Raw genomic sequence first — 111,586 nt, 5'->3', positions numbered from 1 at the left:
CGCGAACGACCCGCGTGCCCGCGACGAGAACGGCAAGCCCACGAAGTTCCTCACGGTGCACGCCGTGCTGATCGCGATCGCCCTCGTGATCGCGTTGGTATCGGCTCTGGCCGGCATCGCCGCACTCACCGGCGCCCTGTAACCCGCGTCGGAAGGTTCAGGCCGCCTCGTACTGACGGGCGTGCGCGGCCCAGCGCGACTCGACCGGCAGTGCTCGCAGGGCGCGGTTGGTCACAGCCAGCACCACTGCCACGAGGCAGAGCGCGGCGCAGAACAGGATGGTCCACTCCCGCCCGATCCAGGCGAGTCCGAACCCGGCGATGAGCGGTGCGAGCGGCATGGCGCCCATGCCGAGCACGCCGGCGGCGCTGTTGGCGCGACCGAGCAGGTGGGTGGGGGTCGCGACCATGAAGTAGCCCATCATGCTCGCGTTCAGGGCGGGCAGCAGGAGGACGCAGGCCCCGAGCACCGCGCCGATCGACCACGGGTCGGTCACCATCGACAGCGCGATCGCGCCGACCGTTGCGACCGACAGCCCGGCGATCATCAGGATCCCGGCGCGGATGCGCGGGACGAGCAGCGGGGCGAACACGGCGCCGACGAGCATCACGGCTCCGAGCGACGCGCTCAGGGTGCCGATCAGCAACTCGGAGTAGCCGGCCTGCTGCAGGGCGTAGATGACGGTCGTGATCGCGGCGTTGAAGCCCAGGTTGATGATGGTGGTGATGAGCAGCACGCCGCCGAGGTCGGGACGGGACAGCAGCCAGCCGAACCCTTCGCGCAGCTCGGCCCAGGCGTTCGGCTTCGCGGCGTCTTCCGTGGCGTCGTCCTCGGCGGCACCCGTGTCGATCACTCCGGCTCGGCGGGTCTGACGTCCGAGCATCCATGCCGTCACGGCCGCGACCGCATGGCAGACCGTCATCGCGACGCCGACCAGCCAGCCGCCGACGCCGAGCAGGAATCCGCCGAGTGGTCCGCCGGCGAGCTGGAGCGCGGCGTCCCTTCCCTGGTTCGCGGCCTGGGCGCGGCCCATGGCGTCGTCGGGGACGATCTCCTTGATCGCGCTCTCGCCCGCGACGTCGAAGAGGCCGCTCCGTGCGGCGATCAGCACATCGGCGACGAGCAGCGTGCCGAAGGTGAGGGCATCGCCGAGCGCGAGGATCGTGAAGCCGCCGGCGAGCACGATCCCGATCAACGAGCCGAGGAGCATCAGGGCGATGCGGCGGTGGCGGTCGGCGAAGATCCCGCCGGCGAGGGTCATCAGCAGGCGCGCGACCATTCCGGCGCCGCCGATGATGCCGGCCTGTGCGGGGTCGTTCGTGACGATGAGCGCGAGCAGCGGGATCGCGAAGTTGGAGAGGGCTCCGGCGAGGCCCTTGCTGGTGTCGCTCACCAGCCACGTGAGGTAGCGGGTGTTGCGCCACAGGCGATGCGGCTCGGTCACGGTGGTCATGCGTCGAGAATAGATCCGCAAGAACTATTGCGCAAGTGCTTGCGCAATATCCGGTGCGAGTAGGATCGGCTCATGACGGAGGAAGCGAAGACGAGCGCGAACGACGATCCCGTGTGGATGACCTCCGCCATGCTCAAGGCCTACTCCCACCCCCTGCGACGCCAGATCATCCGGCTCATCGCACGCCGTGAGTTCCTCCGCGCAGCCGACATCGCCGCCGAGATCGGCGTTCCCGCCAACAGCGTCAGCTTCCACTTGCGCGCGCTCGCCGAAGCGGGGCTCATCGAGGAGGCGCCGGACAAGGCGCGCGACCGGCGCGATCGTGTGTGGACCGGCCGCAAGGGAGCGCTCAACGTCGGCGGGCCGGAGAGTCCCGTCGCCGACGAGGCGCTCGGCGTCGCCGTGGTCGCGGCACTGGTCGAAGACCATCAGGATCTGGTGCGACGGGTCGTCGCCTGGACCCCCGAGTACGTCGCCGGCCGTACCGCGGAGGTGCACGCCGCGTTCACACAGCGCACGATCCGGCTCACCGAGGCCGAGTTCGACGAGGTGATGGTGAAGATCACCGATGTGCTCTCCGCTGCGGATGACGCCCACGACGGCACCGACCCGGACGGTCGCTACTGGCAGATGGACATCATCGCCGCCGACGACACCATCTGACGCGACGATGCCGGCCGCCCCGAAGGGCGACCGGCATCGCGAGGTGCGGCCGCTACGGAATCGCGCGGCGGAACGCGAGGAACGAGACGCCCGTGAGCACCAGGGTCGCCACGAGCCCCCAGAGTGCGAGCCCGAGCGCACCGAGGTCGACGACTCCCGTCCACACCTGCGCCCACAGCTCGAGCTTCGTCACCAGGAACACGAGTCCGACGAGCAGCAGCGCGAGCGCGATCCACGAGATCGTGAGCACCGTCAGCCCCCAGCTCTTGTAGATCGTGGCGCCCGTGAAGCCGACCACGAAGAAGAACAGCGCGAGGGTGAAGTAGACCACGAAGGCCCCGAGCGGTCCCGCCTCCCACAGCCACGGGAGGTAGAACACCCATCCGTTCACGCCGTACCCGTTCGTGGCCACCTCGATCCCGCCGCCGATGAGGAACAGGATGCCCATCAGCGTGCTGGCGAGCACGGCGGTCAGCATCGTGCCGAGGAAGAACTCCCGACGCGTGACGCTCATCGCCTGCGAGAAGGGGAAGGTGAGTGTCATCGCCGAGATGCCGATGGCGAAGAAGTACCAGAGCGGCGCCTGGCCGCCGCCACCGTACTTGGCGGTGTCGGTCGGGATCATCGCGTAGATGAGCACCGAGATCAGGGTCGCGCCGCCGAGGATGATCAACGGCACCCAGATGAAGGTCTGCCGGTTGATCAGCTGCAGGCGGATCACGTTCAGTGTGCGACGCATCAGCGGACCTCCTCTTTCGTGTCGGCGTCTCTCGTGGCGGAGTCGGCCTCGGCCTTCTGGGTGAGCCGCACGACCAGCTGCTGCAGCGACACGGGCGCGAGGTCGAGGCCGGCCGCCGTCACCTCGGCGCGCTCCGCCGCCGACAGGGCGCCGAGCGCGGTGACCGATGCCACGCGCCCGAGCGTCTCGCGGTGCAGGATCTCGCGGTCGGACGCCCAGGCGTCGACCTTGGCGGCATCGCCCACGACGGTCACGGCACGGTCGCGTACGGCATCCGTGTCCTCGTTCAGGAGGATCGTGCCGTTGTCGATCACGATGACCTTCTCGATGAGGTTCGCGACCTCATCGATGAGGTGCGACGACAGGATGACGGTGCGCGGGTGCTCGGCGTAGTCCTCGACCAGACGGTCGTAGAAGATCTGCCGGGCGACCGCGTCGAGGCCGAGGTAGGGCTCGTCGAAGAACGTGATCTCGGCGCGCGAGGCGAGTCCGATGATCACGCCGACGGCGGAGAGCTGACCGCGCGAGAGCTTCTTGATGGTCTGCTTCATCGGCAACTGGAAGTCGGCGATGAGCTCGTCGGCGAGAGCCTGGTCCCAGTGCGGAAAGAACAGGCTCGCGGCCTTGAAGGCGTGCCGCGGGTAGGCGTCGTCCGGGTACTTCTGGCTCTCCCGGACGAAGCAGATCCGGCCCAGCACGCGGGCGTTCTCATAGGGGTGCTCGCCGAACACCTTCACGGTGCCGGAGGTCTCGAAGTTCTGCGCGGTGAGGATCGACATGAGTGTCGTCTTGCCGGCGCCGTTGCGGCCGAGGAGGCCGTAGATCGCGCCCCCTTCGAGAGAGAGCGACACGTCGTCGAGTGCCCTCTTCTCCTTGTAGCGCTTGGTGAGGTTCTGCACCTCGATGACGGCGGTCATGCGGGGTTCTTCCCTTCTACGTCGGTGGTCAGGGCGGCGCGCTGCCGGAGCAGGGCCGCGAGGTCGTCGGCGTCGAGCCCGAGCGTGCGGGCCTCGGCGAGGAGCGGGTCGATGTAGCGGTCGGCGAAGGCGGAGCGGCGCTCGCCGAGGAGCACCTCTCGGGCGCCGTCCGCGACGAACATGCCGATTCCGCGGCGCTTGTACAGCACTCCCTTGTCGGTGAGCATGGCGACTCCCTTGGCTGCGGTGGCGGGGTTGATCCGGTAGAACGCGGCGAGTTCATTGGTGGAAGGAGCCTGTGCCTCCTCGGCCAACGAGCCGTCGACGATCGAGTCCTCGATCTGCTCGGCGATCTGGAGGAAGAGCGGCTTGCCTTCTTCGATCACGAGTCCTCCGCGTGGTTGGTGGGTTAGTTACCTGACTAAGTAACCACACAACCTGGAGTCGCGCAACCCCCGCCGGCGAAGTTCGTTCGGGCGGTCAGCGGCGCAGGTCGCGCCAGTCCTCGACGATCTGCAGCATGCGGGTGGAGAGGAACCGGAAGAACTCGGCGAGCTCGACCGCACGATCGTGGGCGCCCTGATCCTCGGTGTGCTCGGCGGCGATGTCGTCGATGTACTCCGACAGCCGCGAGTAGACCGGCAGGTTCCCGACGATCGAGCTGTAGAACGGATCGTGCACGAACTCGTAGCGGTCGCGTCGGTCGCCCGGGCGGGAGCGGCGCTGGATGAAGTGCAGCTGCTGCAGGTACCGCACTGCTCCGGACACGGCGGCGGCGGAGACCCCGAGCCGTTCGCCGAGCTGCGCGGCCGTGTACCCACCCTCGGGCGCGGCGACCAGTGCCATCATCACGCGCGCCGGCATGCGGGCCATTCCGGCCGCCGTCATCATCGCCGCGGCCTGTTCGGCGGGCTCGACCCCGCGATGCGCGGCGGGGTCGAGGTCGTCGGTACTGTCGTCGGGCATCGGATCTCCTAGGCGCCGGGAGCGAGCTCGCGGCGTCGCATCAGGGTCAGAGCCGCCGCTCCTCCGGCGGCCAGGACGAGCACGAGCCACCACAGCCCGCGCACATCCACACCGGTGCCGTCGACGACCGGGGTCACGGCGAACGGCGAGAGGTTCGCGCTCCACTCCGGCAGTCCGAACAGCGGGCCGAACATGCCCAGCAGCGCGGCCAGCAGCACGAGGCTCCACGCCACCGCGGTCGTCGCCCGCGGCAGCAGCACGAACACCAGGGCCGTGAGCACGGCGAAGATCGCGCCCGCCACCGCCTGGCCGAGGCCGGCGACGGCGACGATGCGGTACAGCGAGCCGTCTCCGCCGTTCGACCAGATGCCGGCCCATCCGGCGAGCATCGCCGCGGCCACCACGATCACGACGGCGACGATCCCGACGATCACGAAGTCCGCCAGCCAGCGCACGCGACCGATCGGCGTCGCGAGCACGGCCTCCGCGGTGCCGCGCGCCTCCTCCTGGCGGGCCCGCACGACCGTCTGCACCGCGCAGCAGGCCGCCAGGATGCCGAGCAGCGTGAAGAACACCGTCACCACGACCTCCTCCAGTCCGCCGGTCGCACCGCCGATCTTCTTCAGGATGTCGGCGACGGCCGGATTCTCGCCCGAGATCTGATCGACCAGGCCGCTCAGCGTCGTGGCGAGAATGCCGGTGATCGCGCCACCGACCGCCCAGCCCACGATCGAGCCCGAGGTGAGACGCCAGACCAGCGCGTGCGGCGAGGCGAGCGAGGGCCGTGCCGACACCCGCCCCGGACGCTCGGCCACGAAGCTCGCATCGATGTCGCGGAGGGACTGCAGTGCGACCGAGGCCACCGCGAGCACGAGTCCGAAACCGACCCCGAGCAGCATCGGCCACACGAGATCGGTGTCGTACGGGCGCGTCTGCTCCGCCCACCCGAACGGCGACAGCCACGCGGGCCAGGCGCTCGTCATGCTCGACAGGTCGTCGCTCGGGGTGCCGGCGGCGTTGCCGATGCCGCGGATCAGGAACGTCGCCACGAGCACCCACACCGTCAGGGAGTTCGCACCGCGGGATGTGCGCATGAGCTGTGCGGCGAGCAGCCCGATCCCGAGGAACGCAATGCCGCAGGATGCTGCGGCCGTGCCCGCCAGCAGCGAGCCCGCGGCCGGGAGCCCGGTGCCGATCAGCGCGAGCGTCGTGAGGATGGCGAGCACGATGTTCGCCAGGAGCCCGTGCACGATCGTGGCGATGGTGGGCAGGCGGCGTCCGGCCGGGGTGGCCCAGACGAGCTCCGCGCGGCCCGCTTCCTCGTCGCCGCGGGTGTGCCGCACGGCGAGGAAGCAGCTCATCAGCGCGGCGAGGAACGCCAGCCACGGCAGCACCTCGAAGGCCAGGAAGGCTCCCTCGGACGTGCCGGAGGGCAGCCCGCGGAACATCAGGATCACCGGATTGGCGAGGGCTGCGGCGAGGATGTTCTGCCGGTCGGCGAGCGTCGAATACGACTGGCTGACGCCGGCATATCCCGCGAACGCCATGAGCGCCGTGCCGACGATCCACAGTGTCAGCTGCAGCCAGTCACGACGGATGCGCTGCCGCAGCAGCACGCCGAAGGTGCTCATCACGCACTCTCCTTCTGCGCGCGGCGTGCGCGGCGGCTACCGGGAGCGGCGTCGTCCGAGCCGCCGTCCTCGGCTGCTTCGAGGGTCGCGAGGTCGTCGCCGTAGTGACGCAGGAACAGCTCCTCGAGCGAGGGCGGTGCCACGCGCAGGTCGCTGATGCCGAGAGCGGCGAGTGCGGGCAGCACGGTGGCGGTGCGGTCGCTGTCGACGGCGAGGCGGATGCGGTCGCCCTGCGCGGACGGATCATGCACGTCGGGGATGCGCGCGACCTGCTCGAGCGTGGCGCCGGCGGGCGTGAACGACACGTCGCTGCGGGTGAGGTGGCGCAGTTCCTGCAGCGTGCCGGTCTCGACCACACGGCCGGCGCGGATGATCGACACTCGATCACACAGCTGCTCGACCTCGCTCATGATGTGGCTCGACAGCAGCACCGTGGCACCGTTGGCGTGGGCGCGTGCGACCTCGCGCTGGAAGATGACCGCCATCAGCGGATCGAGTCCGCTGGTGGGCTCGTCGAGGATGTAGAGGTCGGCGGGCACGGCGAACGCCGCGATCAGCGCCACCTTCTGCCGGTTGCCCTTGGAGTACGCGCGACCCTTCTTGCGCGGGTCGAACTGGAAGGCGTCCATCAGCCGCTTCTTCTCGTGCTGATACGCCGCATCCTTCGTGTGGGCACCGCGCAGGCGGGCGAGCAGGTCGATGGCCTCACCGCCGGACAGGTTGGGCCACACGCTCACGTCGCCCGGAACGTACGCAATGCGCCGATGCAGGTCGACCGCGCGGTTCCAAGGGTCTTCGCCGAACACGGTCGCCTCCCCGGCGGTGCGTCGCGCGAGGCCGAGCAGGATGCGGATCGTGGTCGACTTTCCCGCGCCGTTCGGGCCGAGGAAGCCGTGCACCTGGCCCTGCTCGACGGTCAGGTCAAGGCCGTCGAGCGCGTGCACGTGGCCGTAGTGCTTACTGAGGTTCTGGGTCAAGATGACGGTGGTCATGCGCGGGAGCGTACGCCCGATTCACAATCTTGTGAATCGGGCGAAAACAACCCATGCAGAATCCTTACGACGCCCGCGTACAGTGGGCTGGTGCCGGAGTTCCCCTACAGTCGCCTGCGCCGGTGGCCCGACGTCGAGGCGGACAACCTCCAGGCGTATGACGCGACCGATCTGCTGCTCGTGGAGCGGGCGCTCGGGCTCGACATCCCCGGGGCGGAGACGGTCGTGATCGGCGACGAGTACGGCGCGATCACTCTGGCGCTGGTCGGCGCCGGCCGCGGCGGTGTCCGTGTGCACCAGGACCTCGCCACCGGCCGCCGTGCCCTGCAGCGCAACGCCGACGACCTCGGTCTCACCGGCTTCGCGTCACACGAGCTCGATCCGACGCTGCTCTCCGGTGCGCGACTCGTGCTTCTTCAACTGCCCAAGGCACTCGCCGAGCTCGAAGAGATCGCGGACGCCGTGGCCCGCTGGGCCGCACCCGACGTGCAGCTCATCGCCGGCGGTCGGGTCAAGCACATGACCCTCACCCAGAACGAGGTGCTCGGGCGGAGCTTCGCGCACGTGCAGGCGCAGCGTGCGGAGCGGAAATCGCGGCTGATCGTGGCGACGGAGCCGAGTCCGGTCCCCGCGGAACCGCCGTACCCGGTGACCGCGCGGCACGACGGGCTGACGCTCGTGGCCCACGGCGCGGCGTTCGCCGGCGCTCGCCTCGACATCGGCACGCGGGTGCTGCTCGATGTGCTCGACCTCCACGGTTCACAACTCCTCAAGAGCGGGCCGATCGACGGCGGATCGGGCCCGAATCGGGCGCCGAGCGGGGATTCTTCCGGAGTTGTGAACAGCACGGAGTCGCGCCGTGTGCTCGACCTCGGCTGCGGCACCGGGGCGCTCGCCGTGTCGTGGGCGCTCGCTCACCCGCGCGACGTCGTCACCGCCACCGACCGCTCGGCCGCGGCGGTGGCCTCCGCCCGTGCGACGGCGGTCGCGAACGGCGTCGCCGACCGGGTCACAGTCACGCACGATGATGCGGGCTCGGCGCTTCCGGATGCCTCCTTCGACGTGGTGCTGCTGAACCCGCCGTTCCACCTCGGCGCGAGCGTCCACACGGGGGCCGCGACCCGCCTGTTCGAGGCCGCCGCACGCGTGCTCCGGCCCGGCGGCGAACTCTTCACGGTCTACAACTCCGCTCTCGGCTATCGCCCCGAGCTCACGCGTCTGATCGGCACGACGGAGCAGCTCCGACGCACGCCGAAGTTCACCGTGACCCGCAGTATCCAGAGCTCCTGAGCACGCGATTCCGGCCCGGCGAACCGCCCGCGGAGCACCTGTTGATTACCTGTGCAATCCCCCGGTCAGCCGACGAAACCCGGGCATGCCGCGAGCGCAGGATTTGCCCCTGATCGGCCATTTCGTTACGTTGGAACGTGGGCCTGACGGCCCGAAGACCAGTCCGCGGCCACGTCCTTCTTTCGATGAGCTGTGCTGCGAAGAGGCGTGGGCGTACGGTCGATCCTCTCTGCGGTGGATCCGAAATCCGCCGTCCGTGCCGCCACAGCAACTCATGTCGAACGGCCACGTGAGAATCACCCGGACGTAACCGAAGCAGGCTCAGCCACCCGAGGCGAGCCGCGGGGGAAACGTGTCCGAAATCGCTCTTGAAGCGCGCCATCTGTACAAGGTTTTCGGTAAGAATCCGAACGCCGCCATCCGCCGTCTGAAGGCCGGTGAGAGCCGAGCCGCCGTCGCGGATGCCGGCACCGCCGCGGTCATCGACGCCAGCTTCACCGTCAACCGCGGTGAGATCTTCGTCATCATGGGCCTGTCCGGTTCAGGAAAGTCCACCATCATCCGCATGCTCAACGGGCTGCACGACGTGACCGACGGCACCGTCACCGTGAGCGGCGACCCCATCACCGGCGTCCCGTCGTCGAAGCTCCGCGAGATCCGTCGCGACCGCATCTCGATGGTGTTCCAGCACTTCGCGCTGCTGCCGCACCGCACGGTTGCCGCGAACGTCGCCTACCCGCTCGAGCTGAAGGGCACGCCCAAGGCGGAGCGCCTCGCGAAGGCCGAGGAGATCCTGTCGCTCGTCGGCCTCGAAGGTCAGGGCGACAAGCTCCCCTCCGAGCTCTCGGGTGGCATGCAGCAGCGCGTGGGAATCGCCCGTGCACTCGCCGCCGACAGCGACATCCTGCTCATGGACGAGGCGTTCAGCGCCCTCGACCCGCTGATCCGTCGCGAGATGCAGGAGCAGCTGCTGGAACTGCAGCAGAAGCTGCAGAAGACGATCGTGTTCATCACGCACGACCTCAACGAGGCGATGTTCCTCGGTGACCGGATCGCCGTGATGCGCGACGGCCGCATCGTGCAGATCGGCACGCCGGAGGACATCCTGATGGACCCGGCCAACGACTACGTCGAGCAGTTCGTGCAGGACGTCGACCGCGCCCGTGTGCTCACCGCGGCGAATGTGATGGAGCGCCCGCGGCCCGTCGTCGCGGAGACCGCCGGCCCTCGCACCGCACTGCGTCAGATGCGCGACGCCTACATGTCGGCGACCTACGTGGTCGGCAAGGACCGGCAGCTCGTCGGCGTGGTCACCGACCGCGATGCCGTGAAGCTCGTGCGCAAGGGCACCGCGACACTCGACTCGGTCATCAAGCCCGTGCTGCAGAGTGTGCGCGAGGACGAGGTGCTGATGAACCTGTTCGTGCCCGCCGTCGAGTCGCCGCTGCCCCTTGCCGTGGTCGACGCCGACGGGCGCCTCGCCGGAGTGATCCCGCGTGTGACGCTGCTCGCCGCGCTCGGCCCCGGACCCGGTGCGACCGAGGAGATCATCCTCCCGCTGATGCCGATGCCGCAGGCCGAGATCGATGCCGTGCTCGACGACGGGTGGACGGCCGAGCCCCTCCCGGCGGCTCCGACCGCGGAGGAGGTGCGCTGATGGACGGCTTCCGCATCCCCATCGGAACCTGGGTCGAATCCGGCGTCGCCTGGATCAAGGACAACCTCGACGGCCTGCTCGACGTGATCTCGTTCGTCGTGACGTTCCTCGTCGACGGACTCACCTCGCTCCTGCTGCTGCCGTACTTCTTCGTCGTGATCGCCATCGCCGCGCTCATCGCGTGGCTGGTGCGCTCGTGGCAGCTGGCCATCGGCACGGTCGTGTCGTTCACGCTGATCGTCGCGATGGGCCTGTGGGTGCCGGCGATGCAGACGCTCGCCCTCGTGCTCGTGGCCGCCGTGATCGCCGTGCTCATCGCCGTGCCGCTGGGCATCTGGTCGGCGCGCAACGCCACGGTCCGCGCCGTGCTCAAGCCCGTGCTCGACTTCATGCAGACGATGCCCGCGTTCGTGTACCTGATCCCTGCGATCGTGTTCTTCAGCATCGGCGTCGTGCCCGGACTCGTCGCGACCGTCATCTTCGCGCTGCCCCCCGGCGTGCGCCTGACCGAGCTCGGCATCCGCGGCGTCGACTCCGAGACCGTCGAGGCCGGCCAGGCCTTCGGCGCGAAGCCCGGGCAGATCCTGCGCGGTATCCAGTTGCCGCTGGCCATGCCGACGATCCTCGCCGGCATCAACCAGGTCATCATGCTCGCGCTCTCCATGGCGGTCATCGCCGGGATGGCGGGCGCCGACGGCCTCGGGAAGATGGTCGTCGAAGCCATCTCGACCGTGAACATCGCCAAGGGCGTGGAGGCCGGACTCGGCGTGGTGCTGATCGCCGTGTTCCTCGACCGCGTCACCGCCGCGCTCGGAACGCTGGGGCAGAACCCGGCATCCCTGCTCGCGGTGATCCGCCGTCGTCGCGTGCAGCACCAGACCAGCGCGACCGCCGTGGCGGCACCCGACATCGAGACGCCCGTCGAAGAGAAGGAGCTCCAGAATGCGTAAGCGCAGGATCATGACCATCGCGGCGATCGGCGCCGCGGGAGCCCTCGCTCTGTCCGGCTGCGCGAGCGACGGCGCCGGAGGCACCATCGAGCTCGGCGGCGGCAGCGGAAACGCCGGCGGCGGGGGCGACAAGGGCACGATCACGCTCGGCTTCCTCCCCTCCTGGACCGACGGGCTCAGCACCGCGTACCTGCTGCAGGACCAGCTCGAGAAGATCGGCTACGACGTCGAGCTGAAGACGCTCACCGAGGCGGCCCCGCTGTACACCGGGCTCGCCCAGGGCGACGTCGACCTGTTCCCGTCGGCCTGGCCGGAGGTCACGCACGCGGAGTACATGAAGACCTACGGCGATTCGATCGAAGACCTCGGCACGTACTACGACAACGCCCGGCTCACGATCGCGGTGCCGGAATACTCGGAGCTCACCTCCATCGAAGACCTCGCGGGCGCCGACCTCGGCGGCAAGATCTACGGCATCGAGCCGGGTGCTGGCCTCACGGCGCAGACCCAGAAGATGCTGCCCGCGTACGGCCTCGACAGCCAGTACGAGCTCGTCACCTCGTCGACGGCGGCGATGCTCACCGAGCTGAAGTCGGCGACCGACAAGCAGGAGGACATCGTCGTCACGCTGTGGCGGCCGTTCTGGGCCAACGACGCCTTCCCCGTGAAGGACCTCGAAGACCCGAAGGGCGCGATGGGGGCCGCTGAGGGCCTGCACTTCCTCGGCACCAAGGGCTTCGCGGCGGAGTTCCCCGAGGCCGCCGACCTCATCGAGCAGATCACGCTCGACGACGAGCAGTACGGTTCGCTGGAAGACCTCGTGGTCAACGAGTACGGCGAGGGCCGGGAGGCGGAGGCCGTCGACGCCTGGCTGGAGAAGTACGGCGACCAGTTCGATTGGGTCGTGAGCAGCTGACCGATCCCCGGCATCCGGAAGAAGGAGATCTCGCCCCTTCGAAGGGCCCTGCGGACGCAGAGGCTCCTTCGTCGGGCGAGATCTCCTTCGTTTCGTGCGGAGCTGCAGCGCGAGGGGTGCCGGCGCCTCAGCGGGCGGCGCCCTTGAGCGTGCCGACGAGCGCGTCGTTGTCGGGATCGAGGATGACGCACTGGACCACCCGGTCGTTCATGGTGTCCCAGGTGTCCTTCGTCGGGGTGATCGGGTAGGCGCTGAGAGTCGAGTCCTCCCAGGCCATGCCGACGAACGTGTCGAACGCGGGGAGGCACTGGGCCTCGACCTGCGCGTCGATCTCCGCGTCGTCCGGGAACTCGCCGTCCGGGAGGGAGAACTCGAAGTACACCTCTTCGCCGTGCGGTTCCGAGCACGGGACCACGGATGCCTCGCTGATCTCGCCGGCGGACTCGCTCGTCGGCATGCAGTCGCCGACCTTGAGGGCGAAGATGTCGATGTCGGCGCCCTCCTTGACCTGGCCGGTGGTCTCATCCCGTTCGGCGTCGCCGCCGCTGAGGATGCTGGCCAGAGCGCTACATCCGGACAGGCCGAGAGCGAGCGTGAGCGCGGTGCCGGTGAGCAGCAGGGCTCCGCCGATACGGGTCTTCTTCATGGGGAGGTTCCTCTTCGAGTGCATGGTCGTGGAGGCTCCCACGCGTGAGCAGTGCAGGAACCTCCCGCCATCACACCCGCGCATCCGTCGCCCTGCGAGACCCCGATGCCGGTTGTCAGTATCCGCCCGCGCGAATTCAGTAGGAGGACGCGACGGTGTCAGAGCGGCAGCACGATCGCGGCGATCAAGCCGCCGCCCTTGCGGGCCCGCAGCCGCACCTCGCCGCCGTGCGTCTTGGCGATGCTCTGCACGATCGCCAGACCCAGGCCCGTGCCGTCCGGCCCCGCCGAGATGCGACTCGCATCACCGCGGTAGAACGGCTCGGTGAGCAGGGCGACGGTGGCCGGAGCGATCAGCGCGCCGGTGTTCTCGACCTCGATGATCGCACGACCGCGCTCGCGTCGGGAGCGCACCCAGATCTCGCCACCCTCGACGTTGTGGCGGACCGCGTTCTCCAGCAGGTTGCGCGCGGCTCTGGCCAGCAGGATCGGGTCGCCCTCGACCGTGAGCTCGCGCAGGGCGATGTGCACCTCGACCTCTGCGGCATCCACTTCGTCGATCTCGCCCTGGACGAGTGCGCTGAGCTCGACCGGCTCGACGTGGTCCAGCCCGGTGCGGGCACGGGCGAGGGCGAGCAGTGCGGTGATGAGCCGTTCGCTCTGCTCGGTGGCCCGTAGCGCGCGCCGCAGGTTGGCCTGCAGCTCGTCCGGGACGGCACCCTGTTCGAGGGGGATCTCCAACGCTGTGCGGGTCGTGGTCAGCGGAGTCCGCAGCTCGTGGGAGGCGTTCGCCACGAAGCGGTCCTGAGCGGTGAACGCCGACTGCAGGCGGTCGAGCATCCCGTCGATCGTGTCACCCAGCTCCTTGATCTCATCATCGGGGCCGGGAAGATCGAGGCGGCGACCCAGGTCGCGCTCGGAGATGTCGCGTGCAGCGGCGGTGACCTCCCCGATGCGGTCGAGGGAGCGGCGCGCCAACCAGAACGCGATCGCCCCGGCGACACCCGTGAACGCCACCAGCACCACGATCGACCACAGCAGCAGCCCGCCGCCGACCTCGTCCGCGAGGAACGTCGACTGCTGCAGCACCGCTCCCTCCACGGCATCCAGCGACACCGACTGGAGCGGTGTCGCCGGCTGGAACTCGGAGATGTCGGCGGTCTCCGCGAAGTACGCGCAGCCGGTATTCACGGCGCCGTAGAGCAGATCGCTGCCGTCGGTGAGCGGGGCGACCCCGCTGACATCGGTGTTGTCGGCACTGGGCGTCCCCGGGGTGACCTGCGTGACCGACGTCACCGGCACGCAGCTCGCCGCGGTCGTGCTGATGGCCGACGCGAACAGCGACTGCACCACCAGGTACTGCACGGTGAGCAGTGCGGCGCCCGCGGCGATGAACACCCCGGCGATGATGATCACCAGTCGAGTGCGGAAGCTCATCCGTCTCATGTCGTCCCCACTCGATAGCCGTGCCCTGGTGCGGACTGGATGATCTCGGGCGCACCGAGCTTGCGGCGCAGCGTATGCACCACGATCTTGACCACCCCGCGCGTCCGCTCCCGCGGTTCATCCCACACCTCGTCGAGCAGGTCGTCGGCGCTGACATAACCGCCCTCCGCCGCGAGCAGCGTCTCGAGCACCCCGAACTCCTTGAGCGTGAGCCGGATCGGGGTGCCGTCGCGCTCCACCACCCGACGGGCGGTATCCAGGCGCACCCCCGCCGCTTCCAGCACGGCACTCGCCCGCGCAGAGTGCCCGCGGCGACCCAGCGCACGCAGTCGCGCCAGCAGCTCGACGTACGCGAACGGCTTTGCGAGGTAGTCGTCGGCGCCGAGATCCAACCCCTCGACGCGGTCGTTGAGCGTGCCCGCCGCCGTGAGCATGAGGATGCGCGCCGGATACTGCTGCGCCACGAGAGTGCGGCACACGGCATCGCCGCTCAGCACGGGCAGGTCGCGGTCGAGCACGATCACGTCGACATCGGCCGAGGCGGCCGCGGTCAGCGCGCTGGCACCGTCGCGGGCCACATCCACCAGGTAGCCCTCCCGGCGCAGGCCGTCGGCCAGCGTGTCGGCCAGATCGGCCTCATCCTCCACCAGCAGCAGTCGCATCGCACCTCCCGTCTCCGAGGGTGCGCTCGCCGCGGTTAGGTTCCGGTTAGGCGCCGTCATACCCACAGCAAACCACCGCATCCGTAGAACTGACTGCACGTCGCGGACGAGCTGCGACCACGAGAAAGGTGCAGTCATGTTCAACTCGAAGACAGCCAGGACGCTGGTGGTGATGCCCGCGGTCGTGGCACTGTTCGCGCTCGCCGCGTGCAGCGCGCCCTCCGCGGACGACAAGGCGAAGGACGGCGCGAACGATGCCGCCGCTGCCCGCTTCGTCACGTGCCTCACCGGTGAGGGGCAGACCGCGAAGATCGTCGAGGGCGGTCAGGTGGGTCTGCTGATGCCCGATGCTCCCACCGGCAGCGGCGAGGTGACCTCACTCGGCAGCGCGACACCGCTCGGTGCCGGAGACGGCGAGGAGATGGCGATGACGATGATCTTCTCCGACGAGGACGGCACCTGGCTCGCATCCACGGCCGCCTCGGGCTACCCGGAAGAAGGCGGTCAGCGCGCCGCGTGGGAGAAATGCGAAGAAGAGGTGCCCGAGTTCACGCAGCCGGAGCCGGACATGTCGGGCGCCGAGGGCGCGCAGACGCAGGTCATGTCGCCCGAGGAGTTCATCGAGGCGGGGCTGGCGTTCGCCGCCTGCGCGCGGGAGAACGGCTTCACCGATTTCGCCGACCCCGACGCCGACGGCATGCTCACCCTGCCCAAGGGCATCAGCGAGGACGAGGCGCGCACCCTGCTCGACGCGTGCGCCGAGACCACCGGTGACATGCCCCCCATGTTCACGCAGAAGAGCATCGAGGCAGCCGACTTCGACTGGTTCGCTCTGATGGGCGAGTACTACGAGGGCATGTTCTCCGCCGCGACCGTCCTTCCGTCCGGAGGCGACGAATGAGCCGCCGGCTGACGAAGGTGCTCGTGCCCGTGGGAGTGCTGCTCGTGGCGGCGGCGGTCACGCTGGCGGTGCTGCAGCCGTGGAGCTCGATGGCCGAGGCCCCGCACGAGAGCAAGAAGCCGGTGACCGCCGAGGCCGAGCTCACCACGCTGACGTCCGACCTCCGCCTCAACGGGAGTCTGAGCTACGGAGCATCCGTCTCCCTTCCCGGTCGCGGGGGGACCATCACCCGGCTGCCCACCGCGGGCGATGTGATCGGCGTGGGCCAGGCCCTCTACGAGGTCGACGGCAAGCCGGTGATCGCGATGCGCGGCGACCGACCCTTCTGGCGGGACCTGGGTCCGGGAGTCGAGAAGGGCCCCGATGTCCGCCAACTGGAGCGGGCGCTCGCCGACCTCGGCTTCGGGAAGGACATGACGGTGGACGACGAGTTCACCGCCGTCACCGAGCGCAACGTGAAGGCCTGGCAGAAGTCGCTCGGCGTGACGCAGGACGGCGTCGTGAAGCTGGGCGACGTGGTCGCGATCACCGCGGCGTCCGTGCGCATCGAGTCGGTCAAGGCGAAGCTGGGCGACCCGGCGGGCACGACCCCGCTGACCTACACCGACACCACCCTGCGCGTGGTCGCCAAGCTCACGGATGCGCAGGCACGCGAGATCCTGCCGGGTACCCGGGTCACGGTCATCCTCCCCGACGGCACCGAGGCGCTCGCCACCATCACGGCGGTCGATCCCGGTGGTCAGCCGACCGAGAAGGAGGGCGAGACCACCCCCGCCACCGCGAACGTCGAGTTCGACGACCCCACCGTCGCGGAGGGCATCGGACTGCGGGCGGTCAAGGTCGTCTTCGCGACCGCCGAGGTGAAGGACGCCCTCGTGGTTCCGGTCACCGCCCTGGTGGCGACGACCGACGGCGGCTACGCGGTCGACGTGCTGCGCAAGGGTGGCAAGATCGAGCGCGTCGCGGTGGAGGTCGGCCTGATCGCCGACACCAAGGTGCAGGTGACCGGGGGAGACCTCGCGGCCGGCGACGCGGTGGTGGTGGCGCAATGACCCCCGACACCGTGGTCGAACTCGTCGACGTGATCAAGGAGTACCCCGGGAACCCGCCGCTGCGCGTGCTGCACGGGATGAGCCTGGCGATCGAGGCCGGCGAACTGGTGGCCGTCGTGGGAGCATCCGGATCGGGCAAGAGCACGATGCTCTCGATCATGGGGACCCTCGACGATCCCACCAGCGGCACCGTGCTGATCGACGGGACCGATGCGGCGGCACTGCCCGAACGGGACAAGGCCGTGCTGCGCGCTCGCCGCATCGGATTCGTGTTCCAGCAGTTCTTCCTGCTGCCGGCGCTCAGCGCGGTCGACAACGTCGCACTCGGGCTGCTCTACTCCGGGGTGCCGGTCGCCGAGCGTTCGGTGCGTGCGGCCGCCGCCCTGGAGCGGGTCGGTCTCGGCGCCCGCATGAAGCACCGGCCGGGGCAGCTGTCCGGCGGCGAGCAGCAGCGCGTGGCGATCGCGCGCGCCATCGTCGGGAATCCGTCGGTGCTGTTCGCGGATGAGCCCACCGGCGCGCTCGACTCCACCACGGGCGAGCACATCCTGGCACTGCTCACCTCGATCGCCGACGCGGGCACGGCGGTCGTGATCATCACGCACGACGCCCACATCGCCGAGCGCACGCAGCGGCAGGTCGGCATCCACGACGGACGCATCGTCAGCGACACGGGTGCGCGGGCGAAAGTGGAGGTCGCCGCATGAGGCGCATGGGAGAGCGGACTCCGCGGTTGAGCGTCGCCGACGGCATCCGCACCGCGCTCATCGGTCCGCGCAGCCGCAAGATGCGCACGGCACTGTCGGCGCTCGGGGTCGCGGTCGGCATCGCGGCGCTCACAGCCATCACGGGCATCGCCGCGTCGAATCAGGCCGAGCTGCTCGCCAAGCTCGACGCGCTCGGTGCGAACATGATCGTCGTGCAGCCCGGGTACGGGCCCGACAACAAGCCGGTCGCGCTGCCGGAGACGGCGGCCGGGATGATCGAGCGGATCGACGGGGTCGAGCAGATCGGCGTGCTCGAGAAGGTGCCAGAGGGCACCGGGGTGTATCGCAATGACCTCATGCCGAAGAGTCAGGGCAACGGGCTCACCGCCTATGCCGCGAGCCCCGAGTTCCTGGCATCGGTGGAGGGTTCGGTCGCGAAGGGCTCCTGGTTCGACGAGACCGACCGATCCCTGCCGGTGACCGTGCTCGGTGCCGCGGCGGCCGCGCGGATGGGCATCACCGAACCGGGCGTGCGTGTCTGGATCGGGGAGCAGTGGTACACGGTCATCGGCATCCTCGACGCGGCGGGGCTCGCCGAGTCGATCGACGCGAGCGCGTTCCTCGGCGATCGCTGGGCGGCCGAGCATGTGTCGGCGAAGGGCGATGACACCATCGCCGCGATCTACGTGCGCATGGCCGACGGCGCGACGGGCGAGAAGGTGCGCGACGCGGTCGCCCGCGCGGCGAACCCGTCTTCACCGTACGTGCAGGTGACACCGCTCGGCGACCTCGCCGGGGCGCGGGACACCGCGGATGACGCACTGTCGGGTCTCGCGGTCGGTCTCGCCGCGATCGCTCTGCTGGTCGGAGGGATCGGCATCGCCAACACCATGGTGGTCGCGGTGCTGGAGCGACGCGGAGAGATCGGTCTGCGGCGGGCGTTGGGTGCGCGTCCGGGCCAGATCGCGGGACAGTTCGTGGCGGAGGCGATCGTGCTCGGCGGCCTGGGGGGCCTGGCCGGGCTGGTGCTGGGCGCGGCAGGCGTGTTCGCCTACGCGGCGATCCAGGGTCAGGCCGCGACGATCCCCGTGCTGGTGCTCGTGGGCGGCCCGGTGGTGGCGCTCGCGGTGGGCGTGATCGCGGGGCTCTACCCGGCGGTGAGTGCCGCGCGGCTGTCCCCGACCTCGGCCCTGCGTACGGTCTGAGCGTCGGATGGGCCCGGGCGGAGTTCTCGTGGTCGGGCGGAGAACCTGAGCTTAGGACTCCGCCCGACGGGGAGAACTCCGCCCGCCGCGAAGCGGACGCCCCGGGCTGTGGAAAGCGGATGGGCCTGTGTCTCCGCCGCCTAACCGGTAGCGATGCAGTACGCGTTCGTCGATGAGTCGGAACCTCTCGGAACCGGGAACGGCGGACCATACGTGATGGTTGCCACGCTTCCGCTGTGCGACGACGAGAGTGACCTGGATGAGTTGCGACACTCGCTTCGCCAACTGAAACTGCACGGTGCGAAGAAGCTGCACTGGTATGACAGTGTCGAGCCTCTCCGGGATCAGATCGTCGACACGATCTGCAGGATGCCGCTGCTGCATTGGGCCGTCGTGATCCAGCCGTGCGAGGGGGATAGGCCTGAGCGAACGCGCCGCGCCTGCATGGAGCGCCTTCTCTGGGAGCTCGGCAGGCTGGAGGTCGTCGCCCGAGTCGTCTTCGAGTCGCGGGGTGCCGCGAGTGACCGACGGGACATGAAGTTGGTTCACGCGCTCCGTGCGAAGCGAGTGATCACAGCGCGGATGCGGGTCGACCACGTCCGGGGCGCGACCGAACCGCTGCTCTGGGTGCCGGACGCTGTCTGCGGGGCAGTCAACGGACGGTTGATGAAGCGCGATGTCTGGGCGGGACGACTCGACCATCAACTCTGGATCGTCACCTAGATGCGCGAAACCCGGGCCCCACTATCAGCAGGAAATCCCGGGTCCACTTCTCCGTCCTCCGCGAAGGGGGAGCTTCGTCCCTAGTCTATCCAGCTCGTCCAAGGGCGTCCAGCGACGGGGAGAACTCCGCCCGCCGCCCACGTGCACCCTCGCCGAGCGCGGCGAAACGCCCCGGCCGGGGAGAGTCCCCGGTCGGAGCGTTCCGTCTCGCTGGGCACGGATCAGCTGACCTTCTTCCGGTAGGAGATGATCGCGAACACGTAGGCCACCACGAGGATGCCGACGCACCAGGCGAGTGCGATCCAGATGTCGTTGCCGACGGGCTGCTCGGCGAACAGCGCCTGGATCGTGTTGACGATCGAGGTCACGGGCTGGTTCTCCGCGAACCACTGCACAGGTCCCGGCATCGTGTCGGTCGGCACGAAGGCGGAGCTGATGAACGGCAGGAAGATCAGCGGGTACGAGAAGGCGCTCGCACCGTCGACCGTCTTGGCGTTCAAGCCGGCGATGATCGCCAGCCAGGTCAGCGCCAGGGTGAACAGCATCAGGATGCCGATCACTCCGAGCCAGGCCCAGACGCTCGCCCCGGTGCGGAATCCCATCAGGAATCCGACGCCGAAGATGATCGCCAGCGTGATGGCGTTCGCGGTGAGCGACGTGAGCACATGCGCCCACAGCACGCTCGACCGTGCGATCGGCATGGAGTGGAACCGCTCGAAGATGCCGCTCTGCATGTCGGTGAACAGCCGGAACGCCGTATAGGCGATGCCGGAAGCGATCGCGATCAGCAGGATGCCGGGCAGCAGGTAGTTCACGTAGTTCTCGGCCCCGGTGCTCTGCTGCAGAGCGCCGCCGAAGACGTACACGAACAGGAGCATCAGCGCGATCGGGGTGACCGCCGTGGTGATGATCGTGTCGGGGCTGCGGAAGATGTGCCGCATGGAGCGGCCTGTGAGTGTCGCCGTGTCGGCGGCGAAGTGCGTGGTCATGCTGCCGTCTCCTTTCCGGATGAGGGACCGATGAGGGTGAGGAAGATCTCCTCGAGGGTGGGCTGCTTCTCGACGTACTCGACCTTCGCGGCCGGGAGCAGCCGCTTGAGCCCGGCGAGCGTGTCGTTCGCGATGATGCGGCCCTCGTGCAGGATCGCGATGCGGTCGGCCAGCTGCTCCGCCTCGTCGAGGTACTGCGTGGTGAGCAGCACGGTGGTGCCGGTGTTCGCGAGCTCCTTGACCACGTCCCACACCTCGATGCGGGCTTCGGGGTCGAGACCGGTGGTCGGCTCGTCGAGGTAGATGACCTCGGGGTGCCCGACCAGGCTCATCGCGATGTCGAGCCGGCGACGCATGCCGCCGGAGTAGGTGCCGACCTTGCGGCCACCGGCATCCGTGAGGCGGAAGGTCGCCAGCAGGTCGTCGGCGACCTTCCCGGCGTCGGGCAGGTGGCGCAGCTTCGCGACCAGCACCAGGTTCTCGCGTCCGGTGAGGATCTCGTCGACCGCGGCGAACTGTCCGGTGAGGCTGATCAGTTCGCGCACACCGACCGGGTCGGTCGCGACATCCACCCCCTGCACCATGGCCGTGCCCGCATCCGCCTTCAACAGGGTGGAGAGGATGCGCACCACAGTGGTCTTGCCGGCGCCGTTCGAGCCGAGGAGGGCGAAGATGCTGCCCTTCTCGACCTCGAAGTCGACGCCGCGCAGCACATGCAGATCTTTGTACGACTTCTCGATGCCGCGCACCGAGATAGCTGCATCCGTCATGATTCCTCCTTCTTCTTCGCGTCGTCGAACGCCTTGATGAGGCGGGCGCGCTCCTTGTCGATCCACTGGGTGCCGCCGTAGGCGCGGGCGTACTCCTCGGCGTACTCGACGGGGTCGTCGCCCACGATCGCGCTCACCGGCGTGCCGTCGAGAGCGGCGCGCTCCCACAGGTCGGCGAGGTCGAGGAACATCGTCACGATGGTGTCGCTGTCGGTGATGCCGCCGTAGTACAGGTAGTACCGGTACTGGGCGTTGGCGACCTCGCGGTACGGCGAGGGGAGGGCGTCGATGCGGGCCTTGGCCTGCTTGTACTGCTTCTTCTGCTCGAGCGATCCGGTGAGCGCTTCGATCCACTTCGCGGCCATGATCAGTTCTCCTTGTTGTCGGTGGTGTTCGTGTTCAGCTGTTCGATGTGCGTCTTGAGGAAATCCCAGGTCTTCCAGAACTCCTCGAGCTCCTGCCGTCCCTGTGCGTTCAGGGTGTAGACCTTGCGCGGCGGGCCCTTCTCGCTCGGCACCTTCTCGACGTCGACGAGGTTCTTCTGCTCGATGCGCACGAGGAGTGCGTAGATCGTGCCCTCGGCGATGTCGGTGAACCCGTGGTCGCGGATTCGTGTGGTGATCTCGTACCCGTATGCCGGCTGTTCGGCGAGGAGGGCCAGGACGATGCCCTCCAGAGTGCCCTTGAGCATCTCGGTCATCTGCTTGCCCATCGGATCCTCCTTCCCTTGGTTTGGTACTCAGTGTTGCTGGGTACCGGTACAAAGTAACACTGAGTACCGGTACTTAGCAACACCGAATACTGAACTCGTCCTGACTGTTTTCGAGCGCACTCTTGCGTGACCTGACGCAGGGAGAGGATCCTGGTTCGCAAGTCGGAGCCCATGGGGGTGGGACTCCGGTACGGGACTGGGATCCGTATGGCGCTGAAGGACTGGGGCTTGACGCCGGCGCGCATCGCCGCGCTCACGCCGGCGGAACTCGCCGACTACGAAGCGGCGATCGCCGAATACGACGCTGCGGCGCGTGACTCGCGTGTCCCGTGGGCGTACATGTCGGGTCTCCCCGCGCCGCCGTCCGCCGAAGGGATCCGCGCGATCGCACGGACGATCCGCGCGGGCGCGGGAGATGAGCGCAGTCCGCCCACAGGCGTCTTCTGATCGGCCTGGCAGTCGATCAGGAGCTGGTCCGCAGGGGAGCGGTCCAGGTGGGGTGTCTCGAATTCTCCCCTCCCCCCGAGACACCCCACGCCGCTCGACGACGAGCGACAGGGGTATTGCTCAGGCGTCGCGCCCGTGCCCGCCGCGCCCACGTCGCCAGGGTGCGGACAGGCGCGTCCAGATGCTCGGGGACTCCTCGTCGTCCGGTGCGGAGGGTAGTGCGACAGCGAACTGTACGATCTCCTCCGCACCGTGGTGCACGACCCGGTAGAGCGCCGTGCCGATGAGCACGCCGAGGGCGATCGACATGACCGAGACGAGTGCCGCCGTGAAGTCGGCGAGCCCGTTGTCGGTCGCGAATGCCTCGGTGAGTCCGACGAGGCCGGCGGCCCCCGGCACGAGCAGCCAGAACGCCGGGAGGAAGGTCAACTGAGACGGAACACCGTGGCGGAGTCCTGCGATCCAGAACACGACGGGCGTCATCACCAGCGCACCGATGAAGCCGCCGACAGTGGGACCGATGAACTCGTTCCCCGCCCACTGCCCGATATAGGCGACCACGAGCGCGAGCAGCACCCACCCGTACGTCGAGGCGGGCGCGGAGAAATGCAGGTAGTTCCCGAGGGCGAACACGAGGATGCCGACGAGGGCGACCCACCACGGGAGGTAGCTCGATGCTTCGAGCGGTTCGTAGGACTTCGACTCCACACCCACCACGGTGCCGGCGGCGAGGATGCCGAACGCCAGCAGGGCCAGCTGCACGAAACCGTAGACAAGCCGGGCGGCACCCGAGATCATCTGGCCGGCTGCGAGCTCGACCGTCGCCGTGGTCAGCACGCCTCCGGGCAGGAACGTCACGAGCGGCGCGATGAGCAACCGGATCGGGTCGCCGATCTCGAGCGCCTCGGCGAGCAGGAACACGGCCGCCGCGCACACGAAGGCCGCCGCGATCGGCAGGATCAGCTGCAGCGTCGGCGACCGCACGAGCTTCAGCAGGCCGATCCCGAAGCCGAGCACGAACGCCACGATCGCCCCCTGCCAGGTCGGCGCGAGCAGCAGCGCGAGACCGGTGGTGAGGATCGCGTGACCGAGCGTGCGGGTGAACCAGCCGAGGCGCGGCTTCATCGCGCCGATCTCGTTCAGGCGGTGGATGCCGTCGAGCGGTGCGATCTCGCCGGCCTTGGCCTGCGTGATCAGCTCATACAGGGCGGCGATCTGGTCGAACCGGAACGACGCGTTCGTCGCCGAGCTGATCGCGACCCGCGCCTCCTCCGACTCTCCGGTCTCGACGAGGATGATCGTCGGCAGCACCACGAAGTCGGTGTCGTCGCCGCCGTTCGCGCGCGCGACCTCCGTCATCGTGTCGCGGATGCGGTCGACCGACTCCGCCGACGCGTTCATCCCCTGCGCCAGCCCGAGCAGGAACTGGCGGAGGGTCGAACGGTCGACGGCCTCGGTCATGTCACGCGAAGGCGAACGACAGCGACACTCCGACGATGATCGCGACGCCGATGTACACCAGGTTCGGCAACTGGAACGAGTGGTCGAAGACGAACTTGCCCATCTTCGTCGTCCCGGTCTGGTCGAACGCCACGGTGGCGACCTGGCTGCCGTTGGCGGGCAGCGTGTAGATGCCCATGGTGGCGGGCCAGAGTCCCACGAGGAGCGATGCGGGCAGGCCGATCGTGATGCCGATGGGGACGATCGCGTTCGTCGCGCTCGACTGGCTGGTGGTCAGCATCGCGACCGCGAAGAGCGCGAGGGCGAACAGCAGCGCGCCCAGGAACGCCGACGATCCGGAGACCACCGAGCCGAGGCCATCGACGATGAGCGTCTGGTTCGCGGCCACGAACGTGTTGGCGAGCCAGGCGATGCCGAAGAGCGCGATGGCTCCGACGATGCCGGCCGGGAACGTCGGCTGCTTGGGAACATCGGCCGCCTTGACCTTGCAGAAGACGAAGATGAGGGCGGCGATGATGCCCATGGTCACCTCGATGATGACCGTGACGCTGAGGCGCAGCGGGTCGCCGTTGTCGTCCGTGCCGATCACGGGGCGAAGGTTCTCGAACAGGCCGAACATCACGATCACACCCACGCCGATGAGGAACAGGGTCGCCGACAGCACCGCGGTGCGGGGGAGCTTCTTCTCGTGCGCATCCTCCGTCGGCGGCTTGATCTGGTGGTCGGCGAGGCGACGCTGGAACTCCGGGTCGTCCTCGAGGTCCTTGCCGTGGCGCAGCATGACCAGCGCGGCGACGAAGAGCCCCGCGATCGAGGCCGGCCACATGATGAGCAGCAGTCCGCCCAGGTCGACGCCCTGCGGGGCGAGCAGGACCACCATGGAGGCCGTGGCCGCGGAGACGGGAGAGCAGAGGATGCCGACCTGTGAGGCGACGGCCGAGACCGAGAGCGCCCGCTCGGGTCGGATCTTCTGCTGGTAGGAGACGTCGTAGATGACGGGGAGCAGCGGGTAGAAGATGTTGCCGGTACCCGCGCCGACCGTGAACAGGAACGACATCGCCGGGGCGAGGAACACGACCGACTTCGGTCTCTTCCTGATGACTTTCGCGGCGACCGACACCATCCAGTCGATGCCGCCGGCGGCTTGCATGGTCGAGGCCGCGGTGATCACCGTGATGACGATGAAGACCGCGTCGACCGGTGCGTTGCCCGGGGCTTCGCCGAACACGAAGATCAGGATGGCCACGCCGACCAGTCCCCACACGCCCAGGCCGATCCCGCTCGTGCGGGTGCCCATGTAGATGGCGCCGACGACGATGATCAGCTCGGCGATGAGGATCCAGATGCTGTCGTTCATGAGGACGGTCCCTTCACGATCGGGGCGTTCCCGGTGAGGACCTTCGTCGCCAGCTCGGTCTCGACGATCTTCCCGTCGATCGCCTCCACCCGGAGGGCGAGCGCATTGTCGACTGGACTGATCGCGGTCACGAACTCGGAGTTCTCGAAGTGCAGGGACTGCAGATTGCCGACCGCGTACCCGGTGGAGAGCTCGCCGTTCAGCAGGGAGGCGTGGAAGAGGGGACGCCGCTGGTCCTCCGCGTCGTAGTGCGGGCAGAAGCTGCCGTGCAGGAAGCCGAGGCCTTCGGGGAGCACCTGCAGGGTCGGCCCGTAGCTGTCGGTCGTGCCGCCTTCGAACCAGCAGATGCCGCCGGCGCTGCCGCCCGTGAACACCACGTTCGAGTCGGGGTCCTCCCACATCTCGCGCATGATCTCGTCGAGGCCCTGTCGCTTCCACACGTCGAGCATGTTCGCGGTGTTGCCGCCGCCGACGTGGATCACATCGAAGCCCTTCACGAAACCGGCGAGGTCGTCCACCGCGCGATGGAACAGCGGAAGGTGGTGCGGTGCGCACCTGTCCGAGTCGTACGTCGAGTAGAAGCTCACGATGTACGCCGTGTCGTCACCCGTCGCCGTGCCGACGAAGAGCACGCGCGGCCGCTCTTTGCCGGTGAGTTCGAGGATGTAGTCGTGCGTCGGGTCGTTCCGACGCTCCATCATGGCCTTTCCGGCCCCTGTTGCCACGACGTGAGCCATGCCCCCACCTCTTTCCGCGTGCGAATGCGCTCAACCTACTGGGGCGTCGCAGTCCTCGTCCAGAGGATGTTCGTCCAGACCGGGTGAGACCGGTCAGGCGTGCAGTCGCGCGGTCGCGACCAGGCCTTCGAGGAGCGGAATCGTGCGTGAACGGGCACCCTCGGGGGAGATATTGAGCACCGAGGCGAGCTCCAGCGCGAGCGCGGCATGACCGGTCGTGTTCGGGTGGAAGGGGTCGTTCATGAGCCCCCACGGCACGCCGCCGGCACCGAGCTCCGCGAACCGCGCGTACTGGTCGACGAGGATGACATCCTCACTCGCGGCGACCTGGCGCACCGCCTCGGCGAACTCGGCGATCCGCGCGCGCTCAGGGGCGTTGCGCACGTCGATCGCCGGCGGCGTCTGCAGCACGGGGACAGCGCCGAGCGCACGCACGCGGGTCACGAACTCGCGCAGCGACACGGCGTAGTCGGCGGCGGAGATGACCTCGCGCGGCCCGCCGTCGGAGGCGTCGTTCGTGCCGATCATGAGCGTCACCACGTCGGGGTTCCACGCGGCGACCCGGCGGTCCCAGTCGTCGAGGAGATCGACGATGCGGTTGCCGCTGATCGCCGTGTTCAGCACGATGTCGCGCACACGCTCCAGCTCGCCGCGGATCAATTCGTGCAGGTGCTCCGGGTAGCTGCGGCCGCCCTGCGTGTGCACCAGGCCGTGGGTGATCGAGTCGCCCGTGATGACCCAGTTCAGCGGGGCCGGGTCGGTGAGGGCGGCGGCGATGCGGCGAAGATCGGTGGCGGCGGAGGCGGGGGATTCGGCGTTCGGCACGGCTCCGAGCCTATCGGCCGACCCGCGGCGGGCGCGGATGGGGAAGACTGGAGGGGTGACTTCGCCTGTGCTCGACACCCTCCTCGTCCGCATCGTCGAGAGCGGCCTGCTCGAAGACCCCGTGGCCGAGAACGGCCTCGTCTACGGGCGGGCGAGCATCGATGCCGCCGGCACCGTCGTGAACGTGAACGTCGACCCCGAGCTCGACGACCGTGAGCCGGAAGACATCGATCCCGACGCCCTGGTCGCCGCGGTGTCGCGCATCCTCGCGGTGGGCGAGTCGCGCTGGCGCGCCGTGGTCGACGAGGTCGCGACCGACATCGACGACGCGGTGGGCGACGAACCCGTGATCGAGCAGATCGATCTGCGGGACGACCTCGAGGCCACGTCGGTCGTGGTGTTCGCGGATGCTCTGCTGCTCGCCTTCGTGGCGCCGAAGCAGTTCCCCGAGTCGCGGATCCTGGTGCAGCTGGACGAGGAACTGGAGGTCGAGGGCGTGGAGGTGCGCGAGCTCGACGCGACCGAGACCATCGACTTCGACACGCTCGACGAGCTGCTCGACCACATCAGCGGTCCCGACCAGGACTGACCGGCGGGGCGCATGATGCACGGCACCGGCATTCCCACCCCGGATTCGGGTGCGCGCATCGAGGACTACGCACTCCTGAGCAACTGCCGTACCGCGGCCCTGGTCTCCGCCACAGGAAGCATCGACTGGCTCTGCCTGCCGCGCCTCGATTCGGCGTCCACGTTCGGGGCGCTGCTCGGGGATGAGTCGCACGGACGGTGGGTGCTGCGGCCCACCGATCCCGCCGCGGTGGCGACCCGCCGCTACGACGGCGACACGTTCGTGCTGATCACCCGCTGGGAGACGGCAGATGCGGTCGCCGAGGTGCACGACTTCATGCCGATCGGCCTCGACCCGGGGGCGACGATCCGACGCACCGATCTGATCCGCCGCATCGTCGGCGTGCAGGGCGCGATGTCGTTCGAGCAGCAGCTGAGCATCCGCTTCGACTACGCCAGGGTGATGCCGTGGGTGCGTCAGGTCGGTTCCGACACCGAGCCGTGCCTGCACGCGTCAGGTGGCCCGGATGCCGTGGCGTTGCGCGGGGCGCCGCTGACGGCGATCGACCATCAGCACCGGGGCGAGGTGACGGTGGATGCCGGTGAAGTGCGCGATCTGCACCTCACCTGGTTCCCCTCGCATCTCGAGCTCCCGCCGCCGCTCGACGTGTCGGCCGAGCTCGACACCACGAAACGGTGGTGGCAGGACTGGGCGGACCGGATCGCGCACGACGGGCCGCATCACGACGAGGTCGTGCGGTCGCTGCTGATCCTCCGGGCGCTCACCAACCACGAGACCGGTGGTATCGCGGCGGCGGCCACCATGGCGTTGCCGGAGGAGATCGGCGGCGTGCGCAACTGGGACTACCGCTACGTGTGGCTGCGCGATGCGGCCCTCACCCTCGAAGCCCTGCTCGATCACGGCTTCCTCACGGTGGCGGGGCAGTGGCGGGAGTGGCTGCTGCGGGCGGTGGCCGGGGACTCCGCCGACCTGCAGATCATGTACGGTCTCGCCGGCGAGCGGGATCTTCCGGAGCGGGTGCTGCCGGGATTCCCCGGGTACCGCGGATCCACCCCGGTGCGCATCGGCAACGGCGCAGCCGAGCAGTATCAGGCGGATGTCGTCGGCGAGGTGCTGGTGACGCTGTCGGCGGCACGCGCGGCGGGCCTCGATGCGTCGGACTTCTCGTGGTCGTTGGAGCGGGAGCTGGTGCGCTTCGCGTCGGAGCAGATCGAGCGACCCGATCAGGGGCTGTGGGAGATCCGCGGGGAACCGCAGTTCTTCACGCATTCGCGGGTGATGATGTGGGCTGCTTTCGATCGGGTGGTGCGCGGGGTGGAGCAGTTCGGGCTGACGGGCCCGGTCGAGCGCTGGCGGGGGCTGCGCGACCGGATGCGCGAGGAGATCGACCGGGACGGCGTCGTCGACGGTCACTTCGTGCAGCACTACGGTTCGACCGAGGTCGACGCCTCGCTGCTGCTGCTTCCGCAGGTGGGCTACTGCGCGCCGGACGATCCGCGGATGCTGGCGACGGTGGAGTGCATCGAGCAGACCCTGATGACGGACGGGCTGGTGCGTCGCTACCGCACGAGGACCGGGGTCGACGGGCTCGCGGGATCGGAAGGGGCGTTCCTCGCCTGCTCGTTCTGGCTGGTAGAGCAGTACGCCGTGACCGGCCGGCTCGACGAGGCGCATGCGCTCATGGACACGCTGTGCGGCCTGGCGAACGACGTCGGCATGCTGTCGGAGGAGTACGACCCGGCGTCGCAGCGACAGCTCGGCAACACCCCGCAGGCGTTCTCGCATCTCGCGCTGGTGCGCGCCGCCGATGCCCTCGCCCGCACGGAGCATCGCTCGCGCTGAGGCGTCGGGTCGCGAGCACCCGGCACCTTTCCTCCGCTGCGGGCAGTTTCTAGGATGTGGGCATGGAGGAGGAACCGGTCAAGAGGCGTGATCCGCTCGTGCCGCGGCGCCGGTTCTCGGTCAACGCGGCCGTGGACGACGGCTTCTTCGTGTTCGCAGGCCTCGCCGCGATCTGGCTCGCCTACCTGATCATCACGGAGGCGTTCTCGTGGGGGTGGTGGGCCATCGGGTTCGCGGTCGCCTTCTGGCTGCTCCTCGCCTACCTCGTCCTGCCGCGACTGCACTCGATCCTCACCCGCATCTATGTGCCGAGCTACTTCATCGGCCGGGCGCGCACGAGCGACGGTCTGCTCGGCGACCCGGTGAACCTCGCCGTGCTCGGCACGGAGGAGCAGCTCACCCGCTGCATGGCCGACGCCGGGTGGACACGCGCGGACGAGATCACCGCCGCGTCGACCTGGCGCATCGTGACGTCGACGCTGCTGCGACGCAGCTACGACGAGGCACCGGTCAGCCCGCTGTTCCTGTTCGGACGCCGGCAGGATCTGGCCTACCAGCAGGAGGTCGCGGGCAACCCGGCGAAGCGGCACCACGTCCGGTTCTGGCGGTGTCCTGACGGGTGGATGCTGCCGGGCGGGCACCGGGTGGACTGGGTCGCCGCGGGCACCTTCGACCGTGCCGTCGGGTTCTCGCTGTTCACACTGCAGGTGACCCACAAGATCGACGCGAACATCGACATCGAGCGCGACCACATCGTGCAGACGCTCCGTGGTGCGGACGCGGGGGTGCGCATCGTGGTCATCCGCGACTTCTCCACGGGCTACCACTCCCGCAACGGCGGCGGCGACAGCATCCACACCGACGGCGACCTGCCGGTGATCGATCTGCGTCACGTGCGGAAGGCACGACCGACCGAGGCGACAGAGGCACCGGTCGAGCAGGCGCCGATCACCGAGCTGCGAGGACTGTCGTGAAACGTCCCCTCGCGACCGGTCTCGGCGCCGTGCTGATGTGGCTCCGCGTGATCTGGGGGTTCATCTCGATCCTCGTGTACGTGCTGAACTGGTCGGCGGTGCGGAACGACGTCTTCTCCGCGGTCGCCGACGTCGAGCCGATCCCGCTCGACGTCGCCGACGGCTTCCTGCTCGCCGGGTTCATCGCGCTCGGCGTCTGGTACCTCTTCTACGGCGTGCTTGCGGGGTTCGTGCTGGCCGGATCGAACTGGGCACGCATCACGGCGATGAGCTTCGCGTCGGTCGGCATCATCGTCGTGTTCCTGGACTGGTGGAACGAGGGGATCCAGGTGACGTTCCGCACGTCGCTGGCGAGCGTCGCCTTCGACATCCTGGTGCTGCTGGCGTTGTCGGCCCAGAGCGCGCGCCGGTTCGCCCGACGCAACGATCCCCGCTTCGCGAGCACCGGCGAGATGCTCTGATCCTCGTCGTCAGAGCCACTTCTTGTACTTGAACACTCCGTAGAGGCCGACCGCGAACGCGGCCATGGCGCCGATCGCGATGGGGTAGCCGTAGGCCCAGTGCAGTTCGGGCATCACGTCGAAGTTCATGCCGTACACGGTGCCGACCAGCGTCGGAGCGAAGATGATCGCCGCCCAGGAGGAGATCTTCTTGATCTCGTCGTTCTGCGCGAGACCGGCCTCCGTCTGGCGGCGGGCGACGAGCGCCGAGTGCACGGTCAGCGCGTTCTCGAGGATCGCCCGGAACGAGTCGACCCGCTCGTTGACGCGGATCACGTGGTCGAGCACGTCACGCAGCGAGCGCTGCAGCTCCTCGTCGATGCGGTACTTCTCCGATCCGCGCCGCAGCCACTCCAGCATCCCGCTCAGGGGGTGCACGGCGCGCTGGAAGTTGATGACCTCACGGGAGAGCTCGTAGATGCGGCGGGAGAGCGCATCGTCATCGCTGTCGCCGAACAGCTGATCCTCGATCTCGTCGATGTCGTTCTCGAGACCCGCGACGATCGGCTCGTACTCGTCGACCACCTCGTCGAGGATCGCGTACAGCACGGCCTCGGGGCCCATTGCGAGCAGCTCGGGGTTCGCCTCCATACGGCGGCGGACCGCGGCGAGGTTCGGCGATTCGGCGTGCCGGATCGTGACGACGAAGTCGGCCCCGATGAACAGGTGCAGCTCGCCGAACTCGATCGACTCCTCCTTGTCGCGGTAGCGCGCGGGACGCAGCACCGCGAACAGGGTGTCGCCGTAGCGCTCCACCTTCGAGCGCTGGTGGCCGGACAGGGTGTCCTCGACCGCGAGCGGGTGCAGGTCGAATTCGCGGGCGACGGAGGCGACCTCTTCGGGGCTGGGTCGATACAGGCCGATCCAGGCGATGCCGCCGGCGGCATCCAGCATCCGGTAGGTCTCGTCCAGGTTCTTCGGGGTCTCCACGCGACGTCCGTGGACGTACACGCCGTTGTCGATGAGCGCCATGATGCGGCTCCGTTCTCGCAGGTGCACGGCAGCGAGGGCTCCGTGCGCGGATTCGTCAGGGGGCGGATGACGCCACCGTCGGCTGCGGGAAGGACGTGCGAAGCGGACCGTCAGGTCAACGCGAGAACGCAGGGAGTCTCGACGCAGCGGAGGCGGCGTCGTAACTATCGTCGGACATCGCCATCACCGCCTTTCGGGACTCTTCGGGTCGAGCGACCCAACGGGTCAGCATACTCCCGTCGGCTGGACGCCCGGTGCACGATGACGGGTTCGGGGAATCGCAGGTTTCCGTTCCGAGCGGATCCGGCTCGTTTCCCGAACATTGACTCGGGTCAGGCGAGCATCGCGGCGGCGTTGTCGGAGGTGATCGCGCGCAGGGCGCCGCGGGAGAGGGCGGATGCGGCGAGCTGCAGCGCCGTCGCCTCGGGAGTCTGCACGGGGAAGGCGCTGCCGAACACCCAGCGCTCTGGATCGTCGCCCAGCGTGTCGGCGACGTGCGTCGGCCCGTTCACGTGCCACAGGTCGAGGCGCAGCCACTCGGGTGCGTCGTCGCCCAGGTGCCGCTGCAGCTCGATCCCCTCCGCCCGGTTCAGGCCGCTCACCAGCAACGGGAGGGCGGGGCTGTCCCGCACGAGGTCGGCGATCCGATGCACCTCCGGATCCACGGCGGGGGAGAGCGGGTGGCGCACCCTGGCGTCGTCGAGGCGGACGATCAGCTGCAGCGGAACACCGTGCCGGAGGCACGCGTCGATCACCGGGCGCACGAGGCCGACCTCGTAGCGATGGAAGCCCGGCGCGACCCGCACACCTCGTGCCCCGGCGCGCACCGCGTCGTCGAGCTCGTCCGGCCAGGTGGCATCCCGCGGGTCGATCGTCGCGAACACCCGGAACAGCGGGTCGGCCGCACACGCGGCGACCACCGCCTCGTTCCCCGTGCGCGTGTCGAAGCCGAACAACGACGCCAGGTGCGACACCCAGATCGTGCGGATGCCGAGACGGTCGGCGTACGCGCGCAGGCCATCGGCGTCGACGGCGGACGACAGCCGATACGGCCACTGCCCCACGAAGCAGGTGGTGTCGGTCGCCCCCAGGTCGGCGAACGCCCGGAGCATCCGGCGCGCCTGCGCAGTCATGCCGCGACCTCCGCGAGCCAGCGAGCCACCGTGCCGCCGAACACCTGCTGCTCGGTGTCGGCATCGAGACCCGCGCCCAGCACCTTGCCCACGTTCGCGGCGAGGTCGATGTGGTGCAGGTCCGAGCCGAACACCACCCGCTCGGCCCCCAGCCGCTGCACGGCGAGGGCCACCTCGCCGGCGCCGATGATCGTGCCGGATGTGTCGACCGCGACGTTCGGGCACTCGCGCACCGTGTTCACCGCCGACTCGGGTTGGCCGCCCAGATGCGCCATCAGGAATCGCACGTCGGGATGCCGGCGCGCGGCCGCGGCGATGTGATCCGCGGTCGACTCGTAGGGGAAGCGGCCGACGGTCTTGCGCCACGCATGCGCGAGCACGATCAGCCGGTGCTCCGCCGCGTACTCGAGGATCGGGTCGGCGAGCGGATCGTCGGCGAGCGTCGCGATCCAGAGCTTGATGCCGATCATGCCGCGATCCTCGACGTTGCGCCGCAGATCGTCGAGACTGCGGCGACCGAAACGCGGATTGACGTAGCAGTAGCCGCGGAGCCGATCAGGGTGGAGTCGGAGCTGGCCGGCGAGCACGGCGTTCATCTCCGAGACCTCGTCGAGGCCGGGATGCGGCTGGAAACCGCCGATGTTGCTGCACAGGAACAGGTCGATGCCGAGGCGCTCGCCGACCTCGAACACGGCTGGATCGAAGCGCCCCTCGTCCAGGTGCGTGTGGGCGTCGATGCCGGTCATGCCGCCACCGTCTCGCGCAGGGCGGCCGCGGCCCGGTGCAGAGTCTCATCGATGTCGGCATCCGTGTGCGCGGCGTTGACGTACACCACGCGATAGAACGACAGGCCATGGCGGAACGCGGCCCGGAGGAATTCCTGCAGGTCGCTGTCCGGGCCCGTGAACAGGGGACATGCCGGATGCCCGACGAGGCGAAGCGACGAGCCCGCCCCGGCGAACAGTGCGTTCATGCCGTCCTGCAGCCGCGTGCCGGACTCCCGCAGCCGGTCGATGATCCCGCGGTCGCGGATCGCCGTCATCGTCGCCGTGGCCGCAGCCAGCGAGAGGGTCTCGCCGCCGTACGTCGAGGTCACGACCACCTCTCCCCGATCGAGCACCGCGAGCACTTCACGGCGTCCGCAGTACACGGCGAGCGGCATGCCGTTCGCGATGCCCTTTCCGAACACCGACAGATCGGGGAGCACTCCGGTCGCCTCCGCCATGCCGCCGAGAGCCACCCGGAAGCCGGTCACCATCTCGTCGTACGCGAGCAGCGCCCCGTGCCGGTCGGCGAGTCCGCGCAGGTACCGGTAGAAGTCGGCGGCCTCCGGGATGGCGGGATAGTCGGCGGCGATGAGGATGACAGCGATCTCGGACCCGCGGGTGAGGAACAGGCGGTCGAGCGTCGCACGGTCCTCCCAGTCGACCGCATGATGCAGGGCGGCGAGAGCGGCGGGCACACCGGGCACGGCATCCGAGGTCGCACCGGGGAGCACCCTGGCGCCCGCTGCGAGCGAGTTGAGCCAGCCGTTGTACCCGATCTGCACGACCCGGTCGCGGCCGGTGTGCGCGCGGGCGATGCGGATCACCGCGGCCAGCGCCTCGCCGCCGGTCTTCAGGAAGCGGGCGGCCTCGGCGCCGGGCACGAGGGTGCAGAACAGCTCGGCCGTCGTCGTCTCGAGCGGATGCGGATGCCCGAACAGGATGCCGTCGTCGAGCTGTGCGCGGATGGCGGCGTCGACCGTGGGATCCGTGTAGCCCAGGGTGACCGGACCGAGCGCGCAGCGGTAGTCGATGAACTCGCGCCCGCGGTCGTCCCACACGCGGCTCCCCCGTCCCCGCACGATCACCTCGGGCTCCTCGGGGAGCAGTGCGGGTGCCTTGGAGTTCGTGCTCGATCCCACCGGCATCACGGCGAGTGCGCGCTTCCGCCATCCGGTTGTCGTCTCGGGGGTGTGCATACCTGGCCTCTCTGCCGTGTGCGGGTGCGGGTGCGGGGGCGGCTCAGGCGAGGGTGACGACCTCGCCGCCGCGCGACGCCGAGGCGAGGGCCGCCGTCGCGATCTCGACCGTGCGGATGCCGACTCCCGCGTCGGGTTGCGGCTGCCGCCCCTCGCGCACGGCGCGGACGAACTCGTCGAGCAGCAGGGCGTCGAGATCGGCGCCGACCGGGCTCCAGGTCTCCCCGTGCGCATCGTGCCCGGCGACGCCCTTGGCGAAGGGGCTCACCGTGACGGTGCCGCGCTCCGCGACGACCTGCAGCGTGAGGCCGCCCCAGGTCGCCGAGCTCATCGGCCAGCTCCACGAGCAGTCGATCGTGGCGACGACCCCGCTCGGGTACTGGATCGTGACGAGTCCGCCGGTCTCGACGGCGAGCTCCCGCTGTGCGTGCAGGATGCGGTTGGACACGGCGCGGACCGATCGGGGACGTTCGCCGAGCAGCTCGTCGAGGAGGTCGGCGCAGTGCACGACGTGATCGACCAGCGCGCCACCGCCCGCGAGTGCGGGGTCGGTGAACCAGGCACGATCCTGCGGGAGCTTGCCGTTGTTGATGCCGGTCACGCCCAGGATGCGTCCGAGTCGTCCGCTGCGCAGCTCGGCGACCGCATCGCGCACGCCGGGGGCGAAGCGCACCGGGTAGGCGACCATCAGGATCACGCCTGCGCGCTCGCACGCCTCGCGCATCGCCACGGCATCCTCGACCGTCGTCGCCAACGGCTTCTCGCAGAGCACGTGCACCCCGGCGGCAGCCGCACGCTCGACGAGGGCGCGGTGCCGAGAGTTCTCCGCGGCGATCACGACCGCATCGGGCTTCCAGGCGAAGGCCTCGTCGTAGGTGTCGACATAGGTGACTCCGAGCTCGGCGGCCAGCGCGGCACCGCGAGGGGCGTCGTCGGGGGCGGTGGCGCCGTCCGGGTCGGCGGCGATCAGCTCGACACCCGGCATCGCCTTCAGGGCGTGTACGTAGCTGAGGGCGTGCGTGTGCGCGAACGACAGCACGGCGATGCGCAGCGGAGCGGGAGCGGTCATCGGGCGGCCTCCTCGGCGTCGGCGGCGAAGCGTTCGGGGACGGACAGCGCGACGGGGGCGCCCGCGGCGATGGATGCATACGCGGCCTCGGCCACGGCGACGGCCTCGATACCATCCGCGGGGCTGACCCTGGACTCCCGACCCTCGCGCAGCGCCGCCACGAAGTCGGCGATCTCGGCGTAGTACGGGCTCTCCTGCGGCGACATCGGCGGCAGGTAGTCGGTGTCGCCCTCGGGAATCACGGCGTCGGTGCGCAGCGCGGTGTCCTCGGCGCTGTCGTAGCGCATCCGCCCCTCGGAACCTGCCACCTCGACGCTCGTGCGGAACGGCATGCCCGGCGCCACCCAGCTGCCGTGGATGTGGCTGATCACGCCGTTGCGGTGCGTGAGCACGACGTGCGCGGTCACGGGCGCGGGCACCCGGTCGTCGACGGTCGGCGGATTCTGCACCGCGTAGACCGACGCCACGGGGCCGGCGAACCACACGGCCTGATCGATGTCGTGGATCATCAGGTCGCGGATCACTCCGCCGCCGGCGCGCTCGGAGAAGAACCACGGCGTCTGCGGGGCGGAGCCGGCGCGACTGAAGCGCTGCACGGCGAGCGTGCCGATGCTTCCGGCGTCGATGCCCGCCTTGATCTGCGCGTATTCGCCCATGTAGCGCACGACATGCGCAGGGAAGAGCCGCACGCCGGCGGTCGCGGCGGCGCGGGCGACCTCGGTGGCGGCCTCGGCGGTGGCGGCCAACGGCTTCTCGCAGATCACGTCGCGCCCGCGGGCGATGGCGCGCAGCGCGAAGTCGGCGTGGGTGCTGCTCGGGGTGACGATGTCGACCAGGTCGACCAGACCGATGAGCGTATCGACGTCGGAGACGAGCGTGAACCCGTACTCCTCGGCGATCTCCTCCGCGCCGACGAGCGAGGTGACGTATCCCTCGGCGCCGAGCGCCCGCCAGGCGTCGGCGTGCACGCGGGAGATCCCGCCGGCTCCGATGAGTCCGACCTTCAACGTGCTCACTGCTTCTCCTCGGTGGTGTCGTCGGCTGCGGCCGCCTCGTGCGGCAGGGGAGTGATCGGCGGAGCCGGCATGTCCTCGATGCCGTAGATCTCGGCGGCGTGCCGCTGGAACGCATGCACCACGGAGCCGTGCGCGGCGGCCTCGGCGCCCAGACGCGCTTCGGCGATCGGCACCTGGAACGGCAGGCCCAGATGTCCGGGCAGTGCCGCTCGCAGCGGGTCGAGCAGCTGCTCGTGGGCGGCGGAGATTCCGCCGCCGATCACGATCATGGCCGGGTCGACCGTCATGGTGAGGGTGGCGATGCCGTGGGCGAGCTCGTCGATGAAGCCGTCGAGCTCCTGCTGAGCGGCGGCGTCGCCCCCGCGGGCCAGGGCGAACACCTCGGCGGCGGTCGCGGCGGTGCGCCACGAGATCTGCCCGGTCTCGGTGTTGAGCCCACGGAAAGCGAGGCGCCCGATGTCGCCGGCGGCGTTGTGGATGCCGCGTCGGGGGCGACCGCCGAGGATGAGGCCCATCGCGATGCGGTTGCCGACGGAGAGGTAGATCACGTCGTCGACGAGTTGCGCCACGCCCAGGTGGTGCTCGGCGACCGCGGCCAGACGCACGCCGTTGTCGACCGCGACGGGGCATCCGAACGCCTGCCGCAGCTGCGAGCCGATGTCGATGCCCGACCACTCGGGGATCACGACCGAGGTGGTCACGCGGCCGGCGTCGTCGACGATGCCGGGGAGCGAGACGCCCACCGCGCGCACCTTCGAGGCGGGGATCGAGACGGCAGCGAGCGTGCGGCGCACGTCATCGATCACGGCGGCGAGCTTGGAGGCGCCGTCGGGCTGGGCGGCGACGCCGGTGTAGCGGCGCTGGGCGATGACGAGTCCGGCGAGGTCGGCCAGCACGACGCGCACGCTGGCGACGCCGATGTCGACGCCGACCACGGTTCCCGCGGCGGCGTGGAACGAGTAGCGACGTGCGGGGCGACCCGCTCCGCCGCCGTTCTGCACGGGGGCGTCGACGATCAGGCCGGAGTCGCTCAGCACCGTCACCGCGTTCTCGACGGAGGTGCGCGAGATCTCCAGCGAACGGGAGAGGTCGTTCACGGTCGCGGGCCCCGCATCACGCAGCTGAAGGGCGGATCGCGCAACGATCGAGAGCGGACTGGTCACGACCATGTGCGGTCCTTTCTTCTTCTCCGTCGTCGGGTGCGATCAAATTAGCACATCGAATTCTCAGATCAAGCTTTGATGTTCTCGAACGGGAAACACGCCTGAAACAAGGCTCTGCGAACTTGTACTTGACGAATTATCCCATCCCAGTGTCATAATGAACCGTACTCAGCACGGTATAAGCAAAGGAGCACCATGCGCGTCAGCAAGATCACCGGCGTCGTCGCGGGAGTCGCGGCCGCCACCCTGTTGGCCGGATGTTCGGCCGGCGGAGGGAACACCGCAGAGGGAGAGCAGGACATCACCGTCTGGCTCTACCCGGTCATCGCCGACGAGGCGGTGCACAAGGACTTCTGGGACTCGACGATCGCCGACTTCGAGAAGAAGAACGAGAACATCAACGTCAAGTACGAGATCTTCCCGTGGGCGAACCGCGACGAAGCCCTCCAGACCGCGATCGCGGCCGGCAAGGGTCCCGACGTCGTCTACCTCATCCCCGACCAGCTCGCGGCGTACCAGAAGTCGATCGCACCGCTCAACAAGCTGCTGAGCGAAGAGCGCCAGAGCGAGCTGCTGCCGAACGTGAAGAAGTCGGTCACGATCGACGGCGACATCCTCGGTGCGCCGATCCTCACCAGCGCGATGCCGCTCATCTGCAACGCCGCCGCGTTCGAGGCCGCCGGCGTCACCGAGTTCCCGAAGACGTGGGACGACGTGACCGCGATGGCCCCCAAGTTCACGGAGAAGGGCATGTACGCCCTGAACTACCCGGCATCCGCCGAGAACACCCTCAACCTCACCTACTACCCGCTGCTGTGGCAGGCCGGTGGCGAGGTCTACACGAAGGACGGCGACGTCGGCTTCGACAGCAAGGCCGGCGAGAAGGCGCTCACCTTCCTCACCGACCTGGCCGAGGAAGGCGCACTCGACCCCGAGGCGCTCACCACCAACGTGCCGCTCGAGCAGACCGCGGTCGCTCAGGGCAAGGTCGGCTGCACCTGGAACAACGCGGTCACCGAGGTCGCGCCGTTCTGGGGCGAGGAGAACGTCAAGGTCCTCGCGCCGCTCACCGACAAGGAGTCCGTGGCGTACGGCACGGTCGGCTCGCTCTCGGTGCTCAAGGGCTCCAAGGCGCAGGACGCGGCGGCGAAGTTCGCGGAGTACGCGACCGGTGCCGACGTGGTCGAGCCATACCTCAAGGCGGCCGGGTTCTTCTCGGCGCTCAGCACCACCGAGCCGCTGTACGCGGATGACCCGCTGCTCGGCGAGGTCGAGAAGTACGTCCCCGACACCACGGTCGGCGAGCTCAACGCCTCGTCGCGCGCGCTGATGGGCGTGCTCGCTCCGGAGATCCAGGCGGCGCTCCTCGGCACGAAGTCGCCGGCGGATGCGCTGAAGGATGCCGCGGCCGCCGCGGCACCGCTGACCAAGAAGTAGCAGGATCGGGGGCGGGCGCACACCCGGGCGCCCGCCCCCGCACCCCTTCACTCCCCCACGTGAGGTACCACTGATGACGACGGCAACCACGGCGAAGAGGCCCGCAGGGCGGGTCACGCGGGTGCTCGCACGACGAGAGGCGCGGATCGCGTTCCTGTTCGTGCTCCCCGCCTTCCTCCTGTTCATCGCCTTCCGCTTCGGCCCGAGCATCGTGGGCGTCGCGCTGAGCTTCTTCGACTACGACATCACCGGCGAGATCGCCTTCCGCGGCCTCGACCACTTCCAGCGCCTGATCGCCGATCCGCTGTTCTGGCGGGCGATGGGCACCACGCTCATCTACACGGTGTTCGCCGTGCCGATCGCGCTCGTGCTCTCCACCGTGATGGCCCTCGGTGTGCGACGGGCCTTCCGCGGTGCGCGGTTCTTCCGCTCGATCTTCTTCCTCCCCGTCATCACCTCGCTCGTGCTGGCCGGTTCGATCTTCGTCTGGATCTTCTCCGCCAACGGCCCCTGGTCGACCCTGATGGCACCACTGGGCCTCGGCGGCTCGTGGCTCGGCAGCACCGTGCTCGTCATCCCGGCGATCGTCGTCGTCGGCGTCTGGTCCCGCTTCGGCTACGGGATGATGATCCTCATCGCCGCGCTGCAGGACGTGCCGCGCGAGCTCGAGGAAGCGGCCCTGATGGATGGCGCCAACGCCTGGCAGCGCTTCCGCTACGTCATCCTGCCGGTGCTGCGACCGACCTTCTTCTTCCTCGCGGTGATCGAGACGACCGCCGCCTTCCAGGTCTTCGACGTCATCTACGTGATGACGCAGGGCGGGCCGGCCAATGCCAGCTACTCCCTCGTCTACCTGCTCTACGACCAGGGCTTCCGCTACTTCGACTACGGCTACGCCGCCGCCGTGGGCGTCGCCCTGTTCATCATGACCCTCGTCGTCGCGCTCATCCAGCGCCTGGTGATCGGAAAGCAGAAATGACCGCTCTGTTGCAGCCGCCCACGACGACCGACGCCCCGACCCCGCCCCCGGCGTCGGCGAAGAGGAAGCGCCGCGCCTACCGCGCTCTGCAGCCCACCGGGTGGGGGATCGTCGGACGCTGGATCTGGCTGAGCCTGGCCGGCATCCTCAGCTTCTTCCCCTTCTACGCCATGGTCGTGCTGAGCCTCAAGCCCGGCATGGTCGTCGAACTGCCCGGATCGCTCCTGCCCTGGACGGACATCTCGTTCGACGCCTACGAGCAGGTGCTCGCCGGACAGAACATCCTCGTCTGGCTCGGCAACACCCTCATCTACTCGCTCGTCTCCGTCGTCGCCGTCCTGTTCTTCTCCGCGCTCGCCGGGTACGCGTTCGCGAAGAAGCGGTTCCGCGGCAAGGAGGTGATGTTCTGGTCGTTCCTCGCGATGGTGATGGTGCCGTTCCACGTGACGCTCATCCCGACGTTCATCCTCATGGCGAACCTCGGCGGCGTCGACACGTACTGGGGCCTGATCCTGCCGTCGCTCGCGAACGCGCAGGCCGTGTTCCTGATGCGCCAGTTCATCCAGGGGCTCCCGGACGAGCTGTTCGAAGCCGCACGCATCGACGGCGCGGGCGAGTTCCGCATCTTCCTGCGGATCGTGCTGCCGCTGTGCAAGCCGATCCTGGCCACGCTCGGCATCTTCGTCTTCCTGTGGCACTGGAACGACTTCCTGTGGCCGCTCATCATCGCGAAGTCCAACGCGATGTTCACACTCACCGTCGGCATCTCGTCGCTGCAGCAGCAGAACGTCCCGCTGAGCACCATGCTCGCCGGGTCCGTCGTGGCGCTGCTGCCCATCTTCCTCGCGTACCTCATCGCTCAGCGGTACGTGCAGGAGGGCGTGGCCGGTACGGGCATCAAGGGCTGAGAAGAAGGGAAAGCACGACGTGACTCAGCACAGTTTCAGCACTCAGCGCCATTTCACGACGGAGGCGGAGCTCGAGGAGGCGCTCGCGACACCGAGCGCAGGTCTGGTCGACGACCTCGCACGCGGGGCGGGCGACCTCGTGATCCTCGGCGCGGGCGGCAAGATGGGCCCGACTCTCGCGATGCTCGCGCGGCGCGGGATGGATGCGGCCGGACGCCAGGACGATGCGGTGTACGCCGTGTCTCGGTTCGGCGATGCCGCGATCCGCGAGCGTCTCGAAGCCGCGGGCGTGCGGGTCGTGCCGTTCGACCTGATCGAGAACGACGACTTCTCCTCCCTGCCGGACGCCCCCAACGTGGTGTTCATGGTCGGCGCGAAGTTCGGCGCCGCCACCAACGCATCGTGGGCGTGGGAGGTCAACGCCGCGCTGCCCGACCGGGTCGCCCGCCGCTACCGGGACAGTGCGATCTCGGTGCTGTCGACCGGGAACATCTACCCGTTCCTGCCCGCGTCCTCCGGCGGAGCATCCGAAGAGGTGTCGCCCGCGCCGATCGGCGAGTACGCGCAGTCGTGCCTCGGACGCGAACGGGTGTTCGAGTTCGGCGCGCAGGAACGCGGAACCAAGGTCGCGATCATCCGCCTGAACTACGCGGTCGACCTGCGCTACGGCGTGCTCGCCGACATCGGCAGTGCCGTGCACGCGGGCCAGCCGGTCTCGGTCGCCACCGCCAACGTGAACGTGATCTGGCAGGGCTACGCGAACGAGGTCGTGCTGCGCAGTCTCGTGCACGCCTCGACCGACCCGTTCACGATCAACCTCACCGGTCCCGAGCTGCTGAGCGTCGAGTCGATCGCCCGCCGCTTCGGCACGCTGTTCGACCGCGAGGTCGAGATCGTCGACGAGCCGCTGCGCACCGCGCTGCTCAGCGACGCGCGGCGGTGCATGGCGTTGTTCGGCTACCCGTCGGTGTCGGCCGAGACCCTGATCGGCATGCAGGCCGACTGGATCGAGAAGGGTCTCCCCATGATCGCCAAGCCCACCAAGTGGGCCGTGCGGGACGGGAAGTTCTGACGATGGAGTCCACCGCGCACACCGCGACCGTGCCGTCGCTGCGTCCCGAAGCCGCTGCGACCCTCGCCCGCGGAGCCGTCATCCCCGCGCATCCGCTCGCCCTCACCGCCGACCGTGCGCTCGACGAGCGTCGTCAGCGCGCGCTCTCCCGGTACTACCTGGATGCCGGCGCCGGCGGCCTCGCGGTCGGCGTGCACACCACCCAGTTCGAGATCCGCGACCCGGAGCACGCCCTGTTCGAGCCCGTGCTCGCGCTCGCGGCCGAGGAGATGGATGCGCGCGGCGACGCGAGCCTCGTGCGCATCGCCGGAGTGGCCGGCGACACCGCCCAGGCGGTGGCCGAGGCGGAGCTGGCCCGTTCGCTGGGCTACGACGCCGTGCTGGTGAGTCCCCGCGTCGCGGGCGCCGACGAGCGTGCCCTGCTCGAACGCGCCCGCGCCGTCGGCGAGGTGCTGCCGCTGGTCGGCTTCTACCTGCAGACCGCGATCGGCGGGCCCGTGCTCGATCGGGACTTCTGGCGCGAGTTCGCCTCCATCCCCGCGGTCGTCGCCGTGAAGGCGGCGCCCTTCGACCGCTACCGCACGCTCGAGCTGGTGCGCGGTGTGGCCGCGTCCGGCCGCGCCGACGAGATCGCGCTCTACACCGGCAACGACGATGCGATCGTGGCCGACCTGCTCTCCGAGTTCCACGTGGACTCGCCGTCCGGCCCGCGCACGCTGCGCTTCGTCGGCGGACTGCTCGGCCAGTGGGCGGTCGGCACGAGGGCTGCCGTCGCGCTGCTCGACCGGGCGCAGCTCGCGATGGCGGGAGACGCGGAGACGTATCGCGAACTCGGACTCCTCGCCTCCGACATGGTCGACGTCAACCAGGCCGTGTTCGATCCGGGCAACGACTTCGCCGGAGTGATCGCCGGGGTGCACGAGGTGCTGCGTCAGCAGGGTCTGCTCGACGGGGTCTGGTGCCTCGACCCCGCGGAGGGCCTCTCGCCCGGGCAGGCGGACGAGATCGAGCGGGTGCGTCGCGCATACCCCGCCCTGAACGACGACGCCTTCATCGCCGAGAACCTCGAGGCCTGGTTGCGATGAGCGCTGCTGCGAGGAGTGCTGCTGCGATGAGCGCGCCGACCGTGGTCGCGGTCGTCTCGGAAGAGCTCTTCGCGGAGTTGTTCTCGACCGACGACGCGGCCCGGCTGCACGACGTCGCCGCGCGGCTGGGCGGGACGTTCGTGCGGGTCGACCGGCTCGCGGATGCCGACCTCGCAGAGGCGCGCATCGTCGTCACGAGCTGGGGTGTCGGCCCCTTCGACGACGCCGTGCTCTCCACCCTGCCGAAGCTCGCTCTCATCGCGCACACCGGTGCCACGATCAAGCCGTTCGCGACGGACGCGCTGTTCGACCGCGGCATCCTCGTGACGCAGGCCGGAGCGGGGATGGCGCGGTCGGTCGCCGAGGTGTCGCTGACGTTCACGCTGGCACTGCTGCACCGGGTGCCGGAGATGCACAACGCGCTGCGGGCGCGCGACGGCTGGTACGACGCGGATGCGGTGGGCGTGCAGCACGAGATCTTCGGCGCACCCATCGCCGTGATCGGGGCCTCGCGCACCGGACGCGCCTACCTCGAACTGATCCGTGCGCTCGGAGCCGATCCGCTGCTGGTCGACCCGACGATCGACGCGGCCGCGGCCCACGAGCTCGGCGCGGAACTCGTGGCGCTCGACGACGCGCTGCAGCGGGCGCAGATCGTGGCCGTGCACGCGCCCACCCTGCCCGAGACGCGCCACCTGATCGGTCGCCGTGAGTTGGCCCTGATGCGCGACGGTGCCGGACTCGTCAACACGGCGCGCTCCTGGCTGGTCGACGAGGCCGCGCTGATCGACGAGGTGCGCAGCGGCCGGCTCAGCGCCGCGGTCGACGTGTTCGACGAGGAGCCGTTCGCCGCCGACAGCCCGTTCCGCAGCCTGCCCGCTGCCCTCGTGACCCCGCATCGCGCGGCAGGCACGCGCGAAGGGCGGCGGCGTCAGGGGCGCATCGTCGCCGACGAGCTCGACGCCTTCGCCGCGGGACGACCACTCTTGCACGCCGTCGATCGCGCCCAGCTGGCCTCGATGGCATGACCGGCCCCGTGGTGCGGCTCGCCCGCGCAGAGGACGAGCCCGCGCTCACGGCCCTGTGGGCGACGGCGTTCACTCCCGCGCTCGCGCCCGACCAGTGGCTGGTCGACACGGATCGACTCGCGCACACGATCGTGGCCGCGGATGCAGCGGGTGTCTGCGGCTCGATCTACGGTCTCCCGACGCGGCTGCGCGAGTCCGACGGCGGCATCGCCGAGGTGCACGCGATCGGCAGTGTCGCGGTGGCCGAGCGTTCCAGGGGGCAGGGGCTCGCGCGGCAGCTCGTGGCCGCGACGCTGGAGGCCGGCCGCGACGCCGACTGGGCGCTGCTGTTCACGGGCACGCCCGAGGTGTACCGCTCCAGCGGTTTCGAGACCTTCTCGATGCCGCGAACGCTGTCGGGTCCGTGGCGGCCGCCGGCGAGCACCGGTGCCGGGGGCGCGGTCGTGCGGGAGACGGTGGGTGCGGGCAGTCTCGGTCCGCTGGGTGAGGTGTACGCGCGTTCGCGCGACGGCCGGGTGGTGCTGGCGCCGGTGCGCGGCGAACGCGCGTGGGCGATGGCCGAAGTGCGCCTGGGCGGGGCGACCCTGTACCGCTCGGAGGCAGACCCCACGGTCCGCGGGTACGCGATCGCCGAGAGCCGGGACCGGGTCGGCACGCTGCTCGAGATCGCGGTGCTCCCCGACGCGCCAGACGCCGCCGAGGTGCGTCGGGCGCTGCTCGCCGCCGTCGCCGCGGACTGGGCATCCGCGGGTGTGACGTCGTGCGACCTCGCGATTCCGGCGCTGCCGGAGGATGAGCTCGCCGCGCGGGCGTTCGCTCCCGAAGTCGTGCGGCACGACGATCGCACCGGCATGATCCGCCCACTCCGGCGGGAGGCGCGACTGCACGGCATCCGCCACTTCACGGCGGGCGACTACTTCTGAGCATCCGCTCGGAGCACAGCACTGGGGTCTGGGGATCGATCGGAGACGCGGCTCGGCCGGAAGGCCGGACGCCAGGACGCGGCGAAGAAGCCGCAAGGAGGATGACCATGATCCAGCAGGAGAAGACCGAGACCGCGGCTCTGCGCAGCCGACGCATGCTGTTGGCCGGGTTCGGGGCCGCCGCCATCGGCGGAGTGGCTGCCGTCGGTGCGTCGAGCCCGGCGCAGGCCGCGGGGCCGATCGTCGCGCAGAGCTCGTCCGGGTCGGCGAACGTCGCGAACGGCGGCACCGCGACCGACCTCGTGACGCGCAAGGGCAAGGACGGCGACCTCGCCCGCACGACCGGGTATGCGTCAGCCGGCGACGGCGGAGCAGGGCTCTACCGGTTCGTGAAGAAGGATGCGCCGGCGGCGAACGGCGGCACCGTGCTCGCGGCCCCGAAGGGCGGGGCCTGGGTGCTCATGCACGAGGGCGTCGTCGACTTCCGGATGTTCGGGATCAGGGATGCGAGCGTCAACGCCGACGACGCTCTCGACGCGATGGTGAACGATGCGAGCATCCACCGCATCGAGGCGCACAGCGACCTCAACTTCGTCCGTCGCCATAAGTTCTCCCGCTCGAACATCGCGTTCGACTTCGGTGGACACCTCATGACGACGGTCGGCATCGAGAACGCGGGCAAGGACGACCCCTTCGCGGCGGTCATGTTCTTCCGCGGCGAGGTGACGGATGCCGTGCACGAGGCCAGGCTCGGCGAGGTCGTGCCCGATCTGGGCGACGTCTTCCCGGTCGCCGACTCCTCGTTCTTCGTGGTCGGCGACTGGTACGCGGCCGAGGTCAACGCACTCTCCGGGCGCTGGGAGCGCGAGCTGCAGCGGCTGGTGCAGGTGACGCAGATCGTCGACGGCACGCACATCCGCATCAACTACAAGAACGGCTGGCCGCTCGGCAAGGACCGCACGATGACGTGGCGGCGGGTCGTGCCGGTGCAGGACGTGACGGTGTCGAACCTGAAGTTCCTCGGCACGGGCACCGACGAGTACACCGGTTCGCACCCGTTGGCGTTCGAGTACGCGGTGCGCTGCGACGTGGACCACGTCGATGGCACCGGCACGTTCTGGCCGCTCATCCAGCGCCGGTGGAACACCTACTACTCGACCGTGAGCTGCACGCTCAAGAACCCGACGTCGGTCACGTGGGGCGGTGCCGGCTACCTGACGCAGCAGATCTACTGCCTGTACGGCTACGTCGCCAACTGCCACACCGCGAACGCCCGCCACCTGAACGACTTCACCGCGAGCGCCTACTGCCTGGTGGAGAACTGCCACGGCGACGGTGACGACCAGGGTCCGTTCGTCACGCACGGGCAGTACGAGCACGACCTCACCTACACCGGCAACTCGGGGCTCATGACGTTCGCGAATTCCGGTGCAGCCTGGGGTTCTGCGGCCAAGCGCATCACGGTGCGCAAGCACGTGTGCTCCTGGTTCGTGGCGCGCGTGCGCATCACCGACCTCACCTTGGAAGACGTGCAGGTGATCGGCAAGCCCTCGCTCTCGGGGTCGGGCATGCTGTGGATCAACGCCGACGGCGCCCAGCTGCGCGGGTGCACGGCGTCCGACACCCTCATCATCACGCAGGCGTCCGACAACTCGTCGCGGCCCACGGTGATCGCCGACTCGCACTTCACGTTCGTCGCTCCCGGCGAGCTCACCAACGCCACGGTGAAGACCCCGGTCACGTTCGTCGACACCGTGCTCGACCGGGTGGGCGGCATGAAGATCACAGGTGCCGGGGCGGTCACGTTCCGCGGGTCGACGCTCAGCGCGGCGGACGATGCGGCGCCGATCGTCTCGTCGTCGGAGCGACTGCGGATCGAGGGGTCGACGCTCCGCAACGCGCGCATCGCGGCGGCCAGGGGCGAGCGGCAGGCGGTCGAGATCGCGGGATCGGACATCGCGATCAAGGGTGGAACCGGGGTCGCACGCACCGGCGACGGCGAGCTGCACCTGAGCCTGACCGACAGCACCTTCCGCGCGGAGGGTTCGGCGACGCACGTGTCGGTGACCAAGGGCGCGACCCACTACCGCGCGATCGGCAACCGCTTCGAAGGTGGCGCGTTCGAGCTGGCGGATGCCGCGTTCGGCTCGGCTTCCACCCTGCTGCACACCGGCAACGTCGAGTCGGGCGTGACCCGTACGGTCTTCCCCGCCGAGGGCGCCCGCGTGGTCGACACGGCCAACCTCGTCGTCTGACCCCGTCGGGTCCCGCTCCGTCCCGCGCGAGTGCACGGGATGCCCTCGAGTGCACGGCTTCTTCACGGCAGGAAGCCGTGCACTCGGCGGGAAGCCGTGCACTCGGGTGTGGCTAATCGGGCGTGCGCACGCGGCGGGGGCTGTCCGGGTTCAGGAGCGAGTGACGGCGACCGTACGCGAAGTAGACGACGAGCCCGATCGCGAGCCAGACGGCGAAGCGCACCCACGTCTCCCAGTGCAGCTGCGAGATGAGGAACAGCGAGAAGCCGACGCCGACGATCGGGACCACCGGCATGAACGGCAGACGGAACGTGCGCGGTGCGTCCGGCTTCGTGTAGCGGAACACGATCACGGCGATGCACACGACGACGAAGGCCGCCAGGATGCCGATGTTCGTGAGGTCGGCGACGGCGCGGATCGGGAACACACCCGCGAGGAACGCCGAGCCGATGCCGGCGATCCAGGTCACGCGCTGAGGCACGCCGCGTGGGTCGACCTTCGCGAACCAGCCGGGCAGCAGTCCGTCACGGCTCATGCTGAACCACACGCGGGTGGCGCCGAGCAGGAACGTGAGCATGACGGTGAGGATCGAGAGCACCGCGAACACCGAGATGATCGACGCGATCACGGGCAGCCCCACGCTGGCGAACGCAGAGGCGAAGCCCGCCTTCGGGTCGATGTCCTGGTAGTTCTGCATGCCCGTGAGCACGAGGGTCGCCGCGACGTACAGCAGCATCGCGATGATGAGCGACAGGATGATCGCCTTCGGCATGTGCTTGCGGCCGTCCTTGGCCTCTTCGGCGGCGGTGCTCATGGCGTCGTAGCCGAACACGGCGAAGAAGACCGTGGCCGCTCCGGTGAACACCGGTCCGAAGCCGCTCGGCATGAACGGGTTGTAGTTGTCGGTGTTGATGTAGAAGACCCCGAGGCCCACGATGAAGAGGATCAAGACGATCTTGATGCCGACCGCGACCAGCTCGAAGCGTCCGAACGTCTTGGCGCCGCGGCTGAGCAGGAACGTCACGAACAGGCAGATGAGGATCGCCGGGATGTTGACGACACCGCTCTTCTGGTCGAACGTCTCGGTGATCGCGGTGGGCAGGTGGATGCCGAAGCCGGAGAGGAACGCATCCAGGTAGCCCGAGATCCCGATCGCGACGACCGCGACGATCGCCACGTACTCGAGGAGCAGGTCCCAGCCGATGAACCAGCCGACCAGCTCACCGAGGGCGACGTAGCCGTAGCTGTAGGCGGAGCCGGCCCGCGGGATCATCCCGGCGAACTCCGCGTAGGAGAGGGCGGCCGCTGCGGAGGCGAGTCCGGCGATGAGGAACGAGATGAGCACCGCGGGTCCGACGCCGGGGCTCGTGGCGTCGCCGTGGGCGACGAGCCCGGCCAGCGAGAAGATGCCCACGCCGATGATGCCGCCGACGCCGATGGCCGTGAGCTGCCACAGCCCCAGCGACTTGAAGAGCCCGCTCTTCTCGGCCTCCTCGTTCATCTCGCCGATGGGCTTGCGTCGCCAGACCGAGTGGGCCTGGCTCTTCGGATCCGTGCGGGGCATCGATGCCTCCTGGGGTCTTCGCGGGCGCGCGAACGAGCGAGCGGTTGAGCGGGAAACGTGTAACACGTTACGCAGTCGAACGAGGACGCGCAATCCGCCGTCCGCCCGATCGCGGCCGTGCATGTGTCGGGAGAACGACCGGATGTCGGGCCGGAAGCCGTATTCCGGCCCGACAGCCGTGCGAACTCCCGACATCCGGGGGGCACGGCGGGGGTCAGGCAGGAACCCCGACGAGCTCGGCGCTGCGCTGCCACAGGGCTTCCGCGAGGGCGGCGTCGTTCACCTGCGGGTTGACCCTCGTGGTGAGGACGCGCTCGTCGTAGTAGGCGCCCGAGAACCAGGTCTCGTCGGGGGTGCCGTCGATGAACCAACGCAGGGTGGCACCGCCCTTGTCCGCACCGATGAGCATCACGTGCTTGAGCGGCGTGCGATACAGCAGCCGCATGATGCTCGACGACTCCGCCGCGAAGTTCGTGCGCACGGTGCCGGGGTGGAACGCGACCGCGCTGAGCCCTCGCGCATGGAACTTCGTGTGCAGGCTCTTCGCGAACAGCACGTTCGCGAGCTTCGCGTCGCCGTACGCCTTGTTGGGGCTGAAACGGCGGGCGTTGTCGAGGTCGTCGACGTCGAGGTGCCCGAACAGGCGGTGGGCGATGCTCGACGTGTTCACGACCGCGCCCTCGGCCCGGAGCAGCTGCGGCAGCAGCAGGTTCGTGAGCAGGAACGGCGACAGATGGTTGACCTGCATCGTCTTCTCGAACCCGTCGACGGTGGGGGTCTGATCTCCGAAGATGCCGCCCGCGTTGTTGGCCAGCACGTCGATCCCGTCATCGCCGACCGCATCCGCGATCTTCTGGGCCAGCGCCCGCACATCGTCGAGTCGCGCGAAGTCGGCGGTGAAGTGTTCAGCGCCCGTCTCCCCGGCGACGGCCTCGGTCTTCTCGACCGACCGGCCCACCAGGATGAGTCGATGCGGTGTGGCGGCGAGCTGGCGGGCGGCGGCCGCACCGATGCCGTCGGATGCTCCGGTGAGGACGATCGTCTTCGCGGCCATGGTCGCGGTCAGTCCGCCGACGGGGTGATGCGCTCGACCGCTCTGGTCACGTGCTCGGCGATCACCTTCTGCGCCCGGTCGGGGTCGCCGCTCGCGATGGCATCCACGATCTGCTGGTGGCTGCGCACGTGGTCCTCCTGCTCGGCGGGGTCGAGCGCCGAGTTGGCGGCATGGATGAACCCGGTGATGCGCCCGCGCAGCTGCCCGCTCACCTCGTCGAGGAACCGGTGTTCGGCGAGATCGGCGAGCGTCTCGTGGAACAGGCGGTCCTGGCGCAGCACTTCCTCGATGTTCCCGGGCGCCGCATCCGACATCGCCTGGATGATCACGCCGAGACGCGCGGCGGACTCCTCGTTCCATCGCTCCTGCACGCGGATGGCCATGAACTGCTCGAGCACGATGCGCAGGCTCGAGATCTCCTCCAGGTCCTGCGCGGTGAGCTCGGCGACGCGGGCTCCCCGGCGGGGTTCACGAGTGATCAGGCGCTCCTCGGCCAGGCGGGTCAGTGCCTCGCGGACCGGGATGTGGCTGACGCCGAGGCGCTCGGCGAGCTTGCGTTCGACGAGCCGCTCGCCCGGGGCGAGCTCGCCGGAATGGATCGCCGCGCGCAGCTCGTCCGTGACCTGTTCGGCGATGTTCTGATCCGAGACGCTGCGCACGTGGCTCCTCTGTCTGTGCCGGAAGCCGCGGGCGGCTCTCGGTCGAGTTCCTGCATCGACCGATGCTATGGCAGATTTGCCTCGGGGGCGGGATGACGGTCCGGCGAGCGTAACGAGAACGTAACCGCATCCGTTCGATTCGCACTAGACGAGGCGTCCGTTTTGCTACATGCTATAGCGAAACCCTTCCTTACCCGAACGCATCACCCCGACCCTTGGAGGCACCCATGTCGCGTCGTCGTGTACTGCTCGGCGGAGCAGCGTTGCTCACCGCCGCGCTCATCACCGCTGGTTGCAGCAGCACCCCATCCACCCCCGACGGCCAGGCGCAGGACGGCGGCACCCTCACCGTCGCCGCGGCCCAGGGCATCCCGCAGCTGAACCCCGCCATCCGCACCTTCGCCTGGGAGGAGGTGCTGTTCCCGCTGCTGTGGAACGGCCTCACCAAGACCGACGAGTCCGGCGAGATCGTCGGCGACCTCGCCGAGAGCTGGGAGACCTCGGAAGACCAGAAGACCTGGACCTTCACGCTCCGCGACGGCGTCACCTTCTCCAACGGCGACCCGTTCACCGCGGAGGATGCCGTCGCGTCGTTCGACTACTACCTCGACCCCGACACGGCGACGCAGGAGAAGAACAAGATCGACATGGTCACGGATGTCACGGCATCCGACGACAAGACCGTCGTCGTCACCCTGTCCGAGCCGATCGCGACCTTCGCCGCCGGCATCGTCTGGGTCAAGATGCTCGACGTCGACGCGCTCGACACCATCGACAAGGAGCCGATCGGAACCGGCCCCTACATCGTCGAGAAGTTCACTCCGGACGACAGCCTGACCCTCGTCCCCAACCCCGAGTACTTCGGCGAGGCGCCCGCCCTCGACGAGATCACCATCGTCAAGGCCGCCGAGTCCACCGCCGCCGTCACCGGTCTGCGCTCCGGCGACATCGACGTGCTGTGGTCCGTGCCGCAGGGTGACGTCGCCGGCCTCGAAGGCGGCGGCGACATCGCCCTCGTCACGCCCGACAACCCCAGCCAGTGGCCCTCGTGGGAGGTCGACACCCAGTCGGCGCCGTTCAACGACGTGCGTGCCCGCCAGGCACTCGCCTACGCGACCGACCGGGAGGCGATCCTCGAGGCCGCCTACTACGGACAGGGAACCGTCTCGCCGACGAACAACGCGCTCGGCGAGGTCAACCCCTGGTTCGGCGGCGACCTGACCGACTACTCCTACGACCTCGACAAGGCCAAGGCGCTGTTCGCCGAGGCGGGCATCACCGAGGGCAGCACGCTCACCTGGTGGGGCATCGCCGGGCAGTACCCGGAGTGGAACACCAGCGGCGAGATCCTGCAGGCCAGCCTGAAGGAGATCGGCATCACGCTGAAGATCGACAACAACGACGTGGGCACGTGGGTGGACTCCTTCTACCCGGCGGGCAAGAGCTTCCCCGGCTACATCGTGCCGAACTTCCAGTCGACGCCGCCGGAGCCCGCGTACTCGCTGAACTTCTACCTCGACGGTCGCTGCGAGTGCAACTGGGTCGACCCCGACTTCCAGACCGCCTTCGCCGCTGCCGTGGCCGAGCCGGACGAGACCGCACGGGCCGAGAAGTGGGGCACCGTGCAGACGATCATCAACCAGCAGGTCCCGCTGATCGTGCCGCTGCAGTCCACGGTGGTCACCGCGACCAGCACCAAGGTCGACGGCGTCTGGGTCGAGGGCGGCGGACAGCTGCACCTCGAGAACGCGCAGCTGAAGGGCTGACGTGCTCCTTTCCGTCCTTCGGCGGGTGGCGATCAGCATTGCGATGCTGATCGCCACCTCGCTTCTCGTCTTCGTGGTGCTCCGGCTGCTGCCGGGCGACCCCGTCATCACCCGTCTCGGCTCGACGCCGGGAGTGGACGCCGAGATGCTCCAGCGCCTCCGCCAGGAGGCCGGGCTCGACGCTCCGATCATCGAGCAGTACCTGCGCTGGATCGGCGGCGTCTTCACCGGCGACTTCGGCCAGTCGTACTTCAACCAGTACTCCGTGTCCGAGCTCATCGCCCAGCGTTTCCCGGCCACGCTCGAGCTGACTCTGATCGGTATCCTGCTGGCCGTGCTGATCGCCACCCCGGCCGCGGTGATCGCCTCGCTGCGTCCGCTCGGCGTGGTCGACCGCATCCTCACCGCCGTCTCCACCGCGGGTATGGCGCTGCCGCAGTTCCTGATCGGCATCGTGCTGATCGTCGTGTTCGCCGTGCAGCTGAAGTGGCTGCCCGCCCGCGGCTACACCCCGTTCAGCGAGGATCCCGCCGACAACCTCGTGCGGATGATCCTGCCGGCGCTCACCCTGGCCTTCGCCGCGGCACCGCTGCTCATGCGCTTCCTGCGGGCATCCATGGTCGAGGTGCTCGATGCGCCCTACATCCGCACCGCCCGCGGCAAGGGCCAGACCGGCACCGGCGTCGTGATCGGTCACGCGCTGCGCAACGCGCTGATCCCTGGGCTCACGATGCTCGGACTGATCGTCGGCTACACGCTCGGCGGCGTCGTGATCGTGGAGTACGTGTTCGGCGTCCCCGGTCTCGGCTCCCTCGCGATCGACGCCGTGTTCAAGCGCGACTACGCGGTGCTGCAGTCGGTCGTGCTGCTCATCTCCGCGATGTTCATCCTGACCACGCTCATCGTCGACCTCCTCTACGGCGTGCTCGACCCGCGTCTTCGTGCAAGGAGCAGCCGTGGCTGACACCCTCACCCTCGCCCTGCGCTCCGCCCGCCCGCGCCGGCGGATCGCGCTCGCCTCCTGGGTCCCGCTCGCCCTGCTGGCCCTGATCGTGCTGGCCTGCGTGCTCGCGCCGATCATCGCGCCGTACGATCCGTCCGCGCAGTCGTCCGACCGGTTCGCCGGTCCTTCGGGCGCGCACCTCTTCGGCACGGACGAACTCGGACGCGACCTGTTCAGCCGGGTGCTCTACGGCGGCCAGCTGACCGTCTTCATCGCCGCCGGTGCGACCCTCGTCGCGATGGTGCTCGGTATCGCGTGGGGAATGGCGGCGGCGTTCGGCCGTGGCATCCTCGACGAGATCCTGATGCGTCTCGCCGACACGGTCATGGCGATCCCGCAGATCCTGTTCGCGCTGGTGTTCATCTCGGCGTTCGGCGCCGACCCCGTGAAGCTGGCCGTGATCATCGGCATCCTGCTCACTCCGACGACCGCCCGCCTGGTGCGCTCCTCGGTGCTGAGCGAACTGCAGGAGGACTACTTCACCGCGGCCGTGGCCTTCGGGTCGAAGCGCAGCCGTCTGCTGTTCGCGGAGGTGCTGCCCAACGCCCGCGGGCCGATCGTGGTGCAGGCGGCGATCAATGCCGCCAACGCGATCCTGCTGGAGGCGTCGATGAGCTTCGTCGGGCTCGGCATCGCGCCGCCCGAGGCCACCTGGGGCACTCTCGTGCAGCAGGGCTACCAGAAGATGTACCAGTCGATCGGCTACGTGCTGTTCCCCGCGCTGTTCATCTTCGTCACCATCTGGCTGCTCAATGTGCTCGCCGATCAGTTCGGCGGCGATCGGAAGGGGAAGGGTCGATGACGGATGTCGCACCCGTCCTGCAGGTGCAGGACCTCACCGTCTCCTACGGCGACGCGATGCCGGTCAAGGGCATCACGCTCTCGGTGCGACCGGGCGAGCGGATCGGCCTGGTCGGCGAGTCCGGTTCCGGCAAGTCGCTCACGGCCCTGTCGATCATGCGCCTCAACGACGGGGCGAGGCTCGGCGGCAGCATCCGGCTGCGCGACCGCGAACTGCTCACGCTGAGCAAGCGGGACATGACGCGGGTGCGGGGCGGCGAGATCGCGATGGTCTACCAGGACCCGATGTCGTCGCTGAACCCCGTGCGCACGATCGGGCACCAGCTGGTGGAGGCGATCCGGCTGCACGAGCGGGTGTCGAAGGAGGCCGCGCGCGCCAGGGCGGTGGAGCTGCTGACCGAGGTCGGCGTGCCGCTTCCCGAGGAGCGCCTGGCGCAGTACCCGCATGAGTTCTCCGGCGGGATGCGGCAGCGCGTCATGATCGCGATGGCCATGTCGTCGCGCCCTGCCGTGCTGATCGCGGACGAACCCACCACGGCACTCGACGTCACCACCCAGTCGCGCATCATCGACCTGCTCGACCGCCTGGCCGAAGACCACGGCACCGCGGTCGTGCTCATCACGCACGACCTGGGTGTCGCGGCCGGCTTCTGTGAGCGCATCCACGTGATGCGGCACGGGAAGATCATCGAGGAGCAGCCGGTCGACGCGCTGTACGCCGCGCCCGAGCACCCGTACACGAAGGCGCTGCTGGGTGCCGTGGTCGACCTCACCGTGGACGTGCATCAGCCGATCCGCACCTCCGCCGAGGTGCTGGAGCGCGGCACGGAGCCGGTCGTGGAGGCGGGCTCGATCAGCGCGGTCGACCGCGCCCGCGAGTCCGGTGACGTGCTCGTCGACGTGCAGGGCGTGTCGAAGGTGTTCACGCTCGGCTCCGGCCGGCGGGTGACCGCGGTCGACGACGTGTCGTTCCAGATCCGTCGCGGCGAGACGTTCGGGCTCGTGGGCGAGTCGGGGTCCGGCAAGTCCACCGTGTCGAAGGCCGTGCTCGCGCTCGGCGGGATCGACGCGGGAGCCGTGGTGTTCGACGGACACCGCCCGCACGAGATGCGTGGCGAGGAGCTGCGCAGACTCCGCCGCCGGATGCAGATGGTGTTCCAGGATCCGTTCTCGGCGCTGAACCGGCGGCAGACGGTGGCGCAGATCATCGAGGCGCCGCTGCTCGCGCACGGCATCGGCACCAGGGCGATCCGTGCCGAGAAGGTGCGCGAGGCGATGCACCGGGTGCGGCTGGACGAGGAGTTCGCACACCGGCTGCCGCGGTCGATGTCGGGTGGGCAGTGCCAGCGCGTGTCGATCGCGCGGTCGCTCGTGCTGGAACCGGAGTTCCTCGTGCTCGACGAGTCGGTGTCGGCGCTCGACGTGTCGATCCAGGCGCAGGTGCTCAACCTGCTGCGCGAGTTGCAGGCCGAGCTCGGGCTCACGTACCTCTTCATCAGCCACGACCTCGCCGTCATCCGGTACATGTCGTCGACCGTCGCGGTCATGCAGCAGGGGCGGATCGTCGAGGTCGGCGCCCGTGACGCCCTGTTCGCGAACCCGCAGCACGAGTACACGCGCGGGCTCATGGCCGCGATCCCCGTGGCCGATCCGGTGCTCGAACGCCGACGGCGGGCCGAGGCCGCGGCCCTGTGGCAGGCTCAGGGAACGGTGACCGGCGTCGTGCCGTCCGCCGTGGGAAGGAACGCACGATGACGGGCACGCAGTTCGGCGATCGCATCCGCATCCCCCGCACACAGGCGCGCATCGGCGTCGCGCGACGGGACATCACCCCTCCCACCGGCATCCGCGCCAAGAACTGGGGACCCGCCGACTGGGAGCGGTCGGAGGGGGCGCACCGTCCCTTCGAGCTGACCGCGCTCGCCGTGATCGGCGGCGATGCGCGTCCGCGCGTGCTGCTGGCGGTCGACGCCACCTGGTGGCGTCGCGTGGCCGACGAGCAGCAGGTGCGGGGCGCGATCCTCGCAGGCCTCGGACTCGATGCCGATCAGCTGATGCTCTCCCTCTCGCACACGCATGCGGGAGCGGTGCTGTGCGCGGCCGACGCGCACCTGCCGGGCGGCGAGCTGATCCCCGGGTACCTCGATGCGCTCGCCGCGGCCGGTGTCGCGGCCGGACGCGAGGCACTGGACGATGCCCGCCCCGGACTCATCGAGTGGACGACCGGCACCTGCACGCTCGCCGCCGACCGCGAGCTCGACGTCGACGGCAGGCCTTTGGTGGGATACAACCCCGCGGGCACGGCCGACGACACGGTCACGATCGGACGACTCAGCGTCGACGGGGAGGTGCGCGGCACGCTCGTCAACTACGCCTGCCACCCGACCACGCTGGCCTGGCAGAGCCGCGAGGTCTCCCCGGACTACGTCGGAGCGATGCGCGAGATCGTCGAGGCCGCCACCGACGCGCCGTGCCTGTTCGTGCAGGGTGCATCGGGCGAGCTGGCACCGCGCGAGCAGTACACGGGCGACGTCGCGGTCGCCGACCGCCACGGACGGTCACTCGGTCACGCGGTGCTCGCCGCCCTCGACGCGCTTCCCGTCCCCGGGGAGGAGCTGACGCTCGACGGTGTCGTGGAGTCGGGTGCCCCGCTGGCGATCTGGGCAGGGCATCCCGCCACCGGAGGAGATGCGGCGACCGGGTCGATGACGAGCATCGAGCTGCCGCTGCGCGACCTCCCGACGATCGACGAGCTCGCCGAGGAGTGGAAGGACATCGACCCGCGCTCCCGCGACGAGCGCCTGGGTCGAGCCCGCAACCTGCGCGACGGCTACATCGACGGACCCACCGTGCAGCATCCGGTCTGGGCCTGGCGGCTGGGGGATGCGGTCGTCGTCGGGCATCCGGGAGAGGCGTACTCGCGACTGCAGACCACGCTGCGCGCCCGCTTCCCGGAGACGCCGATCGTCGTGATGAACCTGACCAACGGTCCCGGTTTCGTCTACCTGCCGACACGCGACGCCTACGACCGCGGCGCCTATCAGGCCTGGCAGACGCCGCTCGCACCCGGAGGTCTCGACCTGCTCGAGGAGCACCTGATCGAGGTCGTCGGGGCGCTCATCGACGCCTGATCTGCGACGCGAGGGTGCGACACCGATCCGTCGCTGAATCGCCGCGATTCCGGGAGGCGGTGTCGTGGTTGCCTCCCCCAGGCGGGGGGCGTGCGGGGAGGCAACCACAGAAACGCGTCCACGTTCCCCAGAAACATGGGCGGTAAGAATCTCCCCAGATCCTCAGACCTAAGTAACCATCCCGGGGTGGGTGACGGCAACGATCTTGGGGAATCCCTGACACAACCCTCAGGATTCTCCCCGCCAGCGGTTCAGCTTGCCGGGGGATCCTGAGGCGGTCTCCCCGAACCTCGACGCGAGAGTGAGCGACCGACTACACTTGCTATAGCAAATTCGAACGTCGAGGAGAGACATGACCGCGCAGCGCCCCGTCGCCATCGTCACCGGAGGATCGGCCGGTATCGGCTGGGAGATCGGGCAGCGTCTGTCCGCAGACGGCTACCTCGTCGTCGCCACCGACCGCGTGCCGGGGCTCACTGCCGCCGACAACCCCGCGGGCATCCTGTGGCGCGAACTCGACGTCACCGACCACGCCGCTGTCGACCGCGTGTTCGGCGAGATCGAAGCCGAGCTCGGCCCGATCGAGGTGCTCGTGAACAACGCCGGCATCCAGCGCCACCGCGGCATCGAAGACCTCAGCTGGGACGAATGGGCGGCCGTGGTCGACGTCAACCTGCACGGGGTGTTCTCGGCGTTGCAGGCCGCGGGCAAACGGATGCTGGAGCGCGGAGAGGGACGCATCGTGAACATCTCCTCCATCTCGTCGCGCGGATCGGCCGGGCGCGCGCCCTACGCCACCACCAAGGCCGCCGTGATCGGCCTGACCTCGACGGCCGGCGCCGAGTGGGCCGCACGCGGTGTGCGCGTCAACGCCGTCGCCCCCGGCTACGTCGATACCGGGGTCTTCCGTCAGGGTGTCGAGGCGGGCACGCTCAGCCTCGACACGATCCTGTCGCGCATCCCGGCGAAGCGCCTGGCCGATGCGAGCGAGATCGCCGCGGCGGTCAGCTTCCTCGTCTCCGACCAGTCGCGCTACATGAACGGCCAGACCCTCTACGTCGACGGCGGCTTCATGGTCGACTACGGCATTCCGCTCGCGAAGAAGCCCGAATGAGCGCGATCGCCCGCATCGACACGGCCACGGCCGTGCTGCCGCTCCCCGCGCCGCTGCAGCTGGGGGCGATGACGGTCACCCGCCGCGAGTACAGCGCGGTGCGGGCGACGGCTGACGACGGCACGACCGGCGTGGCGTACTGCCTCTCCCGCGAGGCGCCGATGGCCGAGATCGTCGAGCGACTCGTGGCCGTCCATGCGATCGGCGCGGGTGCCGACGACCCCGCTGCGACCTGGGAGCGGATGCTGCGCGGCAGTGCGATCGTCGGTCGCGTCGGCCTCGTGCGTCGGGCGATCGGCCTGGTCGACATCGCGCTGTGGGACATCGCTGCGCGCCGTGCGGGTCTGCCGCTGTGGACGCTGCTGGGCACGGGGGATGCCCCGCGCGACTCGATGCTCGTCGCCGCCTACCCCTCGCCGTCGCGGACTCCGCGCGACGTGGCCGCCGAGGTGCTCGCGCAGGCACGCGGCTGGACGAACGTGAAGATCTCGCGCATTCCCGACCCGGCATACATGCGCGAGCTGATCGCGATCCTGAACGCCGAGCTGCCCGCCGACACCGGACTCGTGGTCGACGTCGGCTTCGGCTGGCCGGACGCCGAGACCGCGCTCGCCGAGATCGCGCAGTGGGGGGATCCGCAGCTGGCGTGGCTGGAGGACCCGCTGCTCCCCGAGGATGCAGCGGGTGTCGCCCGCATCCGGCAGGGATCGGGTCTGGCCGTGGCCGTCGGCGACGAGGTGACCGACCCCGCCGTGCTGAGGGCGCTGGTGGAGGTCGGCGGTGTCGAGGCGCTGCGATTGGACGTCGTCGCGATCGGCGGTGTCACCCCGGCGCGCGAGCTGATCGCCTGGGCGGCCGAGCGGGGCGTGCCCGTGTCCGGCCACGTCTATCCTGAGGTCACCGCGCACCTGGGCATCGGCGTCGAGACCTTCGCGCGCGGCATCAACCCCTACGACCCGGCGCCGTCGTTCGTCGTCGGAGGGCCGACCTTCGAGGGCCGCATCCGGCCGACGGATGCTCCGGGCCTCGGCTTCGCGCTCGACCCTGCCGTCTTCGGATTCGAGAAGGACTGACATGACAGACTCCCGCAGTTTCGTGGATCGCAGTGCGATGAATCGCAGTGTCGTGATGAACCGCAGTGTGGTCGTGACCGGCAGCGGCAAGGGCATCGGTCGCGCGGTCGCCGAGCGCCTCACCGCCGACGGCTGGATCGTGGTCGGGCTCGAGCGCTCGCCGGGGTCGGGGACGGTCGAGGAGGGCATCGTGGCAGAGGTCGTGCTCGGCGATGCGGCCGATCGTGCCACGCATGAGCGTGCGGCCGCTGCGGCGCGGGCCAGGGCTCCTCTCGCGGGCTGGGTCAACAACGCCGGCATCACGAAGCGCACCCCGCTGCACGAGCTCGATGAAGACGTGGTGCGCGAGATCCTCGGCATCAACGGTTTCGGCTACATCTGGGGCTGTTCCACTGCGGTGTCGGCGTTCGTCGACCAGGGTGTGGCGGGTGCGATCGTGAACATCGGATCGATCCACGGTCGCGCCAGCTTCACCGATCACGCGGCCTACGAGTTCACCAAGGGCGGCATCGACGCCCTCACACGCAGCGTCGCAGTGACATATGGCGGTCTCGGCATACGAGCGAACACGGTCGCCCCTGGTGGCGTGCGCACCCCGCACCTCGAGGCGCAGATCGCGCGTGCCGCCGACCCCGCGGCCGAGGAGCGCGCGCTCGCGGAGGGGCCGCCCATGGGACGCATCGCCCGTGCCGAGGAGGTCGCCGCGGTCACCGCATTCCTCCTTTCGGATGAGGCGCCGTACCTGTCGGGGCAGTCCATCGCGGTCGACGGCGCCTGGACGGCATCCTTCGGCGACATCGCGCTCGACCCGGGGTTGCGGGAGCGCTTCGACGGCTGAAGCCCGGCAGGCCTCGAGAGGAGATCTCGGCGTCGGGAGGATCCTCGCCGCCGAAGTCTCCTCCGCACGGGGAGTTCTCCGCCCGACGGGGAGTGCGCGCTCACCGGAGGTACGCGTCCACGAGCAGCCCGCCACGGATCGCGCGCAGTTCGTCGATGATGCGCGCGAGGCTCTTCGCGCCCACCGATGACAGCGCGAGGTCGTGCGGACCGAGGGGTTCGAGCTTCCCGGTGCGGATGCGGATGACCTCCCACCCCGCGGCACGGATCGCACGGTCCTTGCGCAAATCGGCATCCTGCCTCTTGCCGACGTGCTCCAGGCCGTGGCGACCGACCGTGTCGTACTCGATCGCGACCCGCAGCTCCGGCAGCACGATGTCGGGCCAGACCTCGGTGTGACGGAAGAAGGGGCGCGACACCTTCACCGCGTTGACCGTCGCATCGAACGCGATCAGCCCACCGAGCTCGGTACGCAGGCGTCCCTCCGCCGCCGATGCGGGGCGCGGGGCGCAGCCGCTCACGAACGCGGTTCCGGTGGGGAGGTCGGGGGTCTTGGTGCACACCGCCGGCGCCGGGCGGCGGGGCTTGCGGGGGATCGCACGTGCCTCGCCGAGCACGACCGGCTGCGGGCGGGCGAGCGCCGAGCACTCCGGGCACCACGCCGAGCGACGTCGTACGGGACCAGGGCGCTCGCGCTGCTCGGTGGGGGTGGCGACGAACCGGTGCCCGAGCGCGCACTCCCAGCACAGCAGCACATCGGCCGCGAGCGGGATCTGCGACAGGACGATGCCGTTGTTCAGCTCGGGGTGGTACTGCCGCACGAGCTCCGGATACGCCAGCCACCCGGCGCGGTAGGTGCCCACGTCATACGGAACGGCGCGACCGCGGGAGAACTGCCGTCGCGCCCACCACTGCATCACGGGTTCCGGCACGCGCCGACCATACCTCCGGGCACGGACACCGCATCGTCGCCCGTCGAGGCCGGGTCCGATGTCCCCGGTCCGTGCGACGATCCGCACGTCGACAGGAGAACAGGATGCGTGGGGAAGCGACGGTGCTGCATGCCGACCTCGATGCGTTCTACGCCTCGGTCGAGCAGCGTGACGCGCCCGAGCTGCGGGGGCGGCCCGTCATCGTGGGCGGCGGGGTCGTGCTGGCCGCGAGCTACGAGGCGAAGGCGCGCGGGGTGCGCACCGCGATGGGCGGGCGACAGGCGCGCGAGCTCTGCCCCGACGCCGTGGTCGTCCCGCCGCGGATGGAGGCCTACTCGGCGGCCAGCAAGGACGTGTTCGCGATCTTCCGCGACACCACACCTCTCGTCGAGGGACTCTCGATCGACGAGGCGTTCCTCGAGGTCGGCGGTCTGCGGCGGATCGGAGGCACTCCCGAGCAGATCGCGGTGCGGCTGCGGGAACGCGTGCGCGCGGAGGCGGGGCTGGCCATCTCGGTCGGGGTCGCCCGCACCAAGTTCCTCGCCAAGGTCGCCAGTGCCGTGAGCAAGCCGGATGGGCTGCTGGTCGTGGAGCCCGATCGTGAGGAGCAGTTCCTGCTTCCGCTTCCCGTCGAACGGCTGTGGGGTGTGGGCGCGGTGACGGCCGAGAAGCTGCATCGCTACGGCGTCCACACGGTGGGCGAGCTCGCCGAGCTCGAAGCGGCGACGGCGGAGCGGATGCTGGGCAAGGCGACGGGTGCCCATGTGCACGCGCTGGCTCGTCTGCGGGATCCGCGACCGGTCGACGCCACCCGGCGCCGTGGATCCATCGGCTCGCAGCGGGCGCTCGGAAACAGACCCCGCTCGGCCGAGGAGCTCGACCTCATCCTCACGCAGATCGTCGACCGGCTGGCGCGGCGGCTGCGCGATGGCGACCGCGTCTGCCGCACCGTCGTGCTGCGGCTGCGCTTCGGCGACTTCTCGAAGGCCACCCGCTCCCGCACGCTCGGTGCCCCCACCGACCGCACGGCCATCGTCCTCACCGTGGCCCGTGCTCTGCTCGCCGCCGCGCTGCCGGAGATCACCGCTCGCGGCATCACCCTGATCGGCTTCTCCCTGTCGCAGCTCGACCGCGCCGACCGTGTGCAGCCCGAGCTGCCGATCGACTGGGGGGATGAGGCCCGCCTCGACACCGTGCTCGACGACCTCCGGGATCGCTACGGCGCCGCCTCGGTCTCGCGGGCCGCACAGCTCGGTCGCGACCCGGGGTGGTCGTCGCCGATCCTCCCCGAGCACGAGTGATCGCGTCTGTTGGCTAGAATACTGGGCCAATTATTGGCCAGACATTAGGCTAGAATCATGGATGTGCAGACGATCTCAGTAAGTGAGGCGAAGGACAGGTTCTCGCAGTTGGTGGAGTCGATCGACACCACTCATGAGGCGGTCACGATCACGCGCCACGGGCGTCCGGCCGTCGTGATGCTGAGCATCGACGACCTCGAGTCGCTGCAAGCCACACTCGCCCTGCTGCAGGATCCGCATCATGCCGAAGAGGTCGCGGAGGCCGATGCCGACATCGCTGCGGGGCGCACGCTGAGCCTCGCCGAGGTGCGAGAGCAGTTGGCCGGCCGGTGACCTCGGAGTCATACGACGTCCAGCTCACCGGTCCCGCCGTTCGCGCACTCCATCGCCTGGAACCGAAGCTCGCCGACGCCGTCCTCCGCTTCCTGGAGGGGCCGCTTGCGCAGAACCCGCTGCGGACCACCAAGGCGCTCGGGGCCGAGCTCGAAGGACAGCGCAGCGGCTACGTCGGAATCGCGTATCGCGTCGTCGTCCGTGTCGACGAGGAGGCACACGTCGTCTACGTGCTGCGCATCGCCCATCGGGCCGACGTCTACCGGAGGATGTGACGGCCCCGCGCTCAGGCCTTTAGCATCGACGCGCGCGCGATCAGTCCGTCGACCACGTCGAAGGTGGCGATGGTCTCGGTGGCGACGCCCGCGTTGACGACCTGCTCCTGCGCGACGACCCAGCGCGTGCCGAACAGCACGCTGGTCTCGATCGCGCACGACAGGTCGGGGTTCTGCAGGCGGGGCTCGTAGAACGCGCGGATCGCGGCCGAGCCGACGATGGGCTCCGGGGCGACGCCGGTGATCACGGCGTCGGCGGCGTAGGTGGCGACGAAGGCGTCGAGGTCGTGCGCGTTGAACGCATCGAGCTGCGCCTGGACGGTGTCGAGGGCCGAGCGGTCGGTGTCGGTGCGGTCAGTCAATGCGAACTCCTCCGTTGACGTCGTAGGTGGCTCCGGTGATGAACCGGGCGCGCTCCGATGCGAGTGACGCGATGATCCAGGCGACGTCCTCCGGCTGGCCGAAGGCGCCGAGCGGGATGCCGGACTCGAGCTTCGCACGCCCCTCGCCCTGCAGCTGGTCGGTGATCGCGCTGGCGACAGGGCCGGGGGTGACGGCGTTCACGCGGATGCCTTCCGACGCGAGGTGCCGGGCGAAGCTGCGCGTGATGGCGAGCAGGGCGCCCTTGCTGGCGGCGTAGTGGATGCCGGTCTGCAGTGCCCCGACCTGGCCGGCGATCGAGGCGATGTTGATCACCGACCGGTCGCCCTCCGCCGCCCGCAGCAGGGGGAGCGCGGCCCGCGTCAGCAGGAACGTCCCGCGCGCGTTGGTCTCCAGGACGAAGTCCCACTCGTCGATGTCGATCTCGGGATACGGGGTGTAGGGGCATACGCCGCCGTTGTTGACGAGCACGTGCAGCTCGCCCCAGGTCACGGTGATCCGGTCGGTGAGCGCGTCGATCGATGCGGGGTCGCGCAGATCCAGGCGCGATACCAGCACCTCGGCGGCGCCGGCGGCCCGGCATTCTTCGGCCACCCGCTCGGCTTCGGCCTCGCGCCCGGTGTACGTGATCCAGAGCGCGGCTCCCTCACGTGCGAGTTCGAGGGCGGCGGCGGTTCCGATTCCGGAACTGGCTCCTGTGATCAGTGCGCGGCGAACAGTCATGCCTAAACGCTATAGCAAAAGTGGGGTGCCGTCGATGTCGACGGCACCCCACCCGCTCAGACCGACTCGAGAGCCGGATCGCGCGGCGCGCTCGCTCGCGGTGATCGCCGGAACGGCGCCGCGAGGGTGGGGAGGATGTGCCGTCGATGCACGACGAGGAATCCCGCGGCGATCACCAACTGCACCGCCGAGAGCACGTAGCGTCCGCCGGTGTCGGTCACGAAGAACTGCACGAGGAAGATCGCGGCGAGGGCGATCGCGGAGCCCAGGTGGAAGCGCAGGGCGAGGAGGATCGCGACTCCCATCACGGTCTGCGTGCCGGTGAGCACGAACTCTTCGATCTGGCGTGCATCCAGGGGGAGGTCGCCACCGCCGCCACCGAAGAAGTGTGCGAGCGGGAGCGATCCGACCAGCAGGCTCCACTGGTTGACCTTGGAGGCGATCAGGGTGGCGATGGCGGCCGCGCCCATGCCGCGCAGCGCGAACAGCACCGCGATGATGAACTCGGGTGCTTCGGAGGCGAGCGGTGCGAGCCACTGCACCAGGAAGTAGCTGTCGATGCCGAGCGAGGAACCGGAGTCGACCAGTGCGGTCGCGAACGGTTCCGCGCAGGCGAGGATGATCGCCGCCGACACCACGAACATCGCGATCACGGTGATCCGGCGGGCGCGGGTCGGCAGGTCGGCGATCTGGGCGGCGGCGCCCACGAACTCCTCCTCGGTCTCGCCCTCGACCTGACCGGCGCGCCACAGGTAGATGACGAACGCGGCGATGAGCACGAGTCCGAACCAGATGGGGATGTGTCCGAGCAGCGGGATGGTGAAGGCGAGGATCGCGAGCACCGCGAGGAAGCCGACGTCCAGTCGCGCCGTCGCCGGCAGCCGAAGTGAGAGCTCACGGCGGCGGCGCTCTCTCCCACGGTTCGCGACGAGGAGGGCGACGATCACGACGAGCGGCCAGCCGAAGCCGAGCAGCAGCCGGTTCGACCCCGTCATGTTGGCCGCGGCGTACTGCGCGTAGGCGGGGTCGGAACCCGAGCGGAACGCGTAGTACAGGTCGACCGCGTACTCCGGAAGCACGGCGATGAGGGCGAGCAGGGCGATTGCGAGCGCCCCGGAGATGTCCTTCTGCGCGGCTTCGGCGGCCCAGGCGAGCAGGAAGCTCGCGGCGACGACGGCGGCGCCGAACACGAACAGGTCGAGCACCGGATTCGGGTGGAACCCGAGCGCCCGGAACGCGATCGCCGGGGCGGTGATGAGGAGGCAGATGAGGAGGCGGACGATCAATGCGCGCGGCACGAGAGCGGTCCTTTCGGTCAGGCGCGACCGGAAGGAGGGGTACGACAGAGCTCCGGCCACACGGGGGCCGAAGGTCTCGCTCATCTGGAAGACAGGGGCACCGGACGATCGTCGTGAACGTCAGTATGTCGATGCCGCCTCACGGCTCGTGCGAGCCCGGAGCTACTCCCCTTCGATGTCTCCAGTCTGGCCAGTGCCGGGCGGCGTTCCCAAGCCAGGAGCGGGATTCAGAGGATTTCGGGACCCCTCACGCGGGATCTCGCGGGCAGGTCTCGACAGTTCCCCAGCTTTTCGGAGAAGCGAAATATCGGTGGCTGTACACCATTTGCTAGATGCTATAGCATCGCTTTCATGACCGAGCCCTTCATCCTCGTCAGCGACTGCGACCTGCCAGGAACCGTCATCGAAGACACTCTCCGCCGGGCGGGACTGCGCGCCGAGCGCGCCGCATCCGGATCCGTCGACGACATCGCCGCCCTCGGGTCGGATGCCGAAGGCCTCGTCGTGCAGTGGGCGCAGATCACCGGCGAGGTGATGGACCGGATGCCGAACCTCCGCATCATCAGCCGTGTCGGCATCGGCTACGACATGGTCGACGTTCAGGCCGCGACAGCCCGGGGCATCGCCGTCGCGAACACCCCGAGCTACTGCATCGAAGAAGTGGCCGCCCACACGATCGCGATGATCATGACCCAGGCGCGCGGCCTCCCCGCCTACGACCGCGCTGTCCGTGCCGGCGCCTGGAAGGCCGTCGACGCCCGTCCGATGGCGGTACGCCCCTCCGCCACCACCGTCTCCGTGCTCGGCTTCGGCCGTATCGGCTCGATGGTCGCCCGCGGTGCACGGGCGCTGGGGTTCCGCGTGCTGGTCGCCGACCCCTACGCTCCCGCCGATGCCGTGCGCGACGCCGGCTGCGAGCTCGTCGAGATCCCCGACGCCGTGGCGCACGCCGACATCCTCACCCTGCACGTGCCGCTGACCGAGGCGACCAGGCACCTGATCGACGCCGCCGCTCTCGCGACGATGAAGCAGGGTGCCGTCGTCGTGAACACCTGCCGTGGACCGCTCATCGACGAGGACGCGCTCGCCGCGTCGCTGCGCACGGGGCACCTCGGCGCTGCGGCCCTCGACGTCTTCGCGGGCGAACCCCTTGCCGCGGACTCCCCGCTGCGCGACCTCGATCAGGTGCTGCTCACCCCGCACGCAGCCTGGTTCTCGCCCGAGGCGCTGGAAGACCTCCCGGTGCACGCGGCCGAGAACATCATCCGCTTCCTGGCCGGCGAGTCCGTGCCCATCGTCAACCCGACCCACGCCGCTGCGCGCTGACCCGGAAGGCCCCATGGAACTCCTCCGACTCGGTGCCGTCGGCCACGAACGCCCCTTCGTCCGCGACGGCGGTGCCGTCTACGACCTCGCCTCCCTCACGGCCGACATCGACGGCGCGTTCCTCGCCGCCGACGGCATCGCGCGCGTGCGCACGGCGCTGCAGCGGGGCGAGCTGCCCGTCGCCGCGATCGACGGTCTGCGCATCGGTGCCCCGGTCGCCCGTCCGACCGCGGTGATCTGCATCGGTCAGAACTACGCGGCCCATGCGGCGGAGTCCGGATCCGAGCCGCCCGAGCATCCGGTGGTCTTCTTCAAGCACCCGAACACCGTGGTCGGCCCCGACGACGTCGTGCTCCTCCCGCCGGGGGCCGAGAAGGTCGACTGGGAGGTGGAGCTGGCGGTGGTGATCGGCAGGACCGCCCGCTACCTGGCATCGCCGGATGCCGCGCGCGAAGTGATCGCCGGGTACACGATCTCGAACGACGTGTCCGAGCGGGCCTACCAGCTCGACGTCTCGGGCGGGCAGTGGTCGAAGGGCAAGTGCTCCGAGACGTTCAATCCGCTCGGTCCGGCGCTCGTCCCCGCCGACGAGGTGGATCCGCAGGCGCTGCGGCTGCGGTCGTTCGTGAACGGAGAGCCGCGTCAGGACTCCTCGACCGCGGACATGATCTTCCCGGTGCTGCAGATCGTGCACGAGCTCAGCCAGTACCTGGTGCTGGAGCCCGGCGACGTGATCAACACGGGCACCCCGCAGGGCGTCGCTCTGTCCGGCCGCTTCCCGTACCTGCAGGACGGCGATGAGATGACGATCGAGATCGACGGTCTGGGTCGCCAGCGCCAGGGCACCGAGCGGGTCGTGCTCGGCTGATCTCGCGGCATCCCCGGCGGCTTGTGCCCGGGGCACGGTTCCCAGGCTGAGTGCACCGTGTCCCGGGCAGAGGCCGTCGGTGGCGCCGCACCGCGCGTCGGATCAGGCCAACGCGCGGGGTCAGGTACTTTCCGGGACGATCCGCCTGTCGTCGCGCAGTCGCCTGATTCGGCGCCGACGAGGGCCGGGGGGGTCAGCCCGCGAACGGCGTGACAGGTATCCCGCGCATCCCGAGTCGCACCGCGTAGACCGAGCCCGCCTCGGTGCCGTGATCGGCCGGAAGTCCCTGTGCGGACGTCGTGATGTAGAGGGTGTCGAGGTCGTCGCCGCCGAACGTGCACGCAGTCACCTGCGGCACCGGCAGGTCGACCGTCGCGATGAGGGATCCGGATGTGTCGTAGCCGTGCACCGCGCTGCCGCCCCACAAGGCCAGCCACACGCTGCCGTCGGCGGCGACCGTGAGTCCGTCGGGCAGGCCCTGCTCCGCCGGGATCACCGCGAAGGCGCGGCGGCCGCGGAGTTCACCCTCCACCACGTCGAACACGTCGATCCGGTGGGTCATGGTGTCGACGTAGTAGGCGCGGCGCCCATCGGGGGAGAAGCCGATGCCGTTCGACACGGTGGCGTGGGCGAGCACGGTCGTGACGCCGAGGTCTGTGTCGATCCGCACCACCCGTCCCGCGTCCGGGGTGGCGTCGTAGGCCATCGAGCCGGCCAGCAGGCGGCCGCGGGGATCGCAGCATCCGTCGTTCATGCGCACCCGCGGGTCATCCCCGAGGGAGGCGACAGCCCGTGTCTCACCGTCCACGTCGTCGGAGTGGTAGAGCGTCCGGGCACCCACCGCGACGAGTCCGCCACCCGCGCGGGGGCGGACGAACGCCAGGTACTCGTCGTCGATGTGCTGCCGGGTCACACCGTCCGCACGCAGCGTGAGCAGGTCGCCCGCGTCGCCGTCGACCCAGCGCAGTCCACCCCATCCCGGCCACCACACGGGACCTTCGGCATGGTGGGCGATCGGACCGGTGACGTTCTCCGGGGTCATGCGTCTTCGCGCGGGTGCGCCCGCGGAGGCGTGGGGCGCAGCGGGTCGGCGACCGGCATCCGCTCGGGCTCCGGCAGCGTCTCCGGCTCAGCCACTGCCTGCGGGGCGTGCGCCGGCAGCTCGCGCGCCACCTGCTTCTCGAGCACGGTGACCGCGTCGTCGGAGAGCAGGATGAGCCCGTCGAGCTCCTCCCGCACGCGCTTGTACGCCACGTTGCGCTCGGCCTGCGTGGCCGACTCGTCGACCGCGACCTTGAGCAGCTGCTGCGCCCGGTCGAGGCGCTTGCGCTCTGGTTCGGTGAAGGTCGAGTCGCGCAGGCGTCGGGCATCCTTCTCGGCGATCTCGAACGCGACCGCGTAGTCGCCCACGGCCTGCAGGTACTCGGTGACCTGCTGCTCCGACACCTTGGCGTCGGCGGAGGTCGGACGCAGCGCATCAGCCGTCTTCTTGGCACGCAGGAATGCGGCGGTCAGCGGTTGGCGTCCGTCGCTCATGGCGGGGAAGGCGATGAGCTTGGCGACGTCGAGCTCGTAGTCGAGCCAGCGCGCGGTGATCTCGTCATGCTCGGCGAACAGCCGTGCGACCAGGTCGTTCGGCGCGACGGATGCCGTGGTGTCGACGACCGACGGCCCGCGGCGCTTGGCCTGCTGGGTCAGGGCGCGCGCCTCGATCTCGGCGGTCTTCAGCTGCGCCTTGACCTTGAGGGTCTCCAGGCGACGCTCGTGACGGCGTTTGGAGTTGCGCTCCCACGCCTTCGCAGCTCCGCCGGCCATTCCCATGATCGGGAAGATGAGCCACCAGAAGTTGCCCGCCCACTGCCAGAACTCTTGCATGATGCGTTCAGCCTACTGCGGGAAATACGGGCCGTCCGATGGCGGTTCCCGGGTATCGGAGGGAGCGCCGCGATGGGCCGCCGGAGGACGGGGAGCGCTCCATGCCGAAGTATCGCGGAATTGCTTTCTCAGAATTGTAGTGTGTTACCGGTTACTCGGATGAGATGTTCGGGTGTTTCGATCGAAGAAGGGAGGCTCGGCCATGAGGGCGAGTCTGCGAAGGAATGTGGCGCGTGCGATCGCGGGGGGTGCGCTTGCTGTGGTGCTGAGCGCAGGCGGGGTGCAGGCCGCCTCTGCTGCCGACGGGTTCGCCGTCGGCAGCAAGATCTGGCTGGGTGTGAGCCCGACGATGTGCGTGGGTGTTGCCGGCGCTCAGAAGACAGGTCCTGTGCGCGTGAACACCTGCCTCAATCAGCCGACGATGCGGTGGCACATCCGGTCGGTGATGACGGTGAACGGGAAGAAAGCGGTCCAGATTCAAAATGATGCTGGGACCTGCCTCGGGCCGGCCGGAGGGTCGAGGGCGGAGAAGGCGCCCATCAACGCCGGCGTGTGTGCTGACCCGGCAAAGAACCACTCCCAGCTCTGGTACCTGATGGCGGGCATTGCGGGCAGCGCGGAGTCGCTTGTGAACGTGAACTCGGGACTTCCCATGGTCGCAGAGAGTTGGAGAGTCGCATCGAACGTCACGCAACGCAGCTACGTGGGCGATCTGGCAGACCCGTCGGATGTCTTCACAGGTATCGGGTACGGGACCGCCCCGAAGCCGCCGAGCCTTTTTCCCCGCCGGTGAGCCCGCGCCGCCGCGGAGGCGATCCGCCCTCCGCGACGGCGTCACCAATCGTGCACGGTGCCGTCGAGCAGGCGGTTGTAGGGGAGGTACGCCTGCTCGTACGGGTACTTCCCCGCCTCGTCGACGTCGAGCTCCACACCGAGTCCGGGGGCGTCGCCGGGGTGGAGCATCCCGTCGCTCCAGGTGAACGACTGCCGGAACACCGCGTTCGTGCGGGAGCCGTGCTGCATGTACTCCTGGATGCCGAAGTTGTGGATCGCGAGCCCCAGGTGCATCGCCGCCGCCATGCCCACCGGCGAGATGTCGGTCGGTCCGTGCATGCCCGACTTGATCTGATACATCGCCGCGTAGTCGAGGGTCTTCCGCAGCGCCGTGATGCCGCCCATGTGGGTGACCGCCCCGCGCACGTAGTCGATCAGCTGGTCGCGGATGATGTCCTTGAAGTCCCAGATCGTGTTGAAGATCTCGCCGATCGCGAGCGGGGTCGTGGTGTGCTGGCGGACGAGGCGCAGCGCCTCCTGGTTCTCGGCCGGCGTGCAGTCCTCGAGCCAGAACAGGTCGTACGGTTCGAGGTCCTTGCCCAGGCCCGCGGCCTGGATCGGCGTCATCCGGTGATGGCCGTCGTGCAGGAGCGGGATGTCGGCGCCGAACTCGTGGCGCACCGCCTCGAAGACGCCCGGCAGATGGCGCAGGTAGGAGCGGGTGTCCCAGTCCTCCTCCATCGGTCGCGCGCCGCGGCGTGCCGGTTCGTGGTCGTAGCGCGCCTCTCCGCCGAAGGTGTCGGCGGACTGCGAGGCGATCCCGTAGATGGCCTTCAGCCCCGGCACCCCGGTCTGCACGCGGATCGCCCGGTACCCCTGCTCCTGATGCTGGCGGATGGAGTCGAACAGCTCCGGCAGCTCTTTGCCGGAAGCATGCCCGTAGGCGAGCAGTCCGGTGCGCGACGCTCCGCCGAGCAGCTGATACACGGGCATCCCGGCCTGCTTGCCCTTGATGTCCCACAGGGCCATGTCGACTGCGGCGATCGCGGCCATCGTCACCGGGCCGCGCCGCCAGTAGGCGCTGCGGTAGAGGAACTGCCAGGTGTCTTCGATGCGGGACTCATCGGCTCCGATCAGCAGCGGCACGACGTGCTCGGAGAGGTAGGCGACGACGGCGAGTTCGCGGCCGTTCAGGGTCGCGTCGCCGAGCCCGGTCACCCCGTCCGCGGTGGTGATCTTCAGCGTGACGAAATTCCGATCCGGACTCGTCACGATCACCTCAGCCCTGTCGATGGTCATCGGATGCCTCCTGCCGGCGCTGTCGCTCCGGGAATCGTGTCGGTCACGGGTTCCCCGGCCACGAGCACGTCGAGGGGGGAGATGTGCGGGTCGCCCGGCGCCCAGTCGAACAACAGCACGTCGGCGCGTGCGCCGGCGGTCCAGTGCGGGCCGTCGTCGAGCACTGACGCGGGGGCCGAGCTGGCCAGACGCATCGCGGTGGCGAGGGATCCGGTGAGGCGGGCTACGGTCGCGACACCCACGTCGAGCGTCTGCACCGAGCCGGCGAGGAATCCGGTGGCCGCATGCCGCAGCGCACCGTCGTCGGCGAGGTGCACGCCCCCGCCGACGGTCGAGACGCCGTCCTCGCGGAGGGCGGCGGGGGTGGCCACGGCATCGCTCACGAGGAACACCCCGTGGTCGCGCTTCGCGGCGATCATGGTCGCGAGGGTGCTGTCGGGCAGGTGATGTCCGTCGGCGATGATGCCGGCGCGCAACCGTGGTTCGGCGAGCTGGGTCCACAGGTAGTTCGGATGCCGCGGGAGCACGGCGTGCGCACCGTTGCCGAGATGGGTGGAGAGCGTGGCCCCGGCGTCGACCACCGCCGCGATCTCGTCGTCGCTCGCATGTGTGTGCCCGACCGCGACGCGCACACCGTGCGCCACCAGGAATCGGGTCGCCTCGACAGAGCCAGGATGGTGGGGTGACAGCGTCACGATGCGCAGCAGGCCCGGGGCGGCATCGAGCCACGCTTGCAGTTCGATGATCGAGGGTGGGCGGATGTGGTCGAGCGGATGCACGCCGCGCGGGCCGTCCTGCTCCGACAGGCTCGGACCCTCCACGTGGATGCCGGCGACGGCGCGGGATGTGGATGCCGATTCGCGCACGGCCTCGGCGATCACCCGGATGCGATGGAGCATCTCCGTCGGCGATGCGGTGATGACCGTCGGCAGGAAGCGGGTGACGCCGTGTGCGGCGAGGGAACGCGCCATCGCGCCGATGTGGGATGCGGCGGGCCGGGCGGCGTTGGCGTCGCCGTCGAGGTGGCCGTTGACCTGCAGGTCGATGAGCCCGGGGCCGATCCACGGGGCGCCGTCACCGGGATCTGCGGTGGGGGTGAGGGAGGTGATGCGGCCGTGTTCGACGACGACCTCCAGGCCCCCGGTGCCGAGAGCGTCACGACCGTGAAGAATCCGCGGTCTCATCGCGTCGCCTGCACGACCTCGGCGGGTGCGGGGTGCAGCAGCGAGGCGGCGTCGCGATCGACGTGCACCTCGCACCGGGAGTGGCGGCGCAGCACGGTGCACGGCCAGTGCGCGCTGATCGGCTCCTCCACCAGGGCGCGCACGGCCTCGGCCTTGCGGGCGTCCGGCACGGCGCACACGAGGTGGGCGCCGGCCATCAGGGCGGGGATCGTCAGCGTCAGCGCGTGGGTGGGCACGGCCTCGAGGGTATCGAAGCAGTCGTCGTCGATCTGCTGCACGCGGCTGGCCAGGTCGAGCTGCACCACCCGCACCGGGCAGGGGTCGCTGAGATCGGCGTCGGGCGGGTCGTTGAACGCGATGTGCCCGTTCACGCCGATGCCCAGGCAGACCAGGTCGACGGGACCCTCGGCGAGCAGCGCGACGTACTCGGCCGTGGCCGCGTCTGCGCCGAGCTCGGTGCGCATGGGGTGGAATGCGGCGGGACGCACGATGTCGACGAGGTGGGTGCGCAGCCAGTTGCCGAAACGCTGGGGTGCGGCGGGATCGAGGCCGAGGTACTCGTCCATGTGCAGGATCGTGATCCGGTCCCACGGCACGTCGGGCTCCTCGGCCAGGGCGCGGTACACGTCGAGCTGGCTCGGGGCGGCGGCGGCGATCATCCGGGCGGACCCGCGAGCGGCCACGGCCTCGCGCAGGGTACGGGCGGCGGCTCGGGCCGCCGCGACCCCCATCGCGGTGCGGTCGGGGTGGGCGTGCAGGGCGAACGTCGTCGTGCTCATGATTCGACAGAGTAATGCAACCGCTTGCAAAGTCAAGCCCTCCGACGCGATCCGTCGAGGGTTCGCGTCGAACCGATGCGCCGGCACCGGCCATCCGGAGCGAGCGCCGCGAACGTGCGCGGGCTTAGTGTGTGTGACGTGACAGGCAACAGGAAGACGGCATCAACAGCGGTGACGATCGGCGACATCGCGCGCGTGGCGGGAGTGTCGCGCTCGACCGTGTCGCGGGCGTTCAGTCGCCCGGAGCTGCTGAACCCGGAGACCGTGCGCCGGGTGAAGGCCGCGGCGGATCAGCTCGGCTACGTGGTCAACCATGCGGCGCGCGCACTGTCGACCGGGCGCTTCGGCAACGTCGCCGTGGTCGTGCCCGACATCGCCAACCCGTTCTTCCCGCCGCTCGTGCGACGGGTGCAGACGCTCGCGGACGCCGCCGGGTACGCGGTGTTCCTCGGCGACTCCGACGAGATCGCCGACCGCGAGGCCAACCTGACCTCGCGCCTCAGCGCGCAGGTCGAAGGGTTTGTGCTCGCCTCACCGCGCCTCGACGAGCAGCGCATCCGCGAGCTGGATGCCGCGCGTCCCGTCGTGCTCGTCAACCGCGACATCGAGGGCCTGGCGCGGGTATTGATCGATCCGAGTGGCGGTCTCGACGAGGCCGTGGCGCACCTGCACCGCCTCGGGCACACGCGGGTCGTGTACCTGTCGGGGCCGCGCGAGTCCTGGTCGGATCAGCAGCGTCGTGCCGCCCTCGATCGTGCCGCCGAGCGCGCGGGGCTCGAGGTCATCGTGCAGGAGCTGGGGCGTCCGAGTTCGGCGGGCGGCCGCGATGCGGTGGGCGGGATCCTGACCTCCGGGGCGACCGCGGTGATCGCTTTCGACGACGTGGTCGCGCAGGGGGTGATGGCCGGGCTGGCCCTCCGCGGCATCGACGTGCCGCGCGACATGAGCGTGATCGGATGTGATGACACGCTCGCCGCGGGCACCCATCCGGCGCTCACCACGATCTCCGCCGCCTCGGCCGCGGCAGGGGATGCGGCGGCCGAGCTCCTGCTCGGCATCCTCGCCATCGGGGAGCGGTCGGACGCCCGGGTGTCCATCGCCACGCACCTGGTCGTGCGGGCCACGACGGAGGCCGCGCACCCGATCGACGGTTGACCGTGCAACCGGTCGCATGATTTACTGTCGCCCATGCCTCGGATCGCGATCATCGGTGCCGCCCATCCGCACGTCGACTACGTGCTCGACGAGCTGACGCGCGCCGACCGCGCCGACTTCGCCCTCATCGGCGTGCACGACGCCGACCGCGCCGTGGCCGAGCATCACGCCGCCTGCTTCGGTGTCCCCGCCTTCGACCGTGCGGAGGAACTGCTCGCGGAGGGCGTCGACATCGCCGTGATCGCTGGCGTCTACGGTGCCCGCGGCTCCGACGTCGTCGCGGCCCTCCGCTCCGGTGCCCACGTGCTCGCCGACAAGCCGCTGTGCACGTCGCTCGGCGAGCTCGACGAGATCGAGGCGACAGCCGCCGAGATGGGCCGCACCGTGAATCTGCTGCTCGAGAAGCGCGGCTACCCCGAGACGCTCGCCGCCCTGGCGGTGGTCGGTGCGGGTGAGCTCGGCGACATCGTCGGCATCACCTCGTCCGGACCGCACAAGCTCAACCGCGCGCAGCGCCCGGACTGGTTCTTCGACCCGGCGCAGTACGGCGGCATCCTCGCCGACCTCGCGGTGCACGACCTCGACGCCGCGCTCCTCTTCGCTCCCGCTGACGCGGGGACCGTCCGCGGAGCCGTGTCCGCTCCGCTCGACGGCGCCGAGACCTTCGCGAGATATGGCGCCGCGACCTTCACGACGCCCACGACCGTCGTCTCCGCCGAGGTGAGCTGGCTGACCCCGGCGGCATCCGACGTGCACGGCGACTACCGGCTGCGCCTGATCGGCACCCGCGGCACGGCAGAGATCTTCTGGGCACGCGGGCGCGTCGAGGTCACCACTGACGACCAGCCGACCCGCAGCCTCGAGCTCCCCGCCGGACGGCGGCCCGCCGAAGAGGCGCTCGACGCGTTCGCCGCCGGACGCACCCCCGAGGTCGGCACGGGCGACTCCCTCGCGGCGACCCGCCTCGCGCTCCTCGCCCAGCACTCCGCCGACCAGGGCGGCGTCGCGCTCCCCTGGTCGCGCTCCGCCGACTGACCCGATCCCGACGGGCCTCCGCGCCCACGACAGGAGACACCATCATGACCGAAACGCTGCGCATCGCGATCGTCGGCGCGGGGGTGATCGGCGCCGTGCACGCGCGACTCGTCGCCGCTCTCGGCGACGCCGGCGTCCTCGCCGCGATCATCGACGTCGATGAGGCGAAGGGGCGCGCGCTCGCCGCGGAGCACGGAGTCCCGTTCCACGCCTCGGCGCAGGAGGCGTATCGCGCCGAGCGCATCGACCTCGCCGCCGTGTGCCTGCCCAGTGCGTTCCACGCGGATGCCGTGATCGAGGCGCTCGAGGCGGGTGTGCACGTCATCGTCGAGAAGCCGATCGACGTGACCCTCGCTGCCGCCGATCGCATCCGGGCCGCGGAGGCGGCGTCCGGCCGCACGGTGTCGGTCATCAGCCAGCGCCGGTTCCAGCCCGTCGCCTCGTTCATCCGCCGATCGATCGACGCGGGGGCGCTCGGACGCGTGACCTCGGGTGTCGTGGAGTCGGCGTTCTTCCGGCCGCAGGAGTACTACGAGTCCGGCGACTGGCGCGGCACCGCGGCGATCGACGGCGGCGGCGCGCTCATGAACCAGGGCATCCACGCGCTCGACCTGCTGCTGTGGATGCTCGGCACTCCGGTGTCGGTGAGTGCCAGGACAGGTCGTCTCGCGCACACCGGCATCGAGGTGGAAGACGTCGCCGGCGCCACGATCGAGTTCGAGAGCGGGGCCATCGGCCTGCTGCTGGCGAGCACGGCGGCGTACCCGGGGCTTCCGGTGCGGCTCGCGGTGCACGGTTCGGAGGGTACGGCTGTGATGGAGAACGACGGGCTGTCGTTCTTCGCCTCGGCGTCGCCCGCGGAGCCCGATCCCGGCTCTCTCATCGAGCACGATGTGCCGGACGGATGGAGCGATGTCGACATGGCCCACCGTCGGCAGTACCTCGACGTGGTGGCGGCGATCGGCGAGGGCCGTCGTCCCGCGATCACCACTGACGACGGGCGTCGTGCGCTGCAGGTCGTGCTCGCCGTCTACGAATCCGCCCGCACCGGCGGGCCGGTCGACCTTCGCCCCTGAAAGAGGATGAGAGACATGGAAACGAAGAACGTCGCGATCGTCGGCATCGAGAACAGCCACGCGGAGGAGATCATCCGCTACCTCAATGTGGAGCGCCCGGCCGATGTGCCGGTCCGCGTCGTCGCACTGGTGGCGGGCGAGGGTGACCGCACCAGGGAGCTGGCACAGCTCGGCGGCATCGAGCTGATCGTCGCGGAGTCGGCTGACCTGCGGGGCACGGTCGATGCGCTGATCGTCACGTCCCGCGATGGCGCGCTGCACCGCGCCCACGCCGTGCCTTTCCTGGAGGCGGGCACGCCGGTGTGGGTCGACAAGCCGCTCGCCGCGAGCGTGGCCGATGCCGAGGCGATCGTCGCGGCGGCGGAACGCGGCGGCACGCAGCTCACCTCGTCGTCCGCCCTGCGCTGGGTGGCCGACACGGATGCCGTCGTCGACGCTCTGGGCTCGATCGGCGAGCTGCAGGCGGTGACCGTGACGGGCCCCGCCGATGCGGGCAGTCCGTACAGCGGCATCTTCTTCTACGGCATCCATATCGCCGACGTCGCGCAGCGACTGGTGCCGGGTGCGCCCGAGGACATCGACGTTCAGCCGCTTCCTGGCGGCGTGGTCGCGCGGTACCGGGTCGGCGGTGTGCTGGTGACTCTCGAGTTCGTGCGTCCGGACGGCATCGGTCAGGTCCCGTTCCGCGCGACGGCGGTGGGCTCGCACGGTGTCGTCAGTCGCGACATCGTGCTCGGCGCCGACTACGTGCAGCCCGGGGTGGACGCCTTCGCCGGAATGCTCGCGACGGGCCGCCCGCCCCTTCCCGCGGCGCAGCTGCTCGCACCGATCGCGGTGCTGGAGAGCGTTGCGCGCGCGAGTGCATCCGTAACCGTCTGAGTCGATGCAACGCGGTGCAGAGATCGCCGCTCATCTCGACTGGATCGCTGCACCACCGCGTCTCAGAACCATGATTTTGCCCTGGTAATCAAACAGAAACACAACCGTTACACCCTCTTCAATGAAGAAGCTATTGTAATGCAACCGTTTGCACGGTACCGTGAAATTCGGTTGAACCACCCGTTCATCGGGCGCCCCACGGGCCCCGTCGAGGAAGACCATGGAGGAACGAGAATGGCAAGACGCACCCTGATCGCGGCAGCCGCTTCACTGGCCGCGGTGCTGGCTGTCACCGGCTGCAGCGCGGGAGCCGGCAACGGTGGAGACGGCGATGCCGAGAGCGGAGACCTCCGCGTGTGGCTCATGCAGGATTCGGTGTCTCCGGATGCCGTCGCGTGGCTCGAAGACGAGTTCGCGTCGCAGAACCCGGGATCCACCCTGACCGTCGAGATGCAGCCCTGGGACGACATCGTCTCGCGTCTGCAGACCTCGCTTGCCAGCAAGTCCGAGACCCCCGACATCGTCGAGATCGGCAACACCAAGACCGCGACGTTCGCCAACGTCGGCGCCCTGGCCGACATCTCCGACCTGTACGACGAGGTCGACGGCGACGACCTGATCCCGAGCTTCGTCGATGCCGCCACCCTCGACGGCAAGACCTACGCCTACCCGCTCTACGCCGGCACCAGCGTCGTGTTCTACCGCACCGACCTGCTCGAGAAGGCCGGCATCCCGGCGCCCGAGACGCTCGACGACCTCGTCGCGGCATCCGCGGCCGTGCAGCAGGCCAACCCCGACGGCACCGAAGGGTTCAAGGGCATCTACTTCCCGGTCGTCGATGTGCACGGGCTGGAAGGCTGGCTGTTCTCGCACGGCGCAAACTACGCCCAGGAGAAGGACGGCGAGTGGGTGAGCGGCCTGGACACCCCCGAGGCCAAGGCCGCGCTGGCCCAGATGCAGACCATCTGGGAGACGTCGGCACTCGGAGCGCTCGATGCCAAGGAGACGGCAGGCAACCCGTGGGTGCCGTACAACAACGGCGAGGTGGCGATGTTCTCGTACCGCGTGTTCGCACAGGACAGCATCTCGCCCGAGCTCGCCGACGTGACCGGAGTGATGGCGCTGCCGCCCGTCGAGGCCGGCGGCGAGAGCCACCAGTTCCTCGGCGGATCCAACGTCGGCATCGCGGCCAACTCCTCGAAGCAGGAGCTGGCGAAGAAGGCCATGAAGCTCATCCTCAGCGAGGGGTTCATGAGTCAGCTCGCCAAGGACTCCGGCTGGGTCCCCGGCAACACGACCTACGCCTCGTCCATCCCCGACGGGATCGTCCCCGCTGACCTGCAGCAGCAGATCGCCGAGACGAGCATGCTCACCCCGGCCGCACCGAACTGGGCGATCGTCGAGGGCAACAACATCCCGGTCGACCTGTACTCCGCGATCGCCAAGGGTGACGACATCGACTCCGTCGTCGCACGCATCGGCGCGAAGATCGAAGACACGCTCAACGCCAAATGATGATGGCCACTCCCGTGATCGATGTCGAGGCCGCCCCCGAGGCGCCCTCGCAGCAGCCGACTCCCCGCACGCGACCGCGTCGTGTGCGGGGGGCGCTGCTCCCGTACCTGCTGATCACGCCGCTGCTCGCCGCGGTGCTCATCGCGCTCGGCTGGCCGCTGCTGCAGCAGTTCCTCATGTCGCTGCAGAAGTTCGGACTCGCGCAGCAGTTCGGCGCCGAGCCCGAGTGGGTCGGACTCGCCAACTACGGCAGGATCCTGACCGACCCGAACATGTGGGTCGTGTTCTTCCGCTCCATCCTGTTCTGCGCGGTGTGCGCGTCGCTCTCGATGGTCATCGGGATGCTGACGGCGCTGCTGCTGACCAAGGTGAGCAGCTGGGCACGCATCGCCCTGCAGGTGACGCTGCTGCTCGTCTGGGCGACGCCGGCGCTGGTGACGATGGTCATCTGGCAGTGGCTGTTCGACGCCCGCTACGGACTCGTCAACTGGATCCTCGCGCGCATCGGCTTCCCCGACATGGCCGGGTTCCCCTGGACGTCGACGCCGATCGGAGTGTTCACGATCGCCGGCATCGCGGTGATCTGGGGCAGCCTCCCGCTCATCGTGTTCATGATCTACTCCGCACTCACACAGGTGCCCGGCGAAGTGCTCGAAGCCGCCGAGCTCGACGGCGCCGGTCCCTGGACGCGGTTCCGACACGTGACGCTGCCGCTCATCACCCCTGCCGTGATGATCGTCGGTCTTCTGCAGATCGTGTGGGACCTGCGGGTCTTCACCCAGATCTACGTGCTGCAGCAGGCCGGCGTCTCGATCGAGGAGACCAACCTCCTCGGCACCTACATCTACCGGATCGGCATCGGGCAGGGGGAGTACGGCGACGCGTCGGCGCTCGCCACGATCGTCCTGATCCTCACCCTGCTGCTCACCTGGAAGTACATCGCCAAGATGTTCGCTCAGCAGAAGGAGGTCTCGGAATGAGCGTCTCGACCATGACCAGGACCACCGACATCCCCGCCGTGGTGCCACCGCGTTCGCGGCGCACCATCGGCAGCCGCAACGACACCCGGCGTCGCACCTGGAACGGTGTGGCCGTCGTCGCCGTGTTCTTCCTCGTGTTCCCGATCTACTGGATGGTGAACACGGCCCTCTCCGACAACGAGGACCTCTTCTCGCGCACCCCGCGGTTCTTCCCCTTCCCCCTGAGCTTCGACAGCTTCGCCGGCATCCTCGCCGACGGCGGCTTCTGGTCGGCGCTCGGGATGAGCGCGGGAGTGACCGCCGTGGTGGTCGTCGTCGCGGTGCTGTTCGGCTTCTTCGCCGCGATCGCCGTGAGCCGCTTCCGGTTCACGGGCGGCGGGTTCATCATCCTGCTGGTGCTGATCGTGCAGATGATCCCCACGGAAGCGCTGTTCATCTCGCAGTTCCGCATGCTCGACGGGTGGAACCTGCTCAACTCGGTCGGCGGACTGTCGCTGCTCTACATCGGCGCGGTCGTGCCGTTCACGGTGTGGCTGCTGCGCGGGTTCATCCACGGCATCCCCGCCGAGCTCGAGGAGGCCGCGATGGTCGACGGCTGCAGCCGGTTCGGGGCGTTCATGCGCGTCACGCTGCCGCTGCTCGGGCCGGGCATCGTGACGGCGTCGGTGTTCTCGTTCCTGCAGGCCTGGAATGAGTACACGCTCGCACTCGTCGTGATGACCAAGCCCGGCAACGCCACTCTGCCGCTGTGGCTGCAGACGTTCAGCAGCGAGCTGTCGGCCACGGACTGGGCCGGGATCATGGCCGGAGCCACCCTCATCTCGGTGCCCGTCGTCATCCTGTTCCTGTTCGTGCAGGGTCGACTGGGCGCCGGCATGATGGCCGGTGCCGTGAAGGGCTGACCCGCACGTGCGAGGATCGAAAACGTCCCTTCGGGAGCCCCTGGAGGGACGTTTTCCGTCCTCGCACCCGGGTCATTCGGGCGGACGGGCAACCTATGATGCGACATCCATGGATGCAAGCGGTTGCACGAAAGCGCCGGGAAGACTGCTGGATGCCCGCACCCGCACGACGGGCTGCAGCAGCATCCGCACCGCCGTGCGCTCACCGCTCCGCCCCAGATTCCGCAGCAGAGTCGACGCGGCGAGACGCCCGATCTCCCGCTTCGGCGGCGAGACGGCGGTGAGCGGCACGTCCGCGCTCGCCGCCTCCTCATCGTCGTAGGCGACGAGGGCGATCTCCTCCGGCGTCGAGACGCCGAGGTCGCGGAGGTGAGGCAGGAGGGCGGCCGCCTCGCGATCACCCAGACAGACGATGCCGTCGAGTCGTGCGGCGACGGCGTGCTGCGCGTACGCGGCCAGCGCGGGACGATCCCAGACGCGGCGACGCACGGCGGCCTCGGGGATGCTCGGCAGCGCGAGGTCATCGACGGCGCGTTGGAACCCCCGCCAGGCCGCCTCCGCCGTGGCCGTATCGCACCGGCCGAGGAAGCCGAGTCGGCGACGGCGCTGCGCGACCAGGTGGCGCACCGCCGCGTATCCGCCGGCCACGACGTCGGTGCCGATGGCGGAGAGGCCATCGTCCGGTGCGCCGTCTGCGGGCAGGCGCTCCATGAGCACGACCGGGATCGGCAGCGCGCGCAGCAGATCGAGGCGAGAGGTCGGGTCGGCCAGATGCAGGGTCGGCGTGATCAGCAGCCCCGCGCATCCGGCGGCGAGCATCTCCCGGATCCGACGGATCTCCAGAGCGTCGTCGTACTCGGTCGACGCGATCCGCAGGGTCGCCCCGGCCGCCTCGACGACCTCGGAGATCCCCTCGATGACGGTCGGGAAGTAGTAGCTGCGGGAGGGCACGATCACTCCGATGGCCGGTCGTGTGCGCAGCGTGGCCCGCGGTGAGACATACGTGCCGGAGCCCTGTCGTCGGCGCACGACGCCATCGTCGACGAGAAGGGTCATCGCGCGCCGCACGGTGTTGATGCCGACGGCGTACGACGTGGCCAGTGCGGTCTCGGTGGGGAGCCGCTCGCCGTCCGGCCACTCGCCCGCATCGATGCGCTCGCGCAGCTGCTCCGCGAGGCTGAGGTACAGCGGCTGGGTGTTCGGAAAGGCTCCCATCGAGACCTCCGTCGGCTCGGGATGCGCTAATGCAACCGTATTCATTCGCGGCGCCACGGGCAAGCCCTCCCCGAGGCGGATGACGGCCTCCCCCGTGCCGTCGCCGCCGATTCCTTCCTGCAGTCATTCCTGTTCCTCCCGGTCACGTTGACGCTCCCGACGCCGCACGTCACGGTGGCAGTCACGACGACTCCGCGCCCGGCGGAGCGGTAAGGAGACACCGATGAGACGCACACGCTGGTTGTCGGCGCTGGTCGCCGCGAGCCTTCTCGCCGGGGGGACGGTCGCCGTCGGCGCGGCAGCCCCCGCGCAGGCCGTCACGACCGAGCTCACCATCACCTCGCCGACCGACGGCGACACCGTCAGCGGTTCGACGCTCACGGTCGACGGCACCTTCGCCAACACGTCCGAGCTCGTCCTCGTGGTCGGCGCGCAGGAGCTGGTCCCGATCCCCGTCACAGGCACGGCCGGAACGTGGACCGTCGATCTCGACATCGCCGACATCGACGGCCGGCTCGACCTCGCCGTCCGCGCCCGCGACCTCACCACCCTCTATACGACGTGGTCCGAGTTCCTGGCGGTCGAGGTCGACAACCCTGCCGCATCCCGTCCGGTCGTCACGATCACCTCGCCGACGGAGGGCGCCTACTCGGGCTCGACCCTCGACGTCGCGGTGGACGTCGCCTCGGATCGGGCGCTCTCGTCCGTCGAGGTGCGGGTGAACGGCGGCGCCTGGCAGAGCGCGTCCGCGCAGGGCGGGTGCGTCTTCACGGCATCCTTCCCGATCGCGGGTTCCGGGTTCGCGAGCATCGAGGCCAGGGCAGAGGATGTCTCCGGCCACACCTCCGAATCCACCACGACCTACGTGGCCCTAGGCGGCGCGACCCCCGCGACGCCGGTGATCTATCACCAGGACCGCGCGATGTGGATCTGGGAGCGGGCCTCGTACGAGGCGGTCTTCGACGAAGCTGCCCGTGACCGGCTCGGCGCCGTGATGGACGACACCGCCACGTTCGGCTCCGACCCGATCCGCACGATCTACCTCGGCGTCGACCGGTACGGTTCCACCGACATGCTGCGCGATTCGCGCGACGAGGTCGCCGCATTCGTGGAGTGGGCGCGCGGCCGCGGCTACCACGTGCAGGCCACGGTCGCCGGAGGCACCCGCCCGCCGTACCTCGGAGCGCTGGAGCAGTTCGAGCACTTCGCGGTCGACGAGTTCGAGAAGGTGCTCGACTACAACCTCGCTGTGCCGGAGTCGGCGCGCTTCGACGGCATCAACGTCGACATCGAGCCGTACATCCTCGGCGACTGGAAGCTGCCCGGCGCCGGCGGGCTGCCGAACCGGTGGCTCGAGATCCTCGACACCCTGATCGAGCGCCGCGACGCCTCGGGCCTGCCGGCGCTCGTGGGGCCGGCGATCCCGCGGTGGCTGGACTCCTCGGCGTGCTGCACCTCGATCACGTGGAACGGGCAGACCAAGCCGCTCAGCGACCACATTCAGGACATGACCGACTACATAGCGATCATGGACTACCGAGACACGGCTGACGGCAGTGCGGGGATCATCGCCCAGGCGCAGCACGAGATCGACTACGCGAACCTGATCGGCAAGCCCGACTCGGTCGTGATCGGCATCGAGACGAAGGACCTCTCCGGCACGGGCGACCCCGAGTTGGTGACCTTCTGGGAAGAGGGGCGCACGTACCTCGAGGGCGAGCTCGACAAGACGTACGCCGCGTTCCAGGACGACGCGTCGTTCGGAGGGATCGCGATGCACCACTACGACGATCTGATCATGCTGCCGTCCGCGTGGGACGACGTGCCTCCGGTCTACTACCCGGTGCCCGGTGCGGGTCCGGGAGGTCCTGCCATGCCGTGACGAGCGAGGGTGAGGCGGGGCGGTTCCTTCGAGGGGCCGCCCCGCTTCGTGCCGTCCAGGGGTTCCGAGAACGCTTGTCATTGATATAGTCAACGCAACTGACTTGCACGTTGGACCCGGAGAGCTGGACGATGATGACCCCTTCCCGCACGCGCACGCCGATGACGGTGGACTGCGACGGCATCGAGATCGCGGCCGAGGTGCGCGGCACGGGTCCGGCCGTGCTGCTACTGCACGGATACCCCGAGACCAAGGCGATGTGGAACGACGTCGCCGACGAGCTGGCCCGCGACCACACCGTCGTCGCCGCTGACCTGCGCGGCTACGGCGACTCGGCGAAGCCCCGCGGCGAGCACTACGCCAAGCGCGACATGGCCGCCGACCAGGTGACCCTCATGCGGCAGCTCGGCCACGACCGCTTCGCCGTGATCGGCCACGACCGCGGGGGACGCGTCGGTCACCGCATGGCCCTCGACCACCCCGACACGGTGACCGCGCTCGCCGTGCTCGACATCGTCCCCACGCTGCACATGTTCGAGAACGTCGATCGGGCGATGGCCACCGCCTACTTCCACTGGTTCTTCCTGGCGCGCGCCGACGGCATGCCCGAGGCCCTCATCTCGGCCGACCGGGAGACGTGGCTGCGCAGCCGCTTCACCGGGCGTCGGCACGACGGCGATGCGCTTCCCGATGCGTACGACGAGTACCTGCGCTGCTTCGACGTCGACACCGTGCACGCCTCCGGTGCCGACTACCGGGCCGCCGCGGGAATCGACCTGGAGCACGACCGCGCCGACCGCGACGCCGGCCGCACGGTCGACATTCCGGTACTCGCCCTGTGGGGAGCGCACAGCTACGTGGGGCGCCACTTCGACGTGCTCGCGACGTGGGCGGCCTACGCGCCGGGCGTGACCGGGGCCGCGATCGCGGCCGACCACTATCTGGCAGAGGAGGCGCCGCAGCCCACGGCCGCCGCCCTGCGCGCTTTTCTCACCACGGAGGTGGCCGCATGACCGCACGCGCCCAGGCGATCGAACGCCTCGACGCCCTCGTCTCGATCGAGACGCCGACCGGGGATGCCGCCGGCCTCTCCGCCGCGCAGGACCTGGTGCGGGCCTGGCTCGACCCGGTGATCGGCGAGCCCGGCGTGATCGAGACGGTCGACGGCGTCGATCACCTGCTCTGGTCGGGAGGGGCGTCGCCGTCGGTGCTGCTGCTCGGCCATCTCGACACGGTGTTCCCGAAAGGCGCCACCGACGCGCGGCCGTTCCGCGTCGAGGGTGACAGGGCAACCGGTCCCGGCGTCTTCGACATGAAGGCCGGCATCGTCATCATGGCCGCCGCCCTCGCCCGCGTCTCCCGTCCCGGCGAGGTCGCCGTGCTGCTGACGAGCGACGAGGAGGTCGGCTCGCTGACCTCGCGCGGCCTGATCGAGCGCGAGGCCGCCCGTGCCGGCACGGTGCTGGTGCTGGAGCCGAGCCTCGACGGCGCGCTCAAGATCGCCCGTCGCGGCGGCAGCATCTACCGGGTCGAGGTCACCGGCCGCGCGGCGCATGCCGGTCTCGAACCGTGGAAGGGTCGCAGCGCCCTCACCGAGCTCGCGCATCACGTGCTGGCTCTTCCGGAGCTCGCCGACGACGAGCGCGGCACCACCGTCAATCCGACGGTCGCGCACGCCGGCACCGTCACGAACGTGATTCCCGAGCGTGCCGAGGTGCGCGTTGATGTGCGCGCCTGGACGCTCGGCGAACTGGAGCGGGTGGATGCCGCGATGCAGAGCCTCGACCCGCACACCGACGGCGTGAGTGTCGAGGTCGTCGGCGGCATCAACCGTCCGCCGATGGAGGAGAGCTCGTCGGCGGAACTGCTGGCGTGCGCGCGGCTCGTCGCGGAACGACTCGGGCATCCCGAGGTCGAGGCCGTGTCGGCGGGCGGGGCATCCGACGGCAACTTCACCGCGGCGGTCGGCGCCCGCACGCTCGACGGGCTCGGCCCGCGCGGGGCGGGTGCGCACGCCGACCACGAGTGGGTGTCGGTGGACTCCCTGGTCGAGCGGATCGACCTGCTGACCGGGATGCTCGACGAGCTCGCGGCGGCGCGGGTGCGCTGAGTGTCGACGCGGCCGCGCGGCGTGGGCGGAGTTCTCCGTGTCGGGAGGACTCTTAGCCAAGGGTTCTCCGCCCAACGGCGAGTTTTCCGCCCGGCTCCGGGCTCCGGGCGCGGGCCTCAGGCCTTCGCGCCGGGGGCGTGTCGCTCGATGCTCTCCAGCAGCAGGTCGAGCGCGGTCTCCCAGGCTCGGGTGTCGCGCACGTCGGGGAGGGTGTCTCCGGCCCAGGCGATCTCGGGGAACTCGGCCGGGTCGATGCGGCGGAAGTCCATCTGCCAACTGAGCTCGTCGGCATCCTGCGCCTCGACGGGGAGCGCGGTGAGGGCGGCCTGGATGCTCGACGCTGAACGGATCAGCTGTCCGAGCGCCCTGGCGTAGAGCGTCGCCTGCTCGCGGTCGAACCCGCCGCGCCGCAGCGCGCCGATCGAGTACTCCATCGAGGCGAGGTCGGTGGGCCGCCGCAGCGCCATCTGCAGGGCGAACTCCGGGTAGCGCATGTAGTGGTCGTGGATGAGGTGCGCCTGCGTGCGCAGGTCGGCGAGCCAGTCGTCGGTGCGCACCATGGCGCCGCTGTACGACCGGGCGCGGAGTGTGTCGATGAGGGCGAGCAGCAGCTCGTCCTTGTCGCGGAAGTGCCGGTAGATCGAGGTGGGGTGCGCGCCCAGCTCTTCGCCGATGGCCTGGAAGGTGAGCCGGTCGAGCCCTTCGCGCTCCACGACCCGGTCGGCGGCGGCGACGATGATGTCGCGGCTGAGCGAGTCGCGTGCCCGCCGCGGACGTGCGGTGGTGCTCTTCGCGCGGGCGGGCGTCTTGGCCGGTTCCGCAGCTTTGCGTGTCGCCATCGAGATTCTCCGTTCGCGGGGCGTCGCCGTGGTCGGCCACGCAGACATCACGGTACCTCACGCCTGTCAGCGTGCCAGTCAGTGCCGTCGACAACGTCCGAACCCTGGCGACGTGAGTTTAGCCAATGATATAGTCAACGCCATTGGCTATGACGAGGAGAGAGCAAGGATGCTGCACGCCCCGGAAGAATCCACGACCACGACGATCGATGAGCGCTTCGCGGTTCCCTACCTGCTGACGGTGCGCCCTGCCATCGGTGCGGCCGACATCGCCCTCCTGGTCGAGAATCATCCGAGCGGCGCCCGCGGACGGCTCTGGCGTGCCCCCGACGCCCCCTCCGACCTGCTCCCGTTCGACGTCACGATGAACGGGATCGTCACCGCCGACGGTCGCTGGATCATCGAGCTCGACGACGGCGGCGGATCCGAGGTCGGTACCCTCGTCGCCCTGGCCGTCGACGGCTCCGAGCGGATCGACCTCACGCCGGGTCGCGAGCCCTACGTGCTGCGGGGGCTCGAGTTCTCGTACGACCAGTCCGCCCTCGTGGCCACCGTCGTCGACGAAGACGGCTTCCACGTGCTGGTGATCCCGGCCGCTCCCTGGGGCGAGCCGCGGGTCGTCTACTCGAACCCGGTGGAGGCATGGTTCGGCCGTCCCTCCGCCGACGCCGCGCTTGTGTCGGTCGACACGACCGATCACAACCCCGGCATCCGTCGCCCGCGCCTCACGGTCGTGGACGGCACGACCGGCGACACCGTCGCCACTCTCGACGATCTGCCGGACGGCCCGGTGCGCTCCGTGCGGTTCTCCACCGTCGTCGGCGACGAGCGGCTGCTGCTCACCACGGAGCGGAGCGGTTTCTCGCGTCCGGCCATCTGGCAGGTGCGCACGGGCGAGCGGCGCGACTTCGATCTCCCCGACCTCGTCGGCGAGGTGATCCCGCTCGACTGGAACTCCGCGGGTGGCCGCATCCTCGCCCTGCACGTCGACGGCGGCATCCACCGGCTGATCGAGATCGACGAGGCCGACGGATCCGTGCGGGTCGTGCGCGAGGGGGGAGCGTTCGCCGAGCCCGACGTCGCGAACCTGCATCCGTTCTACTGGACGTCGTACTACGCCCCGGACGGCGCCGTGCGTGCGCTGCGATCGAGCTGGGACGTGCCGCTGCACGTGACCGAGGTCGATGCCGAGGGCGTGGAGACAACGCTGATCGCCCCCGCCGCCGTCCCTCCGGGGCAGCCGCTCACCTCCACGCTCGTGGCCAGCGCCGACGGCACGCGCGTGCAGCTGTGGTCGGGGCGACCGGCCGGACGCGAGCCGCGCGGCACGGTGCTCGAGATCCACGGCGGGCCGAACCTCGTGACGGTCGACAGCTACAACCCGTCCGCACAGGCATGGATCGACGCGGGCTTCGCGTACGCCTCCCTGAACTACCGCGGCTCGGTCACCTTCGGACGCGACTTCCGCGAGGGCTTCTGGAACGTGGGCGGGGATCGGGAGATCGAGGATGTCGCGGCAGCCGTCGCCTGGCTGCGCGCACAGGGCCTCGCCGACCCGGCGTCGACCTTCATCACGGGCGCCTCCTACGGCGGCCACATGACGCTGCTGAGCGTCGGACGCCTGCCCGAGCTGTTCGCCGGCGGGCTCGCGCACGTCGCGGTCGCCGACTGGTCGGTCACGATCGAGGCCATGAACCCTGCGGTGCGCACGGTCTGGAGCTCGTGGGTGCCGCCGGAGCTCGTGGAGCGCTTCTCGGCGATCTCGTACCTCGACGACGTCACGGCGTCGGTGTGGGTCAACCAGGGTTCGATCGACACCCGCACCCCGGTCGTCGGCGTGCAGGGCTACGTGGATCGGCTGAGTGCCCGAGGCGGCGACGTGCTGCTCGAGATCTTCCAGGGAGGCCACGAGCCGACCGGGCTGGACGGAGCCGCGCACGATCAGCGTCGCATGCACGAACTGGCGTCGCGCACCCTCGCCGGAGAGCGTTGGGACGCCACTGATCTCATCTCTAGTCACGAACATTGACTAAAGTGCTTGCTATCTCTTCCGGTCGGCTCTAGAGTCAGACCACCACCCGCACGGCAGCACGTTCGCACTGTCCCTCAGTCGCACGATCACTGGAGATCCGTCCATGTCGAAATCACCGTTCCACCCCGTCGTCCCCTCGGCACGCCGCGCCCTCATCGCAGCCCTCGCCGTCACCGCCCTGGTCGGCTCGCTCGCCGCCTGCACGTCGTCGAACGCGACCCCCGAGCCCAGCGACGTCGCCGTCGTCGACGGCGGAGAGCTCGTGATCGGCGCCGAGCAGGAGCCCGACTGCACCGACTGGATCGCCACCTGCGGCGGTTCGATCTGGGGCACCTACATCATGCAGATCCCCACGCTGCCCGGCGTCTTCCAGACCCGCCAGGTCGACGACGAATGGGTGCCCGTGCCCTCCGACCTCGTCACCGGCGAGCCCGTGGCCGAGGTCGCCGCAGACGGCACCCAGACCATCACCTACTCGATCAACCCCGACGCGGTGTGGTCCGACGGCGAGCCCATCACCTCGGCCGACTTCGCCTACACCGCGCTGCAGATCCGCGATGGCGACGACATCTTCGACAAGACCGGCTACGACCGCATCACCGCCGTCGACACGAGCGACCCGCAGACCGCCGTCGTGACCCTGAACTCGGCATACGCCGGCTGGCGCACGCTCTTCAGCGTCTACGGCATCATGCCCGCGCACCTCCTCGAAGGCCAGGACCGTGCATCGATCATGGCCGACGGCTACGACTTCAGCGGCGGCCCCTGGAAGATCGAGAAGTGGACCCGCGGCACCTCTGTCACGCTCGTGCCGAACGAGAACTACTGGGGCGAGAAGCCGCACCTCGACAAGGTCACCTTCCTGTTCCTGCCCGACACCACGGCGGCCTTCCAGGCGCTCAAGAGTGGACAGGTCAGCGCGCTGTACCCGTCGCCGCAGCTCGACGCCCTCACGCAGATCGAGGCGGGACTCCCCGGCATCCAGTCCCAGGTCGACGCCCGCAGCGGCAACCTCGAGGCGATCTGGATCAACAACGCTGCCGCTCCGTTCGACTCCGTCGCGGTGCGTCAGGCCCTCGCCTACTCGATCGACCGTGACGCGATCGTCAAGCGGCTGTTCGGCAGCATCGGCGTCGACAAGGCGCAGCAGAGCTTCAACTCGCCCATGGTCGCCCCGTTCGCGTCCGACGACTTCAAGGACTACACGCTCGACCTCGACAAGGTCGACGAGCTCATGAAGGGCGACGGCTGGGCGAAGAACTCCGACGGCGTCTGGGCCAAGGGCGGCGACACGGCCACCTTCTCGATCAAGACCCTCGCCGGCAACAAGCGCCGCGACCTGACCGTGCAGGTGCTGCAGTCGCAGCTGAAGGACGCCGGATTCGAGATGACCATCGACCAGGTGACTCCGGCCGACCTGTTCGGCACGATCGCCCCGCAGGGCGACTTCCAGGCAGGGCTCTGGGCGCTCGTGGACACGTTCCCGGACCCCACGCTCAGCTCGACGTTCTCCTCGGTCAACATCCCGAGCGAGGCCAACGGCTTCTCCGGCATCAACTTCTACCGCACGAACATCCCCGGCCTCGACGACCTGCTCGGCCAGGTCGACAGCGAGCTCGACACGGACGCCCGCATCGCGGTGTCGCACGAGGCGGATGCGCTGATCGCGGAGAACGTGCCCTCGCTGCCGCTGGACACCGTGCCGAACGTGCTGCTGTGGAGCGACAAGGTCGGCGGTCCGCTGCAGATCAACCCGGTCGAGGGTCCGTTCTGGAACCTGGCACAGTGGGGCCTGGCCGGCTGAGCCCGCTCGGGTTCGGCTGTCAGGACAGGAACGAGGCGACGACGTGATCACCTTCATCACACGACGGGTGCTGTACTCGGTGCCGGTCATCCTCGTCGCCTCGTTCATCCTGTTCTGGGCGGTGCGGGCGACGTTCGACCCGCTCGCGAAGCTCCGGCAGGGGCACGACCCCTCCGTCATCGCGCGCGAGATCGAGCGGCTCGGACTCGACCGCTCGATCCCCGAGCAGTACTTCCTCTGGCTGCGCGCGATGGTGACCGGCGACTGGGGCGTGAGCACCCGCACCGGCACCCCTGTGCTGCCGCTCATCGGCGACGCGCTCTGGCCGACGCTGCAGCTCGCGTTCTGGGGGCTGCTGGTCGCGATCCTGATCGCCGGCGGCGTGAGCGTCTACTCGGCCGTGCGGCAGTACTCGCTCGGCGACAACCTGCTCACCGGCGCCTCGTACATCGGCATCGCGATGCCCGCGTTCTGGTTCGGGCTCATCCTCATCCAGACCTTCGCGGTGTGGCCGAAGGAGCAGTTCGGACTCAGCGAGCCGCCCCTGTTCTTCATCGGGCTGAACTCGCCGGGACAGACCGGGGTGCTCGACTACATCCGCCACCTCGTGCTGCCGGTGGCCGCGCTCATGATCGCGCTCGTCGCGTCCTGGAGCCGGTTCGGACGCGCGGCCATGCTCGACGCGCTCTCCAGCGACTACGTGCGCACCGCACGGGCGAAGGGCGTGCCGCGCCGCCAGGTCATCTGGAAGCACGCGGTCCGCAACTCGCTGGCACCCTTCGTCACGGTCGTCGCGCTCGATGCGGCGATCCTGATCGGCGGACTCGTCGTGACCGAGCAGATCTTCGCGATCCCCGGCATGGGCCGGCTCTTCCTGCAGTCGCTGGTGGCGGGCGACGTGTTCGTGCTGCTGCCGTGGATGCTCGTGGTCGCCGTCGCGGTGGTCGTCAGCAACCTGATCGCCGACATCGCCTATGCGGTGCTCGACCCGAGAGTGAGGCTGTCATGAGCGGTGCAGGCATCGCCGGGAGCGAGGAGCTGCTCGCCGAGCAGGATCCGCAGAAAGCACCCACCCGCCAACTGCTGAAGGGCTTCCTGCGGCATCGGCTCGGAGTCGTGAGCCTGATCGTGCTCGTGATCCTGCTGATCGCGTGCTTCGGCGCGGCGGTGATCGCGCCGTTCCCGCAGGGGCAGCAGGATCTGCTGCTCGGGCCCACCCCGCCGTCGGGCGAGCACTGGCTCGGCACCGACGAGCTGGGCCGCGATTACTTCAGCGAGATCCTCTTCGCCGGCCAGGTGTCGCTCGCGATCGGCCTCTCCGTCGCGCTGCTCGCCACCGTGGTCGGCACCGCGCTCGGCGCGATCGCCGGATACGTGGGCGGCTGGATCGGCGAGCTGATCATGCGCATCACCGACCTGTTCCTCATCGTGCCGGCGATCGCGCTGCTCGCGGTGATCCTGCAGGGACTCGGACCCTCGCCGACCACGATCGTGTTCGCGCTCACCGCGCTGGGGTGGACGTACATCGCCCGCGTCGTGCGCGCCCAGGTGCTGTCGCTGCGAGAGAAGGACTTCATCGACGCGGCCCGCGGCATCGGAGCCTCCGGACCGCGCATCGTGATCTCGCACCTGCTGCCCAACCTCGCCGGAGTCATCGCGGTGGCCATGAGTCTGGCCGTGGCCTCCTCGATCATCGCCGAGTCGACACTCAGCTTCCTCGGATTCGGGGTGCAGCCGCCGCAGACCAGCTGGGGCTCCATGCTCAGCCAGGCCGCCGGCTACGTGGGAACCCCGCAGGTCTACCTGCTGTACTTCCCCGGCATCTTCATCCTCGTCACCGTGTTGTGCGTGAACTTCATCGGCGACGGACTGCGCGATGCGCTCGACCCGCAGGGGAAGAACCTGTGAGCGCCGGGGCCATCCTCCTCGAGGTGGAGGACGTGTCGATCAGCTTCCCGACCGATGCCGGGCTCGCCAAGGCGGTCGAGGGTGTGTCGTTCGTGCTCTACGAGGGCGAGACGGTCGGCATCGTCGGCGAATCCGGATCCGGCAAGTCGATGACCGCGATGGCGATCATGGGGCTGCTGCCCAAGAAGGCCGTCGTGACCGGATCGATCAAGCTCCGCGGTCAGGAGCTCGTCGGCCTCTCGGACGACGCGCTGCGGGAGATCCGCGGCAAGGACATCGCGATCGTCTTCCAGGATGCGCTGACGGCACTCAACCCCGTCATGCGCGTCGGGGAGCAGCTGATCGAGGCCGTGCGCGTGCACAAGCCGGAGTCGACCGCGGCCGAACGGCGGGCGCGCGCGATCGAGCTGCTCGACCTGGTCGGCATCCCCTCGCCGGAACTGCGCGTCGACCGCTACCCGCACGAGTTCTCCGGCGGCATGCGTCAGCGCGTCATGATCGCGATGAGCATCGCCAACGAGCCCGACCTGCTGATCGCGGACGAGCCCACCACCGCGCTCGACGTGACCGTACAGGCCCAGGTGCTGGAGGTGCTGCGCGAGGTGCAGCGCCGTACCGGCACGACCGTGCTGCTGATCACGCACGACCTCGGGGTGGTGGCGGGCACCGCCGACCGCGTGCTCGTGATGTACGCGGGCGGGCTGGTCGAGACGGCCGACGTCGACCCCCTGTTCTACGAGACCGCGCACCCCTACACGGCGGGGCTGCTGGCATCCCTGCCGCGCATCGACCGACGCACCTCGCGCGACGACCGGCTCTACCAGATCGCCGGTCAGCCTCCGGTGGCGACCGCGTGGCCGGTCGGCTGCCGGTTCGCGCCGCGGTGCGCCCACGCCGTTGCCGGCCGCTGCGATGTGGCCGTGCCGGAACCTGTGACGGTCGGCGCGGGGCACACGGCCGCGTGCGTGCGGATCGACGAGTGGCAGAAGGAGGCGGCATCGTGAGCACCGGCCTGACCGTGCAGAACCTCGTCAAGGAGTACCGCATCGGCGGTGGCCTGTTCGGGCGCACGCGCGACGTCGTGCAGGCGGTGTCGGATGTGAGCCTGTCGATCGAGGGCGGGCAGACGTTCGGCCTCGTGGGCGAATCGGGATGCGGCAAGTCCTCGCTCGGACGCAGCGTCGCCCGGCTGCAGTCGAGCGACGGCGGGTCGATCCGGCTCGGCGACGACGACATCACGGGGATCGAAGGCGGCCGCCTGCGTGCCCTGCGTCGGCGGGTGCAGTTCGTGTTCCAGGACCCGTACGCCTCGCTGAACCCGCGCAAGTCGGTGCGGGCGACGCTCACCGAGCCGCTCGTGATCCACGGCCTGCACCGCGGGAACCACGACCGCCGTGTCGAAGAGCTGCTGGCGCAGGTGGGTCTCAACCCCGCGCACGCCGACCGCTTCCCGCACGAGTTCTCGGGCGGGCAGAGGCAGCGTCTGGGTATCGCCAGGGCGCTCGCGGTCGAGCCCGAGGTGATCGTGCTCGACGAGCCGGTCAGCGCACTCGACGTGAGCGTGCAGGCCGGGGTGCTCAACCTGCTCGACGACCTGCAGCGCGACCTCGGTCTGACCTATCTCTTCATCGCGCACGACCTCTCGGTGGTGCGGCACCTCAGCGACCGCGTCGGGGTCATGTACCTCGGCAAGCTCGTCGAGGAAGGACCCGTCGACGAGCTGTACGAGCGTCCGCTGCACCCCTACACGCAGGCGCTGCTGTCGGCTATCCCGGTGCCCGACCCGCGGGCCGAGCGGGCGCGCGAGCGCATCGTGCTCACCGGCGACGTGCCGAGCCCGGTGTCGCCGCCGAGCGGATGCCGCTTCCGCACGCGGTGCTGGAAGGCCACCGAGATCTGTGCCGAGGTCGTCCCCACGCTGGAGACCCCCGCGCTGATCGCGCACGGCGACACGCATCGCGTCGCCTGCCACCACCCCGCCGAGCGCGACGTGCTCTGATCCGCCGATTCCCACCACGAAGGAACCATCCATGACGACCACCCACCGCATCGCCGTGATCGCCGGAGACGGCATCGGCACCGAGGTCATGCCCGAGGGGCTGCGGGTGCTCGAGGCCGCGGCCGCCCGCTTCGACATCGCGCTCGAGTTCGAGGAGTTCGATTTCGCGAGCGCCGCCTACTGGCAGCAGCACGGGCAGATGCTGCCGGATGACTGGTTCGAGGTGCTGCGCGGCTTCGACGCGATCTTCTTCGGGGCGGTCGGCTGGCCCGATGTGGTGCCCGATCACGTGAGCCTGTGGGGGAGCCTCATCCAGTTCCGCCGCGCGTTCGACCAGTACGTGAACCTGCGGCCGGTGCGGCTCATGCCCGGGGTGGTGTCGCCGCTGGCCGGTCGCGAGCCCGGGGACATCGACTTCTACGTGGTGCGCGAGAACACCGAGGGCGAATACTCGTCGATCGGCGGGCGCATGTTCGAGGGCACCGACCGGGAGTTCGTGCTGCAGGAGACGGTGATGACCCGCACAGGCGTCGACCGGGTGCTGCGCTACGCCTACGAGCTGGCGGGCCGCCGGTCCGGCCACCTCACCTCGGCCACCAAGAGCAACGGCATCTCGATCTCGATGCCGTACTGGGACGAGCGGGTCGCGGCGGTCGGTGCCGACTACCCCGATGTGACGCGCGACCAGTTCCACATCGACATCCTCACCGCGAACTTCGTGCTGCACCCGGACTGGTTCGACGTGGTCGTGGCGAGCAACCTGTTCGGCGACATCCTCTCCGACCTCGGGCCCGCCTGCACCGGCACGATCGGCATCGCACCGAGCGCCAACATCAACCCCGAGGGGGTGTTCCCGAGCCTGTTCGAGCCCGTGCACGGTTCGGCTCCCGACATCGCGGGCAAGGGCATCGCGAACCCGATCGGACAGATCTGGTGCGGCGCCATGATGCTCGAGCACCTCGGGTACCCGGATGCCGGTGCCGCCGTGCTGGCCGCGATCGAGGAGGTGCTCGCCCGCGGGGCGGACGCCGCGCCGTTCACCCCCGACCTCGGCGGCACGGCCACCACGGTCGAGCTCGGCGCCGCGATCGCGGAGGCCGTCGCCGGGTAGCCCCCCGGCCCCACCGCCCGGGTGCGGGATCGAAAACGCGCCTCCGGAAGGGGTTTGCGGCACGGTACTGACCCCGCACCGGGCGCAAACGGGTGGGTCGCGCGCGGGTGCGCGGGGCGGGGTCAGCGTTTCGTGAGGTCTTGCGCGAACATCACCAGGATGCCGCTCGGGCCACGCAGGTAGGTGAGCTTGTACACGTCCTGGTAGTTCGCGACGCCGCGGAGCGGGTGGTAGCCGTGGCGCGCGGCGATCGCGAGGGACTCGTCGATGTCGTCGACCGAGAAGGCGATGCGGTGCATGCCGATCTCATTCGGCAGGGTCGGCGCGGTCTCGATCGCGTCCGGATGGATGTACTCGAACAGCTCGATCTGCCCGCGCCCGTCCGGGGTCTGCAGCACGGCGATCTTCGCGTGGTTGCCGTCGAGCCCGACCGCGGTCGATGCCCATTCCCCGCTGACCTCGTCGCGGCCGAGCACGGTGAGGCCGAGGTCGGTGAAGAAGGAGATGGTGGCTTCCAGGTCGCGCACGGCGATCCCGACGTTCTCGAGTGCGATGGGCATGGGTGGGATGCTACTCGCGCGGCGTCGATCGCGTCAGTGCCCGAGCTTCTCGGCGCACGCGACGCAGTACTCCGCGAAAGGCCGCACCTCCAGCCGGCCGGGTGGGATGGGTTTTCCGCAGTTCGCGCAGAGGCCGTAGGTGCCGGCGTCCATCCGGGCCACCGCGTCGTCGACCTGGCGGAGCTCGGAAGCGGCCGCGTCGGCGAGTCCGGTCAGCCGCGACCACTCCGACGACAGGGTGACGCCCTCGGGGTCGTGCTCGTCATCGTCGTTCGAGCCTTCACGGTCGTGCGTGAGTTCGTCGAGGGTCGCCGCCGTCGCGCGCACCCGCTCCTCGGCCCGAGCACGCAGCTCGAGCAGGCGTTCACGGGCGGTCATGCGCCCACTCTAAGCACGGCCACTGACACCGGCTCGGGCATGGCCACCCGCTCGGACGGAGAACTCCTCATCCGGAGGAGCTTTCGGGCGGATTCCTCCTCCCGACGCCGAGAACTCCTTCGGAAAGCGAGACCGCGGTCTAGCCCGAGTGGCCCGAGGTCGGCACCGAGTCGGTCGTGGTCGGCACGGCCACCGCCTTCATGCCCGGATGGTCGCGCTCCAGCGCCGCACCCTCCATGTCGACGTTCGGCAGGATGCGGTCGAGCCAGCGCGGTAGCCACCACGCCGAACGCCCGAGCAGGTGCATGAGTGCGGGCATGAGCAGCATCCGCACCACGAAGGCGTCGAGCAGCACGCCGAACGCGAGGCCGAAGCCGATCGAGCGGATGATGGTCGACTCCGAGAAGATGAACCCGCCGAACACCGACACCATGATGAGCGCGGCGGCGATCACGACCGAGCGGCCGGCGCGGAAGCCCAGGGCGACGGCATCCCGCGCCTTGGCGCCGTGCACGAACGCCTCGCGCATGCCGGAGGCGAGGAACAGCTGGTAGTCCATCGCGAGGCCGAACAGGATGCCGACGAGGATCACGGGCAGGAAGCTGAGGATCGGTCCGGTGCTGTGCAGCCCGATGAGCTCGGCGCCCCAGCCGAACTGGAACACCGCGACGATCAGGCCGTAGGTCGCGAAGAGCGACAGCACGAACCCGCCGGTGGCGATGAGTGGCACGAGCAGTGAGCGGAACACCACGATCATGATCAGCAGCGAGAGGCCGACCACGACCACGAGGTACAGCGGCAGCACCCCGGCCAGGGCTTCGGAGATGTCGATGTTGATGGCGGCCTGGCCCGCGACGCCGAGGGTGATCCCGTCGCCGATCGCCGGCATCGACCGCAGATCCTGCACGAGCTTCTCGGTGGAGGCGCTGTTCGGGCCTTCCTTCGGCACCACCTGGAAGGCGAGGAGCGTGTTGTCGTCGGAGGTCGCGATCGGCGCGACGGCCACCACGTCGTCCTGGTCGGCGATGGCCTGCGCGATCTCGACCTGCGTGGCGAGGAGATCATCGTCGCTCACCGCGTCGTCGAGGGTCGCCGTGACCAGTAGGGGGCCGTTGGCGCCCTCGCCGAACTGCTCGTCGACGGTCTGGAACGCGCGGTAGCTGGTGGAGTCGCTGGGCTCGCTCGACCCGTCCGGCAGGCCGAGTCGCATCGACATCGAGGGGATCGCGATGATCAGCAGCGCGACGATGCTCACGAGGGCGGTGACGATGGCGCGGAAGGTCGACATGCGCCTAACGGGCTTGCCTGCCGCGTGCTCCTGGCCGATCGTCGCGCGGGCGCGGCGGCTGAGCAGACGCGTGCCGACGAGTCCGAGGACGGCGGGTGCGAGAGTGACCGCGACGAACACGGCGACCGCGACGCACACCGCGCCGACCGTGCCCATGAGTCCGAGGAAAGGCACGCCGGTCACGTTCAACGCGAGCAGCGCGACGATCACGGTCGTGCCGGCGAAGACGACGGCCGTGCCCGAGGTGCCGGTGGCGAGGCCGATCGACTCACGCACGGGAACCCCGGCGCGCAGCTGCTTGCGATGCCGGTTGACGATGAAGAGCGAGTAGTCGATGCCGACCGCGAGCCCGAGCATGACGCCCAGCACCGGGGTCACGGATGCCATGTTCACGATGCCGGAGAAGGCGAGGGATGCCGTGACGCCGACTCCGACGCCCACGATGGCCGTGACGATCGGGAGAGCAGCGGCGATGAGGGAGCCGAGCATCACGATGAGCACGATCGCGGCGAACGCGAGGCCCACGGCTTCGCCGATGCCGAAGATCTCCGGCACGCCCTGCGCGATGTCGGTGCCGAAGTCGACCGCGACGCCGTCGATGGGGGCGGAGGCGAAGTGGTCGATCGCGCCCTGCTTGACCTCTTCGGAGAGCTCGAGGCGCGGGTCGACGAACGAGATGTTGACGATGGCGGTCGAGCCGTCTTCCGAGACGACACCGATGCCGTCGGCGAGGGTGAGGAGCGTCGAGCCGAGCTTCACCTGGTCGGCGTTCTCGTCGAGTTCGGTGCGGTTCGCGTCGAGCGTGGCCTGCTGGGCGGAGAGTTGGGCGAGCTGGGCGTTCAGCGCCGCGATCTGCGCGTCGAGGGCCGCGAGCTGCGCGGATCCGGCACCGGCCTGCTCTGCCTGGGCGCGGGCGGCCGTGAGCTGGTCGAGTCCGGCTTCGAGCTGGGTGCGGCCGGCGTCGAGTTGCGCCTGACCCGCATCCAGCTGAGAGCGGCCGTCGGTGATCTGGGTCTCGCCGTCGGCGAGCTTCTGCGCCTGATCCTGTTGCTGCTTCTGGGCGTCGAACGGGTCGATCACGCGGGCGACGCCGTCGAGCTTATCCGCGCTCACGGCCAGGTCGGAGATGGCCTGCTTCTGTGCGTCGGTGAAGGGTTCGCCGTTCTCGGTCTTGTACACGACCGTGCCGGTGCCGCCGGCGGTGTCGGGAAGCTTGTCGGCGAGCTCGTCGATCACCGCACCCGAGGCGGTGCCCGGGATGTCGAAGCTGTTGCTCAGCGTGCCGCCGAGGGTGAGGAATGCACCGACGCCGAGGCCGAGGATCAGCACCCACGCGGCGATCACCGTCCACGCCTTGCGTGCAGCGAACGAACCCAGACGGTACAGCAGTGCGGCCACGGTGGTCTCCTTCAGACTCCAAGATCATACGGTACGTCTCGTCTACGGTTCTGTGGCTATCCTGAACGCATGGTGAACGAGCATCGGAGCGGGCCTGTGCGCAGCACGGCAGCGCGTGAGGCGATCCTCGATGCCACGTCCCGGCTGTTCCATGCGCAGGGCTACGACCGGCTCACGATCGAGGGCATCGCCAAGGAGGCCGGGGTCGGCAAGCAGACCATCTACCGCTGGTGGCCGTCGCGGGGCGCGTTGATCGCCGACTGCCTGGTCGACGGACGACTCATCCCGGTCGACTTCGTCGTGCCGGACACCGGTGACCTCCTGGCCGACGTCGAGACCTGGCTGCACTCGGTGTTCGCGATCCTCGCGACCGCCCAGGGGCAGGCGCTGTTGCAGTCGCTCGTGGCGGCGGCGGCCGAGGATGCCGCGGTCGGCGCGCATCTCGGTGGGAGTCTCGGCGTCGAGCAGCACCTCTCCGAGCGCCTGCGTGGCGGGATCCGCGACGGGCAGCTCGCCGAGGATGCTCCGGTCGCGCAGATCGGTCAGGCGATCCTGGGGGCCATCATCGTGGAGTCGCTCGGGCGGGAGAGCAGCGGCCCCGACGCGATCATCACCCTGACCCGGTACCTGCTTGCCCCGAGTTCCTGACCGGACCTCGCACACAGAACTTCGCAGAAAAGCAGAAACCCCGCAGATATCGGCGGATATCGTGCGAGGTTTCTGTCGTTCTGCGAAGTCTCTCCCGAGGCTCTCAGCCGAGGAGCAGCGTCAGCACGGTCGCGCCGCCACCGCCGAGGATCAGCGCGATGATGACGGTCCAGGCGACGATGCGGATGCGCCGGTTGCGCTTCTCGCCGAGGTCGCCGTAGTCCTCGTCATTCGGGTTCTGACGGCTGACCTGGTTCATGCGCTGACCTGCTCGGTGACGGTCGGACCGAAGTACGACGGCAGTGTGGCCTGCGAGCGCTCACGCAGTTCAGCGGCCGAGACGGTGAACACGCCCTGCACCTCGAGCTGCGGCTCGCTGTCGGTGACGCCGATGCGGGCGACGGGGTATCCCCGGCCTTCGCAGAGGCCGCGGAACTTGACGTCGTCCTCACGGGGCACGGTCACGATCACGCGGCCGGTCGACTCCGAGAACAGGGCGGATGCCGCATCCACGCCATCGCGCTCGATGATCTCGTTCAGCCACACGCGGGCGCCGACGCCGAAGCGCATGACGCCCTCGGCCAGAGCCTGCGCGAGGCCCCCCTCGGACAGGTCGTGCGCCGAGGAGATCAGCCACTCGTCGCGGGCGGCCGACAGGAGCCCGGCGAGGCGCTTCTCGCCCGCGAGGTCGACCTTCGGCGGCAGTCCGCCGAGGTGCTGGTGCACGACCTCGGCCCATGCCGAACCCGACAGCTCGGTCGCGGTGGTGCCGAGCAGGTAGATGTTCTGGCCTTCGTCCTGCCATCCGGAGGGGATGCGGCGGGACACGTCGTCGATGATGCCGAGCACGCCCACGAGCGGGGTCGGGTGGATCGGCACGTCGCCCGTCTGGTTGTAGAACGAGACGTTGCCGCCCGTGACCGGGGTGCCGAGTTCGTAGCAGCCGTCGGCGAGACCATCGACGGTCTGGCCGAATTGCCACATGACCTCGGGGTTCTCGGGGGAGCCGAAGTTGAGGCAGTCGGTGATCGCGGTCGGCACGGCACCCGTGACGGCGACATTGCGGTAGGCCTCGGCGAGAGCCAGTTGCGCACCCGCGTAGGGGTCGAGCTGGCAGTAGCGGCCGTTGGCATCGGTCGCGACCGCGAAGCCGAGACCGGACTCCTCGTCGACGCGGATCATGCCGGCGTCGTCGGGGAAGCTGAGGGCGGTGTTGCCGAGCACGTAGTAGTCGTACTGGTTGGTGATCCAGCTCGTGTCGGCCAGGTTCGGCGAGGCGACGAGGTTCAGGAACTGCTCGCGCAGCGTCTCGGGGTCGTTCGCGCGCGGCAGGTTCTCGGCGGCATCCGCCTGTAGGGCGTCGATCCAGGTCGGGTAGGCGACGGGGCGGTCGTACACGGGGCCGTCGACCGCGACGGTCGAGGGGTCGACGTCGACGATGCGCTCGCCCTGCCAGTCGATGATGAGGCGTCCGTCACCGGTGACCTCGCCGAGAACGGACGTCTCGACCTCCCACTTGTTCACGACCGCGAGGAACGCGTCGAGCTTCTCGGGCGCGACGATCGCCATCATGCGCTCCTGCGACTCCGACATGAGGATCTCCTCGGCCGTGAGCGTGGGGTCGCGCAGCAGCACGTTGTCGAGCGAGACCTTCATGCCGCTGTTGCCGTTGGCCGCGAGCTCGCTGGTGGCGCAGGAGATGCCGGCGGCGCCGAGGTCCTGGATCGCCTCGACGAGCTCGCCGCGGTACAGCTCCAGGCAGCACTCGATGAGCACCTTCTCGGCGAACGGGTCGCCGACCTGCACCGCAGGGCGCTTGGTCGGACCGCCGTCGGCGAACGTGTCGGAGGCGAGGATGCTCGCGCCGCCGATGCCGTCGCCACCCGTGCGGGCGCCGAACAGGACGACCTTGTTGCCGACGCCGGTCGCGTTCGCGAGCTTGAGGTCTTCGTGGCGCAGCACGCCCACCGCGAGCGCGTTCACGAGCGGGTTGGCCTGGTAGACGGAGTCGAAGACCGTCTCGCCGCCGATGTTCGGCAGGCCGAGGCAGTTGCCGTAGAAGCTGATGCCGCTGGTCACGCCGTGCACCACGCGGGCGGTGTCGGGGTGATCGATCGCGCCGAAGCGCAGCGCGTCCATGACCGCCACCGGGCGTGCGCCCATCGAGATGATGTCGCGGACGATGCCGCCGACGCCCGTGGCCGCACCCTGGAAGGGCTCGATGAACGACGGGTGGTTGTGCGACTCCGCCTTGAAGGTGACGGCCCAGCCCTCGCCGACGTCGACGACGCCCGCGTTCTGGCCCATGCCCACCATGAGGCGTTCCTTCATCTCGTCGGAGACCTTCTGGCCGAAGCGGCGCAGGTAGTTCTTCGACGACTTGTACGAGCAGTGCTCCGACCACATCACGGAGTACATCGCCAGCTCGCCCGACGTGGGGCGGCGGCCCAGGATCTCCTTGATGCGCTCGTACTCGTCGGGCTTGAGTCCGAGAGCCGCGTACGGCTGCTCCTTCTCGGGCGTCGCGATCGCGTTCTCGACGGAGTCGGGGACGTGCTTGTGGAAAGGTGCAGGGGCGGTGGTCACGCGCACTCCAAAGGAAGGGGCCGGCGGGGCAGGATCAGTCTACCGGCGCGGTTGAGGGTGCCTCTCCGGCGGGTGCGGTCCTCGGCGGCGATGATCTCGGGCTCACCTGGGCGAAGTGACCGCGATGCCGCTCTGCCGTGCGGCATCTGCGAGCTCCTGGTCGTAGGTGAGTACGGATGTGATCGTGTCCCTCAGGCGGATCGCCGTCGCGAGGTGAAGCGCGTCCAAGGCGCGCAGCCCCGAGTGGAGCCCGATCGCGCGGGTCATGATGTCGTCGTCGAGGGAGACGAGCGAGATGTGGGAGAGGAGATCATCGGTCTGCTCATGGCTCAAGGAGCGACGATCCGCCACGGCGTGCAGCTCGACCGCGAGAAGTCGAGATGCCACGAACTCGGTGCCGTCGGCGAACAGGCTGATCACGGCGGCGCTCTCCGCCTCGTCGATGAGTGCTTTCACCGCGGCGGATGTGTCGAGGAAGATCACAGTCGATCCGAACGGATCTCGTTCAAGGTCTCGGCTGTGGAGACGGTGTCGGGCACCGGGGCGTGGGCGAGTGCACCCGTCTTCGTCGGAAGAGTCACGCGCCCGCTGGCGATCAGACGTGTCCACTCCGTCTCCGATGGTGGAGACAGCTCGGCGATCGGTCGCCCTCGATCGGTCACGGTCAAGTGTTCACCCGCCGTGACTCGCGCCAGTACTTTGGCGGTCTGTTGATTGAGTTCGGTCTTCGTCACTGTCCCCATCCTCTGATCGTACGCGTGAACTACTAGAACTACTAGCTTTGCTCGCGTGGCCGTGCACCCATTCAAACCCGGCACGGATCGGTGAGGCCGCGGTAGGGAGGGATCCTGCCAGCAGGTGTGGAAAGGCCGCGAAAGCCGGCGGTTCAGGAGGAGGAGTCGGCCGCGGCGAACCGCTCCGCCAGGACCACGGCGGCCTCCCGCAGCGGCTCCGGTCCCACCACCGTGAAGGGCGCATCGAAGCGGGCGACCGCGGCCAGCACCCCGGTCCACGACCACGAGCCCACCGTGACCCGGCATGACCCGTCGGCCAGCTCCGTCAGCTCACCGTCGCCGATCCACGGGGCGATCTCGCGAGCCGGAAGTGCGATCACGACCTCGCCCACGCATGGCCAGCGGTCCTCGGTCGTCGAGCCCTTCGCGCGCACTGCCAGGTACGTCTGCGCATCCGCGGCCGGGAGGGGTCGCGGGGTGAACAACGGCCCGGTCGGGATGCGCGGATGCATGCGGTCCAGGCGGAACGTGCGCCAGTCGTCGGCCTCGAGGTCCCACGCGAGCAGGTACCAGCGCCCCTCGCGGGCGACGACGGCATGCGGTTCCACGCGGCGGGCGGGCCGATCGTGGTGCGCGCCGTAGTCGAAGCGCAGCACGTGGTGGTCGCGGACTGCCGCGCTCGCCGACTCCAGCACGGCAGGGTCGACACGGACGTCGGCGGCAGTCCCGGTGAAGCGGATGCCGTCGACGCGGTGCCGCAGCCGGGAGGGCATCACCTGACGCACGGTGGCGAGTGCCCGGGCGGCTCCCTCGTCGATGTCGATTCCCGTCGCCGGCACGCTCTGCAGGGCCACGGCGATCGCCACCGCCTGGTCGTCGTCGAACAGCAACGGCGGCAGCTCCGACCCGGCGGCGAGCCGGTACCCGCCGTCCGGACCCTTGATCGCGGCGATGCGGTAGCCGAGTTCGCGCAACCGGTCGACGTCGCGGCGCACGGTGCGTGCACTCACCTCCAGGCGTTCGGCGAGCACGTGACCGGGCCAGTCGCGCGGGGTCTGCAGCAGCGACAGCAGCGCGAGCATCCGTGACGAGCTTCCGGTCATGGATTCAGTGTGCCCGAAGTAGAGGACAGAAACCGACCGCTACCCCTGTGATGGTGGAACTCAGGCGGTTCCGAACGGCGGAGCGCAGAGAAGGAGACAGTTCATGTCCATCACCACCACGACCCACCTCAACTTCCGCGGCACTGCACGGCAGGCGCTCGATTTCTACCGGTCGGTGTTCGGCGGCGAGGTCACGGCGGCCACGTACGGGCAGTTCGGCCTGCCGGAAGGGGTTCCCGGATTCGACAAGATCGTGTTCGGGCAGCTCGACGGCGTCGTGCGTCTCATGGCGTACGACATCCTCGGTCAGGACGACCCGGACCCGGCGGCGACCGCGGGCAGCACGCACCGCGAGAACGGCGTGACCATCACCGACCGCACGTTCTTCCAGTCGCTGCGCGCCGACTCGCTCGACGAGATCCAGGGGTACTGGGACGGCCTCTCGGACGGTGCCACGGTGGTCGAGCCCCTCGCGGCGTCGGCGTGGTCGGCCGGTTTCGGCATGCTCACCGACCGCTTCGGCGTGACCTGGGTGCTCGACGCCGCGAGCTGAGTCGCTTCGTGTGCACAACTCAGGAGAAATCGCACTGTCTCGGCTCGGAACGGCGATTTGGACCGATGATCGTCAGATTCTCCTGAGTTGTGCACGCCGGGCCCGGCGCGCACCGTCGTCACGGACGGACACGCGAGATGCGACGGTGCGGGGGCGTCCGTAGATTGGTCGGACCCCGCTGTGAATGGAGATCTCCCGTGTCTGTGATCCGTGCCCTGACCCCGTCCTGTATCGACGCCGTCGGCTGAGCCGGCGGAACACACGACCATGAGCGCAGATCGCCCCTCGCATCCGTTCGACGAACGCAGCCGGCTGTACCTCGATCGGCCGCAGAGCCGGAAGTGGAGCCTGCACCCGGGGCGGATCGGGGCGTGGGTGGCGGAGATGGACTTCGGGGTCGCTCCGGAGATCGCCGAGGCGCTGCACCGTGCGATCGACGACGAGAACCTGGGATATCTCTCACCGCCGCAGGCCGCGGAGCTCGGTGTCGCGACGGCCGGCTGGATGCGCGAGGAGTACGACTGGGCGGTCGATCCCGAGCGGGTGCATCCGGTTTCGGATGTGATGGCGGCGCTCGGGGTCGCCGTGCAGGAGTATGCGCCGACCGGTTCGGCGGTGATCGTGCCTACTCCGGCATATATGCCGTTCCTGACATATCTGCCCGCGATCGGGCATCCGGTGATCGAGGTGCCCGGCGTCGAGGTCGAGGGACGCTGGCAGCACGACCTGCAGCGCATCGACGAGGCGTTCGCCGCGGGGGCGCGGACGCTCGTGCTCTGCAACCCGCACAACCCGACCGGCACGATCGTCGGGCGGGAGGAACTCGAGGCGATCGCCGAGATCGTGGAGCGTCATGGCGGGCGCGTGTTCGCGGATGAGATCCATGCGCCGCTGCGCTACGACGATGCACCCTTCGTGCCGTACGCCTCGGTGTCGGAGGTGACGGCCGCGCACACCGTCACCGGCACGAGCGCGTCGAAGGCCTGGAACATCCCGGGGTTGAAGACCGCGCAGTTGATCACCTCGAACGATGCGGACCAGGAGCTGTACAAGAGGTTCGGTTTCGCGGTGCAGCACGGCGCGGCGACGCTGGGCGTGGTGGCCTCGACGGCCGCGTACACGCATGGCAAGCCGTGGCTGTCGGACGTGATCGAGTATCTGGACGGTTCGCGCCGGTTGCTGGGCGAGCTCGTGGCGGAGCATCTTCCGGGAGCGGTCTACCGCGCGCCGGAGGCGACGTACATCGGGTGGATCGACACCTCGGCACTGGGCGTTCCCGGGCCGCCGGCCGAGTTCTTCCGGGAGCAGGCCGATGTCGTGCTGACCGAGGGGCGGCTGCTGGGGCGTGGGGCCGAGGACTTCGTGCGGGTCGTGTTCGCGACGCCGCGTCCGATCCTGGCGGAGGCGGTCGTCGCGATGGGGGATGCGGTGCGGCGGACGGGGCTTCGGGTCTGACGGGCGCCACGGCGTCACCGACCCGGGAGTCTGCTCCCGATGGTGCTGGGCATGCGGCATCCTGAGGCCATGTTCGGTGACAACCTCTTCCTCTTCCTCCTCTTCTATGCGGCCGTGTTCCTCATCGGGATCCTGATCACGTGGCTGGTGATCTACTCGGCTGTGCGCGCGGCGCTGACCTCGCATCGGCAGGCGATGGCGCGCGAGAGGCGGCCGGGTCAGGGCTGAGCGGTCCAGCCGTCCCAGTCGGCGCAGTCGACGACGCAGAACCGGTTGCCTTCGGGGTCTTCCATGATCACGTAGTCCGCGTCGGCGGGGCGCCGGTCCCAGTGCACCTCGCGGGCGCCGATGCCGGTGAGGCGCCGCACCTCGACGGCCTGGTCGTCGGCGTAGATGTCGAGGTGGATACGTGGGGGCAGCGCCCGCTCGGAGGGATGCGCGTCGAGGGAGATGCAGGGTGTCTCGGCGTCGCGCGGAGTGAGGATGACCCAGTCGTCGTCGGGCGGGTACTTCTCGACATAGTCCAGCGCGGCTTTCCAGAACGCGGTCTGCGCGGCGAGGTCCGTCACGCGGATCACGATCGATCCGATCCTCAACATGCGATCAGGCTAGGCCGCCGGTATCGGGAGCGGGATGGGGTTGACGACGGTCGCGAAACGCCCCGCCGTTCGGGTCGGCGGGGCGTTGGTCTCGCGGCGCGGGTTACTGCACCGACCATCCGCCGTCGGAGGCGAGGATGGCGCCGTTGATGTTCACGGCGTCGTCCGACAGCAGGAACGTGATCGACGCGGCGAGGTGCTCGGCCGTCGCGATGGTCGGGATCGACTGCTGGAACGGGGCGAGGCGTCCGGATCCGTACTCCGACATGTGCGGGGGCATCGGGATGCCGGTGGCGACGCCGCCCGGGGCGACGGAGTTCACGCGGATGCCCTTGGGGCCGTACATGAAGGCCGCGGACTTGGTGACGCCGATGATGCCGTGCTTGCTGGCGGTGTAGGCGTTGCCCGAGGCGTTGCCGCGCAGGCCGGCCTCGCTCGAGACGTTGAGGATCGCGCCGCGACCCGCCGCCTCCATCACGGGGATCACGGCGCGCATGAGCTTGAACGGGGCGGTCAGGTTGATCGCGATGACGCGGTCCCAGACGGCGTCGGGGGTCTCGCCGGCGGGGGAGAAGTCGTCGTTGATGCCGGCGACGTTCGCGAGTCCGTCGATGCGGTCGCCTGCGGCGGCGAGTACGGCGTCGATCGCGTCCTGCTTCGTGAGGTCGCCGGCGACCGTGACGATGTCGGCATCCGCGAGCTCGGCCTTGAGGGCGTCGAGCTTCTCGGCGGCGATGTCGCTGGCGATCACGCGTCCGCCTTCGCGGGCGATGCGCGAGGCGGTGGCCTTGCCGATGCCGGAGGCGGCGCCGGTGACGATCACGGTCTTGCCGGCGAAGCGGCCGGCGGTGGGCTTCTCGGTCCAGCCGGCGGTGTCGTCGTCGGCGGGGATCTCGCCGCCGTTGGCCGCGCGCACGAGGTCGTCGACGACCGACTGCGGCATGGCGCCCTGGCTCATCGCGACGAGCTGCTGCAGGGGGAGGCCGAGCACCGGGGTGAGGAGCGAGGGGTCGGCGCCGGTCTTCTCGAAGAGTCCACGGATGAGGGGGCCGCCGGTGGGGTCGTTCATCCAGTCGCCGATGGTGGAGTGTGCGGTGAGGGCCATGCTCTTTCTCCTTGTTCGGGTGCCGTTTCGGTTTCGCAACGGTGCGTCTACTTATGTTCCAGTGTACGCCTGAGTACGCTCGAATGGTGCCCCGTCCTCGCAGTGAGAAAGCCCGTCAGTCCGTGCTGGAGGCGATGCGTCGCGCGCTCGCCGCGGACGGGTATGAGGCTGTGACGATCGAGGGCCTTGCGGCCGAGGCTGAGGTGTCGAAGCAGACGATCTACCGGTGGTGGCCGTCGAAGGCCGCGATCCTCGGCGAGGCGCTTGTCGAGGGGGTGCTGCCCGGGTCTGAGGTGTCGGTGCCGATGACGGCCGACCTCGGGGCGGACCTGCGGGCATGGTTCTCCGCGATGTCGGACGGGCTGGCGCGACCCGAGGGCGTGGCGCTGGCGCGGGCCTTGATTGAGGTGACCGCGGCCGATCCCGCGTTGGGGCTCGTCCTGAACGAGCGGTTGGCGGCGCCCATTCGCGAGTGGGTGGCGGAGCGGGTCGCCCGCGGGCGCGATGCCGGGGACGTGCGGGCGGACGTGGATGCCGCGGCGATCGCGGATCAGTTCATCGCGATGGCGTCGTACTCCGCGCTGATCGGGCAACCGTTGGGGGAAGAGCGGGTCGAGGAGACGGTGGTGCGGTTGCTGCGGGGGATTGCGGCGTAGGTCGCCGGCAAGCGGCGCGGCGGTTCGGTGACGAGCTCAGGAATCGCGGTATTGCCGTCCTTCTCGTGTGGGCAGTGCGGGCTGAAGGGCGGGGCCGTGGCGGCTGACTACTTCGCCGCCGTCCGCCCATCCGCAAACCGCGCCTGGGCCCGGTCGTGCTGCTTACCGACCGGAACAAGCGCCGTGGCCTTCGGCAGGCCCATCGGCTTCGTCGAGACGTAGATGCTCTCGGCGGTGTCGATGCGGAAGGTCTCGTGCCAGATGCCGACCGCGCCCGGAGCCTTGCGGGCTGCGCGGTTGAAGGCGGTCCAGGCGGGTCGGTGCCGCTGGTTCGGGCTGGATGCGTAGGCGTAGAGCTTGTCGATGGACGACCAGTACTGCACGACGTAGGGTCCGCCCGCGCCGAAGAGCAGGTGGTAGCCGAGCATGCCCGAGTCCGGGTCGGTGCTGAGTTCGCGCAGCATCCCCGGCATGGCGAAGAAGGCCGGCATCCACAGGTCGGGGCGCCACCAGCAGTTGATCTGCATTCCGATGTGGAACACGACGAGCTCGCCCTCGTGGCGGTGGGTCATGCGGCCCGTGATGACTTTCGACATGATGACTCCTTGTTTGGATAGCTTCACTATCCATAATGGATAGCGCTACTATCGAAGTCAAGAGGTGGCCATGAGAATTTCCGAACTGTCAGCCCAGACCGGCGTGACCGTGCCGACGATCAAGTACTACCTGCGCGAGGGGCTGCTGCCCGAGGGTGAGCGGTCGTCTGCGACTCAGGCCGCGTACGGCGAGAAGCACGTGGAGCGGCTGCGGGTGATCCGAGCCCTGCTCGACGCCGGGGTGAGCATCGCCGAGACGCGACGGGTGCTCGGGGCGCTGGACGATCCGCCGGCGAGCCCGCACCTGCTCTTGGGAGAGGCGCATGCGGCGATCACTCCCCCGGTGGATGACGCGCTGGATCTCGCGGATGCCGAGGCGCTCGTCGCGGGGCTCGGGTGGAAGCCCGGGATGTGCGACGAGGCCGTGCTGCACGCGGTCGCGCGAGCGCTGCAGGGGTTGGAGAGCGTGGGGTTCACCGTGCCGGACGCGGCGATGAAGGAGTACCTCGCGAGCGCGCGGCGGATCGCGGATGCGGAGATCGCCGGGGTGCCGGAGGAGTCTGCGGAGGCCGCCGTGCGGTACGTCGTACTGGGGTCGGTGCTGGTGGAGCCGTTGTTGTTGGCGCTTCGGCGGGTGGCGCAGCAGGTGAGCTCGGGGGAGAGATTCGGGGCCTCCGGTACTAGCGCTTGAATGCTACGGCCAGGCGCTCGCGCAGGGCTGGATCACACACGTAGATGTAGGTTCCACGCATCCCCCGCGTCAGCAGCACCCCATAGATGTTCCGGATGAACGACAGCAGGTCGTCGTCCCCGAAGGCATCCTTGAGGTGCCCAGTGTTCTCTTTGCCCTTCTTGTCCCGATAGCTCTCGCGATCAGCAACGATCCGTCCAGTTCCCGGGTCGAGGCGAAGATCCGGTCCGATGATGACCCCGGCATAGTTCAGGTCGTATCCCTGCACGGTGTGGATCGAGCCAACTTCTTCAAGTGACCCCTTTGAGTTGATCCAGTCCTTGTCCGTACCGTTCCACCGCATTCGCTCACCATCGAGCTCGATGTCGAAGGCGTCTGGGTTCTTCTTCGACGCCCATTCCCACGCATAGCCCGCAACGAGGCGGGAAAGACCGACCTCCTCATCCTTCTGCCGGATGGCATCCCGCAGCTCTCCGAGGTCGTCGAAGAGGCGGAGTTCATACTCGCCGAGGTCAGGGAGCGCTGGCGCTTCATCCCGGAGGAGAGCGCGGACGAACTCGACATAATCTGAGCCGGCCTGCACGCGCATCTGGGTCTGGGCCGCCCCCGTTGTTAGGTCCGGTCTCTGTGTGAGTCGTCGGGTTTCATTTCGTGGGTGCAGTGGCGAGCATAGTCGGCCGGGGTGAGGTAGCCCAGCGCCGAGTGGCGTCGCACGGTGTTGTA

Annotated in this window: 112 protein-coding genes (1 of these 112 cut by a window edge); 61 read left to right on the top strand and 51 right to left on the bottom strand. The window is 69.4% G+C overall.

All coding sequences use genetic code 11. From position 1 onward, the window contains the following. Positions 1-142 carry the 3' portion of an SCO4848 family membrane protein gene (locus WFM69_RS00560; protein ID WP_337000600.1) on the top strand. It extends 77 nt beyond the left edge of the window, so the window shows 142 of its 219 coding nt (coding positions 78-219); its start codon lies off the left edge, out of view; its stop codon occupies positions 140-142. 15 nt (positions 143-157) lie between these two features. On the opposite strand, the gene WFM69_RS00555 is transcribed toward WFM69_RS00560, so the two are convergent. Beyond that, on the bottom strand, positions 158-1,453 hold the full coding sequence (locus WFM69_RS00555) for an MFS transporter (protein WP_337000598.1): 1,296 nt from the start codon (positions 1,451-1,453) through the stop codon (positions 158-160). 72 nt (positions 1,454-1,525) lie between these two features. On the opposite strand from WFM69_RS00555, the gene WFM69_RS00550 reads away from it, so the two are divergent. Continuing rightward, positions 1,526-2,116 (top strand): ArsR/SmtB family transcription factor, encoded by a 591-nt coding sequence (locus WFM69_RS00550; RefSeq protein ID WP_337000596.1) that lies wholly within the window; start codon positions 1,526-1,528, stop codon positions 2,114-2,116. Positions 2,117-2,168: 52 nt separating this feature from the next. Here WFM69_RS00550 and WFM69_RS00545 read toward each other — a convergent pair whose 3' ends face one another. From WFM69_RS00545 to WFM69_RS00520, 6 genes are all read right to left on the bottom strand, one after another. Next, complete coding sequence (locus tag WFM69_RS00545) at positions 2,169-2,855, bottom strand: hypothetical protein (RefSeq protein WP_337000594.1); 687 nt, start codon at positions 2,853-2,855, stop codon at positions 2,169-2,171. After that, the gene (locus tag WFM69_RS00540) at positions 2,855-3,772 is read right to left on the bottom strand and encodes an ABC transporter ATP-binding protein (RefSeq protein WP_337000592.1); all 918 of its coding nucleotides are present in this window, start codon (positions 3,770-3,772) and stop codon (positions 2,855-2,857) included. The genes WFM69_RS00545 and WFM69_RS00540 overlap by 1 nt, the downstream gene beginning before the upstream one ends. Then, complete coding sequence (locus WFM69_RS00535) at positions 3,769-4,158, bottom strand: GntR family transcriptional regulator (protein WP_337000590.1); 390 nt, start codon at positions 4,156-4,158, stop codon at positions 3,769-3,771. The genes WFM69_RS00540 and WFM69_RS00535 overlap by 4 nt, the downstream gene beginning before the upstream one ends. 94 nt (positions 4,159-4,252) lie before the next feature. Then, positions 4,253-4,738 carry a GbsR/MarR family transcriptional regulator gene (locus tag WFM69_RS00530; RefSeq protein WP_337000588.1) on the bottom strand — a complete coding sequence of 162 codons (486 nt, stop codon included), beginning with the start codon at positions 4,736-4,738 and terminating at the stop codon, positions 4,253-4,255. 8 nt (positions 4,739-4,746) lie between these two features. Beyond that, positions 4,747-6,369 (bottom strand): ABC transporter permease, encoded by a 1,623-nt coding sequence (locus tag WFM69_RS00525; RefSeq protein WP_337000586.1) that lies wholly within the window; start codon positions 6,367-6,369, stop codon positions 4,747-4,749. Continuing rightward, positions 6,369-7,361 (bottom strand): ABC transporter ATP-binding protein, encoded by a 993-nt coding sequence (locus tag WFM69_RS00520; RefSeq protein ID WP_337000584.1) that lies wholly within the window; start codon positions 7,359-7,361, stop codon positions 6,369-6,371. The genes WFM69_RS00525 and WFM69_RS00520 overlap by 1 nt, the downstream gene beginning before the upstream one ends. A 90-nt stretch (positions 7,362-7,451) precedes the next feature. Here WFM69_RS00520 and WFM69_RS00515 point away from each other — a divergent pair, with 90 nt between their 5' ends. The 4 genes from WFM69_RS00515 (at position 7,452) to WFM69_RS00500 (ending at position 12,174) form a co-directional block, all read left to right on the top strand. Next, positions 7,452-8,651, top strand: coding sequence for a class I SAM-dependent methyltransferase (locus WFM69_RS00515; protein WP_337000582.1), 1,200 nt, complete (start codon positions 7,452-7,454; stop codon positions 8,649-8,651). A gap of 352 nt (positions 8,652-9,003) precedes the next feature. Further along, entirely contained in the window at positions 9,004-10,308 is a 1,305-nt protein-coding gene (locus WFM69_RS00510; RefSeq protein WP_337000580.1) for a quaternary amine ABC transporter ATP-binding protein, read from the top strand. Further along, complete coding sequence (locus WFM69_RS00505) at positions 10,308-11,258, top strand: ABC transporter permease (protein ID WP_337000578.1); 951 nt, start codon at positions 10,308-10,310, stop codon at positions 11,256-11,258. Before WFM69_RS00510 ends, WFM69_RS00505 begins: the two co-directional genes overlap by 1 nt. Continuing rightward, positions 11,251-12,174, top strand: coding sequence for a glycine betaine ABC transporter substrate-binding protein (locus WFM69_RS00500; RefSeq protein WP_337000576.1), 924 nt, complete (start codon positions 11,251-11,253; stop codon positions 12,172-12,174). Before WFM69_RS00505 ends, WFM69_RS00500 begins: the two co-directional genes overlap by 8 nt. Before the next feature lie 127 nt (positions 12,175-12,301). On the opposite strand, the gene WFM69_RS00495 is transcribed toward WFM69_RS00500, so the two are convergent. The 3 genes from WFM69_RS00495 to WFM69_RS00485 form a co-directional block, all read right to left on the bottom strand. After that, on the bottom strand, positions 12,302-12,820 hold the full coding sequence (locus WFM69_RS00495) for a septum formation family protein (protein WP_337000574.1): 519 nt from the start codon (positions 12,818-12,820) through the stop codon (positions 12,302-12,304). Positions 12,821-12,978: 158 nt separating this feature from the next. Then, on the bottom strand, positions 12,979-14,256 hold the full coding sequence (locus tag WFM69_RS00490) for a sensor histidine kinase (protein WP_337000572.1): 1,278 nt from the start codon (positions 14,254-14,256) through the stop codon (positions 12,979-12,981). 5 nt (positions 14,257-14,261) lie between these two features. Beyond that, positions 14,262-14,927 (bottom strand): response regulator transcription factor, encoded by a 666-nt coding sequence (locus WFM69_RS00485; RefSeq protein ID WP_337000570.1) that lies wholly within the window; start codon positions 14,925-14,927, stop codon positions 14,262-14,264. Positions 14,928-15,063: 136 nt separating this feature from the next. Here WFM69_RS00485 and WFM69_RS00480 point away from each other — a divergent pair, with 136 nt between their 5' ends. The 5 genes from WFM69_RS00480 to WFM69_RS00460 all read left to right on the top strand — a co-directional run bounded on the left by WFM69_RS00480 (position 15,064) and on the right by WFM69_RS00460 (position 19,515). Then, a complete protein-coding gene (locus tag WFM69_RS00480; protein WP_337000568.1) occupies positions 15,064-15,828 on the top strand; it encodes a hypothetical protein in 765 nt (254 codons plus the stop codon). After that, entirely contained in the window at positions 15,825-16,880 is a 1,056-nt protein-coding gene (locus tag WFM69_RS00475) for a peptidoglycan-binding protein (protein WP_337000566.1), read from the top strand. The genes WFM69_RS00480 and WFM69_RS00475 overlap by 4 nt, the downstream gene beginning before the upstream one ends. Further along, positions 16,877-17,587: an ABC transporter ATP-binding protein gene (locus WFM69_RS00470; RefSeq protein ID WP_337000564.1), complete on the top strand. Its 711-nt coding sequence runs from the start codon at positions 16,877-16,879 to the stop codon at positions 17,585-17,587. The genes WFM69_RS00475 and WFM69_RS00470 overlap by 4 nt, the downstream gene beginning before the upstream one ends. Then, positions 17,584-18,792: an ABC transporter permease gene (locus tag WFM69_RS00465; protein ID WP_337000562.1), complete on the top strand. Its 1,209-nt coding sequence runs from the start codon at positions 17,584-17,586 to the stop codon at positions 18,790-18,792. Before WFM69_RS00470 ends, WFM69_RS00465 begins: the two co-directional genes overlap by 4 nt. Positions 18,793-18,945: 153 nt before the next feature. Continuing rightward, a complete protein-coding gene (locus tag WFM69_RS00460) occupies positions 18,946-19,515 on the top strand; it encodes a hypothetical protein (protein ID WP_337000560.1) in 570 nt (189 codons plus the stop codon). A gap of 221 nt (positions 19,516-19,736) precedes the next feature. Here WFM69_RS00460 and WFM69_RS00455 read toward each other — a convergent pair whose 3' ends face one another. The 4 genes from WFM69_RS00455 to WFM69_RS00440 are packed head-to-tail and all read right to left on the bottom strand — an operon-like array spanning position 19,737 to position 21,986. Next, positions 19,737-20,504, bottom strand: coding sequence for an ABC transporter permease (locus WFM69_RS00455; RefSeq protein ID WP_337000558.1), 768 nt, complete (start codon positions 20,502-20,504; stop codon positions 19,737-19,739). After that, positions 20,501-21,274: an ABC transporter ATP-binding protein gene (locus WFM69_RS00450; RefSeq protein ID WP_337000556.1), complete on the bottom strand. Its 774-nt coding sequence runs from the start codon at positions 21,272-21,274 to the stop codon at positions 20,501-20,503. Before WFM69_RS00450 ends, WFM69_RS00455 begins: the two co-directional genes overlap by 4 nt. After that, positions 21,271-21,639, bottom strand: coding sequence for a DUF1048 domain-containing protein (locus tag WFM69_RS00445; RefSeq protein ID WP_337000554.1), 369 nt, complete (start codon positions 21,637-21,639; stop codon positions 21,271-21,273). The genes WFM69_RS00450 and WFM69_RS00445 overlap by 4 nt, the downstream gene beginning before the upstream one ends. A 2-nt stretch (positions 21,640-21,641) precedes the next feature. Then, positions 21,642-21,986, bottom strand: coding sequence for a PadR family transcriptional regulator (locus WFM69_RS00440; RefSeq protein WP_337000552.1), 345 nt, complete (start codon positions 21,984-21,986; stop codon positions 21,642-21,644). Positions 21,987-22,193: 207 nt separating this feature from the next. On the opposite strand from WFM69_RS00440, the gene WFM69_RS00435 reads away from it, so the two are divergent. Further along, on the top strand, positions 22,194-22,433 hold the full coding sequence (locus WFM69_RS00435) for a hypothetical protein (protein ID WP_337000550.1): 240 nt from the start codon (positions 22,194-22,196) through the stop codon (positions 22,431-22,433). 120 nt (positions 22,434-22,553) lie between these two features. Here the strand turns inward: WFM69_RS00435 and WFM69_RS00430 are convergent, their stop codons facing one another. From WFM69_RS00430 to WFM69_RS00415, 4 genes are all read right to left on the bottom strand, one after another. Then, positions 22,554-23,894, bottom strand: a complete 1,341-nt coding sequence (locus WFM69_RS00430) for a threonine/serine ThrE exporter family protein (protein ID WP_337000548.1) — start codon at positions 23,892-23,894, stop codon at positions 22,554-22,556. Between the two features lies 1 nt (position 23,895). Then, a complete protein-coding gene (locus WFM69_RS00425; protein ID WP_337000546.1) occupies positions 23,896-25,251 on the bottom strand; it encodes an anaerobic C4-dicarboxylate transporter family protein in 1,356 nt (451 codons plus the stop codon). Then, positions 25,248-25,988: a peptidase E gene (locus WFM69_RS00420; RefSeq protein WP_337000544.1), complete on the bottom strand. Its 741-nt coding sequence runs from the start codon at positions 25,986-25,988 to the stop codon at positions 25,248-25,250. Before WFM69_RS00420 ends, WFM69_RS00425 begins: the two co-directional genes overlap by 4 nt. Positions 25,989-26,081: 93 nt before the next feature. Next, positions 26,082-26,813, bottom strand: coding sequence for an SGNH/GDSL hydrolase family protein (locus WFM69_RS00415; protein ID WP_337000542.1), 732 nt, complete (start codon positions 26,811-26,813; stop codon positions 26,082-26,084). Positions 26,814-26,868: 55 nt separating this feature from the next. Here WFM69_RS00415 and WFM69_RS00410 point away from each other — a divergent pair, with 55 nt between their 5' ends. The 4 genes from WFM69_RS00410 to WFM69_RS00395 all read left to right on the top strand — a co-directional run bounded on the left by WFM69_RS00410 (position 26,869) and on the right by WFM69_RS00395 (position 30,679). Further along, entirely contained in the window at positions 26,869-27,402 is a 534-nt protein-coding gene (locus WFM69_RS00410) for a cytochrome C5 (RefSeq protein ID WP_337000540.1), read from the top strand. Between the two features lie 12 nt (positions 27,403-27,414). Continuing rightward, the gene (locus tag WFM69_RS00405) at positions 27,415-29,244 is read left to right on the top strand and encodes a glycoside hydrolase family 15 protein (RefSeq protein WP_442928433.1); all 1,830 of its coding nucleotides are present in this window, start codon (positions 27,415-27,417) and stop codon (positions 29,242-29,244) included. Between the two features lie 62 nt (positions 29,245-29,306). Next, positions 29,307-30,218, top strand: coding sequence for an LssY C-terminal domain-containing protein (locus WFM69_RS00400; protein ID WP_337000538.1), 912 nt, complete (start codon positions 29,307-29,309; stop codon positions 30,216-30,218). Further along, positions 30,215-30,679 carry a hypothetical protein gene (locus WFM69_RS00395; protein WP_337000536.1) on the top strand — a complete coding sequence of 155 codons (465 nt, stop codon included), beginning with the start codon at positions 30,215-30,217 and terminating at the stop codon, positions 30,677-30,679. Before WFM69_RS00400 ends, WFM69_RS00395 begins: the two co-directional genes overlap by 4 nt. A gap of 9 nt (positions 30,680-30,688) precedes the next feature. On the opposite strand, the gene corA is transcribed toward WFM69_RS00395, so the two are convergent. The 7 genes from corA to WFM69_RS00360 all read right to left on the bottom strand — a co-directional run bounded on the left by corA (position 30,689) and on the right by WFM69_RS00360 (position 38,040). Continuing rightward, the gene (gene corA / locus WFM69_RS00390) at positions 30,689-31,690 is read right to left on the bottom strand and encodes a magnesium/cobalt transporter CorA (RefSeq protein ID WP_337000534.1); all 1,002 of its coding nucleotides are present in this window, start codon (positions 31,688-31,690) and stop codon (positions 30,689-30,691) included. A 332-nt stretch (positions 31,691-32,022) separates the two neighbouring features. Then, on the bottom strand, positions 32,023-32,823 hold the full coding sequence (locus WFM69_RS00385) for an amidohydrolase family protein (RefSeq protein WP_337000532.1): 801 nt from the start codon (positions 32,821-32,823) through the stop codon (positions 32,023-32,025). Beyond that, positions 32,820-33,569: an amidohydrolase family protein gene (locus WFM69_RS00380; RefSeq protein WP_337000530.1), complete on the bottom strand. Its 750-nt coding sequence runs from the start codon at positions 33,567-33,569 to the stop codon at positions 32,820-32,822. Before WFM69_RS00380 ends, WFM69_RS00385 begins: the two co-directional genes overlap by 4 nt. Beyond that, positions 33,566-34,786 (bottom strand): aminotransferase class III-fold pyridoxal phosphate-dependent enzyme, encoded by a 1,221-nt coding sequence (locus tag WFM69_RS00375; RefSeq protein ID WP_337000528.1) that lies wholly within the window; start codon positions 34,784-34,786, stop codon positions 33,566-33,568. The genes WFM69_RS00380 and WFM69_RS00375 overlap by 4 nt, the downstream gene beginning before the upstream one ends. Positions 34,787-34,829: 43 nt before the next feature. Next, a complete protein-coding gene (locus tag WFM69_RS00370) occupies positions 34,830-35,855 on the bottom strand; it encodes a Gfo/Idh/MocA family protein (RefSeq protein ID WP_337000526.1) in 1,026 nt (341 codons plus the stop codon). After that, positions 35,852-36,871, bottom strand: coding sequence for a Gfo/Idh/MocA family protein (locus WFM69_RS00365; RefSeq protein ID WP_337000524.1), 1,020 nt, complete (start codon positions 36,869-36,871; stop codon positions 35,852-35,854). The genes WFM69_RS00370 and WFM69_RS00365 overlap by 4 nt, the downstream gene beginning before the upstream one ends. Next, positions 36,868-38,040 (bottom strand): ROK family protein, encoded by a 1,173-nt coding sequence (locus WFM69_RS00360; RefSeq protein ID WP_337000522.1) that lies wholly within the window; start codon positions 38,038-38,040, stop codon positions 36,868-36,870. Before WFM69_RS00360 ends, WFM69_RS00365 begins: the two co-directional genes overlap by 4 nt. Positions 38,041-38,229: 189 nt before the next feature. On the opposite strand from WFM69_RS00360, the gene WFM69_RS00355 reads away from it, so the two are divergent. The 8 genes from WFM69_RS00355 to WFM69_RS00320 all read left to right on the top strand — a co-directional run bounded on the left by WFM69_RS00355 (position 38,230) and on the right by WFM69_RS00320 (position 47,721). Continuing rightward, positions 38,230-39,471 (top strand): ABC transporter substrate-binding protein, encoded by a 1,242-nt coding sequence (locus tag WFM69_RS00355; protein ID WP_337000520.1) that lies wholly within the window; start codon positions 38,230-38,232, stop codon positions 39,469-39,471. A 73-nt stretch (positions 39,472-39,544) separates the two neighbouring features. After that, complete coding sequence (locus tag WFM69_RS00350; RefSeq protein WP_337000518.1) at positions 39,545-40,450, top strand: carbohydrate ABC transporter permease; 906 nt, start codon at positions 39,545-39,547, stop codon at positions 40,448-40,450. Next, on the top strand, positions 40,447-41,358 hold the full coding sequence (locus WFM69_RS00345; protein WP_337000516.1) for a carbohydrate ABC transporter permease: 912 nt from the start codon (positions 40,447-40,449) through the stop codon (positions 41,356-41,358). The genes WFM69_RS00350 and WFM69_RS00345 overlap by 4 nt, the downstream gene beginning before the upstream one ends. A gap of 19 nt (positions 41,359-41,377) precedes the next feature. Then, the gene (locus WFM69_RS00340) at positions 41,378-42,430 is read left to right on the top strand and encodes an NAD-dependent epimerase/dehydratase family protein (protein WP_337000514.1); all 1,053 of its coding nucleotides are present in this window, start codon (positions 41,378-41,380) and stop codon (positions 42,428-42,430) included. A gap of 2 nt (positions 42,431-42,432) precedes the next feature. Then, positions 42,433-43,515 carry a dihydrodipicolinate synthase family protein gene (locus WFM69_RS00335; protein ID WP_337000512.1) on the top strand — a complete coding sequence of 361 codons (1,083 nt, stop codon included), beginning with the start codon at positions 42,433-42,435 and terminating at the stop codon, positions 43,513-43,515. A gap of 26 nt (positions 43,516-43,541) precedes the next feature. Then, the gene (locus tag WFM69_RS00330; RefSeq protein WP_337000510.1) at positions 43,542-44,543 is read left to right on the top strand and encodes a hydroxyacid dehydrogenase; all 1,002 of its coding nucleotides are present in this window, start codon (positions 43,542-43,544) and stop codon (positions 44,541-44,543) included. After that, positions 44,540-45,466, top strand: a complete 927-nt coding sequence (locus tag WFM69_RS00325) for a GNAT family N-acetyltransferase (RefSeq protein WP_337000508.1) — start codon at positions 44,540-44,542, stop codon at positions 45,464-45,466. Before WFM69_RS00330 ends, WFM69_RS00325 begins: the two co-directional genes overlap by 4 nt. 107 nt (positions 45,467-45,573) lie before the next feature. Next, positions 45,574-47,721 (top strand): peptidase C14, encoded by a 2,148-nt coding sequence (locus tag WFM69_RS00320; RefSeq protein ID WP_337000506.1) that lies wholly within the window; start codon positions 45,574-45,576, stop codon positions 47,719-47,721. A 112-nt stretch (positions 47,722-47,833) separates the two neighbouring features. Here the strand turns inward: WFM69_RS00320 and WFM69_RS00315 are convergent, their stop codons facing one another. From WFM69_RS00315 to WFM69_RS00305, 3 genes are all read right to left on the bottom strand, one after another. Continuing rightward, complete coding sequence (locus tag WFM69_RS00315; protein WP_337000504.1) at positions 47,834-49,285, bottom strand: APC family permease; 1,452 nt, start codon at positions 49,283-49,285, stop codon at positions 47,834-47,836. A gap of 214 nt (positions 49,286-49,499) precedes the next feature. Beyond that, positions 49,500-50,339, bottom strand: a complete 840-nt coding sequence (locus WFM69_RS00310) for an SDR family NAD(P)-dependent oxidoreductase (RefSeq protein WP_337000502.1) — start codon at positions 50,337-50,339, stop codon at positions 49,500-49,502. Between the two features lie 8 nt (positions 50,340-50,347). Continuing rightward, positions 50,348-50,998 (bottom strand): GntR family transcriptional regulator, encoded by a 651-nt coding sequence (locus WFM69_RS00305; RefSeq protein WP_337000500.1) that lies wholly within the window; start codon positions 50,996-50,998, stop codon positions 50,348-50,350. A gap of 227 nt (positions 50,999-51,225) precedes the next feature. On the opposite strand from WFM69_RS00305, the gene WFM69_RS00300 reads away from it, so the two are divergent. The 8 genes from WFM69_RS00300 to WFM69_RS00265 all read left to right on the top strand — a co-directional run bounded on the left by WFM69_RS00300 (position 51,226) and on the right by WFM69_RS00265 (position 60,724). After that, positions 51,226-52,764 (top strand): ABC transporter substrate-binding protein, encoded by a 1,539-nt coding sequence (locus WFM69_RS00300; protein ID WP_337000498.1) that lies wholly within the window; start codon positions 51,226-51,228, stop codon positions 52,762-52,764. Position 52,765: 1 nt separating this feature from the next. After that, positions 52,766-53,728 (top strand): ABC transporter permease, encoded by a 963-nt coding sequence (locus tag WFM69_RS00295; protein WP_337000496.1) that lies wholly within the window; start codon positions 52,766-52,768, stop codon positions 53,726-53,728. Beyond that, complete coding sequence (locus WFM69_RS00290) at positions 53,721-54,569, top strand: ABC transporter permease (protein ID WP_337000494.1); 849 nt, start codon at positions 53,721-53,723, stop codon at positions 54,567-54,569. The genes WFM69_RS00295 and WFM69_RS00290 overlap by 8 nt, the downstream gene beginning before the upstream one ends. Further along, positions 54,566-56,323, top strand: coding sequence for an ABC transporter ATP-binding protein (locus tag WFM69_RS00285; protein WP_337000492.1), 1,758 nt, complete (start codon positions 54,566-54,568; stop codon positions 56,321-56,323). Before WFM69_RS00290 ends, WFM69_RS00285 begins: the two co-directional genes overlap by 4 nt. Continuing rightward, a complete protein-coding gene (locus tag WFM69_RS00280; RefSeq protein ID WP_337000490.1) occupies positions 56,320-57,699 on the top strand; it encodes a hypothetical protein in 1,380 nt (459 codons plus the stop codon). Before WFM69_RS00285 ends, WFM69_RS00280 begins: the two co-directional genes overlap by 4 nt. A gap of 352 nt (positions 57,700-58,051) precedes the next feature. Beyond that, on the top strand, positions 58,052-58,813 hold the full coding sequence (locus WFM69_RS00275) for an SDR family NAD(P)-dependent oxidoreductase (protein WP_337000488.1): 762 nt from the start codon (positions 58,052-58,054) through the stop codon (positions 58,811-58,813). After that, positions 58,810-59,886, top strand: a complete 1,077-nt coding sequence (locus WFM69_RS00270; protein WP_337000486.1) for an enolase C-terminal domain-like protein — start codon at positions 58,810-58,812, stop codon at positions 59,884-59,886. The genes WFM69_RS00275 and WFM69_RS00270 overlap by 4 nt, the downstream gene beginning before the upstream one ends. Position 59,887: 1 nt before the next feature. Next, a complete protein-coding gene (locus WFM69_RS00265; protein ID WP_337000484.1) occupies positions 59,888-60,724 on the top strand; it encodes an SDR family NAD(P)-dependent oxidoreductase in 837 nt (278 codons plus the stop codon). Positions 60,725-60,824: 100 nt separating this feature from the next. On the opposite strand, the gene WFM69_RS00260 is transcribed toward WFM69_RS00265, so the two are convergent. Next, on the bottom strand, positions 60,825-61,655 hold the full coding sequence (locus WFM69_RS00260) for a hypothetical protein (RefSeq protein ID WP_442928421.1): 831 nt from the start codon (positions 61,653-61,655) through the stop codon (positions 60,825-60,827). 104 nt (positions 61,656-61,759) lie between these two features. Here WFM69_RS00260 and dinB point away from each other — a divergent pair, with 104 nt between their 5' ends. The 3 genes from dinB to WFM69_RS00245 are packed head-to-tail and all read left to right on the top strand — an operon-like array spanning position 61,760 to position 63,564. Then, entirely contained in the window at positions 61,760-62,956 is a 1,197-nt protein-coding gene (gene dinB / locus WFM69_RS00255; protein ID WP_337000482.1) for a DNA polymerase IV, read from the top strand. 57 nt (positions 62,957-63,013) lie between these two features. Continuing rightward, positions 63,014-63,289 (top strand): type II toxin-antitoxin system Phd/YefM family antitoxin, encoded by a 276-nt coding sequence (locus WFM69_RS00250; protein ID WP_337000480.1) that lies wholly within the window; start codon positions 63,014-63,016, stop codon positions 63,287-63,289. Then, a complete protein-coding gene (locus WFM69_RS00245; RefSeq protein ID WP_337000478.1) occupies positions 63,286-63,564 on the top strand; it encodes a type II toxin-antitoxin system RelE family toxin in 279 nt (92 codons plus the stop codon). Before WFM69_RS00250 ends, WFM69_RS00245 begins: the two co-directional genes overlap by 4 nt. An 11-nt stretch (positions 63,565-63,575) precedes the next feature. Here the strand turns inward: WFM69_RS00245 and WFM69_RS00240 are convergent, their stop codons facing one another. From WFM69_RS00240 to WFM69_RS00230, 3 genes are read right to left on the bottom strand one after another with little or no spacing between them, the layout of a single operon-like run. Beyond that, positions 63,576-63,926: a nuclear transport factor 2 family protein gene (locus tag WFM69_RS00240; protein WP_337000476.1), complete on the bottom strand. Its 351-nt coding sequence runs from the start codon at positions 63,924-63,926 to the stop codon at positions 63,576-63,578. Next, positions 63,919-64,668 carry an SDR family NAD(P)-dependent oxidoreductase gene (locus WFM69_RS00235; RefSeq protein ID WP_337000474.1) on the bottom strand — a complete coding sequence of 250 codons (750 nt, stop codon included), beginning with the start codon at positions 64,666-64,668 and terminating at the stop codon, positions 63,919-63,921. Before WFM69_RS00235 ends, WFM69_RS00240 begins: the two co-directional genes overlap by 8 nt. Before the next feature lie 56 nt (positions 64,669-64,724). Further along, positions 64,725-65,966, bottom strand: a complete 1,242-nt coding sequence (locus WFM69_RS00230; RefSeq protein WP_337000472.1) for a sodium:proton exchanger — start codon at positions 65,964-65,966, stop codon at positions 64,725-64,727. 351 nt (positions 65,967-66,317) lie between these two features. Between WFM69_RS00230 and WFM69_RS00225 the strand changes: the two genes are divergently transcribed. Together WFM69_RS00225 and WFM69_RS00220 are read left to right on the top strand one after the other, a co-directional pair. After that, positions 66,318-67,292 carry a C-terminal binding protein gene (locus tag WFM69_RS00225; protein ID WP_337000470.1) on the top strand — a complete coding sequence of 325 codons (975 nt, stop codon included), beginning with the start codon at positions 66,318-66,320 and terminating at the stop codon, positions 67,290-67,292. A 13-nt stretch (positions 67,293-67,305) separates the two neighbouring features. Beyond that, on the top strand, positions 67,306-68,160 hold the full coding sequence (locus tag WFM69_RS00220) for a fumarylacetoacetate hydrolase family protein (RefSeq protein ID WP_337000468.1): 855 nt from the start codon (positions 67,306-67,308) through the stop codon (positions 68,158-68,160). A 193-nt stretch (positions 68,161-68,353) separates the two neighbouring features. On the opposite strand, the gene WFM69_RS00215 is transcribed toward WFM69_RS00220, so the two are convergent. Both WFM69_RS00215 and WFM69_RS00210 read right to left on the bottom strand, forming a co-directional pair. Then, the gene (locus WFM69_RS00215) at positions 68,354-69,202 is read right to left on the bottom strand and encodes an SMP-30/gluconolactonase/LRE family protein (RefSeq protein WP_337000466.1); all 849 of its coding nucleotides are present in this window, start codon (positions 69,200-69,202) and stop codon (positions 68,354-68,356) included. Then, on the bottom strand, positions 69,199-70,035 hold the full coding sequence (locus tag WFM69_RS00210; RefSeq protein ID WP_337000464.1) for a hypothetical protein: 837 nt from the start codon (positions 70,033-70,035) through the stop codon (positions 69,199-69,201). The genes WFM69_RS00215 and WFM69_RS00210 overlap by 4 nt, the downstream gene beginning before the upstream one ends. A 202-nt stretch (positions 70,036-70,237) precedes the next feature. On the opposite strand from WFM69_RS00210, the gene WFM69_RS00205 reads away from it, so the two are divergent. Next, positions 70,238-70,828, top strand: a complete 591-nt coding sequence (locus WFM69_RS00205) for an RICIN domain-containing protein (RefSeq protein ID WP_337000462.1) — start codon at positions 70,238-70,240, stop codon at positions 70,826-70,828. 41 nt (positions 70,829-70,869) lie between these two features. Here WFM69_RS00205 and manD read toward each other — a convergent pair whose 3' ends face one another. From manD to WFM69_RS00190, 3 genes are read right to left on the bottom strand one after another with little or no spacing between them, the layout of a single operon-like run. Continuing rightward, positions 70,870-72,108 carry a D-mannonate dehydratase ManD gene (manD, locus tag WFM69_RS00200; RefSeq protein ID WP_337000460.1) on the bottom strand — a complete coding sequence of 413 codons (1,239 nt, stop codon included), beginning with the start codon at positions 72,106-72,108 and terminating at the stop codon, positions 70,870-70,872. Continuing rightward, on the bottom strand, positions 72,105-73,292 hold the full coding sequence (locus tag WFM69_RS00195; protein ID WP_337000458.1) for an N-acetylglucosamine-6-phosphate deacetylase: 1,188 nt from the start codon (positions 73,290-73,292) through the stop codon (positions 72,105-72,107). The genes manD and WFM69_RS00195 overlap by 4 nt, the downstream gene beginning before the upstream one ends. Beyond that, positions 73,289-74,071 carry a 6-phosphogluconolactonase gene (locus WFM69_RS00190; RefSeq protein ID WP_337000456.1) on the bottom strand — a complete coding sequence of 261 codons (783 nt, stop codon included), beginning with the start codon at positions 74,069-74,071 and terminating at the stop codon, positions 73,289-73,291. The genes WFM69_RS00195 and WFM69_RS00190 overlap by 4 nt, the downstream gene beginning before the upstream one ends. A 138-nt stretch (positions 74,072-74,209) precedes the next feature. Here WFM69_RS00190 and WFM69_RS00185 point away from each other — a divergent pair, with 138 nt between their 5' ends. From WFM69_RS00185 to WFM69_RS00155, 7 genes are all read left to right on the top strand, one after another. Continuing rightward, positions 74,210-75,226 (top strand): LacI family DNA-binding transcriptional regulator, encoded by a 1,017-nt coding sequence (locus WFM69_RS00185; RefSeq protein ID WP_337000455.1) that lies wholly within the window; start codon positions 74,210-74,212, stop codon positions 75,224-75,226. Between the two features lie 33 nt (positions 75,227-75,259). Next, the gene (locus WFM69_RS00180; protein ID WP_337000454.1) at positions 75,260-76,261 is read left to right on the top strand and encodes a Gfo/Idh/MocA family protein; all 1,002 of its coding nucleotides are present in this window, start codon (positions 75,260-75,262) and stop codon (positions 76,259-76,261) included. Positions 76,262-76,305: 44 nt separating this feature from the next. After that, the gene (locus WFM69_RS00175) at positions 76,306-77,337 is read left to right on the top strand and encodes a Gfo/Idh/MocA family protein (protein WP_337000452.1); all 1,032 of its coding nucleotides are present in this window, start codon (positions 76,306-76,308) and stop codon (positions 77,335-77,337) included. A 15-nt stretch (positions 77,338-77,352) separates the two neighbouring features. Beyond that, positions 77,353-78,216, top strand: a complete 864-nt coding sequence (locus WFM69_RS00170; RefSeq protein ID WP_337000451.1) for a Gfo/Idh/MocA family oxidoreductase — start codon at positions 77,353-77,355, stop codon at positions 78,214-78,216. A 234-nt stretch (positions 78,217-78,450) separates the two neighbouring features. Next, positions 78,451-79,731: an extracellular solute-binding protein gene (locus WFM69_RS00165; protein ID WP_337000450.1), complete on the top strand. Its 1,281-nt coding sequence runs from the start codon at positions 78,451-78,453 to the stop codon at positions 79,729-79,731. A gap of 2 nt (positions 79,732-79,733) precedes the next feature. After that, positions 79,734-80,711: a carbohydrate ABC transporter permease gene (locus tag WFM69_RS00160; RefSeq protein WP_337000449.1), complete on the top strand. Its 978-nt coding sequence runs from the start codon at positions 79,734-79,736 to the stop codon at positions 80,709-80,711. Further along, the gene (locus WFM69_RS00155; RefSeq protein ID WP_337000448.1) at positions 80,708-81,613 is read left to right on the top strand and encodes a carbohydrate ABC transporter permease; all 906 of its coding nucleotides are present in this window, start codon (positions 80,708-80,710) and stop codon (positions 81,611-81,613) included. The genes WFM69_RS00160 and WFM69_RS00155 overlap by 4 nt, the downstream gene beginning before the upstream one ends. A gap of 93 nt (positions 81,614-81,706) precedes the next feature. Here the strand turns inward: WFM69_RS00155 and WFM69_RS00150 are convergent, their stop codons facing one another. Then, positions 81,707-82,828: a GntR family transcriptional regulator gene (locus tag WFM69_RS00150; protein WP_337000447.1), complete on the bottom strand. Its 1,122-nt coding sequence runs from the start codon at positions 82,826-82,828 to the stop codon at positions 81,707-81,709. A gap of 223 nt (positions 82,829-83,051) precedes the next feature. Here WFM69_RS00150 and WFM69_RS00145 point away from each other — a divergent pair, with 223 nt between their 5' ends. From WFM69_RS00145 to WFM69_RS00135, 3 genes are all read left to right on the top strand, one after another. Next, a complete protein-coding gene (locus tag WFM69_RS00145) occupies positions 83,052-84,710 on the top strand; it encodes an Ig-like domain-containing protein (protein WP_337000446.1) in 1,659 nt (552 codons plus the stop codon). 131 nt (positions 84,711-84,841) lie between these two features. Then, positions 84,842-85,723, top strand: coding sequence for an alpha/beta fold hydrolase (locus WFM69_RS00140; protein ID WP_337000445.1), 882 nt, complete (start codon positions 84,842-84,844; stop codon positions 85,721-85,723). Continuing rightward, entirely contained in the window at positions 85,720-86,820 is a 1,101-nt protein-coding gene (locus tag WFM69_RS00135) for a M20 family metallopeptidase (protein WP_337000444.1), read from the top strand. The genes WFM69_RS00140 and WFM69_RS00135 overlap by 4 nt, the downstream gene beginning before the upstream one ends. Before the next feature lie 116 nt (positions 86,821-86,936). Here WFM69_RS00135 and WFM69_RS00130 read toward each other — a convergent pair whose 3' ends face one another. Continuing rightward, positions 86,937-87,659, bottom strand: coding sequence for a TetR/AcrR family transcriptional regulator (locus WFM69_RS00130; RefSeq protein WP_337000443.1), 723 nt, complete (start codon positions 87,657-87,659; stop codon positions 86,937-86,939). 169 nt (positions 87,660-87,828) lie between these two features. Between WFM69_RS00130 and WFM69_RS00125 the strand changes: the two genes are divergently transcribed. The 7 genes from WFM69_RS00125 to WFM69_RS00095 all read left to right on the top strand — a co-directional run bounded on the left by WFM69_RS00125 (position 87,829) and on the right by WFM69_RS00095 (position 96,513). Further along, on the top strand, positions 87,829-89,688 hold the full coding sequence (locus WFM69_RS00125) for a S9 family peptidase (RefSeq protein WP_337000442.1): 1,860 nt from the start codon (positions 87,829-87,831) through the stop codon (positions 89,686-89,688). A 106-nt stretch (positions 89,689-89,794) separates the two neighbouring features. Next, on the top strand, positions 89,795-91,495 hold the full coding sequence (locus tag WFM69_RS00120) for an ABC transporter substrate-binding protein (RefSeq protein WP_337000441.1): 1,701 nt from the start codon (positions 89,795-89,797) through the stop codon (positions 91,493-91,495). 43 nt (positions 91,496-91,538) lie between these two features. After that, positions 91,539-92,504 (top strand): ABC transporter permease, encoded by a 966-nt coding sequence (locus WFM69_RS00115; RefSeq protein ID WP_337000440.1) that lies wholly within the window; start codon positions 91,539-91,541, stop codon positions 92,502-92,504. Continuing rightward, the gene (locus tag WFM69_RS00110; protein ID WP_337000439.1) at positions 92,501-93,403 is read left to right on the top strand and encodes an ABC transporter permease; all 903 of its coding nucleotides are present in this window, start codon (positions 92,501-92,503) and stop codon (positions 93,401-93,403) included. Before WFM69_RS00115 ends, WFM69_RS00110 begins: the two co-directional genes overlap by 4 nt. Continuing rightward, positions 93,400-94,407 carry an ABC transporter ATP-binding protein gene (locus WFM69_RS00105; protein ID WP_337000438.1) on the top strand — a complete coding sequence of 336 codons (1,008 nt, stop codon included), beginning with the start codon at positions 93,400-93,402 and terminating at the stop codon, positions 94,405-94,407. The genes WFM69_RS00110 and WFM69_RS00105 overlap by 4 nt, the downstream gene beginning before the upstream one ends. Beyond that, positions 94,404-95,402 carry an ABC transporter ATP-binding protein gene (locus WFM69_RS00100; protein ID WP_337000437.1) on the top strand — a complete coding sequence of 333 codons (999 nt, stop codon included), beginning with the start codon at positions 94,404-94,406 and terminating at the stop codon, positions 95,400-95,402. Before WFM69_RS00105 ends, WFM69_RS00100 begins: the two co-directional genes overlap by 4 nt. Before the next feature lie 31 nt (positions 95,403-95,433). Next, the gene (locus tag WFM69_RS00095) at positions 95,434-96,513 is read left to right on the top strand and encodes a tartrate dehydrogenase (protein ID WP_337000436.1); all 1,080 of its coding nucleotides are present in this window, start codon (positions 95,434-95,436) and stop codon (positions 96,511-96,513) included. Positions 96,514-96,635: 122 nt separating this feature from the next. Here WFM69_RS00095 and WFM69_RS00090 read toward each other — a convergent pair whose 3' ends face one another. The 3 genes from WFM69_RS00090 to WFM69_RS00080 form a co-directional block, all read right to left on the bottom strand. Continuing rightward, positions 96,636-97,073, bottom strand: a complete 438-nt coding sequence (locus tag WFM69_RS00090; RefSeq protein WP_337000435.1) for a VOC family protein — start codon at positions 97,071-97,073, stop codon at positions 96,636-96,638. 33 nt (positions 97,074-97,106) lie between these two features. Beyond that, entirely contained in the window at positions 97,107-97,451 is a 345-nt protein-coding gene (locus WFM69_RS00085) for a TraR/DksA family transcriptional regulator (protein ID WP_337000434.1), read from the bottom strand. A gap of 139 nt (positions 97,452-97,590) precedes the next feature. Next, entirely contained in the window at positions 97,591-100,137 is a 2,547-nt protein-coding gene (locus tag WFM69_RS00080; RefSeq protein ID WP_337000433.1) for an MMPL family transporter, read from the bottom strand. Positions 100,138-100,206: 69 nt separating this feature from the next. Here WFM69_RS00080 and WFM69_RS00075 point away from each other — a divergent pair, with 69 nt between their 5' ends. Further along, positions 100,207-100,785, top strand: coding sequence for a TetR/AcrR family transcriptional regulator (locus WFM69_RS00075; RefSeq protein WP_337000432.1), 579 nt, complete (start codon positions 100,207-100,209; stop codon positions 100,783-100,785). A 103-nt stretch (positions 100,786-100,888) separates the two neighbouring features. Here WFM69_RS00075 and WFM69_RS00070 read toward each other — a convergent pair whose 3' ends face one another. From WFM69_RS00070 to WFM69_RS00050, 5 genes are all read right to left on the bottom strand, one after another. Continuing rightward, positions 100,889-101,044, bottom strand: a complete 156-nt coding sequence (locus WFM69_RS00070; RefSeq protein WP_337000431.1) for a hypothetical protein — start codon at positions 101,042-101,044, stop codon at positions 100,889-100,891. Beyond that, complete coding sequence (gene purL / locus WFM69_RS00065; protein ID WP_337000430.1) at positions 101,041-103,371, bottom strand: phosphoribosylformylglycinamidine synthase subunit PurL; 2,331 nt, start codon at positions 103,369-103,371, stop codon at positions 101,041-101,043. The genes WFM69_RS00070 and purL overlap by 4 nt, the downstream gene beginning before the upstream one ends. 102 nt (positions 103,372-103,473) lie before the next feature. Next, entirely contained in the window at positions 103,474-103,854 is a 381-nt protein-coding gene (locus WFM69_RS00060) for a type II toxin-antitoxin system VapC family toxin (protein WP_337000429.1), read from the bottom strand. Next, positions 103,851-104,105: a type II toxin-antitoxin system Phd/YefM family antitoxin gene (locus WFM69_RS00055; RefSeq protein WP_442928469.1), complete on the bottom strand. Its 255-nt coding sequence runs from the start codon at positions 104,103-104,105 to the stop codon at positions 103,851-103,853. Before WFM69_RS00055 ends, WFM69_RS00060 begins: the two co-directional genes overlap by 4 nt. Before the next feature lie 152 nt (positions 104,106-104,257). Next, positions 104,258-105,208 (bottom strand): helix-turn-helix transcriptional regulator, encoded by a 951-nt coding sequence (locus WFM69_RS00050; protein WP_337000427.1) that lies wholly within the window; start codon positions 105,206-105,208, stop codon positions 104,258-104,260. A gap of 103 nt (positions 105,209-105,311) precedes the next feature. Here WFM69_RS00050 and WFM69_RS00045 point away from each other — a divergent pair, with 103 nt between their 5' ends. From WFM69_RS00045 to WFM69_RS00035, 3 genes are all read left to right on the top strand, one after another. Beyond that, positions 105,312-105,761 carry a VOC family protein gene (locus tag WFM69_RS00045; protein WP_337000426.1) on the top strand — a complete coding sequence of 150 codons (450 nt, stop codon included), beginning with the start codon at positions 105,312-105,314 and terminating at the stop codon, positions 105,759-105,761. 267 nt (positions 105,762-106,028) lie between these two features. Then, positions 106,029-107,216, top strand: a complete 1,188-nt coding sequence (locus WFM69_RS00040; protein ID WP_337000425.1) for a MalY/PatB family protein — start codon at positions 106,029-106,031, stop codon at positions 107,214-107,216. 39 nt (positions 107,217-107,255) lie between these two features. Then, positions 107,256-107,444: a hypothetical protein gene (locus tag WFM69_RS00035; protein ID WP_337000424.1), complete on the top strand. Its 189-nt coding sequence runs from the start codon at positions 107,256-107,258 to the stop codon at positions 107,442-107,444. Here WFM69_RS00035 and WFM69_RS00030 read toward each other — a convergent pair. Together WFM69_RS00030 and WFM69_RS00025 are read right to left on the bottom strand one after the other, a co-directional pair. Further along, positions 107,435-107,815, bottom strand: coding sequence for a VOC family protein (locus WFM69_RS00030; protein ID WP_337000423.1), 381 nt, complete (start codon positions 107,813-107,815; stop codon positions 107,435-107,437). The two genes, WFM69_RS00035 and WFM69_RS00030, sit on opposite strands and share 10 nt — an antisense overlap. A 103-nt stretch (positions 107,816-107,918) precedes the next feature. Continuing rightward, positions 107,919-108,920: an SDR family NAD(P)-dependent oxidoreductase gene (locus WFM69_RS00025; RefSeq protein WP_337000422.1), complete on the bottom strand. Its 1,002-nt coding sequence runs from the start codon at positions 108,918-108,920 to the stop codon at positions 107,919-107,921. Positions 108,921-109,006: 86 nt separating this feature from the next. Between WFM69_RS00025 and WFM69_RS00020 the strand changes: the two genes are divergently transcribed. Next, positions 109,007-109,576 carry a TetR/AcrR family transcriptional regulator gene (locus tag WFM69_RS00020; RefSeq protein ID WP_337000420.1) on the top strand — a complete coding sequence of 190 codons (570 nt, stop codon included), beginning with the start codon at positions 109,007-109,009 and terminating at the stop codon, positions 109,574-109,576. Between the two features lie 107 nt (positions 109,577-109,683). Here the strand turns inward: WFM69_RS00020 and WFM69_RS00015 are convergent, their stop codons facing one another. Then, a complete protein-coding gene (locus tag WFM69_RS00015) occupies positions 109,684-110,172 on the bottom strand; it encodes a DUF4188 domain-containing protein (protein WP_337000418.1) in 489 nt (162 codons plus the stop codon). Positions 110,173-110,242: 70 nt separating this feature from the next. On the opposite strand from WFM69_RS00015, the gene WFM69_RS00010 reads away from it, so the two are divergent. After that, entirely contained in the window at positions 110,243-110,863 is a 621-nt protein-coding gene (locus WFM69_RS00010) for a MerR family transcriptional regulator (RefSeq protein ID WP_337000416.1), read from the top strand. Here WFM69_RS00010 and WFM69_RS00005 read toward each other — a convergent pair. Beyond that, positions 110,853-111,452 carry a DNA/RNA helicase domain-containing protein gene (locus WFM69_RS00005; RefSeq protein ID WP_337000414.1) on the bottom strand — a complete coding sequence of 200 codons (600 nt, stop codon included), beginning with the start codon at positions 111,450-111,452 and terminating at the stop codon, positions 110,853-110,855. The two genes, WFM69_RS00010 and WFM69_RS00005, sit on opposite strands and share 11 nt — an antisense overlap. Positions 111,453-111,586 lie beyond the last annotated feature (134 nt).

Source organism: Microbacterium sp. LB12, from assembly GCF_037150835.1.
Classification (GTDB): Bacteria; Actinomycetota; Actinomycetes; order Actinomycetales; family Microbacteriaceae; genus Microbacterium.
Note: the sequence above shows the minus strand (reverse complement) of the source record. Positions and strands in the feature narration are given on the sequence as shown.

Coding starts and splice junctions, on each gene's coding strand:
- WFM69_RS00465 (WP_337000562.1), top strand. CDS start 17,584: ATGAGGCGCATGGGAGAGCGGACTCCGCGGTTGAGCGTCGCCGACGGC.
- WFM69_RS00165 (WP_337000450.1), top strand. CDS start 78,451: ATGGCAAGACGCACCCTGATCGCGGCAGCCGCTTCACTGGCCGCGGTG.
- WFM69_RS00010 (WP_337000416.1), top strand. CDS start 110,243: ATGAGAATTTCCGAACTGTCAGCCCAGACCGGCGTGACCGTGCCGACG.
- WFM69_RS00440 (WP_337000552.1), bottom strand. CDS start 21,986: ATGGGCAAGCAGATGACCGAGATGCTCAAGGGCACTCTGGAGGGCATC.
- WFM69_RS00220 (WP_337000468.1), top strand. CDS start 67,306: ATGGAACTCCTCCGACTCGGTGCCGTCGGCCACGAACGCCCCTTCGTC.
- WFM69_RS00315 (WP_337000504.1), bottom strand. CDS start 49,285: ATGCCCCGCACGGATCCGAAGAGCCAGGCCCACTCGGTCTGGCGACGC.
- WFM69_RS00360 (WP_337000522.1), bottom strand. CDS start 38,040: ATGGTCGTGACCAGTCCGCTCTCGATCGTTGCGCGATCCGCCCTTCAG.
- WFM69_RS00015 (WP_337000418.1), bottom strand. CDS start 110,172: ATGTCGAAAGTCATCACGGGCCGCATGACCCACCGCCACGAGGGCGAG.
- WFM69_RS00025 (WP_337000422.1), bottom strand. CDS start 108,920: ATGGCCCTCACCGCACACTCCACCATCGGCGACTGGATGAACGACCCC.
- WFM69_RS00520 (WP_337000584.1), bottom strand. CDS start 7,361: ATGACCACCGTCATCTTGACCCAGAACCTCAGTAAGCACTACGGCCAC.
- corA (WP_337000534.1), bottom strand. CDS start 31,690: ATGGCGCTCATCGACAACGGCGTGTACGTCCACGGACGTCGCGTGGAG.
- WFM69_RS00460 (WP_337000560.1), top strand. CDS start 18,946: ATGCAGTACGCGTTCGTCGATGAGTCGGAACCTCTCGGAACCGGGAAC.
- WFM69_RS00350 (WP_337000518.1), top strand. CDS start 39,545: ATGACGACGGCAACCACGGCGAAGAGGCCCGCAGGGCGGGTCACGCGG.
- WFM69_RS00530 (WP_337000588.1), bottom strand. CDS start 4,738: ATGCCCGACGACAGTACCGACGACCTCGACCCCGCCGCGCATCGCGGG.
- WFM69_RS00500 (WP_337000576.1), top strand. CDS start 11,251: ATGCGTAAGCGCAGGATCATGACCATCGCGGCGATCGGCGCCGCGGGA.
- WFM69_RS00215 (WP_337000466.1), bottom strand. CDS start 69,202: ATGACCCCGGAGAACGTCACCGGTCCGATCGCCCACCATGCCGAAGGT.
- WFM69_RS00140 (WP_337000445.1), top strand. CDS start 84,842: ATGATGACCCCTTCCCGCACGCGCACGCCGATGACGGTGGACTGCGAC.
- WFM69_RS00070 (WP_337000431.1), bottom strand. CDS start 101,044: ATGAACCAGGTCAGCCGTCAGAACCCGAATGACGAGGACTACGGCGAC.
- WFM69_RS00090 (WP_337000435.1), bottom strand. CDS start 97,073: ATGCCCATCGCACTCGAGAACGTCGGGATCGCCGTGCGCGACCTGGAA.
- WFM69_RS00355 (WP_337000520.1), top strand. CDS start 38,230: ATGCGCGTCAGCAAGATCACCGGCGTCGTCGCGGGAGTCGCGGCCGCC.
- WFM69_RS00300 (WP_337000498.1), top strand. CDS start 51,226: ATGTCGCGTCGTCGTGTACTGCTCGGCGGAGCAGCGTTGCTCACCGCC.
- WFM69_RS00385 (WP_337000532.1), bottom strand. CDS start 32,823: ATGACTGCGCAGGCGCGCCGGATGCTCCGGGCGTTCGCCGACCTGGGG.
- WFM69_RS00135 (WP_337000444.1), top strand. CDS start 85,720: ATGACCGCACGCGCCCAGGCGATCGAACGCCTCGACGCCCTCGTCTCG.
- WFM69_RS00030 (WP_337000423.1), bottom strand. CDS start 107,815: ATGTTGAGGATCGGATCGATCGTGATCCGCGTGACGGACCTCGCCGCG.
- WFM69_RS00035 (WP_337000424.1), top strand. CDS start 107,256: ATGGTGCTGGGCATGCGGCATCCTGAGGCCATGTTCGGTGACAACCTC.
- WFM69_RS00330 (WP_337000510.1), top strand. CDS start 43,542: ATGAGCGCGCCGACCGTGGTCGCGGTCGTCTCGGAAGAGCTCTTCGCG.
- WFM69_RS00430 (WP_337000548.1), bottom strand. CDS start 23,894: ATGACCGAGGCCGTCGACCGTTCGACCCTCCGCCAGTTCCTGCTCGGG.
- WFM69_RS00375 (WP_337000528.1), bottom strand. CDS start 34,786: ATGCACACCCCCGAGACGACAACCGGATGGCGGAAGCGCGCACTCGCC.
- WFM69_RS00265 (WP_337000484.1), top strand. CDS start 59,888: ATGACAGACTCCCGCAGTTTCGTGGATCGCAGTGCGATGAATCGCAGT.
- WFM69_RS00170 (WP_337000451.1), top strand. CDS start 77,353: ATGGAAACGAAGAACGTCGCGATCGTCGGCATCGAGAACAGCCACGCG.
- WFM69_RS00280 (WP_337000490.1), top strand. CDS start 56,320: ATGACGGGCACGCAGTTCGGCGATCGCATCCGCATCCCCCGCACACAG.
- WFM69_RS00270 (WP_337000486.1), top strand. CDS start 58,810: ATGAGCGCGATCGCCCGCATCGACACGGCCACGGCCGTGCTGCCGCTC.
- WFM69_RS00130 (WP_337000443.1), bottom strand. CDS start 87,659: ATGGCGACACGCAAAGCTGCGGAACCGGCCAAGACGCCCGCCCGCGCG.
- WFM69_RS00435 (WP_337000550.1), top strand. CDS start 22,194: ATGGCGCTGAAGGACTGGGGCTTGACGCCGGCGCGCATCGCCGCGCTC.
- WFM69_RS00380 (WP_337000530.1), bottom strand. CDS start 33,569: ATGACCGGCATCGACGCCCACACGCACCTGGACGAGGGGCGCTTCGAT.
- WFM69_RS00175 (WP_337000452.1), top strand. CDS start 76,306: ATGACCGAAACGCTGCGCATCGCGATCGTCGGCGCGGGGGTGATCGGC.
- WFM69_RS00490 (WP_337000572.1), bottom strand. CDS start 14,256: ATGAGCTTCCGCACTCGACTGGTGATCATCATCGCCGGGGTGTTCATC.
- WFM69_RS00195 (WP_337000458.1), bottom strand. CDS start 73,292: ATGAGACCGCGGATTCTTCACGGTCGTGACGCTCTCGGCACCGGGGGC.
- WFM69_RS00005 (WP_337000414.1), bottom strand. CDS start 111,452: ATGCGCGTGCAGGCCGGCTCAGATTATGTCGAGTTCGTCCGCGCTCTC.
- WFM69_RS00095 (WP_337000436.1), top strand. CDS start 95,434: ATGACGACCACCCACCGCATCGCCGTGATCGCCGGAGACGGCATCGGC.
- WFM69_RS00455 (WP_337000558.1), bottom strand. CDS start 20,504: ATGACCACGCACTTCGCCGCCGACACGGCGACACTCACAGGCCGCTCC.
- WFM69_RS00160 (WP_337000449.1), top strand. CDS start 79,734: ATGGCCACTCCCGTGATCGATGTCGAGGCCGCCCCCGAGGCGCCCTCG.
- WFM69_RS00040 (WP_337000425.1), top strand. CDS start 106,029: ATGAGCGCAGATCGCCCCTCGCATCCGTTCGACGAACGCAGCCGGCTG.
- WFM69_RS00310 (WP_337000502.1), bottom strand. CDS start 50,339: ATGGCCGCGAAGACGATCGTCCTCACCGGAGCATCCGACGGCATCGGT.
- WFM69_RS00180 (WP_337000454.1), top strand. CDS start 75,260: ATGCCTCGGATCGCGATCATCGGTGCCGCCCATCCGCACGTCGACTAC.
- WFM69_RS00085 (WP_337000434.1), bottom strand. CDS start 97,451: ATGACCGCCCGTGAACGCCTGCTCGAGCTGCGTGCTCGGGCCGAGGAG.
- WFM69_RS00525 (WP_337000586.1), bottom strand. CDS start 6,369: ATGAGCACCTTCGGCGTGCTGCTGCGGCAGCGCATCCGTCGTGACTGG.
- WFM69_RS00325 (WP_337000508.1), top strand. CDS start 44,540: ATGACCGGCCCCGTGGTGCGGCTCGCCCGCGCAGAGGACGAGCCCGCG.
- WFM69_RS00550 (WP_337000596.1), top strand. CDS start 1,526: ATGACGGAGGAAGCGAAGACGAGCGCGAACGACGATCCCGTGTGGATG.
- WFM69_RS00555 (WP_337000598.1), bottom strand. CDS start 1,453: ATGACCACCGTGACCGAGCCGCATCGCCTGTGGCGCAACACCCGCTAC.
- WFM69_RS00320 (WP_337000506.1), top strand. CDS start 45,574: ATGATCCAGCAGGAGAAGACCGAGACCGCGGCTCTGCGCAGCCGACGC.
- WFM69_RS00335 (WP_337000512.1), top strand. CDS start 42,433: ATGGAGTCCACCGCGCACACCGCGACCGTGCCGTCGCTGCGTCCCGAA.
- WFM69_RS00145 (WP_337000446.1), top strand. CDS start 83,052: ATGAGACGCACACGCTGGTTGTCGGCGCTGGTCGCCGCGAGCCTTCTC.
- WFM69_RS00050 (WP_337000427.1), bottom strand. CDS start 105,208: ATGACCGGAAGCTCGTCACGGATGCTCGCGCTGCTGTCGCTGCTGCAG.
- WFM69_RS00480 (WP_337000568.1), top strand. CDS start 15,064: ATGTTCAACTCGAAGACAGCCAGGACGCTGGTGGTGATGCCCGCGGTC.
- WFM69_RS00285 (WP_337000492.1), top strand. CDS start 54,566: ATGACGGATGTCGCACCCGTCCTGCAGGTGCAGGACCTCACCGTCTCC.
- WFM69_RS00475 (WP_337000566.1), top strand. CDS start 15,825: ATGAGCCGCCGGCTGACGAAGGTGCTCGTGCCCGTGGGAGTGCTGCTC.
- WFM69_RS00225 (WP_337000470.1), top strand. CDS start 66,318: ATGACCGAGCCCTTCATCCTCGTCAGCGACTGCGACCTGCCAGGAACC.
- WFM69_RS00485 (WP_337000570.1), bottom strand. CDS start 14,927: ATGCGACTGCTGCTGGTGGAGGATGAGGCCGATCTGGCCGACACGCTG.
- WFM69_RS00150 (WP_337000447.1), bottom strand. CDS start 82,828: ATGGGAGCCTTTCCGAACACCCAGCCGCTGTACCTCAGCCTCGCGGAG.
- WFM69_RS00405 (WP_442928433.1), top strand. CDS start 27,415: ATGATGCACGGCACCGGCATTCCCACCCCGGATTCGGGTGCGCGCATC.
- WFM69_RS00075 (WP_337000432.1), top strand. CDS start 100,207: ATGGTGAACGAGCATCGGAGCGGGCCTGTGCGCAGCACGGCAGCGCGT.
- WFM69_RS00155 (WP_337000448.1), top strand. CDS start 80,708: ATGAGCGTCTCGACCATGACCAGGACCACCGACATCCCCGCCGTGGTG.
- WFM69_RS00235 (WP_337000474.1), bottom strand. CDS start 64,668: ATGACTGTTCGCCGCGCACTGATCACAGGAGCCAGTTCCGGAATCGGA.
- WFM69_RS00540 (WP_337000592.1), bottom strand. CDS start 3,772: ATGACCGCCGTCATCGAGGTGCAGAACCTCACCAAGCGCTACAAGGAG.
- WFM69_RS00445 (WP_337000554.1), bottom strand. CDS start 21,639: ATGGCCGCGAAGTGGATCGAAGCGCTCACCGGATCGCTCGAGCAGAAG.
- WFM69_RS00125 (WP_337000442.1), top strand. CDS start 87,829: ATGCTGCACGCCCCGGAAGAATCCACGACCACGACGATCGATGAGCGC.
- manD (WP_337000460.1), bottom strand. CDS start 72,108: ATGACCATCGACAGGGCTGAGGTGATCGTGACGAGTCCGGATCGGAAT.
- WFM69_RS00190 (WP_337000456.1), bottom strand. CDS start 74,071: ATGAGCACGACGACGTTCGCCCTGCACGCCCACCCCGACCGCACCGCG.
- WFM69_RS00345 (WP_337000516.1), top strand. CDS start 40,447: ATGACCGCTCTGTTGCAGCCGCCCACGACGACCGACGCCCCGACCCCG.
- WFM69_RS00120 (WP_337000441.1), top strand. CDS start 89,795: ATGTCGAAATCACCGTTCCACCCCGTCGTCCCCTCGGCACGCCGCGCC.
- WFM69_RS00420 (WP_337000544.1), bottom strand. CDS start 25,988: ATGGCTCACGTCGTGGCAACAGGGGCCGGAAAGGCCATGATGGAGCGT.
- WFM69_RS00110 (WP_337000439.1), top strand. CDS start 92,501: ATGAGCGGTGCAGGCATCGCCGGGAGCGAGGAGCTGCTCGCCGAGCAG.
- WFM69_RS00545 (WP_337000594.1), bottom strand. CDS start 2,855: ATGCGTCGCACACTGAACGTGATCCGCCTGCAGCTGATCAACCGGCAG.
- WFM69_RS00450 (WP_337000556.1), bottom strand. CDS start 21,274: ATGACGGATGCAGCTATCTCGGTGCGCGGCATCGAGAAGTCGTACAAA.
- WFM69_RS00400 (WP_337000538.1), top strand. CDS start 29,307: ATGGAGGAGGAACCGGTCAAGAGGCGTGATCCGCTCGTGCCGCGGCGC.
- WFM69_RS00045 (WP_337000426.1), top strand. CDS start 105,312: ATGTCCATCACCACCACGACCCACCTCAACTTCCGCGGCACTGCACGG.
- WFM69_RS00275 (WP_337000488.1), top strand. CDS start 58,052: ATGACCGCGCAGCGCCCCGTCGCCATCGTCACCGGAGGATCGGCCGGT.
- WFM69_RS00495 (WP_337000574.1), bottom strand. CDS start 12,820: ATGAAGAAGACCCGTATCGGCGGAGCCCTGCTGCTCACCGGCACCGCG.
- WFM69_RS00425 (WP_337000546.1), bottom strand. CDS start 25,251: ATGAACGACAGCATCTGGATCCTCATCGCCGAGCTGATCATCGTCGTC.
- WFM69_RS00505 (WP_337000578.1), top strand. CDS start 10,308: ATGGACGGCTTCCGCATCCCCATCGGAACCTGGGTCGAATCCGGCGTC.
- WFM69_RS00210 (WP_337000464.1), bottom strand. CDS start 70,035: ATGCAAGAGTTCTGGCAGTGGGCGGGCAACTTCTGGTGGCTCATCTTC.
- WFM69_RS00370 (WP_337000526.1), bottom strand. CDS start 35,855: ATGACCGCTCCCGCTCCGCTGCGCATCGCCGTGCTGTCGTTCGCGCAC.
- dinB (WP_337000482.1), top strand. CDS start 61,760: ATGCGTGGGGAAGCGACGGTGCTGCATGCCGACCTCGATGCGTTCTAC.
- WFM69_RS00250 (WP_337000480.1), top strand. CDS start 63,014: ATGGATGTGCAGACGATCTCAGTAAGTGAGGCGAAGGACAGGTTCTCG.
- WFM69_RS00470 (WP_337000564.1), top strand. CDS start 16,877: ATGACCCCCGACACCGTGGTCGAACTCGTCGACGTGATCAAGGAGTAC.
- WFM69_RS00205 (WP_337000462.1), top strand. CDS start 70,238: ATGAGGGCGAGTCTGCGAAGGAATGTGGCGCGTGCGATCGCGGGGGGT.